Source organism: Shewanella vesiculosa (assembly GCF_009994065.1).
Lineage (GTDB): Bacteria > Pseudomonadota > Gammaproteobacteria > Enterobacterales > Shewanellaceae > Shewanella > Shewanella vesiculosa.
This window is the reverse complement of sequence record NZ_JAACSD010000015.1, coordinates 1-101,549: the sequence shown is the minus strand read 5'-3', so window position 1 is coordinate 101,549 and position 101,549 is coordinate 1. Positions and strand designations below refer to the sequence as shown.

The following is a 101,549-nucleotide window of genomic DNA, read 5'->3' as shown; positions in this document are numbered from 1 at the left end:
ACACTAAATAATTGAATCAAAATATAAACTCAGATATTGTTTATTCATTAATCAAAATAAATTTAAAAACGAGTAATTCTACAGGCTCGTTATATGTCCAAGGAGGAACCGAGGTGAGTGATAACCTGTATTTCAAATCAGCGATGTTTAAATCTAATAAATCTCTTGCTGAGTATGTGTTTTCTGAACTTAAAAAGTTGAATTTTAATCCAGAATCTCCTATCGACAGTGATTATATGTTTAGTATTGCTATGAACATCGACGGAGTGATGGTTGATGTGTACCTCGGTAAAAATGACGAGGAATCGGAAACTCCTTTATGGCAGATTTGGCCAGAACAACGCATCTCCTTTTTTAAGAAGTTTTTTGGTAAAGTCAATAAGTCACCTGAATTGAAAGCAAGACAAGTTATCGAAAACATCGCAAAAAACATTGAGGGCGTTACTGATGTCGCATGGGACATATAACAAGTTAAACCATCGGAAAATCCCTCGCAGGCCAAACAACGGCCTATACGCTCGGACTTTCCGCTGTTTAAAGCGTTAATCCATATAAATTTTAATCCTAAACTTACGAATTAGATTTGGAAACCTAGCTCGTTTCTGTCCAAAAACGAGTTAGTTTTTTATGAAAATGCCTAAATTCAACTCTGAACTTGAGGCCGTTGAAGACTCCTTACAAAAGAATACGTGAGCTAGCTTTCGAGGGGAAGGGACGCCCCATCGGAAGCGTTAGCATTTTCTCTCTTTACTACAAGATGGGCCGAGAGGGCTAAATACGCGGTCAAAAACTCGATTAATTTCCGTCGCGACTTTTTCGCTGCTGTTGTTTTTTGTAAATAGCGAAAATGTTGCCGGAACGGCAGGGGTGCTCCAAGAGGGGATTGCTGTTGATCCCCTTTTGGCCCGTGCAGGGTGGAACCTTGCGATCTAAATTCAAACGAAGTTTGCAAAGCCAGTTGTGCCCGCTGGCCATAAAAAACTTAACCATCTTAAGCCAAAGATGACTTCACCACTAAACAAGAAACCTGTTTCTGCTTCCCATACTGCATCACTTGCGCCAGCTCAGACTGACTAATCGGTACATACGCCGCGTTAATCGCATCCTTTTGTGCTTCAACAAATGGGTCGTGAATAAACATAAACTGTTCGTTGTAACCACTTAATACCACCCAATGAGGGCCTTTTTCGCCATTAAATCGATAGGTGCTGATCATTAATAACACAGCATAACCGCTGTCAATCCAATGTCGAAGTTGAGTCAGGCTGGGTGATGCATTGTGGATCTGAATTCCTTGTGAGGCTAATTGCTGACAAAAGTCGTCATGCACTATGGTAATGACGGCTTTTTTATTGCTGTCACGAACGCTATCAATAAAGGGGACTGACGTTGACTGGCTGTACATCTCAATCTGTAATCCGCGCTTTATGGCTGCTAAAGCCAAACCATGCACACTGCAACCACCATGACCGCTGGTCATAAAAATAGTGGTGGCTTCGCGCCAAATACTCAACTCATCAACTCGGCTCGGATTATAGTGCGTTTTTACCGCACTCATGGCCATCATTAAGCAAGCGGCGCCACACGTAAAGGGTGTGGTTTGCACATACAAAGGCATCTTGATGACTTTGCTTGGCCCTGGCGGGTCTAAGCGTTTGTGCATGCGCACGCCATCAGCTAAGTCATCGTAATAATGCACTAATGTTTTGAGTACTTTATAACCCATTTTTAAATAAAGATTTTTGGCCGCGATGTTGTCGTTTCGCACTTCTAGGCGTAATGTAATGAAGCCGCGCTCGACCACGGTATGTTCACATTGTGTGACCAGTTCAAAGGCAATGTTGCGACCTCTAAATTCGCTCGCAACAGCAATAGAGTATAGCCTTGCTAGACGTGTGCCACGATGAAATAGCACCAATGCATAACCTGCAAGGGTGCCATCTATGTCGGCGACTAATAAGCTGTCCAGTGGCGAGTTTATAAAGCGTTTCATCTGCCGAGAGCTGATTTTATCACCACTAAAGGCATTGGATTCGATTTGGTTAAGCTGGGATAAATCGCTGGGAATAGCTTGACGAAGCAGCATGAGTTGGCTCGAGTTGGCAAACATGATAGTGACTTAATTTACGCGCTAAACCGCACAAGAGGCAATCGATATTTATGGCTCATTTTTTAATTGTCACCGACGATGTTAATGATTGGCGTCCCTATTTACCCAGTGACCATATGGTCACAGTGCATGATTATTTAGAAATGGGGGCGTTTTCCGAGCAAAGTGCCATGCAAGTGATTAACTTGTGTCGCAGTTATGATTATTTAAGCACAGGTTATTACTGTTCATTAATGGCTGAAGCACGCGGTCACCGGGTGATCCCGCGTGTGATGACCATTAATGATTTATCTCAGGACCGTTTTTTTAGTTTACCTCAAGCTGGTTTAGATAAGCTGCCTGATACTGTGACTGAAATATCCATGAAGCTCTATTTTGGCTATTGTGATAATCCGTCGCTTGACAAGCTTGCTCGCAAAATTTTTGAACGTTTTACCGTGCCGGTATTGCAAGTGAGTTTGTTAAAAATGTCAGGAAAGTGGCAAGTTGGCTCCATTGAGCCTGCGGCTTTTCAAGACTTAACCGAATCAGAACAAGATTTATTCGCTAAGTATTTAGAGGTGTTTTCACAAAAAGTATGGCGTTTACCTAAACCGTCGAAACGCTATCGTTATGAAATTGCCATGCTGGTGAATGAGCATGAGAAAATGCCACCATCAGATAAAGCGGCGCTGAAGTTATTTACTAAGTCGGCTAATCGTATCGGCATGGATTTAGTCCAAATTGGTTCTCACGATTTGGCGCGGTTAAGTGAGTTTGATGGCTTGTTTATTCGCTCTACCACTAATATCAGCAACTTTACTTATCGATTTGCGAAAGCGGCAGAGCAACTTGGCTTAGTGGTAATGGATGACCCTGAATCCATTATGAAGTGCACTAATAAGGTGTTTTTGACCGAGCTATTAAACAAACATAAAGTGCCAGTGCCTAAAAGTGTCATCTTTAAAGCCTCGGATAAAAACTGGGCCGATAATGTGATTAATACCATAGGATTACCGATTGTACTTAAAGTACCCGATGGGGCATTTTCCCTTGGGGTTGTTAAGGTGAACGACCGTGAAACCTTACTTGAACAAGCTGCGATTATCTTTGAGCACAGTGCGTTAATTTTAGCGCAAGCGTTTATGCCTACCGATTATGATTGGCGCATTGGCGTGCTAAATCGCCAACCTATTTACGCCTGTCGTTACTTTATGAGTCGTGGTCACTGGCAGATTTATCAACATCATCAAAGCGGCCGTGTCAGTAGTGGTGATTTTGACTGTATCGATTTAAAAATGGTGCCGCAAAATATTGTGGATGCGGCGGTTAAAGCCTCAAACTTAATTGGTGCTGGTTTGTATGGTGTCGATTTAAAAGAAATTGACGGTAAGGCTTATGTCATTGAAGTGAATGACAATCCGAGTATTGATCATGGCGTAGAAGACTTGTTTTTAGGGGATTTAGTTTACGACAGGGTGATGACTGAATTTTTAAGGCGTATTCAGCTTCGCGGAATGTAATCACGATAGCATAGGCCATGGCAAAAAAGACCTGTTAAGGTCTTTTTTGGTTAATTAGTTGTGTACTGTATTACGCATTTGCGGCGTTATATTATGCTGTTTTCACAGACCCGAAAACAATTACGTCCGGCTGCTTTTGCTGCATACATGGCTTTATCCGCTCGCTCATATAAGTTTTCTGCTTGTTGCTGTGGTAATGATTGCGCAATGCCTAAACTGCATTGAATATTATATTCGGTCAGTTCAGAATGTTTTGGCATCATATCAATAATACGTTGGCAAATAATTGCCGCTGCATCTGCATTTCCTTGCGTAATAATCACAAACTCATCACCACCAATTCTGAAAGCTTGGTCCGTATTACGGATCGCTTCACTAATTAATGCTGCAAACCCTACTAAAACGTAATCACCGGCTTTATGGCCGTGTACGTCATTGAGTTGTTTAAACTTATCCAAATCTAATATCACTAATGATACCTGACCTTGTTTGCGATTCGCTCGGGCTAATGCAATATCAAGAGCTTGACGATAATAATATCGATTGCCTAAATTAGTTAGCGCATCAAACATGGCTTGATTAGACATTGCTTGATATTTTAATGCATTATTAAACGGTTGAATGAGCATGTTTTCAAGCCGTTGTAATAATTTCTTCTGCGCCGAGTTGAGTGGCACAGATAACTGATAAGTGATAGCAAAGCTGTCATTGTTATCGTTAATAGTATGTTTTAATTCAATACCGTAATGACGTCCCCAAACAAATTTTTGTTTATCTAGGGTCAACTGCAGTCCTTTAATCGGCAAATGTTGTCCTAGGACTTTGCCAAAACAGGCAAAAACTGTCCGAGGATCTAAACTTCCATGTAGTTGTTGAATTACTTGAACAAGGTCTAGATCAGACTCTCGATTCAAGTAAGCGTCTGAACGGTACCAGTAATCATCAGGATAGAACTCTGTTGCTAGCGCGAAATCCATAGTATTTACTCCAGTACGTTACAACTAATTGTCATTTTATTAGCAAAAACCGTGCCTATGAAAATTTTTCTATAGTTATTAGTTGCTTGTTGTTTTACTGTAGTATTTAGAAAACGTTTTATTTCCCTTTCGACACTTTTTTGACGAGGAGCCAAAGCCATAATGGAACACAGCATTTTTATCCATATTTTGTCGATGCTTGTGATTGCGATTGTGGCGATTGCATTATTACGCCGTCTCGGCTTACCTGCCATTTTAGCTTATCTACTCACTGGGGTGGTCAGCGGTCCCAGTGGTTTCCATTGGTTTACCCAGTTACAAATGCAGTCTGTGGCTGAGTTAGGTGTCGTGCTATTGATGTTCACTTTAGGGCTGGAGTTTTCTGTGCCTAGATTGTGGGCCATGCGCCGCACAGTGTTTGGCTTGGGCAGCGCCCAAATGTTGATAACGGCTTTTGTGGCTGGCGGCATTGCCATGTTGGTTGGCCAGGATTTAGTGGCCGCAATAGTGATTGGTTCAGCCATTGCCTTGTCGTCAACGGCCATTGTATTAAAGTTGCTAAACGAACAAAACTGGTTAAGGCGCAGGCACGGCGAATTATCCGTCAGTGTGTTGTTATTTCAAGACTTAGCCGTAGTGCCGTTATTGATTTTAATGCCGCTGTTAGCCAAAGGCGATGTGGAAATGAGCTTCAACAGTATTATGTGGGAATTGCTCACTGGTATTTTGGCTTTTGTCGGCTTAATGTCATTTGGTAAGTGGATACTGCCACGTATTTTCGATGAAGTGGCTCGCTCACGCTCAAATGAGTTATTTGTATTATCGACCTTGGTTGTGGCCTTAGTGACGGGCGCGTTTACTCAATGGCTTGGACTGTCAATGGCATTAGGGGCGTTTATTGCGGGTATGCTACTGGGCGAAAGTCAGTATCGACGTCAGTTAGAGGCTGATATTAGGCCGTTTCGTGATTTATTAATGGGCCTGTTTTTTATCTCAATCGGCATGCTACTGGATTTCAATCTGGTGATGCAATATTGGTGGCAAGTGCTGTTAATTTTAGTCGCAGTGGTACTGACTAAAATTTTGATCGTGCATGGTTTACTCAAGCTTGTAGGCGAAAATACTAAGGTATCACTCAGTACGGCAATCAGTTTAGGTCAAGTTGGTGAATTTAGTTTTGTGTTATTGGCATTGGCGGTGAATTATCAATTGCTCAATAACGAAGTCAGCACAGTATTAGTTGCTGTGGCAGTGATCTCTATGTCTATGGCACCTTGGTTGATCCGCCATAGCCTTGATATTGCTAAAAAGGTTAGCGGTAACAAGTTAGCAGCTAAATCTGAGCCTATTGAGGTTGTTTTACCTCATTCTGATGAAAGTGACGTGGTGCTTATTTTAGGTTATGGCCGAGTAGGGCAAACAATAGCGCGCTTTTTGAAAAAAGAAGCCGTGCCATACATGGTACTCGATTTAGACCCCACCCGCGTGTCAGAGGCCAGAGCGGCGGGCGAGAACATTCATTTTGGTGATGCTTGCAGAATGGCACTGTTAAAGAAGATGGGCATCCGTGATGCCAGTTTAGTGGTGGTGACATTTTGTGAGCCACGCCAGTCTGAAGAGTGTTTAGCCGTAGCACGCAAGCTTGCTCCTGATGTAAAAATACTCGTGCGTACTCGCGATGATGCTAACTTGCATGAGCTTAAAGAAGCCGGCGCAACCCAAGTGATTCCTGAATCCCTTGAAGGCAGTTTGATGCTGGTTTCGCAAGTCTTGTTTAAATGTGGAGTACCATTAGCGCGTATTATTAAGCGTTTAGAATCAGAGCGACGTAACCATTACCAATATTTACACGGTTTTTTTTCGGGCACCGAAACTGATTTCACTCTGGATTTACTCCATGCAGTATCACTGGCGTCAAGAGCCAGTGCTGTGGGGAAAACCGTTGCTGATATTCCATGGCAAGCATTAGACGTTGAACTTAGAGCTGTGCGTCGTAAAGGGGAGGAGATTAATCCTCCGCCACCAGAGTGGGTGTTAAGGCGTAATGATATTTTAATGCTGGTGGGTAAACCGCGCAGTATCGAAAAAGCTGAAGAGTACTTGCTGCAGGGATAGTGGTTCCCTGTTTGCATCACTTTTCTGGAGTATAACTCTTCTATTTCATCAATTTTCCCAATCATAGGATCAGTATATTAAAGGGCGCTGCTCGTTTTTTATTAAACTTGCATCCAATTAGCAGGCTGTAACGTATACACTCTGAAGGGCTTTTTTTATTCTATATATGCAGTAACAGCCCGTATTAACGAAATCGAATCATTACCGGGAAGCGTGGCATATTATGGATCAAGACACATTACTTAACTTATTGAGTGCCAGTGCGGATGGAGATAAACAAGCTTTTGCTGATTTATACCAGTCGACTAGCAGTCAATTATTTGCGGTTAGTTTGAAAATGCTCGGTCGACGGGAGCTGGCTGAAGAGGTGCTGCAAGAAGCCTACGTAAAAATTTGGCATAACGCGACCGAGTATCAACATGGCAAGGGGTCGGTACTCACTTGGATGATCAGCATAGTGCGTTACCGAGCATTAGACATGCTGCGTTATCAAAAAGTCAGAAAAGAAGATCCGCTTGAAGAGGGCCAAGAAGCGATTTTTGATGAGCCCAGCAATGACGACGGTCCGCAAGTGCATAAAAATCAACTCGATCAATGTATGAGCGAGCTTGAACCGCAGCAAAAACAAGCGATTCATTTAGCGTACTACAATGGTTTATCGCATCATGAAGTGGTTGGGCACCTAGACTTACCTTTGGGCACGATTAAGAGTTGGATCCGCCGTGGTTTACAGCAATTACAGAGGTGTTTATCGTTATGAATTATCATGATCCTCAATTGAAAGATGCCTTGGCTGCAGAATATGTGCTGGGCACATTGCGTGGCCAAGCTAGACGTCGGTTTCAAAAATTAATGATGCAAATACCTAGCCTGCGCGAAAGCACTTGGTTATGGGAGCAACATTTACATGGTATGAACCAGTTATTACCTCCGGTAAAGCCTGATGATCATGTGTGGCAAAATATTCGTCATACGCTGGGTTTTGTTGACAATTTGAGCCACACTCCAGCGCCGGAGGCATCCAATGTCGTGCCTTTAACAACTCGCCATCGCGTCTGGAAAGGCCTGGCCTCCATGGCAACAGCCGCAGCCATTATTATGGCGGTCATCCTGGTGAGTAACCAACCTGTGCCCGTCGCGGCGCCGCAACAAGTTGCCGTTGTGCAAAGTGCGCAAGCTAAAGCATTATGGCTTATTGAAGTCACGGCTAATACTATTGAAGTTCGCTCTACCAGTAACCTAAAACCTTTACCGAACAAAGATTATGAGTTGTGGATGGTGGCGAAAGGTGTTGAAAACCCCATCTCATTGGGCTTGTTACCTAAATCGGGCAAGCTGAGTTTAGCGAAAAATAGTCAGTTTGATGATGTCGATATTGTTGCTTTGGCGGTCAGTTTAGAGCCTTTAAACGGTTCACCGAATGGCATGCCTACTGAAGTGTTGTATACCGCAGAGCTGGCAATTTTATAATCCATTAATGGGTCTGTGAATACGGGATAACAATGATGTGTAAATGCTTATTCACGCAACAATAAGCTGAAGCATAAATCGAGACGGCCAAAGGAGATATCCTTGGCCGTTTTTTTATGGGGAAAGATTTTATTATCGCGAAATTATCACTAAATTATCACTCTAGCAGGAATTGATCATTACGAACCGTGACGGGGTGAATGTACTCAGGTTTACTGAGTATCAAGCTTTAGTATTGATGCAAAATCGATAAGGTTTCAGATGATTATCAACAAATATTCAAAAATCATCAAAAATAATTCAAATTAAGCAAAGGTTTATAATCTTTACAATTCAGTATCTTAGTGTTGATTTATTTTTTGTTTTAAAATTAATGCAACAATAATGGCTAAATTCTGCATCCAAAATGGAACCTGAGCCGTTTACTTACATGACTCTACTACACAATAAGGAAATGGTCATGAAAGTACTAAAAATATCCCTAATCGCCAGTATGGTATGCAGCACTTTGTTAGGCGCTAATGCATTTGCCTCAAGTCATCGAGAAGCACCGAATATCACGCGTTTTCCGACATTAGATTCTACCGATTTTTATGCATTTAACAGTTATGAAGCAGGACGTGAAGACTACGTCACTCTTATCGCTAACTATATTCCATTGCAAGACGCCTACGGCGGACCTAACTATTATGCGATGGATCCTGCTGCGGTATACAGCATTCATATCGATAACGACGGTGATGCAGTAGAAGATTTAACCTTTCAATTTAACTTTACCAATGAGCTTGCCAATAATAATCAAGGTATTGCGTTAACGGTTGGTCCAGCTGGAAATCAACGCAGTGTGTCAGTCCCGCTTAAAAATATTGGTGGCATTACAGCAGCAGATCAAAGTGCGGCAAACTTTAGCGAGTCGTATCAGTTAACACTTGTTAAAGGACCACAAAATAGCGGTAGTGCAACAGTGTTGAGCAATACTGCTGGCGGGATGTTCCATAAACCTCTGGATTATATTGGTAATAAAAGTTTCGGAGATAGCAGCGCTTATGCAAGCTATGCTGGACAATTTATTTACGAATTTAACCTCGACGGTTGTGCCAGTCCTGGTAAGGTGTTTGTCGGTCAACGTAAAGACCCTTTCGTGGTTAACTTAGGCAAAACTTTTGACTTAGTAAACTATGTACCAGTGGAAGGTGATAGTGCTCCGGGTGCTGGTGATCAAGGCGGTTTTCCGGGTGGTATTACCCAATCAGCCGATAATGATGACTTAATGGATAAAAATGTTACAGCCATTTCAATTGAAGTACCAAAGACATGTTTAACCACTCAAGGGAACGGCACTATCGGTGCATGGACTACCGCCAGTTTACCGCAAGCGCGTATTTTAAATCCAAATGCAAAAGTAGGTAAAACTGAAGTTAACGGTGGGGCATTAACTCAAGTCTCTCGTCTAGGTAATCCGCTGGTGAACGAGTTAGTGATTGGCCTAAAAGACAAAGACACCTTTTCGACTTCACAGCCTAAAGATGATACTCAGTTTGCTGATTATGTTACCCACCCAAGCTTACCTGAATTGCTCAATATTTTGTTTAAAGACGCAGTTAATCAAACTTTAGGCACAAATATTGAGACATTAGCACCAACCAATTTCCCTCGTAATGATCTCGTTACTGCATTTCTAACAGGCTTTGCCGGTGTTAACCAACTTGAAACGGTGACGCCATCAGAAATGTTGCGTCTTAATACCGGTATTCCAGCAAAACCTCGCGATATGCAGTCCGCTTTTGGTGTTGCAGGCGATGATTTAGCTGGTTTCCCTAATGGTCGTCGTCCTGGTGATGATGTCGTTGATATTGCCCTGCGCGTGGTCATGGGACGTTTATGTTACCCGATCCCAGTTAATGGAACAGATACTGATTTAGGCCTTTGTACTAGTGATGATGCCAGTGTTGGTACTGTGCCATTTACAGATGGCGCACCGGTTGATGCGACTATGATGATGGATCACTTCCCCTATTTAGCGACGCCACTTTCTGGCTCAAAATAAGGAACACAAGATGAATACTTCTATTCAATATGCGACTCGCCAGCTTATTAACGCTATGGCTAAGCCAGTGGTATTAGTCAGTGTGATCAGCGCAGGATTATTAGCTGGGTGTAACTCAGATGATGATCCAATGGCAATGGTTAAAAACAGTGCGCCTATGGTAAGTGGTTTGATGCTGTCTACTGTGACTGAAACTGCGGTAACCGATCAAGTAGCTGCCACCGACAAGGACGGCGATACCCTGACGTTTACGCTAGTGAATGAGCCCACGTTGGGATCGCTGAGCTTAATGGCAAATGGTGAGTTTACCTATACTCCGGCAAATGAAGTCACTGGCATGGACAGTTTTACCTTGGCTGTGAGCGATGGCGTAAATGATCCTGTTACTGCGCTGGTAAGCATTACTATTGATGCTGAGCAAGTGATGTTTTCAAGTTTAAGTCGTCAGGCATTTTCACAACCAAGCCAAGCAGCACCTTTGCGTGTTAATGGCCGTGTGGTTGACAACGATGTATCAACGACTGATTTTTACGATGACTTATTACTCGACTAAGAGTGCGTTTGCTATTAGCTCAGGTAACAATATAAATAGGACAATATACCCTGCTATTGCAGCGATTAATCATCTTATTAATAGGGTGTTAGTGGTGCATTACAGGGTATAAATGACCAAGGATGGCATTTTGGAGGCGTTATGCAAGTGACAACAGGGCGGTTAACACAAATGATAAAGTACCGGCACTCTATGGTTAATATGAGCATGTTTGTCAGCCTATGCTTATTGTTAATCGGTAATAGCCTTGCGGCGCCCTATACACCTAAGGATAACAACGAAGTTATTGCAACTTGGAAGGTGTTTAATGATACCGATCAACAGATGAGTTTAGATGACATCAGTGATTTTATTGAACAAGGACAATATCCTGGTGAGGCGGATTACCGTTATGGCCGCGCAAAAGCTTGGTTACAAACCAAGATGGCTCATGCCAGTCCCAATGCGCAAACCTATTACTTATATGCTCGGGTATTACAACATCAGCATCAATTCGATCGGGCATTAAAAGCGTTAGATCGCGCCATTGAATTAAAGCCAACCGCGGTTAACAGTTGGTTATTAAAAGCCAATATTCATCTGGTACAGGGGGATATTGTCGCAGCAAGACAAGCGTGTTTAACGTTAATCGGTAAAGCCGATATTTTATTGATTTCTACCTGTGCTCTAGAGGTCGCTAGCCAAAATGGCAAACTGGCCGAAAGCTATCAAGAATTGGCTCGTTTGTATCGCTTGTATCAGCCGGCGAATGAACCAGAAAAGACTTGGCTTGTGCAAATTCTTGCAGATATGGCATTAAAGCAAGATTTAGCAGAAGCAGCATTAGGCTATTTAGATCAGGCGAACATGGATAATGCGCCAGTCAGTTTATTAGCCTTATGGTCAGATGTGCAGTTGTCACTTAATCAGCATCAAGTTGTGTACGACAAACTGTCTAACGTCATTGAGCAACATCCCGTGCAGGATGATGCATTACTGTTGCGCCTTGCCATAGCGGAAAAACACCTTGGCAATACTGTAAAATGGCAATGGGCTTTTGCCCAACGCGTGACACTGCGCGAGCAAAGACATGACAGCTTGCATGCATCCGATTTAGCACAATATTACTTAAAGGTTGATGTACAGCCCAAAAAAGCACTTTACTGGGCTAAAATAAACTGGCAGGTAGCACGTCAAACTAATGACAGAATGCTATTAGAGCAAGCTAAGGCATTGTTCAGTCAGGCTAAAAATGATAAAAAGTCAGTACAAGCTAGTGGCAATCTTACTGTCGAAAATTTAGCAGGCTAAGGATAAATCAGTGAAAGCATTAACAGGATTTTCTTCGATGATAAAAGGCGGTTTATTATTGCTACTGTTGCTGTTCAGTCATGTCAGTTTTGGTCATCAAATGAGCACCAGTTATTTGGCTGTTAACTTGGATAAGCAAGGGCAAGTTGACGGGACTTGGCAAGTGCGCCTTTTCGATATCAACCAAATCGTTTCTATTGATGACAATCAAGATGGCCAACTTACTTGGGCAGAGTTACAAGCTCATCAAGTGGCGGTGATGGATTATTTACGCGCATCATTAATGATCAGTAGGCAACAAGATTGTCCGCTCAGTTTTAATCCAATCCAGCAAATTGATCAGCATTTTAGTGAAGGGTATTTGGTTAGTTCATTTAACGCTGCCTGCGATAGTTCTGGCCCGTTATCGATAAATTATAATGCTTTTTTTAATATCGACTCCGATCATAAAGCTATCACGACAATTATCACGTCCGATCATCAATATGCTCGTGTGATCAGCAATGATAACCGCATAATATTGATTAACTTAGGTGAAAGTCAGGTGAGTGACACATTTACTGAATATGTGTATCAAGGGATTATTCATATTTGGAAGGGCACTGACCATGTTCTATTTTTGCTGGCGTTATTATTAACCTGCGTATTAGTGCGTGAGCAGAGAAAATGGAATCCGATAGACAATCCTAAGCAAATATTTAAAGACACAGCATGGATTATTACCGCGTTTACACTTGCGCATTCTGTGACATTAACGGCCACAGCATTAGGGATACTCAATTTTAGTAGCCATTGGGTTGAGCTGGGTATTGCATTATCGGTATTGTTTGCCGCACTAAATAATGTTTGGCCGATTGTGTTGCGATTAGGCTGGATTACCTTTGCATTTGGTTTATTGCACGGTATGGGGTTCGCGGGAGTATTAGGTGAACTTGGACTGCCAGAAAATCAAAAACTATTAGCGATTTTAGCTTTTAATGTCGGCGTTGAAATTGGCCAACTGGCGATTCTAGCTCTAGTGCTGCCGTTGTTAATCTTTTTACGCCACACAAACTGGTATCGAAACTGGGGCATGCAGCTTGGATCTATCGCGATTGGCTTGATGGCGATTCAGTGGTCGGTAGAGCGTTTCTAATATTGATTTAATAAACAAGTCGCCAGCGCTTATCTGTGGCGACTTGTTATTAAGATTACACTCTCGGCAATGGATTAAACTGCGTGGCGTTAGCGCTTACTGGTATTGGTTATACAGAAATGCGCCAACATGACTGTCTGGTCACTAGCCTTTGACCTACCCCTTTAAGCACAGTGTTAACCCAGTAGCATTGGACTAAGCCCAATGTCTTTCAGCCATATCTCTAAGTACTATCTCTCAGTAATATCTCTCAGTACTATCTTTCAGGATATCTCTAAGTACTATTTCTCAGTACTATCCCTTAGCAACAATAGGCACACTCTATGGCCATCTTCTCATCGCCACAACCTGATAACCAATACTGATGGTTCATATTGATTGGCGATACGTTACCCGTTAAAAACCTCTAGGTTATTGCCCGTCTCAATTGCCGTTTAATGGCACAGTATTATAACAATGGTTGCATAAAACCAGTTTGCCACTGGTTTTGCTAATTTGTCGCAAACATAAGTAAAACTTTTTTACGGGTTAATTCGTATGATGGTTCGGTTTGCTGCTGTATCTGTGTATTGATAGCAACGCTGAGTGCGTAATCTCAATAATATAGTGTGTTTGAACGAGTTTTTTGTCCGAAACACCAGCTAAGCCTAGATATTGCCCGCTTTCTTCCATAGAATGGCAAGTTAACTTTTTTATCAGCAGCCAGTGTTTATTTTGCTGCGGTTTTATTAGGTATATTGATGTCGGCGAAACTGTTTAATCTTCCCATTAAGCTTTCATTAGAGATGATTGCGAAACTGTTTTCGGCCACGCAAATTCAAAAAGCGCAAAACTATTTGATCCAAGGCCGGGTACTCGAAGTTACTGCCAGCAGTAACAACCATGATATTGAGGCCTATGTAGAGGGATCTGCTGCTGAGCCTTATCGTCAAGAAATCACCCTAGTCAACGTTAATCACAAAATTGTGATGCGATCTCATTGTACTTGTCCGGTCAGAACCAATTGTAAACACGTTGCTGCAGCTATGCTGGCACTGGTGGATAAAAAACCGGTTGAAGAACAGCGTATTCATCAATGGTTACGCCAACTTGATGAACAAAAAACGGTAGCAGAATTTGAAGATGAAGAGGAAGAGAAAGACCGCATTATCTATGTGTTATCTAATGATCCTCACGGCATTTTTGTCGAATTCAAACGCAGTAAATTAAATAAAAAAGATCAATATAATAAAGGCAGTAAGCTGGCATTAGCCGATATTCGTTATAGCATGCCTTGGTGGATAGATCCTGAAGATAAACAAATTATTAGCTTGCTATTATCATCTAACAATCAAGGCTCAAAAATTTATATCGATGGTGAAATTTCATTTTTAGCCCTGACAAAAATGCTTGCCGCCGAAGTGTGTTTTTGGGAAGAAAATCGCACTCCATTGACCTGGGCCAAAGCCATTACCCCAGAGTTTATCTGGTGTGAGATAGATAAAAAACATACTCAAATGCAAATGCGCATGCCTGGGCTTGAAAATTGGGAGTTTATTGCCACCGAGCCCCCTTTGTATGTGGAACTAGACTATTTGCATTTAGGCCGAATAGACACAGATTTACCCGTGAAAAAACTCAGTTTGTTACAGCATATGCCGCCGGTGCCATTGGCTCAAGTTGATGCGATTAGCCATAAAATGCTGCAACATTTTTCACCTAAAACCGTACCTGTTCCAAGCGAGATTGATTTTTGCGAGATAACCGCGGAACTGGTTACACGTTTAACCTTTACGCGTGAGTTTTTCAGCAGCAGTCAGATCATGCAACCGGTTATTCGAGTCGATCATTGTTATGGTGAAATTACTTTTAATGCTTCGACTAAGCCAGAACGGATTAGCTTAGTTAAAAAGGATCAGGTGCAATATCAAGTGCATCGACAGGTAGATCATGAATTAGCCGCGCTGCAATCATTAACCGATATTGGCTTAGTGACACTTGAGCCCGATCCTGTCTTAGTCAGTTCACATAAACCCTATTATGTCAGTGTCGGTCTATTACCTGAGTCTATTTTTGAATGGTCTGAGTTGACCAGTGATGGTCTTGATGCGTTAAGTGCATTGGGCATGGACATTCACTTTGATGATGATTTTGACCTACAAATTACTGATGCACAACTTGATGTCGACTTGGTTGACGATGATGAGTCGGGTTGGTTTTCGTTATCACTCAGTGCCGACATTGATGGACAGAGTGTACCGTTATTGGCTTTAGTGGCTCGTTGGTTACAACAAAATGGTGAACCAGCAGATGACGATGAATTGCTGTTACCTGGTCCTAATGGCGGCTTTATTAAAATTAAAGCCAAAACCATTAAGCCACTGATCAGCATTATCCAAGAGTTATTTAACCGCCATTCTGGTGATGTAATTGCAATACCTCGTAACCGTGCGCATATTTTAAATGATTTGTCTGCTAGCGATGTGCGTTTGCTTAATGGCGAGCGAGTGCGCAACTTAGCCACGAAACTGGCTGAGTTTAAAGGAGTTGTTCCGGTTGAATTACCCAATGGTTTACATGCGACATTACGTGATTACCAAAAACAGGGTTTTGATTGGTTGTGTTTCCTTAAGGAATATCAACTGGGCGGCATTTTAGCCGATGACATGGGCCTTGGTAAAACAGTTCAAGCTTTGGCATTTCTACTCAAAGCTAAACAAGAAGCGACTGAACATCGCACCAGTTTAATTGTCTGCCCGACCAGTTTAGTTGGTAACTGGTTAAAAGAAGCCAACAAGTTTGCACCATCGCTCAATGTAGTGGTGATCCACGGTAATAAACGCCAACCATTATTAGACCAAATTAACCAGTTTGATGTGGTAGTGACCACTTATCCTTTAATGTTGCGTGATGAAGCTATTTACTGTGAATATGTGTTTGAACACATTATTTTGGATGAAGCACAACAGATTAAAAATGCCCAAGCCAAAGTTACTCAAGTCATTAAAACCCTCAAAGGTAAGTTCCGCTTGTGCTTATCTGGTACGCCACTTGAAAATCATTTAGGTGAATTAAAATCGTTGATGGATTTTTGCTTACCAGGTCTATTAGGTCAGCATACTTACTTTAATAAACAGTTTCGTGGTCCGATTGAAAAGCAGGCTGATGTCGAAAAATCCTTGTTACTGAGCCAGCGTATTGCGCCCTTTATGCTGCGACGCACTAAACAGGAAGTGGTATCAGAGTTACCTGAAAAAACGGTGATTATCCAAACCTTGGAGCTTGAAAAAGACCAACGTAATTTATATGAATCTATCCGCTTAGTGATGGAGAAAAAATTGCGTGAGTTGTTTGCTAAAAAAGGCGTATCGAGCAGCCATATTGAGTTTTTAGATGCGTTACTCAAGCTTCGCCAAGCCTGTTGTGACCCTCGTTTAGTTAAGCTTGAACAAGCTCAGCAAGTAAAAGATAACGCTAAAATGACTTGGCTTATCCAAAACCTGCCTGACATGATTGAAGATGGCCGTAAAATTCTTATCTTTAGCCAATTTACTGGCATGTTAGCGCTGATTGAAGATGAGTTAAAACGCTTGGCGATTACTTACAGTAAGCTGACAGGGCAAACACGCGACCGTCAAACCCAGATTGATGCGTTTCAAGAAGGCGGCAACTCAGTGTTTTTGATCAGTTTAAAAGCTGGCGGCACCGGGCTTAATTTAACCACTGCGGATACCGTTATTCACTTTGATCCTTGGTGGAACCCAGCCGCAGAAAGGCAAGCAACTGATCGTGCCCATCGTATTGGTCAGTTAAATCCGGTCTTTGTATATAAGCTGATTGCCCAAGGGACTGTTGAAGAGAAAATTCAAGAAATGCAGCAGCATAAGCAAGGTTTAGCGGACAGTATTTTATCGGATGGTACTCAAGGTCCATGGCAGGGCAGTGCCAATGATTTATTGGCTCTATTAAGTTAACTCACGGTGAAGTTAATTGAATAACATATGGTTAATGAGGTAACGTGATTGCCAGCAGTGTACTTTAAACGAGGTTCGTCGCAGCCAAGACAACGGCGCTCAAATCGGCCCACACCTGTTCAACATATGGCGTATTTTGAGCAAGTGTTTGCCGAGCTTCGGCTTCATCCTGAAAAAATAGCGATTGTGAGACACAATATTGCTGAGTTTCAGGCTCAGCCATACTTGAAGAAAGGTCTGCATACGGCAATCGACAGATTGTTGTTAGTGTTTGAAGATGATGACGACATTGAACGTTTGTATCGACAAGTGATGAGTGATGATATTGGTCAGAGGGTAAGGCGTTATCCGCTTATTTTTAAAGGTATTATCTCAATATCGTCAGACCTGATTTAAGTGCATTTTGCCTATGCCCATATCATGTTTGCTCCAATCGATATGGGCGTTAACTCATGCTTAAAAGTAGCCTTAGATTAACGCCCTGATCAGCACGCTGTGATCCAATGACCGCTTATTTTATTACTCCTTTTGGCTTCATTGAGCCATGATCCCAAAACCATCACTTCAACTCTGTTCCTCTCAGCTTACTCATTTTATTAGGTCAATTTATTTACCTGGAACACTTGCAGCATAGTCGATTGCATTTACCTGATGGCATATTACAGATAATCGCGATTGCTGGTGGAAAGACGGGCTTTATCGTTAAGCCAAATACCGTTGGAGTATTAAAGATGATTCATATTGTAGGGGAAATACATAAAACGATTAAGTTTTTCTGCTATTAATAACTAGAAGCTCTACTATTAATAAATAGAAGTTTATGTTCAAACGACTTGGTTTCACTCTCTTGCAAAGCTGAGCCCATGTTGTCGTGATAAACCCAGTACAAACAAGGAACCTTAAATCGGGATAATATCGGATATCAAGCCGTCCTTTGTCCTGACATTGTGATGAGTAAAACCCATATTCAAATTTGGCTCGTTTATCCCATTGCTTAACCCAATCTGAGGTTAAGCCGATATCAATGATCTTCGATTAACGCCTACCTCGATCAACATTATTTCCGATTAATAGCAGAGGGTCAGTTCAGTTACTAGTGCGATATTGTGATGTTATTTTGTGAATGCTCAATTAAGGAGTTTTATATGTTAAGGACTTTGAATCTGTTTTGCGATTCACCGGTTAAACAAAGGATTTATGACCAATTGTCTGTTAAAGGTTTTCTTAACCTTGTCGTATTTGTGTTACTCGTCTCATGGACAAACCTTGTTAACGCTCAGACAACAATACCCAAATCGGATGGTAAGGCCTTCTCCCATGACACAGTCGTCGAGATTGCACGTAAATTGTCGCAGAAACCTTTTATTGAACCTAAACAAGCCCCTGAAGCGCTGACTAAAATAGATTATTCCACCTATCGCCAAATTAATTTCCAGCAAGATGCCGCTATTTGGGGCAATGCACCCACACCTTTTTCTATACAACTATTTGCGCCTGGCTATATCTATAAACAGTTAGTCGACATTGATGTGGTCGAAAACGGTAAATCATTTCCGGTTGCCGTGTCTGAATCATCATTTAGAGTGCCAGACGAGTCAATTGGTCAGTTACTGCAACAAGTCGGTAAATATGCCGGCTTTCGTCTGCATTACCCCATTAATCGCGATGATTATAAAGATGAGTTCTTAGTGTTTCAGGGGGCCAGTTATTTTCGGGGAGTATCTAAAGGGCAAGCTTATGGTTTGTCGACCCGTGGACTAGCCATTAATGTTGCCGATCCTAAAGGCGAAGAATATCCGCTGTTTAAAAAATTCTGGATCGAACGTCCATCAAGCCACCAAAAGGCGATAGTGGTTCATGCGTTGCTTGACAGTGTTAGCGTAACCGGCGCCTATCGTTTTGCTATTTACCCTGGCGATCCAACTCGAATGGGGGTCGATGTAATGCTTTTCCCAAGGCGAGATGTGCAAAATGTGGGTCTGGCGCCGTTAACATCAATGTTTATGCATGGCGGTATAGACCGTGCTGATACAGCAGATTACCGTCCAGCGGTGCATGACTCTGAAGGCTTGCTGATGGAGAAAGGTAATCGTGAGAAAATTTGGCGACCACTGAATAATCCACGGGGATTGCAGGTGAGTTCTTTTATGGACGAAAATCCTAAGGGCTTTGGTCTGATGCAGCCACATCGACAAGTTGATTACTATCAAGATCTTGAAGCCAAATATCATCAACGTCCATCCGCCTGGGTTGAACCAACAGGTGATTGGGGCAAAGGCAGAGTAGAACTGGTTGAGATCCCATCGGATTCGGAGGCCAATGACAATATTGTTGCTTATTGGAAACCAGAAAATGGATTGAAAAAAGATCAGCCATTTGCATATTCATACCAACTCACTTGGGTAGATAATATTCCCAAAACTGAGGGCAAAGTTAAAGTCGTTCGAACGGCTGGTGGTCGTAAGTTATTTACCGATAAAAACGAGATCGTTATCGATTATAGCCATCTTAGTGCAAATGATGTTAGCAACATTAGCGTTGATGCGAGTATCAGTAGTGGCGCGATTTTAGAGGCCCGTATTGAGCCCAATCCCAATGTTGATGGTGCAAGAGTGTTTGTTACTTTTGATCCTGAAGATGCCGATGTAGCTGAATTGCGTGTACAGCTGAGGAATAACGATAAACCGCTTGGCATGACGTGGTTGTATCGATTTACGTCGGAGGACTGGCCTTTATGATACAACAAGATAATGCTTTGTCGGCGGCAATGACCGAAAAAAATCATCGTAAACGAGCCTTGCCTGACGAATCGCCATTGGTTATGAATCGTCATGAAGTTTCTGAGGCTGGTCATCGATTGAATTCCAGTCAACAGACTATGTTGTTTAGACTTCGCACGTTTGTTGCCCAATTATTTGTGTTTATGGTCACTGCGGGCTTATCTACTTACGGTATAAGGGAAATGTATTTGGTGTTAAACACCAATAACATTACCAATTTACAGATAGTCTTTTTAGTGTTGTTTAGTATTAACTTTCTTTGGGTTGCTTTTGCTTTCTCGCAGGCCTTATTGGGTTTTCTATTGCATCTCAAGCCGCGGTTAGTAAAAGAGAGCGAAATAGACCCCAGCTTTAAAACGGCTATTTTACTGCCGATTTATAATGAAGATCCGCTGCGCATTAGGGCCACAATTGAAGCCATGAGTGCAGATCTCATTGCTACAGCGCCAGGCAAGTATGCTTTCTTTATTCTCAGTGATACTAATCGAGCTAATGCTTGGATTGCTGAAGAGGCTACCTTTTTAGCTCTTATCAATAAATATCAACCAGAGTGTCCAGTGTATTATCGTCGTCGTCACCAAAACAGTGAACGTAAAGCCGGTAACATCGGTGACTGGGTGCAACGTTGGGGCGGTGATTATGAAGCCATGATAGTGCTTGATGCTGACAGCATTATGAGCGCAAAGTCGATGGTGACACTGTCACGTCGTTTGGCCGCTGCGCCAGGTGTCGGCCTTATTCAAACCTTGCCGACACTTGTTTTCGCCAATACCCTGTACAGCAGGCTACAACAGTTTGCTAATCAATGTTTTGGTCCCATCTATGCTGCGGGCTTGTCGGCTTGGCATGGTTTGTCTTCAAATTTTTGGGGACACAATGCCATCATTCGCACTAGAGCCTTTGCTGAATCCTGTCATTTGCCTATTCTGCCCGGTAAAGCACCTTTTGGCGGCCATGTATTAAGTCATGATTTTATTGAAGCGGCGCTGCTGCGCCGTGCGGGGTGGGGGGTACGTTTTGATACCGATATTGAGGCTTCATTTGAAGAAGCCCCACCTTCGTTACTTGATGTGATGATCCGCGATCGACGCTGGTGTCAGGGCAATTTACAGCATTCGGCTTTTATGTTCGCCCGAGGTTTTTCCTTGCCAACCCGTTTGCATCTTTTGTCTGGGGTCATGTCCTACCTAAGTGCCATTTTTTGGTTAGCGTTAATTATGGTGGGGCTGGCGATTGCCGTTCAGGCGGCTTTTATTCGCCCTGAGTATTTTGCTAATCCATCGCTGTTTCCAACCTGGCCAGTATTTGACTCTGAGCGCGCGTTAAGTCTGTTTGTGGTTTCAATGGCAATTGTATTGGCCCCCAAAGCCTTCGGCTGGTTTGCTGCGATGATTAATATTCCTCGGTGCTTAAGATTTGGTGGTCCCATCTTGTTAACCTTGAGTACCTTATTCGAAATGGTAATGTCTGCTCTGTATGCGCCAATTTTGATGGTGTCGCAGTTTGGCGTGGTGTTATCTATATTTCGAGGTAAAGACAGTGGCTGGATGCCCCAATCAAGAGATGACGGCGCATTGAGCTGGATACCAGTGATGCGTGCACATCTTGGTCATACTGTGTTTGGTGTTGTACTTGCTTTGACTGCAATGTTGCTAAGTAAGGAATTGTTTTACTGGTTATTACCGATCACCATAGGGTTAATGTTATCGATCCCACTTTCATGGTTGAGCGGCGGCGCGCGGCGCACGAAATGGATTAAAACCATTGGGTTACTGCGAGCGCCAGAAGAAAAGAAACCAGTTCACATTCTGGTTGAATTGAAAGCCAACCTGGCTAAAATGCCACATCTACAACACATGCATCCGTTCAGTCGACTGGTGAATAATCCACAGTTATTTACATGGCACCTTGCTCAGTTACCTGACTTAGATGAGCAAAAACCGTTGTTTTATGCTCCGAGGATCATTGCCGAGTGGAAATTGGAGCATGCTGAAAGCTTATCGCAACTGGAATCATGGTTAGAACCGGCAGAAGTCATAGCCTTACTCAGCAAAGCGGATTATCTACAAAAGCTGCAAACAATCGGCAAGTAATGTCTGTCATAGAATTAAAAAGGCCCGAATAACGCGTTATTCGGGCCTTTTAAATTCTCAAGCTTAGACTCTAGATGATGATTTCATATCGGCTATTATGACGTTGAGCCATGATGGACTTTACATCATGATTAATTGTTAACCATCACACGTGTTGCAAAATCAGTTGGCCCTGCCAAAATGGCGCGGCCAACTGCCACCAGATCTACTTGCTTGTTCGTTAAAATGGTCTCAATGTAATCAAGGGTTTCAATGCCGCCAACACCAATAACCGCAGCAGCAGTTTTACCTGTTAATGGCGCAGCATCGGCAACTAAAAAGCCTTCGCCGCGGATATCTTTAGGTCTGTTCCAACCGCCAATGCCTGACGACACATTAAGTATTTCAACGCCCACATCAACTAACCACTGGCTAACTTGGCCCATATCGCTGTGGGATAGGCCTCCTGGGTAACCATCTTGACCGGGAATACGGGTCATTATGGCTAACCTTGGCGCGGCTTGTTTTATCTGACTGACCATTTCTAGCAAGATTCTGGCGCGATTTTTAACACTGCCACCGTATTGGTCTGTACGTTGATTGGTTAGCGGCGATAACCACTGATTGATACCATAACCATGAGCACAATGGATTTCGACTAAATCAAATCCAGCTTTGTCGGCACGAATAGCGCTATTGACGAAGTCTTGCTGCCATCTTGCGATATCATCCTGTGTCATGGCGCGCGGTGTGGGTAATACGCGATCGTATGCTGGCACTACAATGCCAGAAGGACCCATAATATCGGTGCTAATAGCAGCACTGTCTTTGCCGCCGCAATGGGTAATCTGTAAGCCTGTTTTAACATCCATTTGGTGTAATAGCTTGGCAATTTGACTCAGTCCAGGTAAACAGGCGTCATCATGGGCGCCAAGCTGATTTGCTTCGCTGCGACCAGCTAGATTGACATGGCTATACTCTACCATCACTAAGCCCGCACCAGATTGGGCTAAGCCTTGATAATGGCTAAAGGTTTTCTCGGTGGCTAAACCATTATTGTCTGCCGTTTGGGATGCCATAGGCGGCACTACAACACGGTTTTTTAAGGTTAATCCATTGACTAATGTTAGGGGGGTAAAGCGTACTGCGCTCATTGCAACATCCTAAATATTTAACACAATCAATATGCCAGCAATCAACATAATACTGCCTGCGGTTCGATTGATTATGGTGACCGCATTGGGTGAGGTAAATACATGCTTTGCACTAGAGGCTAAATAAGCATAAGTCAGATTAACAGAACCAAAAGCCAGGGTTGCAGTAGCCAGTATGATAATAACATCGGTCACATCTACTTGGTTCATCGGCACAAAGGCAGGGAAGAAACTGACGTAAAATATTAAGGCTTTAGGATTGCCTAGCGCAATTGCTGTGCCGGTGATGATATTCTTAAGCTGACTGACCTTGGGCGTGGTGGCTAACTGAACACCCTTTGCTGTGTTTCGCAGCATACTGATGCCAAGCCAGCATAAATACAGCGCACTAGCGTATTTTATTAGCTCAAATGTTGGCCCCATGGCGTTAGCTATTGCCGATAACCCAAACAGTGCTAATAGGATATAAATAAAATCCCCCAGCAATACACCAAAGGTAATGGCAGTACCATGATTAAATCCATTCGAAAATGATTGCGATACCACCGCAAATACAGCCGGACCTGGCACTATGGCTAAAATGAGCATAGTGAAAAACAGCGCGATAACTTGTTGTAATAGCATTATCTCAGTTCAACTCATATTAAGGGACAGGATAACTTAGCAAAATATTTTTGCGATTATAGCGTAAAGTGATGCTGGTAATGAACAGGTTAACGCTAAAGTATCCATCTAAATTTATTGAATTTTTTATATCACTTGGGTTTATTCTATCGTTTTTGCATCTGTGTTACATTGCGAAATTAAATTAATCATTTGTTCAGTTGAGTATTGTTGTGAATATTATTTTGTTAACTCATCCTCGCGAAATGTTACGAGCCAATAATACGGGCAAGTTAGTGTCTCAGGTGTTAGGCGAGCGCGCTCGTGTGGTGGAGTGGCACCGTAAACAGCCTGATGCTGAATTATTACGTTTGATTGCAGCTGGTAAGGTGGGGTTGGTTTTCCCCAGTGATGATAAAAATATTTCACAAAAAGTATGCGAGATATCTCAAAGACTATTATATTTAGTGCTTATCGATGCAACTTGGCAAGAAGCTCGCAAGATGTTTAATCAAAGTCCATATCTCAAAGCACTACCTAAAGTGTTATTAATCAATTCGCCCAAATCGATATACCCACTGAGGCGAAACCAAATAGAAGGAGGATTATGTACGGCAGAATGTGTTATACATTTATTGACCGAGTCAGAAAACATAATCGAAGCACAGCAGTTAAGTGAGTTATTGATGACATTTATTGACACTAAGGCCGGTGTTTGAATGGGGAATAAGCGTTAGCCATTATAGATTGATAAATTTGTTGTTTAATCACAAATAATAAAAATACCTAAATTACAACATTCATCGGAGGTTGCTATGTTTAGCACTATTCGCGCTAAATTCTCATTGATATTCATTATATTTGCAGTAGCTGTAGCCATTATGGCCATTACTAATGCCACTCAGAGTCAAAATCAACTAGAGAAGATCCATGAGCTCAGTCGTCAATTTAATCCTGCTATTTCAAGCATTATCAATGGTGATCGCGATTTATATCAAGCTCATTTAAGTGAAGTTCTTTTGCTTAGTAGTGAACTAAGTGCGCAGCAAAGAGATGATCAAATCAGTAATTGGCAAGAGAATGCCGATCAAGCTAAGCAGCGAGTTGCCGAATTTAGCCGTCTGTTAACACTTTACCCAGATGTGGTAAGTGGGCTCAACGGCTTTGATACTCAATATGACAAATGGTTTACGGCCTCGTCGTCGGTAATCAGTGCAGTTAAAGCGGGAGACTATTCCACTGCAAAACAACGTTATAAGGACGTGTCTTTATCTGAGTTTTCAAGATTGCGTGATATTTATAATACGGCCGGCGAGCGTGCAGATGAGCAAGTTAAATTAATCGACCAAAATAATACTCAAACAGCAAAAAATCAGCTAACAATATTATTTACAGTGTCTGGCATTCTGATTATTTTGACCATCTTCTTGGCTTATTACGGCCCTAAAGTGGTGGTGGATAGAATTAATGATGTGAACGATCGTATCACTGATATTAGTCGAGGTGATGGTGATTTAACCCGTCGATTAATCATTAGGCAACATGATGAAATTGGCGAGCTGGCCACAACATTTAATCATTTTATTGATCATTTACAGCAAATGATTATTGCTATCGATAAACAGTCTAATGAGGTTAATACCAGTATTGGACAGCTAGCGGGCAATGCTGCGACTGCCAGCCAAATTAGCCAAGAACAGCATTATTCAGTGGATAGTATTGTCACCGCCGTCAATCAAATGAGCTCAGCGGTTCGTGAAGTGGCTAAAAATGCATTGGATACCGCATCTGAAATTAATAATGTGAATGATCAGACGGTTGAAGGTAAACGCATTCTGTCGTTGTCTATCGATAATATTCAACAACTGTCGACGTCTGTTCAAAATGCTGTTGTGGTTATTCAAGCCTTGTCGACTAATTCGTCACAAATTGCGTCGGTTCTTGATGTGATCCGCGGTATTGCAGAGCAAACTAACTTGCTGGCGTTAAATGCGGCAATTGAAGCGGCTCGCGCTGGTGAGCAAGGCCGTGGATTTGCGGTGGTTGCTGATGAGGTACGAACCTTGGCCAGCCGAACAGAACGGTCAATTCAAGATATTCAGAATATGATTGAGCAGCTGCAACGTGGTGTTAACGATGCCGTTCATACCATTGAAGCGGGGGCGAGTTTAACCGCGACTACGGTCGAGTTATCTTCACAAACACGAATTTCCCTTGATTTAATTTTGCAAGCCACAGCCAAAGTGACCGATATGTCGACACATACCGCTGCGGCCACTGAACAACAAACCCATGTAACCGAGGAGATTAATCGTAATCTAACTGAGTTATCTGATAAAACCCGTCATTGCAATGATGTGATTGCTGAAAACCAACAAATTGCGCTAAAAACAGCTTCAGTGTGTCAATCATTACGCTCAGAAGTGGCTCGATTTAAGGTTGTTTAACACGAGATTGAATTGAGAGTGTAACGTTATAAAAATGGCTTAATGTTGATTACATTAAGCCATTTTTCGTTAGATCTTTTGAATATAATGATTTATTTTACTTGCTGATACTCAAAGGTTTTATGTAAGCGTATGTCTGCAACCGATGCGCCAATCATCACTTCAAATGTGCCAGATTCTGCTAGCCAATCATTGGTGTTAACGTCCCAAAATGATAAATCACGTTGAGTTAAGGTAAAGCTAGCTGTTTTAGTTTCGCCGGCTTTTAACCACAGTTTATCAAAACCTTTTAGCTCTTTAATGGGGCGTGGGACGCTGGCTTTGACATCGTGTAAATACAGTTGAGCCACTTCTGCACCATCGACTTTACTGGTGTTAGTAATATCGACTTTGACTGTGATGGTGTCGTCGCCTGCAATACTCGCACTTGATAGGCTAATGTTTTGGTAACTAAATTTGCTATAAGACAAACCATGACCAAAAGCAAACAAAGGCTTAATTTTTTGTTGCTCAAACCAGCGATAACCAATAAACACACCTTCGGAATATAACGACTCAGATGCATTGTAATCATTTAACGCAATAGGTGCGGTATCGATGAGTTTTTTAGGCAAGGTTATCGGCATTTTACCGCTAGGATTAGTATCACCAAATAACATGTCGGCATAGGCGTTGCCAGCTTCCATGCCACCATACCAGCCCCAAACAAGCGTACTTGCGCTATCGGCCCATGGCATTTCAACCGCCGATCCGCCAATCATAAACACGATTGTGTTGGGATTTGCTTTCAGCAGTTTGGCAATAACCTCATCTTGCTGACCGGGTAAGATCATGTCTGGACGATCAATTGATTCTCGATCATCGGCATGGCTTAAGCCTGCAAAATAAAATACTGCATCAGCCTTCTTCGCCGCGGCTAAATATTCTTTTTCGCTATTGTACAAGCTGTTGGGTGTTTCCCAGCCCAAGGTGGCTTGTTGGTCGCCCTGATAGCGTAAGCTAACAGCATAGGTTTCGCCTGCTGTTAGCTTTATTGCTTTAGTGATGATGCTATCTGACTGTGCCATGGTTGAGGTTAATAAAGGTTTATCATTGATAAATAGAGCAATGTTTCCGTCTGCTTTGATATTAAAGCTATGGCTGCCGCTTTCGATTGGTTTAAGGTTGGCTTTTATCTCCACAAATTGACGTTGGCCTTTTGCATCAAACTGCGGATCGGCAATCCAAGATTCACTGGCAAGCTTGGTCATTGCTTTATCAGTATAATAGTTAATTTGCCAAGACGGGGTGCCAGTCCAATGACGAGTAGTGAGATAGTCATTAGGAATAGGCATAAACTTGCTGCTGGCAGCTCGCATTAGGGTAATATCAACCTTGTCACCTAACTTGGCTTTTAACCCCTCTAGCGGGCTAATTTCATATAAGGTTTTAACCTCGGATGAACCTCCACCAAAGCCATGACGCTTGTCGGCATTGGGGCCTAAGACTAATACTCGTTTAAGTTTGTTGGCGTTCAATGGCAGGATATTGCTGTCATTTTTGAGTAGCACTATGCCATTGGCTGCAATAGTGCGAGCATCATCACGATGTGCCTGAGTATTACGCTCGCCTGATAGGCGCTGCTTATCCATCATGCCGATACTGAGTTCTAATCGTAAAATACGACGAACTTTGTCATCTAACACCGCTACTGGGATTTTGCCTGCATTAATCATTTCCAGTAATGGCTTGGCAAAAAAGTAGTCGTCAAAATTAGCGACATCGGTGCCCATCTCAATATCAAGACCGTTCATTGCAGCATCATAAGTGTTTATGTCGACATTCCAGTCAGTTAATAACACCCCTTGAAAACCCCATTCGCCTTTTAATATCGTATTAACTAAATGTGCGCTTTGGTTGGCATTCGTGCCGCGAAACTCGTTATATGAGCCCATAATAGAATGGACATTGGCTTGTTTTACTGCCGCTTCAAATGCAGGTAAATACACTTCACGAAGTGTGCGTTCATCAGGTTTGGCATTCACGCCAGTGCGGTTGAGCTCTTGAGTATTTAACGCATAATGTTTTACGGTTGCACCGACATCATTAGCTTGAATCGCAAGCACTTCAGGTACCACTAGACTCGCAACTAAAAATGGGTCTTCTCCCATGTATTCAAAGTTACGCCCATACAATGGCAATCTTGCTAGGTTAACACCAGGACCGAGAATAAGGTCTTTATTACGATGACGCGCCTCTGCACCTAAAATATTGCCGTGCAGGCTGGCCATGTTTGGGTCCCAGCTGGCGGCTACTGCGGTTAATGGGGGTAAATAAGTGGAATAATCGTTAGTCCAGCCAGCAGGTGCCCATGAATTTCGGTCAATTTCATAACGCACGCCGTGTGGGCCGTCAGACATCCACATTTCATGTATTCCTAAGCGTTCAATGGCTGGGATGTGAAACTTGCCCGCAGCATGCACTAATGACACTTTTTCAGCCAATGTCAGCTGTGGTAATAAGCGGTTAACCTCGTCTTCGACTTGGCTGATACGATCGCCAATACGCAACTTCTCGCTATCGGATAATACTGTTAATGCATGCAGGGTTTCAGGCGTAATATTAGGGTGTTCGGCAAGCGCTGCTGGACTGATGGTGACAAAACTGCACATCAACAGGGCGCTATAAAGAGGGCTTAAGGTGGTGCTAGACGCACTGTTTTGTGGCTTATTTTTATGGCGAATAGGCATTATTATCCCAAGAGGATTAACCATAACGTGTTCCTTATGTTATTGAAAATTTATAAAAATATTAGTGGTGAGCCGACCTGAACTAGGATTTGCATCAATGTCAGTTTGTGGGTTTACTATGGTTGAATGTAATAAGTTACCGGGGTAAATCACTAGGCGATTTGGACGATATTCGATTTGATGATACAAGCTGTAATGCTCGTCGCTGGCAACAAAGTAACTGGCTGGTGTTTGGGTTTTGCTGTCGAGAAACGGCTGCGCTTTGGTAAAATAGTCTTCGATATTTTCCGCCGTTATCCGCTCCAGATCGGTGAGGTTATGCCTAAAAAAGCCTGTGTTGCCATGTGGACCATCGTTAAGATAATGCAAAATGGCAAAGTAATGCGGGTTTGTCGCATCGAAGTGAGGCAAACATTGCAGTGGAGCCAAGGTTTCTGGCTGTTTGTCGATTAATGAATAGACATATTGCTGCGGCTTTAATCGTAATGATGCTGGAATGCGATAAACGTCGTAGATCAGTTTGTACAGCGCATTGAGAACCTCGATAACATATTGCTTGGGCAATGATGTACGACATCCTGGGTAGTATGAGCCTTTATCTTGACGGAATGTGCTGTCATTGACCGCAATAGCGATCAACTGAGCGATATCTTCAGCAAAATTATCAATCACAATCACAGGTGTTTGTTGTTGGCCAATCAATTGCACCTGCGGTGCAATATGATTGACCTTGATAATGGGCTTGGTTGTTGCTGATACAGACATCAGGATTAGCCCTGCATCGCCGTTGATTTACAATAATGCTGCACAAAATCATGGTGTACAGGCAAGGTATCAACTTTGCGTTTTACGGTGGCTTTAATGCTGTTTAAAAAGCTCTGTAATTCAGCATCGTCCATCATGTCGACAATTGGATGGTACTCTTTAGGTTGTAGACCTTGGCCCATCATAACTTGGATCCATGAGCTTTCACCAAACAGTTCACTGCCGTATTTGTAGACTTTGCCTGATTGGCTAAACATGTCGATACGATGTTGTAATGACGTTGGGATCGGCATGTTTTTGCAATAACGCCAAAAGCGGCTGTCTTCACGGTCAGTGACTTTGTAATGCAAAATAATAAAGTCGCGAATGTTGTCTAATTCAATCTTGGTTTGTTGATTAAATTCATCAATGTCGGCTTGAATTATCCCTTGAGATGGAAACAGTTGCAGTAAGCGGACAATGCTTCGTTGGATCATATGAATGCTGGTTGACTCTAACGGCTCTAAAAATCCCGCTGATAAGCCAATGGCGATACAGTTTTTATTCCAATGTTGACGACGCGTACCGGTTTTGAACTTAATGACTCTAGGCTTATTGATTGGTTGGCCTTCAATATTGTTGAGTAACAGTTCGGTGGCATCGGCATCAGAGAGGTACTTGCTGCAAAATACTAAGCCATTACCAGTACGAGTTTGCAACGGAATGCGCCATTGCCAGCCAGATTCACGGGCAATTGAACGTGTGTAAGGTATGGGGTTTTGCACTGCTTCGGTTTGTACGGCAATAGCACTGTCGCACGGTAACCAATGACTCCAGTCTTCAAAACCAGAGTTTAAGGTTTGCTCAATGAGTAAGGCTTTAAAACCAGTACAGTCGATAAATAAATCACCTTCGATGAACTCACCATTTTCAAGTTGTAATGCGCGAATATTGCCCGTGTCTTCATGTTGCAAAACATCGGCTATCTTGCCTTCAATGCGCCTCATTCCATGTTGCTCAGCAAATTTTCGCAGAAACTTGGCGTAAAGACTGGAGTCCATGTGGTAAGCATGGTTGTAATCTTGATTTGGCAGCACAGCAAAACGGCCTTGGCGAGCGGCTAAATGTTCGGTGCAGTAATCACCAATTTCGCTGACCATGTTTTTTTGTTGGCCTTTAAGCCAAAAGTGCTGAAAACCACAGGCCCAGCAGTCTTTGCCTAAAAAGCCAAATGAATGCAAGTAGTCTTTATTAACATCATGCCAGTTTTCAAATTGGATGCCGAGTTTAAAGGTGGCATTGGTAGCAGCCATCACATCTTGCTCTTTTAATCCCAGTAAACGATGAAAGATATGCAGGGTAGGGATGGTAGCTTCACCGACACCAATAGTGCCGATTTCATCTGATTCGACTAAGACAATATCAAGATTTTTGCCCAATAGTTTGCTGAAGGCGGCAGCGGCCATCCAGCCAGCGGTACCACCACCGGCAATCACTACTTTTTTGATTGTTTTATTCATCTTGAGCGTCCTGTTTGATGTCTTGCTGTTCGCAGCATTATCGTTTTAATTTGTTGATTAAATCTGCGCGTAACTTACGGGCGTTGAGTTCATCTAATGGCTTGGTTAACATGCCTTTAGCTTGGTCTGGTATATGGCTGTCATCAATATCGTCGTGGTTAAAAATGTAATGTTCAAAAAGTGCTTTCCACGCTTGGCGTTGTGCTTTAGGTAATGATCGAAGGCTTAGCATGCTGTGAAGCAGGGCATTGTTGGGTCTGCCTAAATAGCCTGGTGTGTCACGCCACCAATGGGTAATGAGTACGTTAAAGTCGTCAACTCCGCGCACGTGATGCCACCACATGCTGGGAATAAACAACACATCACCCGGATTCAGTTGTGCGGTCAATGATGCCGCAAGTGCCTGCTTAAACTTAGGAAAACGCTCGAAGTCCGGTTCTGCAAAATCTACCATGCTGATGTCTTGTCCACCTGGAGCGAATTCCATTGGGCCGACATATAAATTGCTGATTTGCTCAGGCGGAAATAAGGTGAAAGTGCGTTTCCCCACAGCGTTACACGCGAGGTTGAGCGGAAAGTCAAAATGCGCTGCTACCTTGGTTTGGTTACCAAGCCAAATACTCGTCAATGGTTGCGTTGGCGATAAATCTAAACTGTTTTGTTCACCCAGCCCCGGCAGACATTGGTGTATGTCTGTTGAGCCCATGTAGATCCCCGCAGGTGCTTGGCTGGCATTTTCTTGTTTTAAGCGGCTTAATAATTGGTTGAAATCCAGGCGACCTGCTTGGTAATTAAAACCATTAACCTCTTGATTGTAAAATACCCGTCCATGTTGCTCGTGGGGGAGATAATATGCGGTCACCGCCGAGCCTTGATAAAATTGACACAGATAATCCATTGCCTTATCTGCTGACTCAAGACCCGCTTGGACTAAAGGCCAGTGATGGCATAGGCCTTTAAATACCATGGGCTTATCTGCATGCTCAATATGAGCGAGCACTTGCTCTAAGGTCCAACCGCTTACGCTGTCGACAGCTTGTGTCGAGTGAGCTTGTATCGGCTCAGATAGGTTTGGATTTGTATTGTGGCTCACCATTATCGATTAACCTTGAGCATTTTTAAGGTTAAGTAGCTCGCGAACTTTGCTTTGCGATGCCAGAGCCATATAAATGGCTTGTAAATAACCTTGCTGATGCAAAGTGCCTAACACTTCTGCAGATAACGCGGCTAGGGTGTTTTCATTAATGGTATAAAAACCAATCATTTGATGTTTTTGGCCATTGTCTAGTTCGAGGTCTAAGGTAAACGATTCCAGTAACTCATGCTCAATTAATACATCGATAAAACGATTACTGTCACTGAGCCCATGATGAATCGCTTCAAGCATTTCACCGACTTCATCTAATAAAGGCGTGTTACCACCATAAGGAAAAAACAGCGCTTCACCGTCATTATGGCTTACTCTTGGGTGGTCTAAATCGATGTGAATAACCCGTTGCTGACGCTCAATGCCATCTTCTTGAACGGTTTGTTGTCCTATCAAAAACGGCTGGCGACGCACACTTAGAGGAATATAAGATGCATTCCAACCAGCGTCAGATAAAAACAGATTCTCATTTTGCTTAAAACCAAATAATGCCACCGCATAAAACTGGCCAGTGGTAGCATCTTTATGAAAGAAAATAGGGTAATGAGCTTGAATGCTACGAAATTCTTGCGGAAAGGTTAAGCCGAACCAAAGGTTATCGCCTAACGCACTAGAACGGGTAGTGATAACCTTAAGGTCTTTATGATCGATGCTATTTAGTAATACATGTTGGCTCATTTTGATGTCCTATCTTGTTCGTTCAAATACGTTATGTAGTTATGATTATTGTAGGTGATCTTAGTTAGTCGTTTGATATTAGCTGTCTGCCATCCGAGCAACCCATCTGAGTTAATCTAGATTACAGCTTAGCAAATCCATACTGCACGACTTTGGCTAGCAAATCGCGATTGCTCAGTAAGCTTTTACTTAATACTTGAGTGCGCTGCTGATTATCATTAAACAGTTGCTGTGCCTGTTGTTGCATTGATGGTTTTACATGGCTGGGTAATTGAGTATTAAAACCCATGCCATAGAGCACATATTGAAAACTGGCAGCCGGAAATAAGGCTTCTTTATAGCTAATATCGTGTTGGTTTGGCACTTGATAGCGCCATAATTCAAGTTGCGCTTGCAGACTATCGGGTATTGATTGCTTATCGCGATGATCGCGCCAATAGCGGTCAACTTCACGTTGACTTATTACATAGTGCAGCTTTAAAAAGTCGATAATTTGTTGCCAGTGCAGTTGATAGCGCTGATTAACCCTTGCCGCAATCGTATCCATCACTTGGCGATTGGAGGGGAGTTGTTGGGCTAGGGTAGCTGCTGTCCATTCAATTAACGCTAATGCTGAGGCTTCTAGCGGTTCGATAAATCCTGCAGCCATGCCAATGGCAATACAGTTATTTTGCCAGCATTTGGCTCTATAGCCTGGATTGAACGATAATTTTCGTGGCGTTAGTTTGTCGGCCGTGGCGCTATCAAGCCCTAAATAAGTTAATAGGCTTTGCTCGGCGTCAGCGTCATTAGTATGGCTTGATGAATACACATACCCCACGCCCTTGCGTGTCGGCAAGCCTATGTCCCAAATCCAGCCATTTTGCTTAGCCGTTGAATGAGTACAAGATGCGATAGGGCTGTCTGCTTGCTCATAGGGTACCTGTACAGCAAGGGCGCTATCATTAAATAACACTGACTTTTGAGATAAAAATGGTACTTGTAAATGCTCACCTAATAACAGTGATTTAGTGCCAGTACAGTCGATAAATAATTGTCCGTGGATTTCACCATGTGCTGCAGTGATCACTTTGGCTATATCACCATTATCATGATTAATAATATGACTGACATGATCACGAATATGAGTAACGCCAAGCTTTTGGGTGCAATGTTCGCTTAACATCTGGCTAAATTTGCCAGCATTAAGGTGGTAGCCGTAATTATTTTGAAAATGATATTGCGCTGATGCAATGGTTTTGGGCGCTAATCCAAGTTGAGTCAACACTGCTTGACTACTGACCGCCTCAGCAAAGCTGACTTGATCTGCATGGGGCAACCAAAATGGGCATAAGTCGAGTTCTTGGTTACCGTGAGGTAGGCTAAAAGGGTGTAAATAGCTGTTTGACTGAGTCGGCGTTTTGCTGTCGGCATCTTTGCTTGGGTCATTGCGCCAATCAATAAATCTTGAACCTTGCTTAAAGCTTGCGTCACAGCAGCGAATAAACTGGTTTTCATCAATGCCGATTTTGCTCAAAGTTGAACGCATCGAAGGCCAAGTGCCTTCTCCTACGCCAATGGTGGCAACATCTGGTGATTCAATAAGGGTAATGTTGAGCTTAGGAGAGTGGGCCAGGACACCTTTGTCGACATTATGCTCTGCAGCCAGTAATCCAGCGGTTATCCAACCGGCTGTACCGCCACCAACAATGACTATTTGGGTGATTGGTTTATGCATTATCTCTACCTACGCCTTTGGCACTATTGTTATTATTAAGTTGTTATCAATATTTTTATTGCAGATTTTATTATGTTGAAGTCTCATCATAAGTAGAATTTAGAAAAATGTAACCACTTAATACGTATTGGTTATTCATCTTCTCTTAGCAATGTTTTTAGCTCTTATAAGCAGCATAAAAATAGTAACGTCCTTGTTACTCAATATGTTGCAATAAAAAGAGGTGACAAATTACGTGCACCTCAACGACCTAAAAGGGAAACTTATATGGATAACACCTAACACTGAGCGTGTTAGGCACCATAATATAAGGTTAAATCATTGAGCTAAGTGGTGCTTAGCTCAATATTGCTAACGTTATTCACTTAGAAGGTGTAACGAGCACCTAAGCTATAACGTGCGCCGGTTTCAGTCAGGTTTAACACTTGCTCTTCAGCACGGCCGTGAACACGGACGTACTCTTCTGTAATGTTAAGTCCTTCGAAAAACACGGTTAAGCCTTCAACTGATTCGATATCATAACTAACAGACAAATCGATTTGTGAGTAGGCTTCAGTATACTTAGGGTTTGCCCCAGTATCTTGACCACGTGAGTTTAAGAACTCATCACGCCAGTTATAAGCAACACGAGCTTGGAAACCATAGTTTTCATAAACTAAGACTGCGTTAGCGGTATCACTAATGCCGATAAGTGCTGATTGGTCTGCTAATGAGTAGTTGTTGTAGGCTTCATCACTATTAACCAAGGTATAGTTGGCTATGACACCAAAACCCGTTTCACCGAAGAAATGTTGCGCAGCAAATTCCCAACCATCGATCACCGACTTACGTGGGCTGTTTGATGGGGTATCGATATTGAAGGTCAATAGATCATCATTATTTGCAGCACTACCGGCGATAGTTTGATTAGCAACATCTACCGCAGCATTGTCAGCATAGTTTGCGAAAATATAATCACGAACAGCCCCAGCTTCGGTTGTACCCGTTGCTGCCACAGCAGCTTTATATAAATCACCTGATGCTGGGTTATAAATACCGTTAGTCGTTTTAACAATACCATTGCTAATGAAGTTTGCAGTATCCTTGCGGAAATAACCTACAGACACATAGCTTGACGGTGCGTAGTACCACTCTGCCGAGAAGTCGATATTTTCCGATTCTAATGGCAATAGTGTCGGGTTACCTGCAGATCCACCACCATTAGTTCGGTTTGCGAGAGTTGCTAATACCGTACCGCCTTGGATATCTGTGTAGTTAGGGCGCCCAATGGTTTCGCTATAAGCTGCACGTAAGATCACATCTTCAACCACTTCAATGTTGAAGTTGAAACTAGGAAGTAAGTAGTCGTAATCACCCGTTTTAGTTTCAAATACTTGTTCACCGGTGGCAGCAAGTGCTATTTCAGTTTCTGCAATCCAAACTGCGCCATCATAGCCCGCTACAGCAGCTGTTGATGTCACGTCAGTTTTTTCATAACGCAAACCAAAGTGAACATCATATGGCATGCCGGCAATTTCGTTGTCGTAGTTGTACTGGACGTAAACAGCTTGTGACTCTTCTTCTGTATAACGGTCTGTTTGAGCCGCATAATTAGTAGAAGGACAGAAACCATTACCACAATCACCACTAACAGAAGAGGTGTAATTAGCTGCTGAGAAGTCACGAACAGCAGCAAAGTCCCACATGAAGATGGTATTTAAAATGTCAAAGTTGCCATCAGCGAGTGAGAAGTCACCACCATTGGCATCAAATTTGTCAGTAATCGTATCGGCTGGGAACCATGATTCGTCGAAATCACCAGCAGAACCTACACCACCCCAATCGTTACGTTGTACGTCAACTTGCTGAGAGTGATTGTTGACATTAGTAAGCTCAACACCAAAGTCGATACTACCTGCGTCTTCAAACAAGTACTCGCCATCAAACTGATATTGATCAATTTCAGATTTGTTGCGTGCATTAGAGAAGTTGGAACCAGTAAGTAACATGTCTGCAGGAGTTACAGCATTACCACCACCAACCGCAAGCACTGGTAAATCACCGCTAAAGTCAGTAGCCGCGCTGGTACGTATAAATGCAGCGGTACTTAAATTGTTGCTAGAACCATAAATGTTATTGGGTTTAAATTCGGCCGTTGAGTTATGTGCATCGAAAGTCAGTTTTAAATTATCTGTCGCTTGCCATTCAATGTTAAAGCCTAATGAGCCACTCTCGTTACGAACGCCAAAATCGCCAGCTGCCATCGATAAGTCTACAGGTGAGCCGTAAGTTTCAGAATAAATGAGCGGTGATGCGACTGGGCCGTCACTCCACACGTTTTCAGATGGTACAAAGTTAAACCAAGCTGATACATCATGAGATTGAGTGTCGATATCGTTACGCATGTAGGTATAGTCTAGGCTGGTGACTATGCTATCTACTGGGCTGTACTGTAAAACTAACTGGCCATTGGTACGAGTACGTTGTTGCTCTTCAAAACGATAAACGGTTGTCTGCGGCACTGAGTAAATATCATCATCACCAGGACGGTTTACTTGAGTGTCGTCTTTAGCGACACCGCCCCATTGACTATTGTTGTCATCTGTACCAGCAAAACTACGCCAGCCTGTACCAACTTGCGCTTGTTGGTTACCGCTTTCGCGTTCTTGATAACTGGCCGATAGCGAAATACCAAATTTGTCGTCAGCAAAAGTATTTGAATATAAACCGGACAATTCTGGTGTCATTGAGCCTTTATCTGTTGATTTATCATCAACAGCTTTTACCCCAAATGTGGCTTTCAATCCAGGAGAGCTAAATGGTTTGTGAGTCAAAATATTGATAGTAGAACCGATACCACCAGTGGAGTTTGACGCTGAGCTCGTTTTATATACTTCAACACCGCTAATACTTTCAGATGCGATATTGGCAAAATCAAATGAGCGCGAGCCAGTCGTTACTGGCATTTGACGACCATTGAGGGTGATCAAGTTGTAGTCTGGGCCAAAACCACGCACGGACACTTTACTGCCTTCACCGTTAGAACGGTCAATTGATACACCAGTAATACGTTGTAATGATTCTGCTAGGTTGGTATCTGGAAACTTACCAATGTCTTCAGCAGAAATAGAGTCTACGACACCACTTGATGAACGTTTAACGTCCATTGATTTAATTAAACTGCCACGAATACCTGTAACTTGTAGTACTTCAATATTCTCATCACCAGCTTCATCAGCTGCGTAGGCAGGTAACATACTGCTTACACCAAGCACTAGCGATAAACTGGTCGCTAGCTTGGTTTTTGTAAATTTTGTTGTTTTCATCTAGGAAATCCCCATTGACTAGATTTTGCTTCTCTCAATATTGCGGGTTAGGCGCAAATCGTTTTTTTAATTCTCCATCAACGCTGTAGTCATTATTTATAATGGTTATGTTATAAAACAGCTAATGTAAGCGCTTACATAAAACTAGTGTAAATTGTGACCGCCGTCAACAAAAACAAGTTTTAAATATTACATTTCATTAACCACAATAAGAAGCTATTCAAGGTTTGTTTTATTAGTTATTGTTTAGTAAGATTTTTATTTTTTATGAACATTTCAAATAAAAATGTAAGCGCTTTCTTTTGTTGGTTGAATTGTTACCGCTTAGGTTGGGTTTTATCCGTTATTGAGAACAAGTAAGGTTATTCTAGACTAACTTTCTAGCGCGTTAATATTTTGTTGCATGTTGCGACAGTGAATTGATGTGGTTGTTGCTTATGGTGTTAGGGCTTATTTCAGTGTTATCGATAATCAAAGTATGAGTCATTAAGATGCATGTGAATGACCCACAGGACTTGAGACAACATATTATCTAAAGGTTAACTGATTATCATTGCGCGGTTGATAGCTTGCATAGGTTGATTGAAATCTCACTGTTGCGGTATTTTATGGCCATGCTTGTTCTCTCATTACTCATAAGGTGCGTTTATGCGTAGTTAAGTTGTTAGTCTATAGCGCATATTGCATTATTTGTTTGCGAGCAGATTGTTGATGGCAAGTCACAGTGAGATGGTCAGTATCAGTACTTTTTAATCGCTACGAGATACTATCACCTCTGCATAAGGTAGCGTTGACTCACTCGTGACCGATTACTGACTTGGGGAGCCACTTATGGGAAGAGGGACTTACCATCTGGCTTTTTTGGATGTCTTTTATCGACATTGCAGCAGGATAGGTTAACCGCTAAATGGTTCGGTTGACTCTTACTGATTGATTGCTCTAGCTGATTCACGCACAAATAGCTCTGGTGTAAACGAGCTTTCAACTAAGACGGCTTTGTCGTTATACACTTGCTGTAATACCCAGAGGGCTGCCATTTTACCCATTTCGTGAATAGGGTTGTTAACGGTCGATAATTTCGGTGAGATGTACTGTGGAAATGGAATATTATCGTAACCAATAAATGAAATATCATCGGGTACGCGGATTCCGTGTTCTAAACACACCGCAATTGCCCCAGAGGCCATTTGATCATTCGCACATACGACTGCTGTAATGGTTTTATTCATCGACAGTAAATGCTCCATCGCTTCACAGCCGCCAGCTTCTTTAAAGTCACTTTCAATGCAAAGGGTGTCATCAAAATCGATATTGTATTGTTGCAATGCTCGCTTATGTCCTTTTAGACGATCTCGTACGTCGAGCTTAAACAGTGGCCCTGAAATGTAAGCGATGTCTTTATGACCAAGTGATAATATGTGCTCGGTAGCCATGAAACCACCTTGTTCATTTTCAAGATAAACACAGCGTTCTTTGATGGCGTCGATATAGCGGTTAATAAATACCACTGGTGTTGGGCCTTTACTCAATTCAATCAAGTAATCGTCTGATACCGCCTCAATGTCCAAAATAAGAGCATCACAACCGCGACTCATCAAAAACTCAACCCCTTCTTTTTCTTGCTTCTCGTCGCTATGACCAGCAGCAATAATCACGTGCTTGTTAGCTGTTCGAAGGGCAGTTTCGATTTCTGTCATCATGGGACCATAAAAAGGACCGTCAAGCTGAGACACTAAAACCCCAACACTGTTGGAGCAATTTGAGGCTAATGATTGGGCAATAGTATTAGGGCGATAGCCTAAAGAGGCCATCGCATCGAGAACCTTTTGTTTGGTTTTATCGCTGACTTTGGTGTTGTTATTCATCACTCTAGACACGGTTGCTAGAGACACACCAGCCATTACGGATACATCGTAAATTGTTGCCATATAATTAGTTTTTAAAAGCCGTCTTGGAGCACATGGCTCCAAGACTATCATGCTTTTATTTTACTTCTCTATTTAATTCTAAGTGTATTTGGTCCACTTTTTCATTGTCCAAGGTGTACCAACGCATAACAAAGGCCACTACCAATGAACCGATAGCAGGGTATACAGTGAATGAAAGTAATATTCCTTGTTGAGTCTGTTCAGTTTGGATGATATCTGGCTGATAACCATAACCAGCTAGTAACCAACCAGCTGCCGCACCACCAATAGCAACCCCAAGTTTGATAAAGAATATGACCGATGAGTAAATCATTCCGGTAATGCGTACACCGTTTTTATGTTGACCATAGTCGACCACATCAGCCATTTTTGCCCAAAGCAGTGGTGTAGCCATATTGAAAGTAAAACCCCATATGATAAACATCCCAAAGGCCAGTATCACTTGATCGCTTGGCACAAAGTAGCTTACGACACACATGGCCGCCGCCAGCAGTTGCAAGGTAATATAGGCTTTTACTTTACAAAAACGTTTTGCTAAAGGTTGAGCTAAAATACAACCGAATATATTACCAACCATGCCAAGAGTGATGAAAAGGGTAATAGAATCAGGCATGTTTAAGAAATATTTTACATAGTAAATCGCTAAGCTGGTACGCAATACCATGCCTGATAATAGACACACTGCTGCAATGGCCAATACTCGCCACTGATCATTTTTTAACATGTCGGTGAAGTCTTTTTTAAAGCTTGTTTGTTGGTCTATAGGTGGATGTAGACGCTCTTTGGTGCCCCAAAAGCAGGCTAAAAACATCGCAACACCCAAAATGCTCATCGCAGCAATCGTCAGTTGATAGCCTTTAGCCTGATCGCCTTTACCTAAAAACTCCACCAAAGGTAAGGTTAGGCCTGACACCAATAATCCGCCCAGCATCGCAAACACAAAACGGTATGATTGCACTGACACGCGTTCTTTAGGATCCGCCGTTAATACCCCGCCTAATGCACAATAAGGAATATTAATCGCGGTATACACCATCATCAATGCGGTATAGGTGACGAAGGCATAAATCATTTTACCGTCTTCAGACAAATCTGGCGTAGTAAAGGCTAATACGCTGATAAAGCCAAAGGGAAGGGCAAACCATAATAGATAAGGTCTAAACTTACCCCAACGAGTGTTGGTTCTGTCTGCTAGCGCGCCCATTAGTGGGTCGGTTATCGCATCAATTAAGCGAACAGCTAAAAACATTGTGCCCACAAATGCAGGCGAAATACCGAAAATGTCGGTATAGAAAAAAGTTAGAAATAGCATCACGGTTTGAAACACAATATTACTGGCGGTGTCCCCAAGTCCGTAAGCTATTTTTTCTCTAGTGCTAATCATACATGCCTCAATTATTGTTGTTATTGCTTAAAATGATGCAACTATTTGAATAGAATAAAGCCGTTTATATAACGGCTTTATTCTGGTTAACATATTATGTTCTTGCGTTAATAAAGTCTCTATACGCGTATGCACTGGCTTTTAAGGTACGTTCTTGGCTTGCATAATCAACATAGACAATACCGAAGCGTTTTAAATAACCTTCTGCCCACTCAAAGTTATCCATCAAACTCCAAGCAAAATAACCCACAACATTAACACCTTGTTCAATGGCACTATTTACCGCATTTAAGTGAGCGTTATAGTATTCGAGTCTGTCTTGGTCATCCACTTTACCGTTTAACAATTTATCATCCATTGCCGCACCGTTTTCGGTAATGTAGATCGGTGGTAAAGGATAAAGTGCATCTAAAGAGGTTAATAAATCACTAAAGGCTTGTGGGTAAATTTCCCATCCCATATCTGTTTTAGGTTTGCCGACCATGTCTACTTGGCTAAAGCCATTAACTGGGTCGGCTTTATAGACTGCACGGGTATAAAAGTTGATGCCTAGAAAGTCGATAGGTTGAGCAATAATATCAAAGTCGCCAGCTTCAATAACCGGCACATCTTCTGCGGCAAAGTCATTGATAATGTCTGGGTAGCAGCGGTCAAACAAGGGTTTTATGTACCACTGATTGAAATATTGGTCGGCATTACTTGCGGCGTCAATATCTGCGGCAGAATCAGTGGCGCTATAGCAAGGCGTAAAGTTAAGCACGATACCATTTTGGCTGTTAGGGCTGTTTTTTTGCAGCACTTTCATGGCTAAACCATGAGCCAATAATAAGTGGTGTGCAGATTGACGGCCATAAGCTTTTTTCGCTAATCCAGGAGCATGAATGCCAATTTCATAACCTAAGTATGAACTGCAAAAAGGTTCGTTGAATGTGGCGTATGAGTAAACTCTGTCACCGAATGCTTGGGTTATTTTGTCGGCATAGTCAGCAAATAAATAGGCTGTTTCGCGATTTAACCAACCACCATTATCTTCAATATGTTGTGGTAAATCCCAATGGTACAAGGTCACAAAGGTTTTAATGCCACGACGGTTTAGTTCATCGAGTAAGTCGGTATAAAACTGCACACCTTGTGGATTCAGGCTGCCATCTTTGTGCATAACGCGAGGCCATGAGATCGATAAACGGTAGGCGTCGACACCTAGCGATTCTATTAGATCGACATCTTCACGCCATAACTTAACGTGTTCGCATGCTTGCGAGCCATCAGACCCATCACGAATTTTGCCAGGCGTCGCACAAAATGTGTCCCAAATACAGGGCAGGCGAGTTGCCACAGCACCTTCAATTTGAAATGAAGCTGTCGCCACACCAAAGGTGAACGCTTTTGAATGCATTTTTGAATCGGCTGGTAACATAATTTTCATATTTTAATTCACTTAGTATTGATTAATTTTGTCTTTTTTTATTACTAACTTATTAGCTTAAAACACACTGATAAAAGGCCTAGTGTCGCATTGTCCTAACCGTAAATATTATGCTCTCGCGTTTAAAAACCGTTGACATCAGTTATCGATATGTTAAAAATGAAAGCGCTTACATTGAGATTAGTGATTAATTATCCAAAGGTCAATAATTGATTTGGTTAAATATTGAATCCTCATCTGCTTGCACAAGTGTGGGAATAGCGATATGGAAAATGCCTAGCGTTTACGGGGAGTTAACTCTTAGGTAATGACAAAGAGCATCCAGTTCACTGGCGTTATGTACTGCAACCCAAGATAACTATTAACAACAATAAGGGAATGTCATGACGACTTCGCAGCTTCAACTCGAATCGACTCCGGTTAATTCAATTCATCAGCAAGGAAACTTTCGCTTTGCGTTAGTGGCGTTAACATCATTATTTTTTATGTGGGGTTTTTTAACCTGTTTAAATGATATTTTAATCCCTTATCTAAAAAACATGTTCGACCTTAATTACACTCAAGCGATGCTGGTGCAATTTTGCTTTTTTGGTGCGTATTTTGTTGTGTCGATCCCTGCCGGTGCGCTAGTCGGTAAAATTGGTTATCAAAAAGGCATTATTACCGGACTGGTTATTGCCTGTATTGGATGTTTATTATTTTATCCGTCAGCAAGTTATGCTTCTTATAATATGTTTTTGTTTGCCTTTTTTGTATTGGCATCAGGCATTACTATTTTACAAGTATCTGCCAACCCTTATGTCAGTGTTTTAGGCCCTGCTGAAACCGCATCGTCTCGTTTAACCTTAACCCAAGCATTTAATTCATTAGGTACAACAGTTGCGCCATTTTTTGGCAGTTGGTTAATTTTATCAACGGTTGAGCATGATGAGAGCATCACTGAGGTAGGTGAAGTTATTGGCCGATTATCAGTAGAGCAACAAGCCAGTGCCGTTCAAACCCCTTACTTAATTTTAGCCTTGTCATTGTTTGCATTGGCATTGATTTTTATGATGTTAAAACTACCGCTATTGGGCAAAAAAGATGCTGCATCGACCACCTCTGCAACGGGAAGTGCTTGGCAGTATCCGCATTTGGTGATGGGCGCGGTAGGGATTTTTGTATACGTCGGTGCAGAGGTTGGTATTGGCAGTTTTCTGATTAGCTTTTTAACTCAAGATCATATTGGTGGTGTGTCTGAATCGCAGGCAGCCCATTATATTGCTTATTACTTTGGTGGCGCTATGGTCGGCCGTTTTATTGGCGCCGCTGTGATGCAGAAAATTAATGCAGGTAAGGTGTTAGCGTTTAACGCACTGTGCGCGTGTATTTTAGTGGCTGCAGCCATGATGAGTGTTGGCACGGTAGCCATGTGGGCCTTGTTGTTGGTCGGTCTGTGTAACTCAATTATGTTCCCAACGATTTTCAGTTTGGCACTACAAGATTTAAAACAACACACTAGCCAAGGCTCAGGCATTTTGTGTTTAGCCATTGTTGGCGGTGCGATTTTGCCCTTATTTCAGGGCATGCTGGCTGACATCATGGGGATTCAATTAGCCTTTATTGTCCCCTTGCTATGTTACTGTTTTATCGGGTACTACGGTTTAATTGGCTGCAATGCAAAACGTCCTGTATCAACAGAAAATGCGTAAGGGAAATACAATGAAACTGACTCAAATACAGCGTACAACGAGATTAAAAATGCCGATGAAAACCACTGTAATCACTTTGGGGCTTTTTCTTGGCGTTAGCGGCTGTGGTGATAATCAAAGTGCTCAGCAACAAACGACAGAAGCCGCTGTAACTTCGGAGCAAACGGCATCAACAATATGGCCTGCATTACCCCCAGCTATCGCTAAAGATGAAGCATTAGAGGCCAAGATAGATGCCTTAGTTGCCAAGATGACGCTAGAGCAAAAAATTGCCCAAATGATCCAGCCAGAAATTCGCGATATTACGGTTGAAGATATGCGTAAATACGGTTTTGGTTCTTATCTCAATGGCGGTGGTGCTTATCCTAACAACGACAAGCATGCCACGCCTGCAGATTGGGTTGCCTTAGCGGAATCATTTTATCAAGCATCTGTCGATGACAGTATCGATGGGATTAATATTCCTACCATGTGGGGCACAGATGCGGTACACGGTCATAACAATGTTATTGGCGCAACCTTATTTCCGCATAACATTGGTTTAGGCGCTGCCAACAACCCAAAATTGATTGAAAAAATAGCCGCCATTACGGCTCAAGAAGTTATGGTGACTGGGATTGATTGGGTATTTGCTCCTACCGTTGCCGTGGTGCGAGATGACCGTTGGGGCAGAACCTATGAAGGGTATTCTGAAGATCCACGCATAGTAAAAGAGTATGCTTATGCCATTGTTGAAGGCTTGCAAGGTTCTGTCAGTGGTGACTTTTTATCAGACCAACATGTTATTTCAACGGTAAAACACTTTATCGGTGATGGTGGAACTGAAAACGGAATCGATCAGGGCGAAAACCTTGCTAGCGAACAAGATTTATATGACATTCATGCTCAAGGTTATGTCGGCGGACTTAATGCTGGGGCACAAAGTGTTATGGCCTCATTTAATAGTTGGCATGGGGAAAAAAATCATGGCAATCAATACCTATTAACCGATGTACTTAAAGATAGATTAGGCTTTGATGGCTTTGTGGTTGGCGATTGGAATGGTCACGGACAAGTCGCTGGTTGTACTAATGAGTCTTGTGCTAAGTCAGTTAATGCTGGATTAGATATTTTTATGGTACCGACTGATGCATGGAAACCATTGTATGAAAATACTATTGCCCAAGTTAAAAGTGGTGAGATCAGCCAAGCGCGTATAGACGATGCGGTTAGCCGTATTTTACGAGTGAAATTTCGTGCCGGCTTGTTTGATAAACCTAGCCCAGCCAATCGTCCGTTATCGGGTAAAACTGAGTTAATCGGCCAAGCGAGTCATCGCGAGGTTGCTCGCGAAGCGGTGCGTGAGTCATTAGTGTTGCTTAAAAATAATCAATCGATATTGCCGCTTAAGCCTAATATGAAGGTGCTTGTTGCCGGCGATGCAGCAGATAATATTGGTAAACAATCAGGTGGTTGGTCAATTACTTGGCAAGGTACTGACAATAAAAATAGCGATTTTCCTGGTGCAACCTCCATTTACTCAGGTATCGAGCAGGTCGTCACCCAAGGTGGCGGCAAGACAACCTTAAGCGTAAACGGTGACTTTAACCCTGAACAACAACCTGATGTTGCTATTGTTGTGTTTGGCGAAGAACCTTATGCCGAGGGCAATGGTGATATTGATAATCTTGAATATCAGCGTGGCGATAAGCGTGATTTAGCATTATTGAAAAAACTTAAAGCGCAAGGTATCCCAGTTGTATCAGTATTTATCAGCGGCCGCCCTATGTGGGTTAATGCTGAATTTAACCAGTCAGATGCGTTTGTTGCAGCTTGGCTTCCAGGCACAGAAGGCCAGGGCATTGCAGATGTATTATTTACTAAGCCAGATGGAACGGTTGCATATGATTTTGTGGGTAAATTGTCATTCTCATGGCCAGCTACACCCCAACAAACTCAGGTCAATGTGCCATTAGCGCAAGATAAACGTGCGCAAGCACAAGCTGACTATCAACCACTGATCCCTTACGGATATGGATTAACCTATCAGTCTGTTGCAACCGATGCGATAAGCTTAGATGCGTTATCAGAAGATAATTTAGCCGCCAGTCAAACACTCGAAGACTTAGCCCTATTTGAACGTGCAGTGAAATCTCCTTGGTCAATGTACATAGCAACAGATAATGAACAGCAAGCCTTATCCAGCAGCGTGGCGAGCAACCGTGCGCTTAATATCCGCACCATGGATCGCGCCGTGCAAGAAGATGCCCGCTTGGTGTCGTTTAATGGCACCGAGCAAGGTTCCGTCGGCTTAATAAGTAGTTTTCCACGTGACTTAAGAGCTTACAGTAATAGTGATTCAGCATTGTCTCTTAGTATCAAAGTTGAGCAATCGGTGTCAAAACCTCTGTGGCTAGGTCTCGCATGTCAAGGTGATTGTCGCCAACAAGTGGATATCGCCAAGCTGGTGAATACTAGATTAGCTGAATGGCAAAACGTAAGCATTTCCCTGGCTTGTTTTGCTGGAGAGCCGATGGACTTTGGTAAAATTGCCATGCCGTTTTATCTTAGTACTGACGCTAAAGTCGATATTAGTTTTAGTGATGTCGTCATTAAAGCGACTGCAAACGACAATACTATCCAATGTCACTAGAACCCTAATCCAGCTCGACCTCATTTCGGTCGAGCTGGATTTAGTTTGATTTTGTGCAGGGCGTCAGTCGATAATCGTCGGCCGTTTGACTGTAATCACGTCAGATTTGAACGGTCTCATAGACTGCTGAATACGAATGCAAAAACGCACTGTTTGCTTTGAGCAAAGCGGCGCTTAGCTTAGTATCGAGCAGCCTTTGAGGTATTGCAGCTATCTTGTGTCCTCGCGGTGGTTTTTTTCGGTCAGTTTTTTGAGTCGATTTTGAATCAAGTGCAATCAAAAAGTTATCAATCTATGATGTTAACAATGGCATAATAACGTATCGATAGTGTATTGATCGCTAAAGCGATATGAATTTGATAAGGAATTGATTTGTCTAATATTGTATTTTCTAAAGCAGACTTACAACAGATAGTGCTCCTCGCCAAGCAAGCCGGCGAAGCAATTATGCAAGTTTATGCGCAAACTGATTTACAGATTGAAGTGAAACAAGATGATAGTCCAGTTACTGCAGCCGATATTGCCAGTCACAATGTGATTATCGCTGGGCTTAAGCAGCATTTTGCTGATATTGCTGTCATGAGCGAAGAAGACGCTGATATTAGTTGGGCTGAACGCCAGACTTGGCAAACCTATTGGTTGATCGATCCACTCGATGGTACTAAAGAATTTATTAAACGTAATGGTGAATTTACGGTTAATATTGCGCTGATCCATCAGGGACAAGCTATCGCAGGCGTGGTGTATGCGCCCGTATTAGACAAATGTTATAGCGGTATTGTTGGCCAAGGTGCATGGCTAGAGCACAACGGAGCGACATCAATATTAGATATTCGTCAGCGGCCATTACAGACACCTCCTGTTGTCGTTGGCAGTCGTTCTCATATTAGCCCTGATGTCGCCGCCTATTTACAGACCATTGGCGAACATCAAATGCTTAGCGTTGGTAGCTCATTAAAGTTTTGTATGGTGGCCGAAGGTCAAGCCGATGTGTACCCAAGATTAGGCCTCACCAGTGAATGGGATACTGCAGCAGCGCAAGCTGTATTGGAAAGTGCTGGTGGTAAAGTGGTTGAGTATCCAGCACTCACAGCGCTGCAATATAACCAGAAAGAAAATATTTTAAATCCGTATTTTATTGCCGCGTCCTTGGCGTGGTTTGAACGTAAATAATTGTGCTTTAAAGCAATTTGCGTTAATCGAACATTGAATCTAATTAATAATAAGTAAATGGAGTAATAAGTTATGATGCGTATGGGCGTCGATCTCGGTGGTACCAAAATAGAATTAGTGGCGTTGGCCGATGATGGCGCTGAGATATTTAGAAAGCGCATTCCTACTCCAAGAGACTATCCAGCGACATTAGCGGCGATTGTGGGCTTAGTCGCCGATGCTGAAACCGCAACAGGCCAAACGGGTTCTGTGGGTGTTGGTATTCCTGGTGTTGTGTCACCGTTTACTGGTTTGGTTAAAAACTCTAATTCAACCTGGATTAACGGCCATCCGCTTGATAAAGATTTAAGCGAAGTGTTGCACCGTGAAGTGCGTGTAGCCAATGATGCCAATTGTTTTGCCGTATCTGAAGCCGTCGATGGTGCCGCTGCCGGAAAAGGTGTTGTTTTTGGCGGTATCATTGGTACAGGTTGTGGTGCTGGTATCGCTATTAATGGTCGTGTGCATGGCGGTGGTAATGGGATTGGCGGTGAATGGGGCCATAATCCTCTTCCGTGGATGACGGCTGATGAGTTTAATTCCACTAGCTGTTTTTGTGGTAATCGTGACTGTATCGAGACCTTTATATCGGGTACTGGCTTTGTACGTGATTTTCGTGAAGCAGGCGGCGATGCAATCAGTGGTATCCAAATTTCTGAGATGATGCAACAAGGCGATCCGTTGGCTACCGCAGCATTTGAGCGTTATATCGATCGATTAGCGCGCTCACTTGCGCATGTGATCAATATGATGGATCCAGACATGATTGTATTAGGTGGCGGTGTATCAAATATTGATGCTATCTACACTGAATTACCAAAAGTGTTACCCAAATACGTTGTCGGTCGCGAATGCGGCACTCAAGTGGTTAAAAACAAGTTTGGTGCATCTTCTGGCGTTCGCGGTGCGGCCTGGCTTTGGGGCAAAGACGAAAAGTAGGCTTAACTTGTATAGTAGAGCCTTGTTCAGGATAGATATTTGTGAAAATAAAGCCAAAGGTCATTTCGATTCACTTGGCTGAGCGTTCATCTGGCAATATGGTTAATTCATCAAACGGCACTTTAATAGTGCCGTTTTTGTTTGCTTGATAGGGTTTGTATTCAGACTTTATAACGATAAACTAGCGACAGTTTTCATTGTTCAAGTGATATACCGATGTTTTGGCTTAAAAAAATCTTATCGCAATTAGTCATGCCCATTCCGCTTAGCATTATGCTATTAGTTATAGCAGCCGTGTTATGGCGCACAAAAAGAACACGGTTGCTGCAATTTGGGCGTATTGCCTTGGTGGCTGCGATAGCGCTACTGGTATTAACCAGCCAAGCGCAAGTAAGCTATTATTTAGCGGATTCGTTAGAGTCGCAGTATCACGTTAACCATCAGCCAATAACAGGGGCTTGTGTTGTGATGGTATTGGGATCGGGTAACCGTGAGCAGCAAGGTCATACCGCAGTGCAGCAATTATCATCTACAGCACTGGCTCGATTAACTGAAGGTGTGCGTCAGTTTAGCCTTGGCCAACATTGCACCTTAGTGGTCAGTGGTTGGAGCGGCGGTAATCAGCCAACTGCTCATGCCACTATTATGGCTCAAGCGGCCCAAGAATTAGGCATCCCCAAAAAGAGTATTACGGTCTTCAATCAACCTAAAGACACCATTGAAGAAGCCAATACACTTAAGCAATTTTTGGGCACTCAGCCTTTTAGATTGGTGACGTCGGCAACACATATGCCAAGGTCTATGCGCATATTTAACGCTTTAGGGATGCAACCCCAAGCGGCGCCAACTGACTTTATTGCTAATAGTAGCGATTGGTGGCGTTTAAATGCGGATAATTTGTTAGATTCACAGCGAGCCATTCATGAGTATGTCGGTATATTATGGTTGTGGGTTAAAGATCTATTAGTGAATAATCACTAGCGTTGTTTACTAAATAGTTGGGTAGCAGTATTTTGAATAATTTATCAATCAATTCCAAGGACACTATTGTGAGTGATGAGCACATGTTAATTAGTCCTTATGCTAAGCGAAATGGCATCACGCTTACAGTTGTTGGCGCGTTAAGTTTAGTGACTAGCTTGATTATTTTTATTGGGCTTAAAGGCTTTTTTGTGCCTGGTATGTTGTGTTTTGCCTTAGGCTCAGTCGCACTGGTGTTAGGTGTCGCTAAAGTGTATCAGCCAGCGGTCAGCTTCAAACTAATGCCTACAGGAGTGGTATTTTTTCATCGTCGTGGTCAGGTATTTATTGAATGGCATAATATTCAGCGGCTTGATAGCGTGCGGGTAAATCAAAATATGGAGATGATTGAACTGCCTTATATTGGCGTCAAACTTAAAAAGATTAATCCCATATTAGATTGTATTTCACCGCGTTTGGCTACCGGATTACTAACCGAACAGCGGCCACTTTTGATGACCGCAGCCACACAAGATGAGGACTTACAAAGTTTAGAAGGTTACTTAGGTGCAGAATTTACCCCGCTAGTGGTTAACGGTGAACGTTATCGTGGTGTTCTGGCGATGTTCGGTCATCGTTGCCAAACCTTGAATGAGCAGCTTGGTTATCATGTGTACCTATCCATTGACAGTTTAGATCGAGAGCCCAAAGAGTTTGTCGCTTTGTTGCGTCAATGGCAGCGACAAGCACTAATCAATAGTGATGAATAAGCCATTATTAAAGGATGTGGTGATCTTCTAGGAGCTAACATGGCACAGCTTGAGCTATTACAAGGAGGGTGTTTATGTGGCGCCATCCGTTATCAAGTTAATGGTTTGCCATTTGATGCCGATCACTGCCACTGCAGTCAATGTCGAAAAAGTGCCGGTGCGGTGATGATGAGCTGGATGGATTTTTGTTATGAACAAGTTGAATGGCTACAAGGGCAAGTCACAGAGTTTGCTTCATCAAAGGATATTCGTCGGGTTTTTTGTCAACACTGTGGTTGCTCACTGACTTACCGACATCTGGATTATCCGTAGTACATAACATTATCGATTGCATCGCTTGATCTACCACAAAAAGTGCAGCCAACTTACCATATACACACTGATGAGCAGGTTAGCTGGTTAAATATCGATGACAATTGTCCGCGTTATAAGGCAGGAAAAACGCTGACAAAAAGCTCAAATTAGCTTTTTGATGAAATCAGAGTCAATGGTTCTACGTGGCGATAACCTAAAAACTGGCCACCGTCTAAAATTTCGATGTTTTCACAATACGCATCCCCTTCAAAAATACCTTGCTCATGCAGGGTCATTTTTTTACAGTGTGCCTTACCTGTTAGTTGGCCTGCAATCATTAAGTTTCGGCACAAAATATCACCATCAACTGTGCCATTGGGTTCAATCGTCACATTGCCTTGTGCTTTAATATCGCCGTTGATATGCCCTGCAATGAGTACATCACCGCTGAAAATAAGTTTGCCGGTTAAGTGACATTCTGGGGCGATAAAACTCAGCGGATTTGCAGCTTGTTTTTGACCAAACATCTCAGTGCTCTTATGGCTATATTTTGGCTGATAATATAGCGTTAAAGGCAAATAAATAACACCAAAATCGCTCGCTATATTGCTAACTGATTAACATACCGTATTTGATAAATTAGCTCGGTTTGCCAATCTGTATGGCATTAGAAGGGCAGGGAGATACACAAGCACCACAACCCGTACAGGCATCAGTATCTATCAAGGGTTTAGGCACTTGTCCTACTGCCATGATAAAGCTAATTGCGCGTGGATCGCAGGCATCTTTACAACTCTGGCACCAAACACCTTCATAGGTTAAGCAGCTGTCTTTTATGCTGGCGCGAATTGACCAGGGTAAGGACTGGGCGAGATCGAACACCGGCTCTGGGCACACATCAACGCAAAGATGGCAAAAAGTACATTCACCAAGATTAAAATCTATTTCAGGAAACCCACCTTCACCGCGTTTAATTATTTGGGTTTCGCAGGCGGTAATACACTTGTCACAGCGGGTGCAATTGTCAGTAAATTCTTGATCTGTTTTGCTCCATGGCGGGCGGGTGACATTGGATTTTCTGCGACTAAATAGATTACGCCGACTTTGATTAATACTTTGGCTCATGGCTATCCTAATTGGACGTAAACGCATTAGCTGGCGCTAGGGGTTGTCGCTCTATCAGGCTGAAAATTGCTTCGAGCTAAAACCTGTGCTAACAAGGGCGTTTAATCGCAAGTTTTGGGCGGATTGTGGCTTGTTTCTACTGGGTTATCGCTAATTCATGTTAAGTCGCTACATGAATTAGCTCCGCCTAGTATAACATCACCACACAGCCGCAAAATTTACTTTGAAAGATTAACACACCCTGATATTAGCATTCGCTGCAGCTAAAAATTGTTAAGCGCTAGGCATTTTATAACCATCAGGGTTATGTGATTGCCATTTCCAACTGCTATTGGCCATATCTTCAACGGTATGAGTCGCACGCCAGTTAAGTTCTGTTGCTGCAAAACTCGGATCGGCATAACAAGCGGCAATGTCACCAGGACGGCGTGGACTGATTTGATAAGCAATGGTTTTACCACAAGCTGTTTCAAATGCTTTGACCATGTCTAACACACTGTAACCGATACCCGTGCCGAGATTATAAGTCACCAATCCAGGTTTTGTTTGCAGCTTTTTAAGCGCTTGTAAGTGACCCACAGCTAAATCAACAACGTGAATATAATCGCGAACACCTGTGCCATCTGGTGTGTCGTAATCATCGCCAAACACGCTTAATTTTTCGCGTTTACCGACAGCAACTTGGGCAATAAACGGCATCAAGTTATTCGGAATGTCGTTAGGATCTTCACCAATTAAGCCACTTTCGTGAGCTCCAACAGGATTGAAGTAACGTAGTCGAGCAATATTCCAGCTGTTATCTGAGTTGTACAAGTCGGCTAAAATATATTCAACCATCAATTTTGACTGACCATATGGATTGGTCGCGCCCGTTGGGAAATCTTCTTTAATGGGCAGACTCGCTGGATCGCCATAAACCGTGGCGGATGAACTAAAGACTAAGTTTTTAACGTTATTTTCGGCCATAACTTGGCATAAAATAATCGTGCCAGTCACGTTGTTTTCATAATACTTTAATGGTTCGGCGACTGACTCACCGACGGCTTTTAAGCCTGCAAAATGAATAACAGACTCAATGCTATGGTCTACAAATACTTTTTGTAGCAAAGCCTTATTTAAAATATCGCCTTGATAAAAAGTGACATCCTTACCAGTAATAGTATGAACACGGGCTAGGGCTTCAACACTTGAATTTGATAAATTATCAACAATGATCACTTCCTGTCCGGCATTTAATAGCTCAACGACTGTGTGGGTACCAATATAGCCGGCGCCACCGGTTACTAAAATTGCCATAAATAAATCATCCTATGAATTAATGAATCATGTGTGAATGATATTGTAAATTATCCCAGCTCTATCGTCAGTTAAATTATCGATGGCGCGCTAAATTAACTTGGGTTAAGTCTTGCTGTAATGTGTTCATTTATGGTGATAAAACCTGAGCCTACTCATGGGGCTTACAGCTCGTTTGTATTTATTTGTTTACGATTAAAGCAACATAACCGCATGAAATAAACTGTGAGGGAGTTAACAAAACGTCAACGTTAGCACACTATGTAGGGAGTGAAGTTGACGTAAAGTGGAACTTATGAGTACAGCAACAAAGTATATTGCCCATCAACCTGATGCCCAGGGTTACATTGATTATTCTGAGCATGAGAATCAATTATGGCAACAATTGTATCAGCGCCAAGTGACGAATATGCCGGGGAAAGCTTGTAATGCTTATCTGCAAGGACTCGATGCCTTAGGCATGTCGAGTGACCGTATTCCGCAGTTACCCGAAATCGATAAAGTGTTATTAGATGCTACGGGTTGGAAAACCGCAGCGGTACCAGCATTAATTTCATTTGGGCGTTTTTTTGAGTTACTGGCCAATAAAGAGTTTCCAGTAGCGACGTTTATACGTAGCAAAGAAGAGTTTGATTACCTGCAAGAGCCTGATATATTTCATGAAATATTTGGTCATTGTCCATTGTTGACTAATCCATCATTTGCACATTTTTCGCATATGTATGGCCAGTTAGGACTTGCGGCATCCAAAGAAGAGCGAGTGTTTCTTGCGCGGCTATATTGGTTCACTATTGAATTTGGTTTGGTACAAGCGAAAAATGAGCCATTAGCCATTTACGGTGGTGGTATTTTGAGCTCTCCTGGTGAAACGCTTTATTCGTTAAGTGATGAGCCAGAACGCAAACCTTTTGACTTACTTGATGTACTGCGTACTCCTTATCGTATCGATATTATGCAGCCTATCTATTACGTGATTAACCATATTGATTATTTAGATGAAATTGCCCGTATGGACATTATGAGTATGGTAACCAAGGCCCGCCAATTAGGCATGTTTGAGCCTAAGTTCGCCCCTAAAACCAAAGCAATTTAATCGATTTACTGCTACTGAATAGAGGGTTGTTTTCTCATCAGTATGCAAGTTAGACATTATTATAATTAAGCCTAGGAGTAAAAATGAACGCATTAACCGAGATGAAGTGTGAAGCATGCCAAGCCGATGCCCCGAAAGTGAGTGATGCTGAGTTGGCTGAACTTGTCGGTATGATCCCCGATTGGGGCGTTGAAGTTCGTGACGGTATTATGCAGCTTGAGCGGGTTTATAAATTTAAAAACTTTAAGCTGGCCATGGTGTTTACCAATAAGTTAGCTGATTTAGCCGAATCTGAAGGTCATCATCCTGGAATATTAACCGAATGGGGCAAGGTCACGGTCACTTGGTGGTCACACTCAATTAAAGGTTTACACAAAAACGATTTTATCATGGCTGCCAAGACAGACCAGTTGTTAGACGCGTAATTATCGTCATCGATTTCAGCACATTACGTTAACGTAATGTGCTGAAATAATCGCTCTGTTACAATTCTACTGTAAACTTCACTTGCCACCGAAGCAATATCCCTCTAACGTTATGCCAAATTTCCGCAATAAAACTTCAATAAATAGGGAATCGTTACATTATGCGTTTGGAAGTCAGCTGTATTGATCGCGTGGGTTTAGCGAAAGACATCCTCGTCGTGCTCGAAAAACATGGAATTAACTTAATCGCAATTGATGCCAGTAATAAGGGGTTCTTATTCCTGCAATTTGCTGAGATCAGTTTTGAAACATTACGAGAGTTAATGCCGCAAATTCGTAAGGTTGAAAGTGTTCATGACGTCCGTACTGTGTCTTTTATGCCGTCAGAACAAGAGCATTATGCCCTTAAAACCTTACTTAAAACCTTACCCGACTCAGTGTTTTCAACTGACGCTAAAGGGCGAGTGCGCATCGCTAATGAATCGGCCTTGTTGACGCTCGGTATGGCTGAACATGAAGTGGTAGGGGAGTCACTTAACCATTGGGTTCAGGGGTTTAACTTTGCCCGTTGGATGAGTGAAATACCTGTATTGGCTCAAGCTACTCGAGTGCAAATTAACTCGAACGAGTATTTGGCCGAAATGCTACCCATTTATTTACCTGACGATGATGACAAAACCATTTTAGCGGGTGCCGTTATTTCGCTCAAATCACCTGCTAGAGTCGGTAAACAATTTAACGCGCTGCAAAATCAAACCACAGGTTTTGATAACGTATTAGCGGTTAGCGATAAAATGAAAGACATACTCAAGCAAGCTAAGCGCATGGCACAGCTCGATGCGCCTTTGCTGATAACCGGTGAAACGGGGACGGGTAAAGAGCTCATGGCGCGTGCTAGTCATGATGCCAGTATGCGCCGCGAGCATCCGTTTATTGCGATTAATTGTGCTGCACTGCCAGACAGCGTCGCAGAAGAAGAATTATTTGGTTTTGTCAGCAATGGCACAGTTGTAAAACGCGGGTTATTTGAAGAAGCCAAAGGCGGGACAGTTTTTCTGGATGAAATTGCCGAAATGTCCAAAGCGGCGCAAGTTAAATTACTGCGTTTACTACAAGATGGTACCTTTAGGCGCATTGGTGGTGATGAAGAAGTTCGCGCAGATGTGCGTATTATTTGCTCAACCCAAAAACATTTAGCTGAGCTCTGCCAAGCGGGTGAGTTTAGAGAAGATTTATATTACCGTATTCATGTATTAAGTTACCACATGCCATCCCTGCGTGAGCGCCGAGTCGATGTGCTGCCATTAACCGAAATGTTCTTAGAACATTATAGTCAGCAGTTATCGAGTCCATTAAGACGGATCTCGGCAACTTGCCGCGACTATCTGTTTACCTATGCGTGGCCAGGTAATGTGCGTCAATTGAAAAATGCTATTTTTAGGGCGGTATCCATGTGGGATGGTTCGACAGAGCTGACCGTTGAACAACTCAAATTACCATCCTATGCCGAAGGTTTTGGTTACTTCGATGAAGAGTTTGAAGGCACCTTGGATGAAGCCATGAAAGAATACGAAGCGGGTTTATTGCGTCGATTGTATCCTGCGTACCCAAGTACACGACAGTTGGCGAAGAAACTTGGGGTGTCACATACCGCAATTGCTAATAAATTACGCGATTATAATATTAGTAAGAAAAAGTGATGTAACGATTTAATGCCAGTATTTTGCTGGCATTTTAGTCACATAAACGCTGTAAATCAGTATTTGCGGTGCGTTTTTATTAATGTAACGAATAATTTACAAATAGCCGTGAGCACCAACAAAATGTGATTGAGCTCACGCTATAGGTTTTTCTGCCGTGATCGGTTATTTGTATCGTCAAATTGAGCGTGTAGTGTGGATAATCCGCTGCGCTCACCCAGTATTTAGGAGCAATAATGAAACTTGCAAGTTATCACAACGGACGTCGCGACGGCCAATTGATGTTAGTCAGTAAAGATTTGAGCAAAACCGTCGCCGTACCTGCTATTGCACATACTATGCAGCAATTATTAGATGCTTGGGATCTGCTTTACCCACAATTGAATGAGTTATATGAAGCGTTAAACGCTGGGCATATGGATAATGCGGCAGATTTTGACGAAAGCCGTTGCTTATCACCTTTACCACGAGCTTATCAATGGGCCGATGGCAGTGCTTATGTCAATCACGTTGAATTGGTTCGCAAAGCGCGTGGCGCTGAAATGCCGGCATCTTTTTGGACCGACCCTCTGGTGTATCAAGGTGGCTCAGACAGTTTTATTGCGCCTAAAGCTGATATCGAAATGGCCAGTGAAGAATTTGGTATTGATTTTGAATCTGAAATTGCCATTATCACTGATGATGTCGCCATGGGTGTTAGCAGCGAAGATGCCGCTAAGCACATCAAACTATTGATGTTGGTTAACGATGTATCACTGCGTAATTTAATCCCTGGCGAGTTAGGCAAAGGCTTTGGCTTTTTCCAATCAAAGCCATCAAGTGCGTTTTCACCCATTGCTATTACCCCTGATGAATTAGGTGATAAGTGGCAAGACAGCAAGGTGCATTTACCCCTAGTAACACATTTAAATGGTGAGTTGTTTGGGCGTCCTAATGCGGGTGTGGACATGACTTTTAACTTTAGTCAGTTAGTATCACATGTGGCTAAAACACGCCCATTAGGCAGCGGTGCGATTATTGGTTCTGGCACCATTTCAAACTATGACCGCAGTGCTGGCTCAAGCTGTTTGGCTGAAAAGCGCATGCTTGAAATTATCGCTGATGGTAAAGCCTCAACACCTTTTATGCACTTTGGCGATACGGTACGTATCGAAATGTTTGATGAAAATGGTGTGAGTATTTTTGGTTCTATCGATCAAAAAGTGGTTGAGTACAAAGCCTAAGATTATTAGGGTAATGTAAACCGACATAATTAAGGCAATAGCGTTCAGTCGTTATTGCCTTTTTGTTAGGCAAAATAAAATAAAAATAAGGAAATTGACATGAAGCTCTATGGTTATTGGCGCTCAAGTGCGGCTTATCGGGTTCGTATAGCATTAAACTTAAAGCAGTTATCCGCAGAACATATTTCGGTGCATTTAGTTAATAATGGCGGTGAGCAACACAGTGCTAGTTTTCATCAATTAAATCCACAGCATTTAGTGCCAGCCTTTGTTGATAGCGGCGAGCAGGGTGAGCTGACATTGTCGCAATCACTGGCCATTATTGAGTATCTTGAAGATAAGTATCCAGATCATCGTCTACTGCCAAGCAATATTGAAGATCGTGCCATTGTACGTAGTATGGCTCAGGCCATTGCGTGTGAAATTCACCCTTTAGACAATTTGCGAGTATTACAATATTTAGTCAACGAAATGGGCGTGTCTGAAGCCGATAAAATGCGTTGGTATCATCATTGGATCCATGTTGGTTTTGCTGCGCTGGAAGTGCAACTAGGCCAATATTCTGGACGCTTCTGTTTTGGGGATACGCCTTCGCTGGCTGATATTTGTTTGATCCCCCAAGTGTATAATGCCAAACGCTTTAACTTAGAGCTGGCCGCGTACCCCAATATTGTCAGGATTTGGCATGAGTGCCAGCAATTAAGTGCATTTGCTGACGCTGCACCAGAGCAGCAGCATGACGCCAGCTAAAGAACCCTGTGTGAGTAATGAGTTGCAACGACTAGGGGCTGATGCGTTACAGGCGCAGTTATCGACATGGTTGCAACAAGATGCTCAGCGTCTAAATGCCTTGCAAGTATGCTGTGAAGTGTTAAATCACTTCAATATTGGCGATTGGTATATTGCTGCCGGCTTTGTACGTAATTTGGTATGGGATAAATTACATCATATTAGGTCACAAGCATTAAATGATATCGACGTGATTTACTGGTGTGATAGTGATGTATCTGTAGAGCGTGATCGCTCGATTGAAGCCAAACTAAGGCTGCAAGCCGATTTGCCATGGTCAGTGAAAAATCAAGCCAGAATGCATCTCAGAAATAACGATCCTGCTTATTTATCATGTCTTGACGCCATGTCTTATTGGCCTGAAAAACAGACAGCAGTCGGGGTTAAGTTAGTTAATACCAGTCCTGCTGTCGCTGCCCATATTAATCAAAAAATGCCTTTTACAGGCTCTAATTCTGCAACAGTATTGGCCCATGACTACGAGATTAAAGTGGACGCTGTTTTTGGATTAGCCTGTCTTTTTTCTCTGAGTTTACATGCTAATCCTAAACGCGACATCAGTGTGTTTAAATCTAGAGTCATTCAAAAGAAATGGCTACTCCAGTACCCTAAATTAACCATGATTACTGAGCCATTTCTAAGCTCTAAATAATGCTCTTTGTGACCTCTCATATTTTCTCAATATGCGCTTAACAGTCTGATTTACTCAGTTTGATATGTGATCTAAATCAAGCTAACTCAATTAAGTTGTTATCTCTAAAGGGGTATTATGCTTTTGTTGATCTATGTCAATGTTACTCATAGATTACTTATGTAGGTTGTTGGCAAATGTTGAGGATGCACTCAACTGCATCTAGTTGTCATTGCCAAGGAGTGTTAAAAATGAATAAGAAAATTACCCTAAGTTTAGTTGCCGTGTCTTTATTATCTGCCGGCCTGTCATTTAGTGCTGCGGCCCATCAAGCTGGAGATATTATTGTCCGTGCCGGTGTGGCGATGGTTGCTCCAAATGAGTCAAGCCCAGTAGTGGCAAATGTTGCTGAATTTAGTGTTGATAATGATGTTCAGCTAGGGCTAAACTTTGGTTATATGTTAACTGATAATGTCGGTATTGAATTACTTGCGGCATCGCCTTTTAGCCACGATGTTTCACTGGGCGCATTAGGTAAAATTGCAGACTCAAAGCAGTTACCGCCAACACTAGTAGCACAATACTACTTTGGTGATTCACAGTCAGCTTTACGTCCATATGTGGGTTTAGGCGTTAACTTTACTAATTTCTATGACAATGAATTTACTCAAGATGCGAAAGATCTTGGCTTAGAAAATTTAAGCTTATCGAATTCTTGGGGACTTGCGGCTCAAGTTGGTCTTGATTATCAAATTGACAAAAAATGGTTAGTTAACGCGTCAGTTTGGTATGCACAAATTTCTACTGATGTGAGCTTTGATATGGGTGCCGATCATGTTGTGGTTGATACCGATATTGACCCTTGGGTTTACATGGTCAGCGTGGGTTATACGTTTTAAGTCGTTCAAGTTACTTAGAATACCTCTGCGATAATGGCAGTGATAACGAAACAGGAACCTAAGGGTTCCTGTTTTTGTTGGTGTTGTTTATTAAGATTTTTTACGCGGTTTCCAATGGCGGGTGTTGTAAATATATTCAGGTAATAAGCGATTAATCCACGCCACAAAGCGCCAGCGTTTAGTGACATACACTCGGCGTTTACCTTTTTTAAGGGCGGTTAATATTTGTTTGGCGACCTTGTCTATCGGCGACAATAAAAAGCGCGTATTGAGAAACATCGCTTTATCATATAAGCCAAGCTGGATATCACTAATCGTAATAGGTAATTTTAATCGTTGTGCATGCATGCACAAACCTTGCAGATAATTAGCGGCAAACGCTTTAGAGGCATGATAAGCCACATTTGGACCACCACGTTGGCCCGCTATTGAGTTAATTGCCGCCAGTTGTCCATAACCTTGTTGACACATCAACTTAAACACACAGTTACTGATGGCGGCAAATCCTCTGACATTGATATCAACAATATCTTGTTCAATCGGCCAAGGTAGTGCCGCGTCGTAATGATTCACACCCGTATTGACGATCACTAGATGAGCACCATTGTGCAGCTCCCATGCAGAAGTGAGTTGCTTAATTAAGGTTTCAGGCTCAAAAATACTTAACGGGTAAACGCTCACTTCCCCTGGTAAGGTTCGACAAAAATCGGTTAATACATCAGGATCTGGCACAAAAAGCACTAGGGATACATTTTGTTCCGATAACTGTCGTGCAAGCGCTTGGCTTAATTGCGAAGTCGCCCCAATAATCATTGCCGTTGCGGTAGGCGTGGTTGTTAACATAGTCAGCATCATCGTAATGTGGTGTCTTATAATAGGAATATCGGCTATTGATAACAAGCGAGAAAATATTTCAACTAAAGACGTGTAGACTTCTAGACATCCTTGTGTATGATGAAAGCGACTAACAATGAGTGGTCAGTTAGATGACAATAATGGGCTGTCAAAGCGTATCCATCGCCTTAGCGCTAAGTAAGACATTATTTTCAATGATAATGTGCTGACAGTCCTGAGAATATCTAGGTGTTATTTTAGGCGAATATTTATGGTGATTTTGTGATCTTAAGCGGTGACTCACCCACGGCTAAATACGCTTATCACCTCGGCATGCTCTATCTGTGGCAGTGATAGTGCGATATGGTCGATATGACAAATTCATCATTATGGCTAAATACACAAGATAATTTATTTTCTTCACACAAAAGGTAATCAGTATGCCGGTTAGAATTCCAGATAACCTGCCAGCAGCAGGTATTTTAGAGTCAGAAAATATCTTTGTGATGTCTGAAACCCGTGCGGCTAATCAGGACATTCGTCCAATGCGGGTATTAATCTTGAATTTAATGCCCAATAAAATTGAAACTGAAACCCAGCTATTGCGCTTATTGGGTAATACGCCATTACAAGTCGGGGTTGATTTATTACGCATCCATGATAAAGAGTCAAAGCACACTTCTGTGGATCACATGAATACTTTTTATCGTGATTTTGAAGAGATCAAGCACAACAATTACGATGGCTTGATTATTACTGGCGCGCCTTTAGGCCAAATTGACTTTAAAGATGTGGTCTATTGGGACCATATTCGCGAGATCATTGATTGGTCTCAGCAACATGTGACATCAGTATTATTTCTGTGCTGGGCTGCTCATGCGGGTTTCTATCATCTTTACAATTTAGAACGTAAGTTATTGGCCACTAAACGTTCGGGGGTGTTTAATCATCGTCGCACCAGCGATCCACATCCATTATTGAGGGGTTTTGATGATGAATTTTTTGCGCCACATTCTCGCTTCGCCGAAATGGATATTGAACAAGTTCGCCAACATCCTGATTTAGACGTGTTGGCAGAGTCTGATGACGCTGGAGCCTATATTGTTCTCAGTCGCGATAATCGAAATGTGTTTGTTATGGGTCATCCTGAGTATCAAAAAGATACCTTGAATGACGAGTATGTGCGCGATAAAGGCCTAGATCTTAATCCTGATATTCCACAAAATTATTATCGTCAAGACGATCCAAACCAAGATCCTATCGTGCGTTGGCATAGTCATGGCAGTTTATTGATCAGCAATTGGCTTAATTATTATGTCTATCAGTTAACGCCTTATGATCTGTCCGACATGAACGCCAAAACGCCATGGGAAAGTAAAAAATAATCACTTATTATTCAATTTTATAGGCGTTTATTTTGTTGCGTTGAGGTGACTTTTATTAAGGCTATTACGCGATAACGTGAAATAGCCTTTTTTGTTTATCTACTCTCCTGAATGTCACTATTCTGATGTATTGCTATCAGCCGCTAAAACGCGATTAATCACTAAAATTTGTCGTCAATTATTAGCATTCATAGCACAATTGTTCATGCTGGGGCCACTTCATAGACTAAAGTGTAATCCAATTTTCCACAGTAAGACCTCCTGATAATAACTAATTTATAAACAGTTAGTTAGCTACCATTTTTAGTGTTTTTTTATCCAGTGTAAATCTTCGATGACAACGCCATGAGATTAACATCACCTTTTAGACCATTTTTTACTTGCTTTACGTTAGCGTCAACGTCAAAGTGGTGTGATATTATTTTCAATAATTTTTAAAGCGCAGTGAATTGGAGTGGTTATGAGTACAGAGCAAACAGGTCAAGATATCGTTATTGTTGCCGCGAAGCGTACACCAATGGGTGGGTTTCAAGGTGCATTGTCTGAGGTCGCGTCGCCAGTGTTAGCGGCCACGGCGATTAAAGGCCTTTTAGCCCAAACGGGGATCAGTGCCGATAGCGTAGATGAAGTGCTAATGGGCTGTGTGTTGCCTGCAGGTCTTGGCCAAGCACCAGCTCGTCAAGCCACATTAGGTGCCGGTTTACCTCTAAGTGTTGGTGCCACAACAGTGAATAAAGTCTGTGGTTCAGGTATGAAAACCGTCATGTTAGCTCACGATTTAATTAAAGCCGGCAGCAGCCAAGTGGTCGTAGCTGGCGGCATGGAAAACATGAGCAGAGCGCCATATTTACTCGACAAAGCTCGAAGCGGAATGCGTATGGGGCACGGTAAAGTAATGGACCATATGTTTTTAGATGGCCTTGAAGATGCCTACACTGGTGGCGCTATGGGCACGTTTGCACAAAAAACGGCCGACGATTTTGGTTTAACCCGTGAACAAATGGATGCTTTCGCATTGTCATCACTGGAAAAAGCCAATGCAGCGATTCAGTCGGGAGCGTTTAAAGATGAAGTGGTATCTGTCACCGTAAGTGCTCGCGGTGGTGATATCAGTGTTGATATCGATGAACAGCCTGGAAACGCTCGTCCTGAAAAAATCCCCAGCTTACGTCCTGCTTTTACTAAAGACGGCACCATTACTGCGGCTAATTCAAGTTCAATATCAGATGGCGCTGCGGCACTGATGTTAATGACCCGTGAGAAAGCCACTCAGTTAGGTCTAACCGTTATGGCGACCATTAAAGGCCATACGACTCACTCGCAAGAACCATCAATGTTTACCACAGCTCCCGTTGGCGCGATGCAAAAACTGTTCGAAAAAGTGCAGTGGAGTAAAGATGACGTTGATTTATATGAAATTAACGAAGCATTTGCCATGGTAACCATGCTTGCTGTGTCTGAACTTGGTTTAGATAACAGCAAAGTCAATGTTAACGGCGGTGCTTGTGCATTAGGTCATCCAATTGGTTGTTCTGGCGCTCGTTTATTAGTGACATTGATTTATGCCTTAAAAGCCCGTGGTCTTAAGCGCGGCGTGGCATCACTATGTATTGGTGGTGGTGAAGCCACCGCGATGGCGATAGAAGTGGAATAAAGCCACACTCGCTAAGTTCAATAAGACCACTGCGCAGGTAAATGTACATCCAGCCACTCAATGAGTGAGACTGACAAACATAATAAACGGCATTACCTGTGCAATAACTCAATACGAGTGATGTTACTCACTCATAGATGTTCAAGGATCGAGGAAAACCACATGACTACACAAGTTAAGCATTATATTGATGGCGAATTCACCTTTGGTAGCGGCGATCGCAATATTGATGTGACTAACCCTGCTAACAACAGCGTTATCGCAAAAATAAACTGCGCGACTACCGCCGAAGTCGAGCTGGCTATTCACAGTGCTAAAGAAGCGTTTAAAACTTGGAAAGAAGTTCCCGTGTCTGAACGTGCTCGGGTTATGTTGCGTTACCAACATTTGCTCAAAGAGCATCATGACGAATTAGCGACAATTTTAGCGCAAGAAACCGGTAAAACCTTTGAAGATGCTAAAGGTGATGTATGGCGCGGGATTGAAGTTGCTGAACATGCTTGTGGTGTTGCGTCGTTAATGATGGGTGAAACGGTAGAAAACGTTGCTCGTAATATCGATACGTATAGCTACACGCAACCATTAGGTGTGTGTGCCGGTATTACTCCGTTTAACTTCCCTGCGATGATCCCATTATGGATGTTCCCGTTATCAATTGCTTGCGGTAATACCTTTATTTTAAAACCGTCTGAACAAGATCCCATGACGCCACAACGTTTAGTGGAGTTATTTGTTGAAGCGGGCGCACCAAAAGGCGTGTTACAACTTATCCATGGTGACAAAACTGCGGTTGATATTTTACTACGAGACCCAGCCATTAAAGCGATTTCGTTTGTGGGGTCTGTGGGTGTGGGCCAATACATTTATAAAACCGGCACTGATAACCTCAAACGGGTACAAGCGTTTGCAGGGGCAAAAAACCATTGTGTGATCATGCCTGATGCGAACAAGCAACAAGTGATCAATAACATGGTCGGAGCCTCGGTTGGCGCTGCGGGTCAGCGTTGTATGGCCATTTCAGTAGCCATTTTTGTCGGTAAAGCCAAAGAGTGGATCCCTGAATTAAAAGAAGCGTTAGCTAAGGTTCGTCCTGGTTTATGGGATGACAAAGATGCTGCTTACGGCCCTGTTATCAGCCCTGCGGCAAAAGAGCGTGTCCTAAAACTGATTGCTCAAGGCAAAGCAGAAGGTGCTGATTGCTTACTCGATGGAACCGATTTCACTGTTGCAGGTTATGAGTCTGGTAACTGGGTTGGCCCAACCATGTTCACCAATGTCACCACCGACATGAGCATTTACAAAGAAGAGATTTTTGGTCCAGTACTGTGTTGTATGGAAGCGGATAACTTAGACGATGCTATCGAACTGGTTAACAACAGCCCTTATGGTAACGGTACCTCAATCTTTACCGCATCAGGCGGCGCAGCGCGTAAATATCAACATGAAATAGAAGTTGGCCAAGTAGGGATTAACGTTCCTATTCCTGTGCCACTACCTTTCTTCTCGTTTACAGGTTGGAAAGGCAGTTTCTATGGCGATCAACACGCATATGGTAAGCAAGCTGTACGTTTTTGCACTGAAACCAAAACCATTACCACACGCTGGTTTGATGCAGAAGCGGTTAGCGGTCCTAACATGAGTATTGACCTCAAATAAGCTCATTGGCCGCGGTATGATAAAACCTATCGCGGTTATTTTTATCTGCTAATACAACAAGACCATTTTGACTCGCACCATCGGATGGTGATGTCGCAAGCCCAAACATCACCATTTAATGACTAAGTAGCTCAAGCTGCAGGTGGGCAAAATATCAAATGACCCGAGAGTCATCCAAGATAATATAAGGACTCCAGTATGGATTTTAATTTAAATGAAGATCAGCGTCAGTTTGCTGATTTAGCCCGTCAATTCGCAGCAGAAGAGCTGGCGCCATTTGCCGCCAAATGGGACGAAGAACATCATTTTCCTAAAGACGTGATTCAAAAAGCCGGTGAGCTGGGTTTTTGTTCACTTTACTCGCCAGAATCAGAAGGAGGTATGGGCCTGTCTCGGTTAGATTCTTCAATTATTTTTGAAGAATTAGCCCATGGCTGCACAACAACCACAGCAATGCTAACCATCCATAATATGGCCACTTGGATGGTCACTACCTGGGGCACTGAAACCTTACGCCAACAGTGGTCAGAAGGCTTAACCACAGGGCAGTTATTGGCATCATATTGCTTAACTGAGCCAGGAGCAGGCAGCGACGCTGCTTCATTGCAAACTAAAGCCGTGCGTGATGGTGACGATTACGTGATCACAGGTTCGAAAGTCTTTATTTCTGGAGCGGGTGAAACTGAGCTTTTAGTGGTGATGTGCCGTACCGGTGAAGCTGGCCCTAAAGGGGTTTCTGCCATTGCAGTACCGGCCGATGCCGCAGGCGTTACTTACGGAAAAGCGGAAGATAAAATGGGCTGGAACGCCCAACCGACGAGAATGATCAGCTTCGAAAATGTGCGCGTCCCAGCGGTTAACTTACTTGGCGAAGAAGGCCAAGGTTTTACCTTTGCCATGAAAGGTTTAGATGGCGGACGAATTAATATCGCCACCTGTTCAATTGGCACTGCACAAGCGGCCTTAACGCGCGCGACCGAATATATGAATGAGCGTAAACAGTTTGGTAAGCCATTAGCGGCTTTTCAAGCACTACAGTTCAAATTAGCGGATATGGCAACAGAGTTAGTCGCTGCACGTCAAATGGTGCGTTTAGCGGCATTTAAACTCGACACTCAAGACCCTGAAGCCAGCGCATATTGTGCCATGGCAAAACGCTTTGCCACCGATGTGGGCTTTCAAGTGTGCGACAGTGCGCTGCAAATTCATGGTGGTTACGGATACATTCGTGAATATCCATTAGAGCGTCATTTCCGCGATGTACGTGTGCACCAAATTTTAGAGGGCACTAACGAGATCATGCGGTTAATCATTGCTCGTCGTTTGTTAGCCAGCGATGCACATCCTATCCTGTAACGGGTGGCTCACTGCTGACTGATCCACAACTGAATGATCCATAAATGATTACTAACATAAGGACATAAGGTTATGACTGCTCAAACCAATATACTGGAACACATCATTGGTCACACGGCTATTTTGACGTTGAACAACCCGCCAGCCAATACCTGGACAGCTGACAGTTTACAAACGTTGAAACAGATCGTGCTTTCATTAAATCAACGCAAGGATGTTTACGCGCTTGTTATCACTGGCCAAGGTGATAGGTTTTTTTCTGCTGGTGCCGATTTAAATTTATTTGCCGACGGTGATAAAGAAAATGCCGCTAACATGGCCAAACACTTTGGCGAAGCCTTTGAAACTTTAAGTGCGTTTCGCGGTGTATCAATCGCGGCCATTAATGGCTATGCCATGGGTGGCGGCTTAGAAGTCGCATTAGCGTGTGACTTACGTATTGCTGAAACCCAAGTGAAAATGGCGCTACCAGAAGCCACTGTGGGTTTATTACCTTGTGCCGGTGGCACCCAAAACTTAACCGCACTAGTGGGCGAGGGCTGGGCGAAACGGATGATTTTATGCGGTGAACGGATTGATGCAGCCACAGCTGAAAAAATTGGTTTAATTGAAGAAGTGGTTGAACAAGGCCAAGCCCTCGATGCTGCAGTCGCATTAGCCGCTAAAGTGGCTAAACAGTCTCCTGGCAGTGTCAGTGCATGTAAAACGCTGATAAATGCTGGGCGTACAATGCCAAGAGTTGAGGCATTACCGCTTGAACGTGAATTGTTTGTTGACCTGTTTGGCAGTGAAGATCAAGCTGAAGGTGTGAACGCCTTTTTACAAAAACGCGCCGCAAATTGGAAGAACAGCTAATGACTCAAGAGGTAATATTTCAAACGTTAGGCACACTATCTGGCCAATCTATTGGCGTAGTGACCCTGAATATCGAAAAAGCGCTTAATGCATTAACGCTTAAAATGGTTGCAGCGATGCAAAACCAGCTCACGCGCTGGAAAAACGATGACAGTATTGCTTGCGTGGTTATCAAAGGCGCTGGCGACAAGGCTTTTTGCGCTGGCGGTGATGTTCGTGCGATTTATCATGCATCTATCGCTAATCCCAATAACATCACCGATGAAGCCTGTGAATTTTTTACCCAAGAATACCAATTGGATTACTTACTGCATCAATTTGGTAAGCCTGTGCTGGTATGGGGCGACGGCATTGTCATGGGCGGCGGATTAGGACTCATGGCTGGTGGTAGTCATCGCATTGTGACTGAGCGCAGTCGTATTGCGATGCCAGAAGTCACCATTGGTTTATATCCCGATGTCGGTGGCAGTTACTTTTTAAATCGTATGCCAGGAAAAACAGGCTTATTTCTAGGCTTAACGGCTTACAACATGAACGCCTCAGACGCCTTGTACGTTAACTTGGGTAACTATTACTTAACCAGCGATGAAAGACAGCCGCTGTTTGATGCTATGGCCGAAGTAACGTGGAGCCAAGATAACGATACAAATCATCAGCTATTGAGCAACTTGCTTTCTGGTATGACACAGCCGCATCTAGCGTCGCTTACAACCAGTCATTTACAACAATTTCAAAGTCAAATCGATTTATTAATGGCAGGTGACATTCTGGATGTTCATCACCAATTATCGACGCTAGATACTGAGCTTGATTGGCTAAAACGCGCGCAGAAAACAGCATTGGCGGGGAGTCCGATCAGCTGGCATCTGATCTTTTCTCAAGCGGCATTAGGTTCAGCGCTGAGCTTAGCCGAATGCTTCAAGTGGGAACTGGGTGTTAGCGTTAATTGTTGCTCTATGGGAGATTTTTGTGAAGGTGTAAGGGCGTTACTGATTGATAAAGATCGCAACCCTCAATGGCTGTTTACCGATGTTGAAGCGGTTGAACCGAGTAAAATAGCCCAACTTGTCACATCTCCCTGGGCCGCAGATAAGCACCCATTAGCAGACTTTTTATAAAAGGATAATCAACATGGCAACAGTAGCATTTATTGGTTTAGGCAATATGGGTGGCCCAATGGCGGCCAACTTAGTTAAGGCGGGTATGACAGTCACAGTGTTTGACTTAAACCCGGCCGCAGTCACAGCGTTAACTGATCAAGGTGCATTAAGCGCTAAAACCGCCTGTGGCGCAGCAGCCGCTGCCGATTTTGTGATAACCATGCTTCCCGCGGGCAAACATGTGCGCAGCTTATATTTAGGTGACGATGACAATAAAGGCCTGCTTGATGTTGTGTCAAAGCATGCACTATTAATTGATTGTTCTACCATAGATGCTGATAGTGCCCGTCTAGTGGGAGCTAAAGCTTGCGAAAAAGGCATAGAGTTTATTGATGCGCCCGTTTCTGGCGGCACAGCAGGCGCAGCCGCCGGCAGTTTGACCTTTATTTGTGGTGGTAGTGACTCAGCTTATCAACAAGCGCAAACCGTACTGACCGTTATGGGCGGCAATATTTTTCACGCTGGTGCTGTGGGTGCTGGGCAAATTGCCAAGATTTGTAACAACATGCTGTTATCTGTGTTGATGGTCGGTACTAGCGAGTCATTACAATTAGGTTTGGATAATGGTTTAGATCCTAAAGTGCTATCTGATATCATGAAAGTCAGCAGTGGCGGTAACTGGACTCTCGAAAAGTATAATCCATGCCCAGATGTGATGGAAAATGTACCGTCGTCGAAAGATTATCAAGGCGGCTTTATGGTCGATTTGATGGTAAAAGATTTAGGCTTGTCGCAAGAAGCGGCAGTCGCGTCTAACTCAAGCACACCGATGGGATCTTTGGCTCGCAGTTTATATGTTAATCATGCTCGTCAAGGCAATGGCCGTCGCGATTTTTCAAGTATTTTTGAACAGTTTTCAAAGAAAAAATAAAGGATTCAGTTGATGGAATTAAAAGATAAGGTTGTCGTCATTACTGGCGGAGCAGGTGGATTAGGTCTGGCAATGGCGCAAAATTTGGCTGCACAAGGGGCTAAATTGGCACTTATCGATGTCGACCAAAGCAAACTTGAACAGGCTTGTGCTGATTTAGGTTCAATCACTGAAGTGCAAGGTTACGCCTTAGACATTACTGATGAAGAAGACGTCGTTTCTGGGTTTAAATTTATTGTTGAAGATTTTGGCCAAGTGAATGTGTTAATCAACAATGCAGGTATTTTACGTGACGGCTTAATGGTTAAAGCGAAAGACGGCAAAGTCGTTGATCGCATGTCATATCAACAATTTCAGTCCGTCATTAACGTCAATTTAACAGGTACTTTTTTGTGTGGTCGTGAAGCCGCTGCAGCCATGATTGAGACTGGTCAAGCTGGGGTTATCATTAATATTTCTAGCTTAGCTAAATCCGGTAACATGGGGCAGTCTAATTACTCGGCCTCTAAAGCTGGCGTTGCAGCTATGTCTGTCGGCTGGGCCAAAGAGTTAGCGCGCTACAATATTCGCAGCGCCGCGGTTGCGCCTGGTGTTATCGCCACTGAAATGACCGCAGCAATGAAGCCTGAAGCATTAGAACGCCTTGAGCAAATGGTACCCGTCGGTCGTTTAGGCCAACCGGAAGAAATTGCTTCTACAGTGCGTTTTATCATTGAAAATGATTACGTCAACGGCCGAGTATTTGAAATTGATGGCGGTATTCGTTTATAAGCCGGTAGTATTTCGCTTAATCAGTTTGTTATGATGCCGTCACGCCGAGTGAATACCATGTGTATTATCTCGGCGTGACTTTTTTACTTTTTAAGGATTAATTACGTGGCCAAATTAGAATACCTGCTTAAAAAAATCATGTTAATAGTGGGGATCTTCGGCGTCATTATTATTTACGGCGGCTTTTTATATTTACAATTCTCAGGTCGCTCGACAGCTGCGTTACCTTGGTTTTTACTTATCTCTCCGTGGATCTGTGTTTATTTTGGCTTAACTCACGTTCAACAAGTCGGGGTAATACAATGGTTTGTGCAAAAGTTTACCTTTAAGAAAAAAGCATAGTCGCCTGTCTATGTCTGTTCTATTAGCATATTTATCGACGCTTTCTGTGGCCTTGTATACCCTAGTGGCTCTGGTCGCATTTGCAGCTAATTCGGTATTGTGCCGTATGGCATTATCAGTTCAGCAAACCACGCCATTAATTGATCCAAGCAGTTTTACCGCTATTCGTTTAACTGCAGGGGCGTTGGTGTTGTGGCTATTAATGTCATTGCGAACCCGTCGCCTCCACACCAATACAAGTGACGTTAATACAAGTGACGTTAATAAAAGTGACGTTAATAAAAGTGCTGCCAATAAAACCAAGGCAGCAATATCAGCGAGTCACGGCAGCTTTCTCGCTGCGGGATTACTGTTCATTTATGCGGTCACTTTTTCATACGCTTACGTGCTTCTTGATACCGCAACTGGCGCATTAATTTTATTTGCTGCAGTACAAATGAGTATGATGCTGATGAGTTATATTCAAGGCCAGCGGTTAACCTTACTCGAGGTTATTGGCGCCTCATTGGCATTTGCAGGTTTTGGATATTTAGTTTTACCGGGCGTCAGCGCTCCTTCAATCATAGGCCTAATATTAATGGCCCTCAGTGGCTGTGCTTGGGGTGGCTACACGTTATTGGGTAAACAGTCGCGCAAACCACTGTTTGATACCGGCTATAATTTTATTCGCACCTTGCCGTTAGTTGCGGCAATGATAGGTGTAGTCTGTTTAGTGCCATTGTTTAGCGTTGTTGAACCCATGAATCACCTTATCTTGTCGCCCGCAGGCATTTTATTGGCCGTATTGTCAGGTGGGCTGGCATCTGGCGTCGGCTACGCATTATGGTATCAAGCTTTACGTGGGTTAACAGCAACACATGCCGCAGTATTACAACTGACCGTTCCTGTCATCGCCGCCTTTGGCGGGGTACTATTTTTAGATGAAGTGATCAGTATTCATCTTAGTATTTCCGCCAGTATCATTTTTTTAGGCATAGGCTTAGTTATTTTAGCTAAACCTAAATCCGTCACAATAAATAAACTAACGTAATAGATTAACTCAATAAAACAAACGATTAACGAGGTTATATGAGCAATTCAACAGCGTATCCAATTGGCATTCCTGGACAAAAATGGACCGATGATCACAAAGCCCAATGGTTAGCACAAGTGACTATCAAGCGGTCATATCAAGATGAAGTGGTCAGTAAGTTAACCCCGCTTGCGGCTCAATTTGAGCAAATACAGTATGGCGCGTTATCTTATGACGTCGACAAGTATCCTTTATTTGGTTTTAAACCACTCAAGTGGGACAGTACTAAAAAAACCATTTTGATCACCGGCGGCGTACATGGATATGAAACCAGTGGTGTACAAGGTGCCATTCAATTTTTAGCCACTAAAGCGCAAGATTACGCTCAGTATTTTAATGTGGTGGTTGCGCCATGTATCAGCCCGTGGGGTTATGAAACTATTAATCGTTGGAACCCAAAAGCCATCGATCCTAATCGCTCTTTTTACCCTAACAGTCCAGCGGAAGAATCAGCGGCATTAATGGCATTTGTGGCCACACTCGGTGAGGTATATGCACATATTGATTTACATGAAACGACCGATACTGATGAGATAGAGTTTAGACCAGTATTGTCTGCTCGCGATGGCGTTGATTATGCTAAAGGCATTATTCCTGACGGTTTTTATTTGGTGGGTGACAGTGATAATCCAACTCCCGCATTTCAAAAAGCGATAATCGATTCCGTTGCCAAAGTGACCCATATTGCACCAGACGATAATGGGCAACTAATTGAAGTGCCGATTGAGCAATTTGGGGTGATTAACTATCCGGTAAAAAAACTCAGTTTATGCGCCGGTATCACTGACAATCACTTTAACACCACGACTGAAGTGTATCCTGATAGTCCTCTGGTCACAGCGCAAGAATGTAACGATGCCCAAGTCGCCGCTATCACTGGTGGATTAGACTATATTATTGAGTATTTAAAACGATAAAAATGCTCCTAGGCTAGTCGCGCAACTATAAGCGCTATGGCGTTGTTGTCTGAGCATTTTTTAGTATAATAGCGATGAGTCTTTGTATGAAGGGAATCTAAAAGACTCATTGCGATAACAATTTGTGGTTCCGCTGTTCACTGCTTAGTCTGATCACTAATCAGCTATTTTTTATTCATAAAGGATTAAAATGAAAAATATTTTCTTACTATTGCTATTCTGCTTGCTTATAACCGCTAATATTTCGCATGCCAAAGCGGGATTAATTTCTTTTGGTGGGGAAAACATTATTACCCTAGTGGAACTTCCCGATGACGAGCGATTTCAAACACCAGAGGGTGATAACGTCGATATTGGCTATATCTATAAATCGGTTGAAGTATTATTTATTCCACTGTGGAATTATGATGGCCGTTTTGCTGGCATGCTGCCAGAAGATGATTTATACATCGATCTGATGCCGCTAGAGGTTGAAGCGCTAACCTTGGAAGCCGGGATTACTTTACCGGATGCGCCATACCTAGATTTTTGGCATCGTATTGGTGGCAAAATCGTCTTTTTAGTGCTTTGTGGTGCCCTAGCGGGTTACATGAGACACAATATTCGCAAGAAAGAGGCGTATTTTAGTGCATTGCCGACAGCCCGTGAGCGTTTAAAAGACATTTTAATCAATAGCAACGGCTTTGTAGAGTTAGCGCCATCAACACTCGAGACAGACGGTTCAGCTAAGTTTGAAGGGCTTGAGTTTATTGCGGCGCAAAAGTATATCAATAGTGTTATTTCAATATCCGTATTTGATATGAGTAAAGTCTCAATTGCGCAGGTTCAAGCACAGAATGAGCAATTAGTGACTCGCTTAGTAGAGTTAAAGAAAGTGCTCGGAATGAAGTCTCAAAATACGATTCATTATTTGTATTTTACTTTTGACCATTCGCCTTCAAATGCCGATATCAGCGCATTGAAAAAATTAAGACAGCGTAAAATCACCAAAGCGAGCCATTTTATTCCTATTGTTGTCGATTTTGATGCGCAAATAATTGATAGCACAGCAAGTATGTACCCATCGAAAAAAGTGCTACAAAACTGCTTTATCCAAGCAGAAATTCACCCAGACCATGTAACAGATCCAGCAAGCGCCTAAGCTGAGGCAATATTTTTACTAAATACTTCACACGGTTATCATTGATACCGAAAACATATTGATGTTTTCGGTGTTAAGCCACCTTGGTGTATTTATCGTCCCTGATATATGCATTATGGTGAGCATATACTTGCTTGTATCTCAAAAGTGGCCAGTATTTGTCTGCGCTATTGTTGATTGCTAGGTTGATAAATAGGCCAAAAATCCTTACACTATCGCGCTTCGTATTTACCTCGGCTTTGCCGTATTCTAGTTTCAATATCATTTTTGCTTGCTTGAGTCATATAGATGTCAACTTGAGCGAATACACTATAATTTGATATCGGCTTCAACACACAACACGATTTGGAATTTCATTTTGATTACAACAGCTAACATCACAATGCAGTTTGGCGCTAAGCCACTGTTTGAAAACCTCTCAGTCAAATTTGGTGGCGGAAATCGCTACGGTTTAATTGGCGCGAATGGTTGTGGTAAATCCACCTTTATGAAAATCCTTGCCGGTGATTTAGAACCATCAAGTGGTAACGTCTCAATAGATGTTAACGAACGTATGGGTAAATTAAACCAGGACCAGTTTGCATACGAAGCCTTTTCTGTCGTAGACACTGTGATCATGGGCCACCGTGAGTTGTGGAAAGTAAAGCAAGAGCGCGACCGTATTTATTCTTTACCTGAAATGAGCGAAGAAGACGGTATTAAAGTATCTGAACTTGAGATGGAATTTGCCGAGATGGATGGTTATACCTCTGAATCTCGTGCCGGTGACTTACTTTTAGGTGTCGGTATTGGTACCGAACAACACTTTGGCTTAATGAGCGAAATCGCTCCAGGTTTTAAATTGCGTGTGCTTTTGGCGCAAGCATTATTCTCTGACCCAGATTTACTGTTACTTGACGAACCAACCAACAACTTGGACATCGATACTATTCGCTGGTTACAAGATATGTTGAACCAACGTAACAGCACCATGATCATTATTTCGCATGACCGTTATTTCTTAAACTCAGTCTGTACTCACATGGCTGACTTAGATTACGGCGAATTACGTGTGTTCCCTGGTAACTACGACGAATACATGATGGCTGCACAGCAATCTCGTGAACGTTTAATGAGTGACAACGCGAAGAAGAAAGCACAAATTGCAGAGTTACAAACCTTCGTTGCGCGCTTCTCGGCTAACGCATCTAAAGCTAAGCAAGCGACATCACGCGCCAAGCAAATTGATAAAATTAAGCTAGATGATATTAAAGCATCAAGCCGTGTGAACCCGTTTATTCGTTTTGAACAAGAAAAGAAATTGTTCCGTAATGCCTTAGTTGTTGAAAATTTAGCCAAAGGTTACGATACCCCGTTATTTAGTCAATTCGACCTTATGGTTGAAGTGGGCGAGCGGATTGCTATTTTGGGCCAAAACGGTGTCGGTAAAACGACTTTGTTACGTACTTTGGTACACGACATCCCACAAGATGAAGGCACCATTAATTGGTCTGAAAATGCCAATATTGGTTACTACGCCCAGGATCATGAAGCTGATTTTGCCAATGACATGACCTTGTTCGAATGGATGAGTCAATGGCGCAAAGAAAATGACGATGACCAATCGGTACGCGGTATTCTAGGCCGTATGTTGTTTGGTGCCGATGACATTAAAAAGTCAGTCAAAGTACTATCTGGTGGTGAGAAAGGCCGTATGTATTTCGGTAAACTTATCATGCAAAAGCCGAACATCTTATTACTCGACGAGCCAACCAACCACATGGATATGGAATCGATTGAGTCATTAAACAACGCGCTTGAAAAGTACGAAGGTACATTAATGTTCGTATCTCATGACCGTGCATTCGTATCATCGTTAGCCACTCGTATTCTTGAAGTGACTCCGACAGGGATTAACGATTTCAAAGGCACATACGACGAGTTTTTGGCGAGTAAAGGTATTGACGCTTAATTCTGCTTTATCGTTACTAATATCGCACTAACACTATTAGCCCTGAACATTTGTTCGGGGCTTTTTGTTTTTATTTATTCAGCTAAGCCATATACTCTAGTGATATAAATCAATGACATTACCCAGCACAGGCATCCACTTTATGAGCATCACCCTTGAACAAGTTGCATCAACCTTGAATGAACTCAAATGTCGTACTAATTTTAATATTAAGAATGTCACCGAATACATGCTTCCTGAGTTAAAAGAGCCGGTTTATTTACATGTTGAAGGTAAAACCCCATTACTGATCATTCGTCCGGCATTTGAGGTTTTTTCTACTGAACTGGCCACTATTGATGGCGTCCATGCCAAATACGATTATTACCACAATGCTCAAATGACTCGTTTTCCAACACGCCGTAACAAAGGCTTAAGTGAAATTCATTACGGTTTAGCATTTAGGTTTGATACGACAGATGCAATCATATTATTTATTAATAGATTGATTGAAATTGTAAAAGGATAGACAGATAGGAGAACCACAGGCCATGACAGAGCAATTTAATATCAATCAGTTTAATTGTTCCATTAGCGGTAAGGGGCAAGCCTTGGTTTGGGCCCACGGTCTGTGTGGCTGCATGCAAAGCGAAGATGCTATTGGCGTGTATGCTTGGCATCGGTTTCCTAAAAAGTTACAACTTATTCGTTATGATGCAATCGGTCATGGATTATCTACTGCGGGTGAGTCTGTTGACGATTACCTTTGGCCGTCTCTTGCTAAAGACATGTTGAGGGTCGCGGCGCATTATCAAGCTCCGACACCAATGATTTTAGGTGGTCAATCCATGGGCAGTGCAACCAGTTTGTATGCAGCATTGGCCAATCCAGAAAGCATTCAAGGACTCATTTTAATGACCCCGCCTATCGCGTGGCAGGCTAGAGCCAATCAAGTTAATTATTATTATAAAATAGCCAAAGCCGCACGCATACTTGGCGGTAAAGGCTTAGCCCAAATGAATGCCAAGCATTTAGACAAGATGTTACCTCGCTGGTTAATCGATGCCCACAAGCACAGTGTTTTGGGGATGTTAGATGGACTAAAGTCGATGAAACGCCAGACATTAAGTCAGTTATTTACCGCGGCCGCTCAAAATGACCTCCCAAGTAAGCAGCAACTTGCCAGCATTAGGGTGCCAACGCTAATTCTTGCTTGGCAAGATGATGATGCTCATCCCATTGAAACAGCTATTGAACTTGAAAAGGCGTTACCGAATGCCAAACTGCATATCGCTAACTCTATGGATGATGTTGATGATTGGCCTGAACTGATTAGTGATTTTTGCTTAGCATTGCAGCAATAGTGTACAACTACTCCATAGTGAGTAGATTATTAATAATTAGAACGGCATAAACTAATTTAGCTGTGAGCTAAGTCTGAGTTTTACTTACAGAGTAATACAATATGCTGAATGTCGTCTAAAGTATCACTGAATCGTATGTTTTATTAATCGCAAAGGAATGTTTATGAATTGGCAGTGGATAAGTAACCTTAAAATATCACGTAAGCTTGCGTTACTCGTATTGCCACCGCTGCTCACCAGTATCTTATTTGGTGGAATGTATGTGAGTAATCATTACCGCACCCAGCAACAACTAAAGCTAGTGATAGAACTTTCGAATGTTGCCATTATTAATAGTGCGCTGGTGCATGAACTGCAAAAAGAGCGCGGCATGAGCGCAGGCTACATTGGGTCTCAAGGGCAATCATTTAAAGACGATTTACCCGGGCAGCGTGGTCAAACCGACAGCCAAATTAGCCGCTTTAAACAATTTGCTCAGCAAGATGACTTCCCCATTCAATTGCAAGCGACTTACGATCAAGTCGCCTCATCATTAATTCAACTAACAACGATGCGTGATAAGGTTAGCAGCCTCACGGTTTCTGTGCCTGAGCAAGTCGGTTATTACACCAAAATGAACACGCTATTGCTGTCGATGGTCGATGAAGCGGCGAGCCAAAGCCTAGACAGTGAATTATCAATGCGCCTCAAAGCGTTTGCGGCTTATTTACAGTTAAAAGAGCGTGCAGGGATAGAACGGGCCGTATTAAGTACCACTTTTGGTAACAGCGAGTTTGCGCCAGGCTTATTTCAAAAGTTTGTCACCTTAGTGGCTGAGCAGCAAACCTATGCAGAACGGTTTATTGCGGCTGCGAATGTCAGTAATATCAACGCATATAAGCAAGCCCAGCAAAGCAGCGCCATGGCAGATGTACAAGTCTTACGTGAACTCGCTTTTGCTCAAGATGCTTCAGCCATGTTGGCTCAAGACCCTGAAGAATGGTTTAAAATATCAACAGCGCGTATTGCGATACTGACTCAACTAGAAAAACAATTTGGTGATGATTTAACGCAGCTTAGCCAAGATAAACTGGCCCATGCAACGCAGCAGATGTACTACATCGCATTACTATTACTGCTCGCATTAGTGTTTGTCATTGTAATGAGCCTGAGTGTGTCGGGTTATTTGCATCGCAGCTTAAGCGTATTGCACAAGCAAATGCACCATGCCGGAACCCAATTTGATTTAACCACTCGTTTACCTCAACAATCGCAAGACGAATTTGGCCAAATATCGCTAGCATTTAATCAAATGATGGCCGAGTTTGAAGACATCATTACCCAGGTGCGCGTCAATGCCGTGAATCTGGTGAATGCTGTTGAACAAATGAACGGTTATACACGCTCATTGCAAACCGATGTGCTTCAAGGTTCATCAGAAGCAGAGCAAGTGGCTTCAGCCATGACACAAATGAGTGCAACAGTGCATGAAATTGCCGCTAATGCTGTCCAAGCTTCAGATGCGTCAGCCAAAGCCAACATAGAGGCCAAAAGCGGTGAAAATGATGTCAGTAAAACCGGTGATGCAATTCAAATATTAGCCAATGAAATAGCCGATGCAGCAGAGGCTATTGGACGTTTAGATACCGATGTACAAAGTATTGTGATCATTCTTGATGTGATTAGCTCTATTGCAGAGCAAACCAACTTATTGGCACTCAATGCTGCAATTGAAGCCGCTAGGGCGGGCGACCAAGGTCGAGGCTTTGCTGTTGTGGCTGATGAGGTACGCACGCTAGCGCAGCGTTCACAAAGCTCAACCGAAGACATTAAAAACATGACCGAACGCTTAAAGTCCGGCGCAACACTGGCGGTAAATGCCATGAAACGTGGCCAAGCACAGGCGCAGTTAAGCGTTGCAGAATCAAAGCATGCTGGTCGAGAGCTTAAGCTCATTGCTGAGCACGTTGAGGTGATAGACAGCATGAACCAACAAATTGCCGCCTCGACGCATGAGCAGTCTGCGGTGGCCGAAGAAGTGAATCGCAATGCGATGAAAATCACTGAAATCTATCACCATACTCAAGACATATCGCAACAACTCGCTGAGCTTAACGACAGTTTACTTAATGATGCGAGCAATATGTCACAGCAAGTGAGTAAGTTTACCTTATCAAAAGAGTAGAGCGTGAAGCCAAAAGCTAGCAATGCAAAGCTACTCATAATGCCGAGTAAACATATTCAATAAGCATTCAAATAACGTTCACTACACCGTCACTTGCTAATGCGTACCCTGCTAAAGCCCACTACCAGGTCGTTCCAGTAATGCTTTTGAGCCGGAATCCTGGTGTTTGTTTTTGCGTTTTTAAACAAGGTCAACAGAAACACCTGGATCCCTGATACAAGCACTCAGGGATGACGGGCGGGTAGGGCGAAACCTAAAACTTAAAACTTAAAATCAACAGAAACACCTGCATCTGTCATGATTACGATTTAGTACAGTGCTGCAGTAGCTTAATAAAAAACTCACTGCCTTTACGCTCGGCAAAAGCAATATTACGCTCAGGAATCGATTCCGGATCGCTGTAGTTGGCTAACGCAATTTCCATACTGGCTTCACGGATAATATGCAGGCAAGGATAAGGTGCACGATTAGTAAAATTCGCGGCACTGTCTTGAGGTTCGCCTTCAAAGCAATAGTCTGGATGAAATGTCGCTAATTGATAAACCCCTTCATAGCCTTGCGCCATTAATTCATCAGTAGCAAAATCGACTAAATCTAAGTAAGGGTAAAAACCTTCAAAGCCCCGCGGTAAAATAAATAGTGTCGTTTCAGTATCAGGATGAGCATCTAAGTGTTGGCACTCGTCAATTAATGCTTTTAGTACGGCCTTTATCTTTGTTGCTTCAATGGCTACATAACGAATGCTAGCGCGTTCAACTTCTCGACGCGCAAATGGGCAAATGTTGTATTTCATAATGACATCTTTTACCCAGTTTTCGGTATGAGCAAGACATTCATGTTGTTCCATTATGTAACCTTTAAGCTTATTTAATAAATTAATGTGTTGCGGGTGGTAACATCATTGGGATGATCGATGCCACTAATAATAGAGCCATAGAGATATTAAAAATTCGCTGTTGGCGTTCATTTTTTAGCAGACGTTTTAGTGCCACGCCAAATCCCAGCCACACAATCGCGCACGGGAATGCCACACATAAAAATACACTCGCAATCGTGATCACTTGGCTATTCAGCTCTTGTTGCACTGAAGTAAACGTCGCAATAGCTCCCACTGCCATGATCCAGCCTTTTGGATTGACCCATTGAAATGCTGCGGCTTGTAAAAAGCTAAATGGCTTGCTTACCTGCTTACCTTCCATTTTACTGCTGCTATTAGCGATAAGCCATGACAGATAAAGTAGGTAGCTGATACCAATCACTTTAATCACAATATGGATGAAAGGATACGCTTGAAATATCGCACTTAAGCCAAGTCCAACCGCCAGTATCATGGTCGGAAAGCCCAAGCTAATGCCCATTAAGTGAGGAATGCTGCGTTTAATGCCAAAATTAACCCCAGAGGTCATCAACATAATGTTGTTAGGGCCTGGAGTAATACCGGCAGAAAAAGCAAATAAAGCAATGGCGAATACTAACTCCATGAACAGGTTTCTCGGCTTAAGTGTTATAGAAGCAGAATTCTAGGTGAATTTAGTCATTCACCATAATGATTTTTTTAGCAGTGAGTTAAATTTATCGTTTTAATCTTAATAAATTATCATTATAGCGATTAACGCTTTGATATCATTTAAATAAATTAATGGTTAGCAAGTGTAATTACCATAGGCTATTTTTACGTCACGAGACCTGAGTGAATCTCAGATCTCACGACTTAAAAATACAGGCATTGCTAGCAAGTTTTGAAAAAGAAATCGTTAGGTGAATTAATAACTGACGTCTACTTCGTAAGATGAAAACTTACGAATATTGATCACCCCAGTATCAAAAATAAGATATTGGCCTTTAATGCCTTGCAAAATACCGCTGACTTCAGCAATTTTATCAAAATTGTGTGATTTAACTTTCACCGGAAATTGCGTTATAGGATAGCTAATGGCTTGAATGTTGGCATCAAGGCGTTCAATCACAATGTCTTGATATTCGGCCGCTAAAGCGTGCAGTCTATCTTCAATCAGAGGAATCAGTTGCGCGGCTTGTTCGACAAGATCAATATCATCATTATGACCTTTCAACATCGCTTGCCAATGAGTTTTGTCGTTAATGAATTTGGCTAATTCTATTTCGATTAAACCCGACATTTTACGCGTCGACACTTTAAAAATCGGTAAGCCCTGAGTCGCCCCTTGGTCTATCCAACGGGTTGGGATTTGAGTATGGCGAGTAATGCCGACCTTAATACCTGAAGTATTCGATAAATACACGTAGTGGGGCACAAAGCAATTTGATATGCCCCATTCTGGTTCGCGACAAGTGCCTTGATCAAAATGACATGTTTCAGGTTTCATAATACACAGGTCACAACTGGCTAGCTTTGACATGCAAACATAACAATGACCCTGAGAATAACTTTTCTTGGTCTTTTTACCGCAGTTGCTGCAAAAAATATTACCTGTGTGAGTCATGGTCAATGACTTACCAATAAGCGGGTTAAGCGCTAAACGCTCGTCACCTACCGGTAAATGATACTCCACCTCATGGTTATCATTAAGGTGGGTTTTCAATTTTGATAGCGTTCCAAACATGGTTAATCCATTTTTATCATCATTATTTCGTGGCAGTTTAACAGATGATGAAAACGGATTTTAGGCTTAATTGAGCTTGTATGCCGATCTGCTGTTCATTTAAGCTGATTTACTCAGCTTATCAAGCACCACGTCATCACCCATTTCATAAAGCGATGCAGTAATTTGTTCTTCTTGGTTTGGATCGGTTAAGCCTAATGTCATGGTCGCCTTAAATAACGCGATACCAGTGTGACTCGCCGTTTCATACTGGCTGCTAAATTGTTCAATATTAATGCCTAGCGCATTCATTTTATTTGAGATATGCAGCACAATTCCGGGGCGATCGTAGGCAACTAAGTTGTAATATAAATGCTTAATCGGTTTAGCGGCTAAGGTGGTTTTAGCAAACGTTAGCGTTAAGCCGTCAATACATTCTAATGCATCAATTAACTCATCCCATTTTAGTGCAGGGACTTCTAATTGTAATATGGCTGCAAAAATACCGTCGATATGACGCATTTCTGAGTCTAACCAGTTGCCATTATGTCGACTAACGACATTGGCGATTTGTTCTACCAAGCCTTTTCGGTCTGGTGCTTGAAGAGTAATAAGATAACGCATCATTGGATATTTCTCCTATAAACAAAGTCTGTAACACAACTGTCATCTTTACGTCATATAATCGCAGCCACTTAAGATTGTGTTATGGTTTTTTTGCTGTCTTACATCAGTTTTACTATTGTCTTACTAACACTTAATTAGAAACTAATATGAGTTATGTAGAGGCTAATGTAAGTGATTTAGAGACTTAAATAAGTGACGAAAGTTAATGTATTTGGTCATAAATATTTATTGTTAGCATAGTAAACTACACATTCAAAGCGCTAATTATGGCATCGATTAATTATTAGAGGTTCTTAATGGAAAGTCAGGTCAATAAACCTGGTTCTGCTGAAAAAAGTCTACTTGTTGATAGACATGCAACCCGCAGAGCATTTAAGGATAAGGCAGCAGAGATTGGGGTAACCGTTGGTGGCACGTTGGTATTTGTCACCCTGTTATTAATATTTTTCTATTTGCTGTATGTCATCAAGCCCATTTTTGATGGGGCACATATAGAACCTGTTACGAGTGTGAGTTACCAAAATACTGACGCTAAAACCTTAATGGTTGGTAGCGATGAACAAAACGAAGTCCTTTATCGGGTAACCGAAATGGGTAATGTCGATTTTTATTCAGCCCTTAGCGGTGAATTAATCTCGTCTTTTAAGGCTAAAATTCCTGAAGGTACCACGGTCACTAGTAGTGCTAAATCGAGCCCAAGCGAGCAACGTTTCGCGTTAGGTTTGAGTAACGGCCAAGTGATCGTTATCGGGATCGAGTTTGGCTTAACCTACCCAGACAACAAACGCGTTATTACGCCATCATTACGTTATCCGATTGGTGAAGAGCCATTAACGATTAATAATGAGGGCGCTGTTTATAATCTGGTGTTTGATTTCAGCGACAGCCGCATGAGTTTTGCTTACCAAGATGCTAATGGTGCTTGGAAGTTAAATCGCCAAGAAGGCGAAGAAAACATGATGACTGAAGAGGTTGAATGGTCATCTGTTGAAGTGTTTATTGAAGATGCACCTAATCATGTTATTTCGGCAATAATGACACCCGATCATCGTCAGCTTATTTTAGGTGCGACCAATAAACTGTTTGTCTACAACACTCGTGACGCAGACTCGATTGAATTACTTCAAGTTATCGATGTTCAAAAAGTCGGTGCTCAAGTGAGACAAGTCAATTTGCTTGCCGGTGCTAGCTCGATTTTGGTCAGTTATGACAGTGGTATTGTCAGTCAGTATTTCCAAGTAAACAGTGATAAAGGTCGTCTATACCAGCAAATTCGTGAGTTTGACGATATAGCACCTGTAAGTGTTATGGCGACTGAGTTTTACCGTAAAAGCTTTGCAGTATTGAGTAAAGAAGGTGAATTAACTCTGCTTTATACCACGAGTCAACGTGAACTATTTGATGAGAAATTTCAGTTAACCAACCCTGGTCAAATGGCGTTTAGTCCGCGTTCAAATGGATTAGTGATTGAAGCTGATAACAAACTTAACCTTTTCTCTGTAGAGAATAGCCATCCAGAAATATCCTGGAGCGCGTTGTGGGATAAAGTATGGTACGAAGGCTACCCAGAGCCTAAATACGTATGGCAATCAACGTCTGGTACTGACGACTTTGAAGCTAAATTGAGTTTAATGCCCTTGGCATTTGGCACCATGAAAGCGGCATTTTATGCCATGTTATTTGCATCGCCACTGGCGATTGCTGGGGCAATTTATACCGCTTACTTTATGACGCCTAAAGTGCGCAACGTGGTTAAGCCAACGATTGAAATTATGGAAGCATTACCGACGGTTATTTTAGGGTTTTTAGCCGGTCTGTGGTTAGCGCCACTGATTGAGGAACACTTGCCCGGTATTGTGGTGTTGTTAATATTATTACCCACATCCATTCTTACTACCGCATTTGCGTGGAGTAAATTACCAGAAAAATGGAAGCAACGTTTACCTGAAACCTACCAAGAACTGATGCTATTACCAGTGATTATATTTGTTGGTTGGTTTGCATTTGAGATAAGCCCAATAATTGAAGTGGCATTTTTTGACGGCAACACGCGTCAGTTTATTACCAACGATTTAGGCATCACCTTTGACCAACGAAATGCGCTGGTTGTGGGTATCGCCATGGGATTTGCGGTTATTCCAACCATATTCTCAATTGCTGAAGATGCGATTTTCTCTGTGCCACGTCATCTATCAAATGGCAGCTTGGCATTAGGTGCTACAAACTGGCAAACCTTAACTCGAGTGGTGTTACTCACAGCAAGTCCGGGGATTTTCTCGGCCATCATGATGGGCTTAGGCCGCGCGGTAGGGGAGACCATGATTGTATTAATGGCAACCGGTAACACTGCCATCATGGAGTGGAGCGTTTTCGAAGGTATGCGTACCTTAGCGGCAAACATTGCGGTGGAAATGCCAGAATCGGCCATTGGTAGCTCGCATTATCGTGTGTTGTTCTTAGCCGCCTTTGTATTGTTTGTGTTCACCTTCTTCTTTAACACTATTGCTGAAGTGGTTCGCCAACGTTTACGCGAACGTTATAGCTCACTGTAAGGAAAGATGATGACTCAATTAATGATTATTTCGCCAATCGCCTTGAGAGGTTTGTGCAATGGGTAAGTGGTTTAAATCAGGTTCACCGTGGATTTGGATGACCGGTGGTGCCGTTAGTATCAGTTTAATTGCCGTATTAGGCTTATTACTGTTAATCGCTTGGCGTGGTCTAAGTTACTTTTGGCCCGCTGATGTTTATCAATGGCAGCTTGAAGACAATAATGGGGTTAAAAGTACCCTTATTGGTGAAATTTATGACCGTGAAGAAGTGCCAACAGAGCGCTTAATTTCAGCAGGGCATAAGTTTACTAAGCATCCTGGTGAGTTTGTGATGCGTTATTTGGTTAAAACCGGTAACCGTGAGTTTGTTGGCTTAGATTTTCGTTGGATCCTTGCAACAGATATCGTCAGCCGTTCAATTCCCGCTGATGTCGCTAAGCTTGAGCGTACGCAAAATGGTAACTTTTACGGTTATCCTGTTGCGGTTATCGAAGACGGTAAACGCTTAGCGTTAAACAGTGAATCAGATATAGAAGCTTCTTTGTTTGACCACATAGATCGCGCTGTAGCGATATCTGATCAAGCCTTGGAGTTGCAAAAAAGCGATATTGGTTCGATTAATTATCAAATGGAGCGTTTACGTTTAAAAGAACGTGGATATGAGCTGGATGGTGAATTAACTGAGGCACGCAAGGCTGATATTAAGGCGCAACTTGATCAACTGCAGCAAGACTACTTAGTGCTTGAAAAAGACTTATTTGCTCTGCGTGACAAAGCTGCCCGTGACTCTGTGATTATTAAAGACATGCGCGGCGTTGAGGTTACCTTGCCTCTAGACTCTATTTTAGACGTAAGCTATGTCAATCATATGAGTTTGCTACAAAAGATAACTCACTGGTTTGTTGGCATAGGTCGCTTTGTCAGTGATGACCCACGTGAAGCAAATACTGAAGGCGGGGTGTTCCCAGCAATATTCGGTACGGTATTTATGGTGATGTTGATGGCGGTGATTGTGACCCCATTTGGTGTTATTGCAGCCATTTACTTACATGAATACGCTAAGAAAGGTCCGATTACTAAGCTGATCCGTATTGCGGTGATTAACTTAGCCGGTGTGCCTTCAATTGTGTATGGTGTGTTTGGTTTAGGCTTCTTTGTTTACATGATGGGCGGCTCAATTGACCAATTGTTCTTCCCCGAAGCCTTGCCATCTCCTACATTTGGCTCACCTGGGGTGCTGTGGTCTGCACTAACCTTAGCAATTTTAACGTTACCAGTGGTGATTGTATCGACGGAAGAAGGTTTAAGCCGTATTCCGAGTGCAGTACGTCAAGGTAGTTTGGCCTTAGGTGCAACCAAAGCCGAGACTTTATGGCGCATTGTAATACCAATGGCAAGCCCGGCAATTATGACCGGTTTGATTTTGGCTGTAGCCCGTGCAGCAGGTGAAGTGGCACCGTTAATGTTGGTTGGTGTGGTCAAGCTAGCGCCAACATTACCGATTGATATGAATTTCCCGTTTGTGCATTTAGAACGTAAGTTTATGCACTTAGGTTTCCATATTTACGATGTCGGCTTCCAAAGCCCTAACGTAGAAGCTGCTCGTCCATTGGTGTATGCAACTTCGTTCTTATTAGTATCTGTAATTGTTGCCCTTAATTTAACCGCTATCAGCGTGCGCAACCATTTACGTGAAAAATTCCGTTCGCTAGAACACTAATTAGCGATATCCTGAAGGAAAGATAAAATGATTTCTATTGATAGTTCAACAATGAAAAAAGAAGCCGTTGATTTAGTTAACTTACCGGCACAGGATACCGCGCTTGAGATACGTAACTTAGATTTACGTTACGGGAATAAACAAGCGTTATTTGATGTGTCGATGAAGATCCCTAAAAAACAAGTTACTGCTTTTATCGGCCCAAGTGGTTGCGGTAAATCAACGCTGTTACGTTGTATTAATCGCATGAATGACTTAGTTGATATTTGTAAAATTGATGGTGAAATCTTGCTTCATGGACAAAATATTTATGACAAGAAAGTTGATGTAGCAGCATTACGTCGTAACGTAGGTATGGTGTTTCAGCGTCCTAACCCGTTTCCTAAGTCAATTTATGAAAACGTGGTTTATGGTTTACGTTTGCAAGGGCTAAGCAACCGTCGTGATTTAGATGAAGCGGCTGAACGTTCACTGCGTGGCGCAGCCATTTGGGATGAAGTGAAAGACCGCCTACACGACAATGCATTTGGATTATCAGGTGGTCAGCAACAACGTTTGGTGATTGCTCGTGCCATTGCCATTGAGCCAGAAGTATTATTACTCGATGAGCCAACGTCGGCACTGGATCCCATCTCAACCTTAACCATTGAAGAATTGATCACTGAATTAAAGCAAAAATATACCGTGGTGATTGTGACGCATAATATGCAACAAGCGGCGCGAGTGTCAGATCAAACGGCATTTATGTACATGGGTGAACTGGTTGAATACGCTAATACCAACACCCTTTTCACTACCCCTAAAAAGCGTAAAACAGAAGATTATATTACCGGTCGCTACGGTTAATCTGGCTAAAACGCTTTTAATTAATATACAGAATTTAGGTGGGTATCATGGATAAAATGAATTTAAGTAAACATATATCAGGCCAGTTTAATGCTGAGCTTGATGATATTCGCAATCGCGTATTGGCCATGGGCGGTTTAGTTGAACGTCAGCTTGAGCAAGCATTAGATGCTCTTGCAAGCCTTGACTCAGAGCTGGCTCAACAAGTGATTGAAGGCGATCATAAAGTGAATGGCATGGAAGTGGCTATTGACGAAGAATGCACTCGTATTATTGCCAAGCGTCAGCCTGCAGCAAGTGACTTACGCTTAATTTTGGCTATTTCAAAAACCATTACCGATCTTGAGCGTATTGGTGATGCGTGTGTTCGTATTGCTAAAGCCGCGGTTGAAAAACGTGCTAACAGCCAACAACCTTTATTGGTGAGTATTGAAAACATGGGGCGTCATGCCACACGTATGCTGCACTCAACTTTAGATGCATTAGCTCGTATGGATGCTGACCAAGCATTTGAATTACATAAAGAAGATGCCAAAATAGACAAAGAGTATGAAGGTATCATCCGTCAATTAATGACTCATATGATGGAAGATCCACGCTCAATTCCTGGTGTATTAGACGTATTATGGGCTGCGCGCGCTGTTGAGCGTGTTGGCGATCGTTGTAAGAACATCTGTGAATACGTGATCTATTATGTAAAAGGTAAAGACGTTCGTCATATTTCTTACGAAGAAATGGAAAAAGAGGTTTAAGTCTCTAAATTGTAATATTCAAATCTAGAGTGCCTAAGTAAGCCATTTTTCGACCTTGTAAAAAAGCCTCAACTTATGTTGGGGCTTTTTTACGTCTGTTGAGAGAAATGTATTATTAATATCATCAATATATTGATGACCAAATCTACTTTTTCATTGATTCAGCTGATCTTTTTTTAAGTGATTTTTTCTAAATACTAATGATTTAACAAACGATTATGTGGACATAATGACCATTGTTGGCGACATACTATGGTTCATATTGTCGCAATGACGTTGTTAAATTTATATTTAGGCATGTTAATTTAGAGGTGTGTCGCATTTTTAATATGGCACTGTAATTGCTTTATCTCAGTATCCATTCCTTACGGCAAGATATATGAGATGTGAGATCAATCGTTTCGATAACGTAAATAAGATTTCAGGTGAGTTCAGTGGCGCATTTGCTGATTTAGGTACCTTTCTTCCTCTCGTTTTAGGCTTAATTTCCCTTAATCAATTCTCCCCTCAAGGGATATTTTTAGGCTTCGGTTTTTTTGCCTTATTTACGGCATTTTATTATCGACGCCCCATTCCGATACAACCTATGAAGGTGATCAGTGCGTTAGTCATTGCAGAAGGAATGTCTCCTGGAATGTTACAAGCATCCGCCATGTTAATGGGCCTTATTCTACTTGTTTTAGCCTATAGTGGCATTATTCAATGGATGGCTAAGTTGTTATCGCCGGCGATCAGTATTGGGATCCAGTTAGCAATAGGACTCCAATTGATATGGTTAGGTGGCGTCATGATGAGCGAAACATGGTGGGTAGGCATACTTGCTTTTAGTTTTTTGTTTGCCAGTCGTTTTATGCCAATGCAATATTTGGTGATGCCGGTAGTGATTATTCTTGGCATTGTTTGGCAGTTAACAAGTGGGACTCTGCCCAGTGTTAACTTGAGCCATACCAGTGTTTGGCCGTTGAGTTGGCCGAGTATCGATGAGTGGGGCTCTGCTGCTGTTTTATTGGTGCTACCTCAGTTAGCGCTCACATTGACCAATGCAGTGATTGCGATTTCTGCGATGGCAAAAGATAAATTTCCTCAAGAAAGTGAAAGATTTGAACCACAACAATTTGCTAAAAGCTCTGGTTGGGCTAACTTGCTGTTATCGCCTTTTGGTGCAACGGCAATGTGTCACGGCGCTGGTGGGTTGGCGGTGCAATATCACTTTGGCGCACGAACCTGGCTAGCACCGACTATTTTTGGTAGTGCGTGCATTGTTATTGCCATCTTTTGGGGTAAAGGTATTGCCAGTGCATTGTCATTGATCCCTTTAGCCGTTTTAGGCAGTTTACTTGCCATAGCAGGGACACAATTAGCATGGTCTAAACGTTTATTTGATGGCAAGCCGTTTTGTATGTTGGTTATTTTATCAACCGCGGTGACGTGTTTATTGATTAACACCGCAGCCGGTTTGGCTGTTGGTGTCGTACTAGAGTTAGGTCGTCACCAATGGTTGAATCTTGTTAACTCGAAACAGTAATCGTGCACTTGTAGGGTAATATTTGTGAGCTTATGGTGTCTTTTTTTATCAGGGCAGTCTGACAGCGCAGCAATAGTCCAATGAGTCAGTTGCTATTTTTGAAGTGACTAATCAACAAACTGTGGTAACATTTTTGTCCTGTTCTATCTTCTTTTGTGTGATCAATGAAAAATACCCTTACTCGTGGTTTAACGAATTTATTACCTATGGTGCTATCGATCTGGCTTTTCTGGTCATTGTTCATCTCCCTTGATGGTTTAGGTAAGCTATTACTTGATATTGTTGGAATAGAACCTGTTTTTGTCGGCGCAGGTTTTTGTTTGGTCGCAGCCTTAGTCTTTATTGCGGGATTATTATTTTCAGTTAGCCCAATTGTATGGGTCTATGGCTGGATTGAAAATCAACTGATGAAGTTTCCATTGTTTAAATCGGTTTATGGCAGCATTCGGGATATTGCCAGTTTAATGAACCGTGACGGCCAACCTAAAACCCAAAAAACCGTGTTAGTAAAGCAAGCCAATGGTAGCTTTGTAGTCGGTTTTATCATGAGTGAGTTTGCGCCACAGCCCTTAGTTGATGCTTTGCCTGAAGGCGATTGGGTGCCAGTATTATTTCAATTGAGTTATCAAATTGCTGGGGTAACAAGCTTAGTAAAGCGTGAAGACTTAATCAGTGTTGATTGGTCTTTTGAAGATGCAATGCGCTTTAATTTAACCGCTGGAATATCGAATAGCAAAGACGCTTCATAGCCGCTAAAATCTGTTTGGAGCGATAACAGTTGATAAAAGCGATAGCTGCCAACGCTGTACTAAAAATAAAGCGTTTTAGGGCTAAAGACTAGGACGGATTTGCCGTTCTGCTCGTTCGTTTGTCATCTCTAGTTATCGCTTTGACTTTGCATATATGACCATTGCAGCGTAATGGTCTACAAGATGCTATAAACAATTACCCCAAGTGATAACAGTGATTTATCCTTGAGGCCATTTTATTTATGAGTGATAAATTAATGTCAGCCAACGAAAGTAAATTAGATAAAGTATTAGCTGAAGCCAGAGACTATAAAGCCTCTCGTGAGAAAGGCTATCGTGAGCAAGCCCTTAAGCTCTACCCTTGGGTATGTGGTCGCTGTACTCGCGAATTCACCCATAAAAACTTATCTGAACTCACGGTACATCATCGCGATCATAACCACGATAACAACCCATCAGATGGCACCAATTGGGAATTATTGTGCTTGTACTGCCACGACAACGAACACTCACGTTTTGAAGAATTAATTCGCTATGGCAGTACCAAAGAAGCCAAACAACAAGCTGCCACCTTCAACCCATTTGCTGACTTAAAAGCCATGATGAAGAAGTAGTTCAGCGACGGGTAAAGTGCTAAGAGCGATGACAAATTGATAACCGGCGATGACAAGCGCGAAACCGCCTAGGATCTATGACGTTTCACGGCGAGATACTATAACATCAAATTCAAAAGGGTGAAGCTTAGGGGGCTAGATTCCATCATGGCAATACTTCTGAGCTATGCCTGATGCTTTACCCTTGTTATAGAAGGCCAAGTGCACTAGCAGGACGCAGTCCGCCCTAGTATCTAGGCTCGTAATCGCTCGTTATAATCTATCAGCGTTTAATCCGTTTTTCAGCTTCTAACCATTTGGCTCGTGACAAGGTCTGATTATTACTCTCACCTAAAAACTGTTGTTTTCTGGCCGTTAAACTGTCCCAAATGAGCTGTTGTTGCTCATCATTCATTTGTGACCAAGTGACAATCTCATCGATGTGACGAAAACAACCCATACAATAATCATCAGCATTTAAGCCACAACGGGCGACACAAGGTGAGTGCATAGTTTACAATTCCGGTTTAGGTATTCAATGGACTGCATCCTATCATTTCAATCAGCTAAGGTTAACTATAAGCAGCCATATGTCAGTAATCGATTATCATTCTACCTTTAACGCGGTCGATACACTTCTTGATGCTTTAAAACCCTTATGGCAGCTGGTTGCTTTTGAGTGTGACCACTTACCTTGGCAACAGACCTTTCCGCAGTTAGCTCAAAAAGTGTGGCAGCTTGACGATGGTGAAATAGATAGCCTCGATATGGATCAGCAGTTGCTGGTTGAGACGTTATTGCCCAGTTTGATGAGCGATATTAAACAAAGTCTATTACCACAGGCTGACGAACTCATTAGTCAACTAAGCTGGTTAGTCATCACTTCGGCTACACAATCTGTTAATTCAGAGAATACGGTCGATTTTCCCAGTCAAGAGCAACAAAATAATCAGCCTGAAAATGACGATTTAGTGCATTTTAGCGCTCATATTAAAGGGCGAAAATGGCAGCAAATTACGGCGTTTTCACATCAAGTTGATCCAAAGTATCAACCTTTGTTACCTCGATTACCCATTTTAGAATGGTGTGCTGGTAAAGGCCATTTAGGCCGTTTAGTCGCCAAACAGCAACAGGTTGAGGTGACCAGTCTTGAGTGGCAAGCGAGTTTATGCGCCCAAGGGCAAATGTTTGCCAAACAATGGCAAATCCCGCAGCGTTTTATTTGTGCCGATGCGTTTGCGCCAATAGACTCAAGTAAACCGCTATTGTTAATCGATCAACATGCCATCGCATTGCACGCCTGCGGTGACTTACACATACGTTTACTCAAGTTAGCAACCTTAGCGGGTACTCGGGCGATTTCTATTTCACCTTGTTGTTATCATTTGATTGAGCATGAAGATTATCAGCCGTTATCGGCTTTAGCCAAAGGCAGCGCTCTGAAGCTGTCAAAGCATGATTTACAACTACCATTGCAACAAAGCGTTATTGCCAACAGTAAAAAACAACAATTACGCAATCAAGAGGTATCATGGCGCTTAGGGTTTGATAGCTTGCAGCGAGATATTCGAGGTGTAGAGGCTTATTTGCCGGTGCCGACGATTAAAAAAAGCCAGCTTAGCGGTAGTTTTAGCGATTTTTGCCAATGGGCAGCAAATCAAAAGCATTTATCACTATCCAGTGAGATTAATTTAAGCCATTATTTGCACCGCGGTATTGCGCGTCAACGCCTGACAAAGCGAATCGATTTAGTGGCTCATTTATTTCGTCGTGTATTGGAGCGCTGGCTGTTGCTCGACCAAGTCTGTTTTTTACAGGAGCAGGGATACCAAGTTACCTTGGCTGAATTTTGTGCAAACAGTGTGACACCACGAAATGCCTTGATCCAAGCAATTAAAACAGACGAATAACAGCATTTGTCACAAATCGGTAAATTAAACCATTGTTTATACTAGTCTATTTACCTTAAAACTGTGAAAATCAACATACTAGTTAATCAAGCAATGAAATCTAACCATAAATAATTATCCAAATCACGGTATTGGCTTACTGTTTTTGATTGAATAATTAGGCCATTCTTGTTCAAATGGCGGGTTAATAACGAATAACAACTATTCTAGTGGCTTTTGGGCTTGCTAGAGCGAAGCGAATTATACGGTTTAATGAAATATTCACGCGTCTTTATCAATAGTCTGGCCTATGAGCTAGCACCACAAGTAGTGTCGAGTAGCGATTTAGAATCTCGCTTGGCGCCACTGTATCAAAAGTTTCGTATTCCAATGGGGCAACTTGCCGCGTTAACCGGAATTACCGAGCGTCGCTGGTGGCCTAAAGGTCATCGTTTATCAGATGGTGCCATTGCTGCAGCACGAAAGGCCTTGAATGAAACCGGAATCAATGTCAGTGATTTAGGCGCTGTGGTTTACACCGGTGTCTGTCGTGACCAACATGAACCCGCTACCGCTTGTCGTATTGCTGCTGAACTCGGGGTGTCTAAAGACACTGCAATCTACGATATCAGTAATGCGTGTTTAGGTGTGTTGTCGGGCATTTTAGATATTGCTAACCGCATAGAGTTAGGCCAAATCAAAGCCGGTATGGTGGTGTCGTGTGAATCTGCACGAGACATAGTTGATGCGACCATCGACCACATGTTAGCTGAACCTACCATGCAAAATTTTGCTCAATCACTGGCGACATTAACCGGTGGCTCAGGCGCTGTTGCGGTAATTTTAACCGATGGCACTTTGGACCTTAAAACCACTCGCCAACACCAGTTGTTAGGGGCGAGTCATTTGTCTGCACCAGAACATCACCAATTGTGTCAATGGGGCCTGCAAGAAGCTGGGCACTTGTTGTACCGTGAGTTTATGCGTACAGACGCGGTCACCTTATTGAAAGAAGGTGTCGAGCTTGCCAAGCACACTTGGGAGCATTTTTTAGAGCAGCGTGATTGGGTTGTCGAACAAGTTGATAAAGTGATTTGTCATCAAGTGGGGGCTTCCAACCGCCGACAAGTGCTCAATGCATTAAATATACCCCATGAAAAAGAATATCCCACCTATCAAACATTAGGCAATATGGGCACGGTCTCACTCCCTGTGACGGCGGCAATTGCTCATGATGAAGGTTTTTTACGTGTTGGCGATCAAGTCAGCTTTTTAGGAATAGGCAGTGGCTTAAACTGCATGATGTTAGGAATTAAGTGGTAAGCCTATGGCTGCACTGACGTTTTTGCATTTCATTATAAAAATAGTTAACAGGATGCATCATGCTAGACAACTTGCTGCCATTTAAACGTCATTTTTTAGATCGTAATGGCAATAAACTGCACTATATCAACGAAGGCCAAGGCGAGCCTGTTGTGATGGTGCACGGTAATCCTAGTTGGAGTTACTACTACAGAAATTTAGTCAGTGCCTTGAGTGATTCCCATCAATGTATTGTGCCAGATCATATTGGCTGTGGTTTATCAGACAAGCCTGATGATCCTCAATATGATTACACTTTAAAAAGCCGCATTGACGATTTAGAAGCTTTGCTGGACAGTCTTGATGTTACACAAAACATTACTCTAGTGGTGCATGACTGGGGCGGTATGATTGGTATGGGCTTTGCGGCGCGCCATCCTGATCGCATTAAGCGTATCGTGTGTTTAAACACTGCAGCCTTTCATTTGCCTAAAACCAAGCCGTTTCCATGGGCGCTATGGATTTGTAGAGAAACTTTGCTAGGCACCTTGCTGGTTCGTGGTTTGAATGCGTTTTCGTCAGCGGCTTCTTATGTTGGCGTTAAGCGAAAGCCAATGGCAAAAGAGGTTCGAGAAGCCTACGTTGCGCCTTTTAATTCGTGGAAAAATCGTATTTCGACCTTACGCTTTGTGCAAGACATTCCCCTAAAGCCAGGCGATCGTAATTATGATTTAGTCACCAGTATTGGCGACAGCTTAAGTCAGTTTGCTGATGTCCCGACACTGATTTGCTTTGGTTTACAAGATTTTGTATTTGATAAGCATTTTTTACAAGAATGGCGACAGCGAATGCCTCATGCCACTGTGCACGAGTTTGCTGACTGCGGTCATTACATTCTTGAAGATGCCAGCGACGAAGTCATTGGCTTAATCAAAGATTTTATCGCAAAAAACTAATCCGACTAAAAGGCTCATTTGAGCCTTTTAGTGATTTTAAGCGTCTAAAAAGTTTGGCTTGGTTACCTGTGTTATCACAGCAAGCCTGCTCAGATGAATCATCCACATTAGTCAGAATGAATAAACATGACTCAAACCACCGTTGTCGCTAATGCCAATATCTGCCAGCATCTAAACACCGCTGCGCAAACCATGCCAACAGAGCTTGCCGTTGCTGTGCAACATGCCAAGCAAGGGCGATTTGATTATCAAGAAATTGATTTTATCAGCCTGCATCAGCAATCCGATATGATTGCCAAAGGCTTATTGCAATTTGGTATTACACGCGGCATGAAAGCCGTGTTAATGGTGACACCCAGCCTTGAGTTTTTTTCGCTTACCTTCGCCTTATTCAAGGCGGGGATTATTCCTATTCTGGTCGATCCTGGCATGGGTATTAACAACCTTAAACAGTGTTTTGAAGAGTCACGCCCGGATGTGTTTATTGGCATACCTAAAGCCCATATTGCAAGGCGTATGCTCGGTTGGGGTAAGGGTAGTGTTAAACACCTTATTAATGTCGGAGGCTCGGGTTTACAGCGTTGGTTAGCTAATGCGATTAGCCTAGAAACCATAATTGAAATTGGCCGTAATCAAGCGCAACCACTTAAGATAGCATTGCTTGAACGCGATGAAATGGCGGCGATTTTATTTACCAGTGGTAGCACAGGAACCCCAAAAGGCGTGGTTTATAGCCATGGGATGTTTGAAGCACAAATTAGCGCCCTTAAACACGATTACGGTATTACTCCTGGCGAGCGAGACTTAGCCACATTCCCGCTATTTTCATTATTTGGCCCAGCACTGGGCATGGCGTCTATTGTGCCCGACATGGATGCCAGCAAACCCATTAGCGCCAATCCTGCCAATTTGTTTGCTGCAATCGATCAATATCAATGCAGTAACATGTTCGTTAATCCCGCCTTATTAGAACGCTTAGGCCAAGCGGGCGAGCAAACTCAGCATAAGTTAACCAGTGTTAAACGGGTTATTTCAGCTGGTGCGCCAGCTACAATTAGCTCGATTAAACGTTTTAGCCAGATGCTCAACCCACAGGTTGAAGTGCTGAATTCTTACGGCGCGACAGAATCTTTGCCTATCAGCATGATTGGCAGTCATGCATTGTTTGCTACTAGCGAATTAACCGATCAAGGTAAAGGAATTTGTGTCGGTAAGCCAATACAGTCTGTCAGTGTGGATATTATTGCGGTTACTGATGCAGCGCAGCCTGAATGGGTAAAGGTTAATAAGCTTAGCGCCAATCAAATAGGCGAAATCGTGGTGAGTGGTCCCATGGTCAGTCAAGCCTATTACCAACGTCAACATGCGACAGACTTAGCTAAAATTAACGATGGCGATCGCGTTATACATCGTATGGGAGACGTAGGGTATATCGACGATAATGGCTTATTGTGGATGTGTGGACGTAAAGGTCACATAGTTGATGCTACGCGAGGTAAGCAGCGGCTTAAACGCTTTTATACGCTGCCCTGTGAGCGAGTGTTTAATACTCATCCTCAAGTTAAGCGTTCCGCCATTGTAGGCGTTAATGTTAATGGTGATATGGTTCCGGTTTTGTGCGTCGAATTAAGCAAAGGCGTTGTTTGCTCAACCTCTAAAGTTCTTTATCAAGAGCTAATGGCATTGGCTCAGCAGTATCCACATACTGAAGGCATTGGGCGCTTTTTAATTCATCCAGATTTCCCTGTCGACGTACGTCATAATGCGAAAATATTCAGAGAAAAACTCGCCATATGGGCCCAAAAGCAATGGAAAGAATAACGATGGATTTGGCAGACTTACATCCTCTGGAGCAAGCTGCATTGAAGCAGTTAGCGCAATCGGTCAGCAAAGTTTTTGTGACCGGTGCGGGTGGCTTTCTTGGGTTCGCCATTTGTCAGCGTTTATTAGCCGCTGGAATTGAGGTTGTCGGTTTTGCCAGAGGTCATTACCCTAAGCTTATAAAACTTGGGGTTGATATGCGTCAAGGTGATATTAGCGACTTTGCTAGTGTCAAACAGGCAATGCAAGGTTGCGATTTAGTTTTTCATGTGGCATCAAAAGCTGGCGTGTGGGGCAGTAAACAAAGTTATTTCTCGCCCAATGTCGATGGCGCAGCCAATATCATCAACGCATGCAAAGCGGTTAATATTCAAAGGTTAATTTATACCAGCACCCCAAGTGTAACGTTTGCTGGTGTGGATGAAAATGGCATTAATGAATCTGCACCTTATGCCAGTGAATACCTTAATTACTATGGTGAATCGAAAGCCATCGCTGAGGCCATGATATTAAAAGCCAATCATTCCATGTTAAAAACGACCGCCTTAAGGCCGCATTTAATTTGGGGGCCAAATGATCCTCATCTGGTTCCGCGAGTGATCGAACGGGCTAAAGCAGGGCGCTTAAAACTGGTAGGACAGCAAGATAAACTGGTCGATACGATTTATGTCGACAATGCCGCTTATGCACATATTCTGGCGGCAGTTGACCTTGTTGGCGCCGCCAATAGTGCCGGTAAAGCCTATTTTTTAAGTAACGACCAACCGATTACAATGGCTGCAATGCTTAACCAGATCCTAGCTTGCGTTGATTTACCGCCAGTGACCAAGCGAGTTCCTGCATCTGTTGCTTATGCTGCTGGTGTGCTTCTTGAAACAGTCTACGGCTTACTTAACAAACAGCAAGAGCCCATCATGACTCGCTTTGTCGCAAGACAATTATCAACCAGTCATTACTTTGATATCAGCGCGGCAAAACAAGATTTAGGCTATCAGCCGCTGGTGAGTATTGAGAAGGGCATGCAAAAGCTTAAGTTATCACTGTCGCACTAATTGCCTGTTAATCATCTGCGTTGGCGGTTTAGGCTGTTAGCACAAAATGTCTTTAATTATTGCCCATGATAATCTGCACTATAGAAAATCCCCTTACTAAAAACACCACACCAAATGGTTTGTAAAATTGTTTTTACATTAATGGTTTTGGTTATTTTTTAGCAATCGCTTGGTTATATTTTATTCCACTGTATCTTGAATCTTGACCACCATACAAAAGTTATCCTAAAGAGGGTAACAACTCATAACAAGGTGGCGCAGGGAGAATCAATGCAAGACAACAAGAACAACACATGGAATTTAGCAACTTTAGCTATTCATGGCGGCCATCAACGCGAAGCCTTTGGCTCACTTACTACACCGCTATACCAAACCGCCACATTTGTATTTGATAACGTAGAGCAGGGTGGTGCTCGCTTTGCTGGCGAAGAAACAGGCTATATTTATACGCGTTTAGGTAATCCAACCACTGCAGAACTCGAGCGCAAAATGGCGTTGCTTGAAGGCGCAGAAGATGCGGCCGCAACCGCATCAGGTATGGCTGCTGTATCAAGTGCACTACTAACCCATTTACATGCAGGCGATCACTTGATTGCTTCCAAAGCCGTTTATGGTTGTACCTTTGCGTTAATGACCACTCAGCTAACCCGTTTAGGCATTACCAGCACCTTGGTTGATTTTACTGATATTGCAGCAATTGAAGCGGCTATTATGCCCAATACCAAAGTGATATTTTGTGAAACCCCAGTGAACCCACATTTACAAGTATTTGATCTTGCTGCAATCGCCAAAGTTGCTAAAGCCCATAAATTGGTATCAATAGTCGATAACACCTTTATGACGCCCTTATTGCAACAACCTTTAGCTATGGGTATCGACATGGTGATCCACAGTGCTACCAAGTACTTAAATGGCCATGGTGATGTTATTGCCGGTATTGTGTGTGGTAACGCCGAGCACATGCACCGACTCAAATATGAAATACTCAAAGACTTTGGTGGCGTGATATCCCCACACGATGCTTGGCTTATTTTACGCGGCTTAAAAACCTTAGATGTACGATTAACTCGCCACTGTGACAACGCTGAAGTATTAGCTGAATATTTAGATAAACATCCTAAATTTAGCCAAGTTTTTTATCCAGGGCTAAGTCATCATCAAGGTCATGGTTTTATCGGTATGCAAATGAAACGCGCCGGAGGGGTGATTGCATTCGAACTCAAAGGCAATAAGCAAGACGCGATCAACTTTGTTAATCGTCTAGAGCTCTTTACCATAGCAGTCAGTTTAGGTGATGCAGAGTCCCTAATTCAACACCCAGCATCTATGACCCACTCACCATACACTCCAGAGGCCAGACTCAGTGCCGGTATTACCGATAATTTACTGCGTATCTCGGTTGGTTTAGAGAATGTAGAAGACCTGATAGCAGACATAGAACAAGCACTACTGTAATAAAATTATACAAGCGGTAAGTGAATGAGACACCTAGATCCCTGATACAAGCACTCAGGGATGACGTGCGGGTGTGGCTTACAGTTACATGCCAATACAAAGCTAGTAGGTGATGCTTACCACTACTTAATACGAATAATGCCCACTTCCTCGTCGTTCCGGCAATGCTTTTTAGCCGGAATCCAGGTGTTAGCTACAAGGTAAACAGAAACACCTGGATCCCTGATACAAGCACTCAGGGATGACGTGAGGGTGTGGCTTACAGTTACATGCCAATACAACGCTAGTAGGTGATGCTTACCACTACTTCATACAAACAACGCCCACTACTACGTCATTCCGGTAATGCTTTTGAGCCGGAATCTTGGCATTTGAGGATGACTGAGTTGAAGTAAAGCCAAGACAACAGCTGGATCTCCCGATAAAAGCATTCGAGGATGACGGCGGTGAGGCGAAATTTCCTCTATTCGTGATTCTGATAATGTTTGTTTATCCGTCATTCCGGTAATGCTTTTAAGCCGGAATCCAGTTTGTAGCTTTTACAGGCACCCATCTAACTAGATGCTATATTTTATTTATCATTTAGTCAGGTACACGCTTATGGACAAGCAATCATATATTTACATCATGGCTAATCGGCCTAATGGCACACTCTATATTGGAGTGACGTCTGATTTAATCAGACGAAATTGGGAGCATAAAAATGGCTTGTCTGATGGCTTTACTAAAAAATATTCAATTAATTTATTAGTCTACTACGAAGTTTTTGATGACATTTATAATGCTATAACAAGAGAGAAACAGCTTAAAAACTGGAAGCGTGAATGGAAAATAGCATTGATTGAAAAGCAAAATCCACAATGGGATGATCTCGAAATATAAATCAATCAGCTTTTACCATCAACAAGGCAAAGAATGGATCCCCGATAACAGATCTCGAGGATGACGACTGAAGTAAAGCCAAGACAACAGCTGGATCCCCGATAAAAGCATTCGAGGATGACGGCGGCGAGGCTAAATTCCCTCTATTCCGTCATTCCGGCAACGCTTTTGAGCCGGAATCTAGGTGTTAGCTTTTACGCTTTTAAGTAAGATCAACAGCAACACCTGGATCCCTGATAACAGATCTCAGGGATGACGTGCGGGTAGGGCTTACAGTTACATGCCCAATACAACGCTAGTAGGTAATGCTTACCACTACTTCATACAAAC

81 protein-coding genes and 1 pseudogene are annotated in these 101,549 nt (G+C 42.6%); 59 read left to right on the top strand and 23 right to left on the bottom strand.

Annotated elements, in window-relative coordinates:
* Positions 1 to 113 precede the first annotated feature (113 nt).
* Positions 114 to 467, top strand: a complete 354-nt coding sequence (locus GW828_RS15905; RefSeq protein ID WP_182757007.1) for a hypothetical protein — start codon at positions 114 to 116, stop codon at positions 465 to 467.
* A gap of 524 nt (positions 468 to 991) precedes the next feature.
* On the opposite strand, the gene GW828_RS15900 is transcribed toward GW828_RS15905, so the two are convergent.
* The gene (locus GW828_RS15900) at positions 992 to 2,110 is read right to left on the bottom strand and encodes a GNAT family N-acetyltransferase/peptidase C39 family protein (RefSeq protein WP_235781904.1); all 1,119 of its coding nucleotides are present in this window, start codon (positions 2,108 to 2,110) and stop codon (positions 992 to 994) included.
* A 50-nt stretch (positions 2,111 to 2,160) separates the two neighbouring features.
* Between GW828_RS15900 and GW828_RS15895 the strand changes: the two genes are divergently transcribed.
* Entirely contained in the window at positions 2,161 to 3,612 is a 1,452-nt protein-coding gene (locus GW828_RS15895) for a RimK family protein (protein ID WP_124016257.1), read from the top strand.
* Positions 3,613 to 3,698: 86 nt separating this feature from the next.
* Here GW828_RS15895 and dgcS read toward each other — a convergent pair whose 3' ends face one another.
* Positions 3,699 to 4,589, bottom strand: a complete 891-nt coding sequence (gene dgcS, locus GW828_RS15890) for a diguanylate cyclase DgcS (protein WP_182698883.1) — start codon at positions 4,587 to 4,589, stop codon at positions 3,699 to 3,701.
* A gap of 162 nt (positions 4,590 to 4,751) precedes the next feature.
* Between dgcS and GW828_RS15885 the strand changes: the two genes are divergently transcribed.
* From GW828_RS15885 to mdoH, 11 genes are all read left to right on the top strand, one after another.
* Positions 4,752 to 6,704, top strand: a complete 1,953-nt coding sequence (locus GW828_RS15885) for a monovalent cation:proton antiporter family protein (protein ID WP_124016255.1) — start codon at positions 4,752 to 4,754, stop codon at positions 6,702 to 6,704.
* A 223-nt stretch (positions 6,705 to 6,927) separates the two neighbouring features.
* Positions 6,928 to 7,464: a sigma-70 family RNA polymerase sigma factor gene (locus GW828_RS15880; protein WP_124016254.1), complete on the top strand. Its 537-nt coding sequence runs from the start codon at positions 6,928 to 6,930 to the stop codon at positions 7,462 to 7,464.
* Positions 7,461 to 8,174, top strand: coding sequence for an anti-sigma factor (locus GW828_RS15875; protein WP_273058804.1), 714 nt, complete (start codon positions 7,461 to 7,463; stop codon positions 8,172 to 8,174). The genes GW828_RS15880 and GW828_RS15875 overlap by 4 nt, the downstream gene beginning before the upstream one ends.
* 460 nt (positions 8,175 to 8,634) lie before the next feature.
* The gene (locus GW828_RS15870) at positions 8,635 to 10,221 is read left to right on the top strand and encodes a DUF4331 domain-containing protein (protein WP_182721912.1); all 1,587 of its coding nucleotides are present in this window, start codon (positions 8,635 to 8,637) and stop codon (positions 10,219 to 10,221) included.
* 10 nt (positions 10,222 to 10,231) lie between these two features.
* Positions 10,232 to 10,774, top strand: coding sequence for an Ig-like domain-containing protein (locus GW828_RS15865; protein WP_259396128.1), 543 nt, complete (start codon positions 10,232 to 10,234; stop codon positions 10,772 to 10,774).
* Between the two features lie 141 nt (positions 10,775 to 10,915).
* Positions 10,916 to 12,064 (top strand): tetratricopeptide repeat protein, encoded by a 1,149-nt coding sequence (locus GW828_RS15860; protein WP_182757013.1) that lies wholly within the window; start codon positions 10,916 to 10,918, stop codon positions 12,062 to 12,064.
* Positions 12,065 to 12,074: 10 nt separating this feature from the next.
* Entirely contained in the window at positions 12,075 to 13,199 is a 1,125-nt protein-coding gene (locus GW828_RS15855) for a HupE/UreJ family protein (RefSeq protein WP_273058799.1), read from the top strand.
* 740 nt (positions 13,200 to 13,939) lie between these two features.
* Positions 13,940 to 17,152: a DEAD/DEAH box helicase gene (locus GW828_RS15850; protein WP_124016250.1), complete on the top strand. Its 3,213-nt coding sequence runs from the start codon at positions 13,940 to 13,942 to the stop codon at positions 17,150 to 17,152.
* Positions 17,153 to 17,200: 48 nt separating this feature from the next.
* A complete protein-coding gene (locus tag GW828_RS15845) occupies positions 17,201 to 17,548 on the top strand; it encodes a hypothetical protein (RefSeq protein ID WP_124016249.1) in 348 nt (115 codons plus the stop codon).
* A gap of 749 nt (positions 17,549 to 18,297) precedes the next feature.
* A complete protein-coding gene (locus GW828_RS15840) occupies positions 18,298 to 19,890 on the top strand; it encodes a glucan biosynthesis protein G (RefSeq protein ID WP_273058797.1) in 1,593 nt (530 codons plus the stop codon).
* A complete protein-coding gene (gene mdoH, locus GW828_RS15835; RefSeq protein WP_273058795.1) occupies positions 19,887 to 22,025 on the top strand; it encodes a glucans biosynthesis glucosyltransferase MdoH in 2,139 nt (712 codons plus the stop codon). Before GW828_RS15840 ends, mdoH begins: the two co-directional genes overlap by 4 nt.
* Before the next feature lie 131 nt (positions 22,026 to 22,156).
* Here the strand turns inward: mdoH and GW828_RS15830 are convergent, their stop codons facing one another.
* Positions 22,157 to 23,158, bottom strand: coding sequence for an NADH:flavin oxidoreductase (locus GW828_RS15830; protein ID WP_273058793.1), 1,002 nt, complete (start codon positions 23,156 to 23,158; stop codon positions 22,157 to 22,159).
* Between the two features lie 9 nt (positions 23,159 to 23,167).
* The gene (locus GW828_RS15825) at positions 23,168 to 23,782 is read right to left on the bottom strand and encodes a LysE family translocator (RefSeq protein WP_273058791.1); all 615 of its coding nucleotides are present in this window, start codon (positions 23,780 to 23,782) and stop codon (positions 23,168 to 23,170) included.
* Positions 23,783 to 23,994: 212 nt separating this feature from the next.
* On the opposite strand from GW828_RS15825, the gene GW828_RS15820 reads away from it, so the two are divergent.
* Both GW828_RS15820 and GW828_RS15815 read left to right on the top strand, forming a co-directional pair.
* Positions 23,995 to 24,480 carry a DTW domain-containing protein gene (locus GW828_RS15820; RefSeq protein ID WP_124016245.1) on the top strand — a complete coding sequence of 162 codons (486 nt, stop codon included), beginning with the start codon at positions 23,995 to 23,997 and terminating at the stop codon, positions 24,478 to 24,480.
* Between the two features lie 96 nt (positions 24,481 to 24,576).
* The gene (locus GW828_RS15815) at positions 24,577 to 26,208 is read left to right on the top strand and encodes a methyl-accepting chemotaxis protein (RefSeq protein ID WP_273058789.1); all 1,632 of its coding nucleotides are present in this window, start codon (positions 24,577 to 24,579) and stop codon (positions 26,206 to 26,208) included.
* A gap of 92 nt (positions 26,209 to 26,300) precedes the next feature.
* Here GW828_RS15815 and GW828_RS15810 read toward each other — a convergent pair whose 3' ends face one another.
* The 10 genes from GW828_RS15810 to GW828_RS15765 all read right to left on the bottom strand — a co-directional run bounded on the left by GW828_RS15810 (position 26,301) and on the right by GW828_RS15765 (position 42,786).
* Entirely contained in the window at positions 26,301 to 28,961 is a 2,661-nt protein-coding gene (locus GW828_RS15810; protein WP_273058787.1) for a beta-glucosidase, read from the bottom strand.
* A gap of 15 nt (positions 28,962 to 28,976) precedes the next feature.
* Positions 28,977 to 29,702, bottom strand: coding sequence for a DUF6445 family protein (locus GW828_RS15805; protein ID WP_124016243.1), 726 nt, complete (start codon positions 29,700 to 29,702; stop codon positions 28,977 to 28,979).
* Positions 29,703 to 29,707: 5 nt separating this feature from the next.
* Entirely contained in the window at positions 29,708 to 31,201 is a 1,494-nt protein-coding gene (locus GW828_RS15800) for a tryptophan halogenase family protein (RefSeq protein ID WP_273058784.1), read from the bottom strand.
* Between the two features lie 37 nt (positions 31,202 to 31,238).
* Positions 31,239 to 32,297 (bottom strand): cupin-like domain-containing protein, encoded by a 1,059-nt coding sequence (locus GW828_RS15795; protein ID WP_182698873.1) that lies wholly within the window; start codon positions 32,295 to 32,297, stop codon positions 31,239 to 31,241.
* Positions 32,298 to 32,303: 6 nt separating this feature from the next.
* Positions 32,304 to 33,026: a SapC family protein gene (locus GW828_RS15790; protein WP_124016240.1), complete on the bottom strand. Its 723-nt coding sequence runs from the start codon at positions 33,024 to 33,026 to the stop codon at positions 32,304 to 32,306.
* Between the two features lie 121 nt (positions 33,027 to 33,147).
* Complete coding sequence (locus tag GW828_RS15785; protein ID WP_273058779.1) at positions 33,148 to 34,743, bottom strand: tryptophan halogenase family protein; 1,596 nt, start codon at positions 34,741 to 34,743, stop codon at positions 33,148 to 33,150.
* Between the two features lie 365 nt (positions 34,744 to 35,108).
* Positions 35,109 to 38,048, bottom strand: a complete 2,940-nt coding sequence (locus tag GW828_RS15780) for a TonB-dependent receptor (protein WP_124016238.1) — start codon at positions 38,046 to 38,048, stop codon at positions 35,109 to 35,111.
* A gap of 923 nt (positions 38,049 to 38,971) precedes the next feature.
* Positions 38,972 to 39,976: a LacI family DNA-binding transcriptional regulator gene (locus tag GW828_RS15775; protein ID WP_124016237.1), complete on the bottom strand. Its 1,005-nt coding sequence runs from the start codon at positions 39,974 to 39,976 to the stop codon at positions 38,972 to 38,974.
* Between the two features lie 55 nt (positions 39,977 to 40,031).
* A complete protein-coding gene (locus tag GW828_RS15770) occupies positions 40,032 to 41,360 on the bottom strand; it encodes a glycoside-pentoside-hexuronide (GPH):cation symporter (protein WP_182698871.1) in 1,329 nt (442 codons plus the stop codon).
* Between the two features lie 94 nt (positions 41,361 to 41,454).
* Positions 41,455 to 42,786, bottom strand: a complete 1,332-nt coding sequence (locus GW828_RS15765; RefSeq protein WP_182698870.1) for a GH1 family beta-glucosidase — start codon at positions 42,784 to 42,786, stop codon at positions 41,455 to 41,457.
* A 383-nt stretch (positions 42,787 to 43,169) separates the two neighbouring features.
* Between GW828_RS15765 and fucP the strand changes: the two genes are divergently transcribed.
* The 7 genes and pseudogenes from fucP (at position 43,170) to GW828_RS15730 (ending at position 51,455) form a co-directional block, all read left to right on the top strand.
* Positions 43,170 to 44,477 carry an L-fucose:H+ symporter permease gene (gene fucP, locus GW828_RS15760; RefSeq protein WP_273058776.1) on the top strand — a complete coding sequence of 436 codons (1,308 nt, stop codon included), beginning with the start codon at positions 43,170 to 43,172 and terminating at the stop codon, positions 44,475 to 44,477.
* Positions 44,478 to 44,487: 10 nt separating this feature from the next.
* On the top strand, positions 44,488 to 47,109 hold the full coding sequence (locus GW828_RS15755; protein WP_273058774.1) for a glycoside hydrolase family 3 protein: 2,622 nt from the start codon (positions 44,488 to 44,490) through the stop codon (positions 47,107 to 47,109).
* A 372-nt stretch (positions 47,110 to 47,481) separates the two neighbouring features.
* The gene (cysQ, locus tag GW828_RS15750) at positions 47,482 to 48,282 is read left to right on the top strand and encodes a 3'(2'),5'-bisphosphate nucleotidase CysQ (RefSeq protein WP_124016232.1); all 801 of its coding nucleotides are present in this window, start codon (positions 47,482 to 47,484) and stop codon (positions 48,280 to 48,282) included.
* Between the two features lie 72 nt (positions 48,283 to 48,354).
* On the top strand, positions 48,355 to 49,260 hold the full coding sequence (gene mak, locus GW828_RS15745; protein WP_124016231.1) for a fructokinase: 906 nt from the start codon (positions 48,355 to 48,357) through the stop codon (positions 49,258 to 49,260).
* A gap of 216 nt (positions 49,261 to 49,476) precedes the next feature.
* Complete coding sequence (locus GW828_RS15740) at positions 49,477 to 50,241, top strand: YdcF family protein (protein WP_273058771.1); 765 nt, start codon at positions 49,477 to 49,479, stop codon at positions 50,239 to 50,241.
* Positions 50,242 to 50,306: 65 nt separating this feature from the next.
* On the top strand, positions 50,307 to 50,990 hold the full coding sequence (locus GW828_RS15735; RefSeq protein ID WP_124016277.1) for a DUF2982 domain-containing protein: 684 nt from the start codon (positions 50,307 to 50,309) through the stop codon (positions 50,988 to 50,990).
* Between the two features lie 39 nt (positions 50,991 to 51,029).
* A pseudogene (locus GW828_RS15730) lies at positions 51,030 to 51,455 on the top strand (GFA family protein).
* Here the strand turns inward: GW828_RS15730 and GW828_RS15725 are convergent.
* The 3 genes from GW828_RS15725 to galE all read right to left on the bottom strand — a co-directional run bounded on the left by GW828_RS15725 (position 51,452) and on the right by galE (position 53,705).
* Entirely contained in the window at positions 51,452 to 51,811 is a 360-nt protein-coding gene (locus tag GW828_RS15725; protein ID WP_124016228.1) for a bactofilin family protein, read from the bottom strand. The pseudogene GW828_RS15730 and the gene GW828_RS15725 overlap by 4 nt on opposite strands.
* A 112-nt stretch (positions 51,812 to 51,923) precedes the next feature.
* Positions 51,924 to 52,409, bottom strand: coding sequence for a ferredoxin-type protein NapF (gene napF, locus GW828_RS15720; RefSeq protein WP_273058769.1), 486 nt, complete (start codon positions 52,407 to 52,409; stop codon positions 51,924 to 51,926).
* Positions 52,410 to 52,682: 273 nt separating this feature from the next.
* The gene (gene galE / locus GW828_RS15715; RefSeq protein WP_182698863.1) at positions 52,683 to 53,705 is read right to left on the bottom strand and encodes a UDP-glucose 4-epimerase GalE; all 1,023 of its coding nucleotides are present in this window, start codon (positions 53,703 to 53,705) and stop codon (positions 52,683 to 52,685) included.
* Between the two features lie 295 nt (positions 53,706 to 54,000).
* Here galE and phhA point away from each other — a divergent pair, with 295 nt between their 5' ends.
* From phhA to ompW, 7 genes are all read left to right on the top strand, one after another.
* Positions 54,001 to 54,798, top strand: a complete 798-nt coding sequence (gene phhA, locus GW828_RS15710; RefSeq protein ID WP_124016225.1) for a phenylalanine 4-monooxygenase — start codon at positions 54,001 to 54,003, stop codon at positions 54,796 to 54,798.
* Between the two features lie 83 nt (positions 54,799 to 54,881).
* Positions 54,882 to 55,223: a 4a-hydroxytetrahydrobiopterin dehydratase gene (locus tag GW828_RS15705; protein ID WP_124016224.1), complete on the top strand. Its 342-nt coding sequence runs from the start codon at positions 54,882 to 54,884 to the stop codon at positions 55,221 to 55,223.
* Positions 55,224 to 55,384: 161 nt separating this feature from the next.
* Positions 55,385 to 56,923 carry a transcriptional regulator TyrR gene (gene tyrR / locus GW828_RS15700; RefSeq protein ID WP_182698861.1) on the top strand — a complete coding sequence of 513 codons (1,539 nt, stop codon included), beginning with the start codon at positions 55,385 to 55,387 and terminating at the stop codon, positions 56,921 to 56,923.
* A 236-nt stretch (positions 56,924 to 57,159) separates the two neighbouring features.
* Positions 57,160 to 58,146 carry a fumarylacetoacetate hydrolase family protein gene (locus GW828_RS15695; RefSeq protein ID WP_124016222.1) on the top strand — a complete coding sequence of 329 codons (987 nt, stop codon included), beginning with the start codon at positions 57,160 to 57,162 and terminating at the stop codon, positions 58,144 to 58,146.
* Positions 58,147 to 58,245: 99 nt separating this feature from the next.
* Complete coding sequence (gene maiA / locus GW828_RS15690) at positions 58,246 to 58,896, top strand: maleylacetoacetate isomerase (protein WP_182721893.1); 651 nt, start codon at positions 58,246 to 58,248, stop codon at positions 58,894 to 58,896.
* 10 nt (positions 58,897 to 58,906) lie between these two features.
* Positions 58,907 to 59,587: a nucleotidyltransferase family protein gene (locus GW828_RS15685; RefSeq protein WP_273058766.1), complete on the top strand. Its 681-nt coding sequence runs from the start codon at positions 58,907 to 58,909 to the stop codon at positions 59,585 to 59,587.
* Positions 59,588 to 59,817: 230 nt separating this feature from the next.
* Positions 59,818 to 60,465, top strand: coding sequence for an outer membrane protein OmpW (gene ompW, locus GW828_RS15680; RefSeq protein WP_124016219.1), 648 nt, complete (start codon positions 59,818 to 59,820; stop codon positions 60,463 to 60,465).
* A 90-nt stretch (positions 60,466 to 60,555) separates the two neighbouring features.
* Here ompW and GW828_RS15675 read toward each other — a convergent pair whose 3' ends face one another.
* The gene (locus GW828_RS15675) at positions 60,556 to 61,308 is read right to left on the bottom strand and encodes an SDR family NAD(P)-dependent oxidoreductase (RefSeq protein ID WP_273058763.1); all 753 of its coding nucleotides are present in this window, start codon (positions 61,306 to 61,308) and stop codon (positions 60,556 to 60,558) included.
* A gap of 431 nt (positions 61,309 to 61,739) precedes the next feature.
* Between GW828_RS15675 and metA the strand changes: the two genes are divergently transcribed.
* The 16 genes from metA to GW828_RS15595 all read left to right on the top strand — a co-directional run bounded on the left by metA (position 61,740) and on the right by GW828_RS15595 (position 79,937).
* Positions 61,740 to 62,684: a homoserine O-acetyltransferase MetA gene (metA, locus tag GW828_RS15670; RefSeq protein ID WP_182698857.1), complete on the top strand. Its 945-nt coding sequence runs from the start codon at positions 61,740 to 61,742 to the stop codon at positions 62,682 to 62,684.
* 460 nt (positions 62,685 to 63,144) lie between these two features.
* Positions 63,145 to 64,338: a thiolase family protein gene (locus GW828_RS15665; RefSeq protein ID WP_124016216.1), complete on the top strand. Its 1,194-nt coding sequence runs from the start codon at positions 63,145 to 63,147 to the stop codon at positions 64,336 to 64,338.
* A 162-nt stretch (positions 64,339 to 64,500) separates the two neighbouring features.
* Positions 64,501 to 65,994, top strand: coding sequence for a CoA-acylating methylmalonate-semialdehyde dehydrogenase (locus GW828_RS15660; RefSeq protein WP_182741029.1), 1,494 nt, complete (start codon positions 64,501 to 64,503; stop codon positions 65,992 to 65,994).
* Positions 65,995 to 66,192: 198 nt separating this feature from the next.
* Positions 66,193 to 67,350, top strand: coding sequence for an acyl-CoA dehydrogenase family protein (locus GW828_RS15655; RefSeq protein WP_182698854.1), 1,158 nt, complete (start codon positions 66,193 to 66,195; stop codon positions 67,348 to 67,350).
* Between the two features lie 72 nt (positions 67,351 to 67,422).
* Positions 67,423 to 68,205, top strand: a complete 783-nt coding sequence (locus GW828_RS15650; protein WP_182721890.1) for an enoyl-CoA hydratase — start codon at positions 67,423 to 67,425, stop codon at positions 68,203 to 68,205.
* Positions 68,205 to 69,323 carry an enoyl-CoA hydratase/isomerase family protein gene (locus tag GW828_RS15645; protein ID WP_273058758.1) on the top strand — a complete coding sequence of 373 codons (1,119 nt, stop codon included), beginning with the start codon at positions 68,205 to 68,207 and terminating at the stop codon, positions 69,321 to 69,323. The genes GW828_RS15650 and GW828_RS15645 overlap by 1 nt, the downstream gene beginning before the upstream one ends.
* 13 nt (positions 69,324 to 69,336) lie before the next feature.
* Positions 69,337 to 70,236: a 3-hydroxyisobutyrate dehydrogenase gene (gene mmsB, locus GW828_RS15640; RefSeq protein ID WP_182757036.1), complete on the top strand. Its 900-nt coding sequence runs from the start codon at positions 69,337 to 69,339 to the stop codon at positions 70,234 to 70,236.
* 12 nt (positions 70,237 to 70,248) lie between these two features.
* Positions 70,249 to 71,007, top strand: coding sequence for an SDR family oxidoreductase (locus GW828_RS15635; RefSeq protein ID WP_124016210.1), 759 nt, complete (start codon positions 70,249 to 70,251; stop codon positions 71,005 to 71,007).
* Positions 71,008 to 71,145: 138 nt separating this feature from the next.
* Entirely contained in the window at positions 71,146 to 71,349 is a 204-nt protein-coding gene (locus GW828_RS15630; RefSeq protein WP_124016276.1) for a hypothetical protein, read from the top strand.
* 10 nt (positions 71,350 to 71,359) lie between these two features.
* On the top strand, positions 71,360 to 72,379 hold the full coding sequence (locus GW828_RS15625) for a DMT family transporter (RefSeq protein WP_273058755.1): 1,020 nt from the start codon (positions 71,360 to 71,362) through the stop codon (positions 72,377 to 72,379).
* 38 nt (positions 72,380 to 72,417) lie between these two features.
* Complete coding sequence (locus GW828_RS15620) at positions 72,418 to 73,338, top strand: M14 family metallopeptidase (protein WP_124016209.1); 921 nt, start codon at positions 72,418 to 72,420, stop codon at positions 73,336 to 73,338.
* 190 nt (positions 73,339 to 73,528) lie between these two features.
* Positions 73,529 to 74,479, top strand: coding sequence for a hypothetical protein (locus GW828_RS15615; protein ID WP_182698849.1), 951 nt, complete (start codon positions 73,529 to 73,531; stop codon positions 74,477 to 74,479).
* A gap of 358 nt (positions 74,480 to 74,837) precedes the next feature.
* The gene (locus tag GW828_RS15610) at positions 74,838 to 76,430 is read left to right on the top strand and encodes an ABC-F family ATPase (protein WP_273058752.1); all 1,593 of its coding nucleotides are present in this window, start codon (positions 74,838 to 74,840) and stop codon (positions 76,428 to 76,430) included.
* 142 nt (positions 76,431 to 76,572) lie between these two features.
* A complete protein-coding gene (locus GW828_RS15605; RefSeq protein ID WP_165870084.1) occupies positions 76,573 to 76,938 on the top strand; it encodes a hypothetical protein in 366 nt (121 codons plus the stop codon).
* 22 nt (positions 76,939 to 76,960) lie between these two features.
* Positions 76,961 to 77,773 (top strand): alpha/beta fold hydrolase, encoded by an 813-nt coding sequence (locus GW828_RS15600; protein WP_124016205.1) that lies wholly within the window; start codon positions 76,961 to 76,963, stop codon positions 77,771 to 77,773.
* Between the two features lie 163 nt (positions 77,774 to 77,936).
* Entirely contained in the window at positions 77,937 to 79,937 is a 2,001-nt protein-coding gene (locus GW828_RS15595) for a methyl-accepting chemotaxis protein (protein WP_273058750.1), read from the top strand.
* Positions 79,938 to 80,238: 301 nt separating this feature from the next.
* On the opposite strand, the gene GW828_RS15590 is transcribed toward GW828_RS15595, so the two are convergent.
* From GW828_RS15590 to GW828_RS15575, 4 genes are all read right to left on the bottom strand, one after another.
* Positions 80,239 to 80,784: a DUF1415 domain-containing protein gene (locus GW828_RS15590; protein WP_273058748.1), complete on the bottom strand. Its 546-nt coding sequence runs from the start codon at positions 80,782 to 80,784 to the stop codon at positions 80,239 to 80,241.
* A 28-nt stretch (positions 80,785 to 80,812) separates the two neighbouring features.
* Positions 80,813 to 81,418 carry a LysE family translocator gene (locus GW828_RS15585; RefSeq protein WP_182698514.1) on the bottom strand — a complete coding sequence of 202 codons (606 nt, stop codon included), beginning with the start codon at positions 81,416 to 81,418 and terminating at the stop codon, positions 80,813 to 80,815.
* Between the two features lie 282 nt (positions 81,419 to 81,700).
* Complete coding sequence (locus tag GW828_RS15580; RefSeq protein ID WP_182698513.1) at positions 81,701 to 82,519, bottom strand: DUF2797 domain-containing protein; 819 nt, start codon at positions 82,517 to 82,519, stop codon at positions 81,701 to 81,703.
* A gap of 99 nt (positions 82,520 to 82,618) precedes the next feature.
* Entirely contained in the window at positions 82,619 to 83,125 is a 507-nt protein-coding gene (locus GW828_RS15575; RefSeq protein WP_124016200.1) for a glycine cleavage system transcriptional repressor, read from the bottom strand.
* Between the two features lie 296 nt (positions 83,126 to 83,421).
* On the opposite strand from GW828_RS15575, the gene GW828_RS15570 reads away from it, so the two are divergent.
* The 7 genes from GW828_RS15570 (at position 83,422) to GW828_RS15540 (ending at position 91,883) form a co-directional block, all read left to right on the top strand.
* Positions 83,422 to 85,677, top strand: coding sequence for an ABC transporter permease subunit (locus GW828_RS15570; protein ID WP_273058744.1), 2,256 nt, complete (start codon positions 83,422 to 83,424; stop codon positions 85,675 to 85,677).
* Positions 85,678 to 85,735: 58 nt separating this feature from the next.
* Positions 85,736 to 87,397 (top strand): phosphate ABC transporter permease PstA, encoded by a 1,662-nt coding sequence (gene pstA / locus GW828_RS15565; RefSeq protein WP_182698511.1) that lies wholly within the window; start codon positions 85,736 to 85,738, stop codon positions 87,395 to 87,397.
* A gap of 27 nt (positions 87,398 to 87,424) precedes the next feature.
* Positions 87,425 to 88,243: a phosphate ABC transporter ATP-binding protein PstB gene (pstB, locus tag GW828_RS15560; protein WP_124016197.1), complete on the top strand. Its 819-nt coding sequence runs from the start codon at positions 87,425 to 87,427 to the stop codon at positions 88,241 to 88,243.
* A 47-nt stretch (positions 88,244 to 88,290) separates the two neighbouring features.
* Positions 88,291 to 88,995: a phosphate signaling complex protein PhoU gene (phoU, locus tag GW828_RS15555; RefSeq protein ID WP_273058741.1), complete on the top strand. Its 705-nt coding sequence runs from the start codon at positions 88,291 to 88,293 to the stop codon at positions 88,993 to 88,995.
* Positions 88,996 to 89,374: 379 nt separating this feature from the next.
* Positions 89,375 to 90,520, top strand: a complete 1,146-nt coding sequence (locus tag GW828_RS15550) for a putative sulfate/molybdate transporter (protein ID WP_273058739.1) — start codon at positions 89,375 to 89,377, stop codon at positions 90,518 to 90,520.
* 164 nt (positions 90,521 to 90,684) lie between these two features.
* Positions 90,685 to 91,269, top strand: coding sequence for a DUF502 domain-containing protein (locus GW828_RS15545; protein WP_124016194.1), 585 nt, complete (start codon positions 90,685 to 90,687; stop codon positions 91,267 to 91,269).
* A 257-nt stretch (positions 91,270 to 91,526) separates the two neighbouring features.
* On the top strand, positions 91,527 to 91,883 hold the full coding sequence (locus tag GW828_RS15540; RefSeq protein ID WP_182723507.1) for a YajD family HNH nuclease: 357 nt from the start codon (positions 91,527 to 91,529) through the stop codon (positions 91,881 to 91,883).
* Positions 91,884 to 92,145: 262 nt separating this feature from the next.
* Here the strand turns inward: GW828_RS15540 and GW828_RS15535 are convergent, their stop codons facing one another.
* On the bottom strand, positions 92,146 to 92,373 hold the full coding sequence (locus GW828_RS15535; protein ID WP_124016193.1) for a DUF1289 domain-containing protein: 228 nt from the start codon (positions 92,371 to 92,373) through the stop codon (positions 92,146 to 92,148).
* Positions 92,374 to 92,452: 79 nt separating this feature from the next.
* Between GW828_RS15535 and GW828_RS15530 the strand changes: the two genes are divergently transcribed.
* From GW828_RS15530 to GW828_RS15500, 7 genes are all read left to right on the top strand, one after another.
* Positions 92,453 to 93,772 carry a methyltransferase gene (locus GW828_RS15530; protein ID WP_273058736.1) on the top strand — a complete coding sequence of 440 codons (1,320 nt, stop codon included), beginning with the start codon at positions 92,453 to 92,455 and terminating at the stop codon, positions 93,770 to 93,772.
* 252 nt (positions 93,773 to 94,024) lie between these two features.
* On the top strand, positions 94,025 to 95,074 hold the full coding sequence (locus GW828_RS15525; RefSeq protein ID WP_124016191.1) for a 3-oxoacyl-ACP synthase III: 1,050 nt from the start codon (positions 94,025 to 94,027) through the stop codon (positions 95,072 to 95,074).
* A 59-nt stretch (positions 95,075 to 95,133) separates the two neighbouring features.
* Positions 95,134 to 96,009: an alpha/beta fold hydrolase gene (locus GW828_RS15520; protein ID WP_124016190.1), complete on the top strand. Its 876-nt coding sequence runs from the start codon at positions 95,134 to 95,136 to the stop codon at positions 96,007 to 96,009.
* A 126-nt stretch (positions 96,010 to 96,135) separates the two neighbouring features.
* Positions 96,136 to 97,830, top strand: coding sequence for an olefin beta-lactone synthetase (oleC, locus tag GW828_RS15515; RefSeq protein WP_273058733.1), 1,695 nt, complete (start codon positions 96,136 to 96,138; stop codon positions 97,828 to 97,830).
* On the top strand, positions 97,818 to 98,882 hold the full coding sequence (gene oleD, locus GW828_RS15510; protein ID WP_273058731.1) for a 2-alkyl-3-oxoalkanoate reductase: 1,065 nt from the start codon (positions 97,818 to 97,820) through the stop codon (positions 98,880 to 98,882). Before oleC ends, oleD begins: the two co-directional genes overlap by 13 nt.
* A 270-nt stretch (positions 98,883 to 99,152) precedes the next feature.
* Positions 99,153 to 100,337: a methionine gamma-lyase gene (megL, locus tag GW828_RS15505; RefSeq protein ID WP_273058729.1), complete on the top strand. Its 1,185-nt coding sequence runs from the start codon at positions 99,153 to 99,155 to the stop codon at positions 100,335 to 100,337.
* Between the two features lie 600 nt (positions 100,338 to 100,937).
* The gene (locus tag GW828_RS15500) at positions 100,938 to 101,219 is read left to right on the top strand and encodes a GIY-YIG nuclease family protein (RefSeq protein ID WP_273058727.1); all 282 of its coding nucleotides are present in this window, start codon (positions 100,938 to 100,940) and stop codon (positions 101,217 to 101,219) included.
* The last annotated feature ends 330 nt before the right edge of the window (positions 101,220 to 101,549 follow it).

Coding starts and splice junctions, on each gene's coding strand:
- GW828_RS15775 (WP_124016237.1), bottom strand. CDS start 39,976: ATGGCAACAATTTACGATGTATCCGTAATGGCTGGTGTGTCTCTAGCA.
- GW828_RS15695 (WP_124016222.1), top strand. CDS start 57,160: ATGAAACTTGCAAGTTATCACAACGGACGTCGCGACGGCCAATTGATG.
- GW828_RS15635 (WP_124016210.1), top strand. CDS start 70,249: ATGGAATTAAAAGATAAGGTTGTCGTCATTACTGGCGGAGCAGGTGGA.
- GW828_RS15765 (WP_182698870.1), bottom strand. CDS start 42,786: ATGAAAATTATGTTACCAGCCGATTCAAAAATGCATTCAAAAGCGTTC.
- GW828_RS15885 (WP_124016255.1), top strand. CDS start 4,752: ATGGAACACAGCATTTTTATCCATATTTTGTCGATGCTTGTGATTGCG.
- pstA (WP_182698511.1), top strand. CDS start 85,736: ATGGGTAAGTGGTTTAAATCAGGTTCACCGTGGATTTGGATGACCGGT.
- GW828_RS15770 (WP_182698871.1), bottom strand. CDS start 41,360: ATGATTAGCACTAGAGAAAAAATAGCTTACGGACTTGGGGACACCGCC.
- GW828_RS15865 (WP_259396128.1), top strand. CDS start 10,232: ATGAATACTTCTATTCAATATGCGACTCGCCAGCTTATTAACGCTATG.
- oleD (WP_273058731.1), top strand. CDS start 97,818: ATGGAAAGAATAACGATGGATTTGGCAGACTTACATCCTCTGGAGCAA.
- GW828_RS15525 (WP_124016191.1), top strand. CDS start 94,025: ATGAAATATTCACGCGTCTTTATCAATAGTCTGGCCTATGAGCTAGCA.
- GW828_RS15825 (WP_273058791.1), bottom strand. CDS start 23,782: ATGCTATTACAACAAGTTATCGCGCTGTTTTTCACTATGCTCATTTTA.
- GW828_RS15840 (WP_273058797.1), top strand. CDS start 18,298: ATGTTAAGGACTTTGAATCTGTTTTGCGATTCACCGGTTAAACAAAGG.
- GW828_RS15600 (WP_124016205.1), top strand. CDS start 76,961: ATGACAGAGCAATTTAATATCAATCAGTTTAATTGTTCCATTAGCGGT.
- GW828_RS15850 (WP_124016250.1), top strand. CDS start 13,940: ATGTCGGCGAAACTGTTTAATCTTCCCATTAAGCTTTCATTAGAGATG.
- mmsB (WP_182757036.1), top strand. CDS start 69,337: ATGGCAACAGTAGCATTTATTGGTTTAGGCAATATGGGTGGCCCAATG.
- tyrR (WP_182698861.1), top strand. CDS start 55,385: ATGCGTTTGGAAGTCAGCTGTATTGATCGCGTGGGTTTAGCGAAAGAC.
- GW828_RS15650 (WP_182721890.1), top strand. CDS start 67,423: ATGACTGCTCAAACCAATATACTGGAACACATCATTGGTCACACGGCT.
- GW828_RS15570 (WP_273058744.1), top strand. CDS start 83,422: ATGGAAAGTCAGGTCAATAAACCTGGTTCTGCTGAAAAAAGTCTACTT.
- megL (WP_273058729.1), top strand. CDS start 99,153: ATGCAAGACAACAAGAACAACACATGGAATTTAGCAACTTTAGCTATT.
- napF (WP_273058769.1), bottom strand. CDS start 52,409: ATGAGCCAAAGTATTAATCAAAGTCGGCGTAATCTATTTAGTCGCAGA.
- GW828_RS15895 (WP_124016257.1), top strand. CDS start 2,161: ATGGCTCATTTTTTAATTGTCACCGACGATGTTAATGATTGGCGTCCC.
- mdoH (WP_273058795.1), top strand. CDS start 19,887: ATGATACAACAAGATAATGCTTTGTCGGCGGCAATGACCGAAAAAAAT.
- pstB (WP_124016197.1), top strand. CDS start 87,425: ATGATTTCTATTGATAGTTCAACAATGAAAAAAGAAGCCGTTGATTTA.
- GW828_RS15795 (WP_182698873.1), bottom strand. CDS start 32,297: ATGGTGAGCCACAATACAAATCCAAACCTATCTGAGCCGATACAAGCT.
- GW828_RS15655 (WP_182698854.1), top strand. CDS start 66,193: ATGGATTTTAATTTAAATGAAGATCAGCGTCAGTTTGCTGATTTAGCC.
- GW828_RS15900 (WP_235781904.1), bottom strand. CDS start 2,110: ATGTTTGCCAACTCGAGCCAACTCATGCTGCTTCGTCAAGCTATTCCC.
- GW828_RS15595 (WP_273058750.1), top strand. CDS start 77,937: ATGAATTGGCAGTGGATAAGTAACCTTAAAATATCACGTAAGCTTGCG.
- GW828_RS15545 (WP_124016194.1), top strand. CDS start 90,685: ATGAAAAATACCCTTACTCGTGGTTTAACGAATTTATTACCTATGGTG.
- ompW (WP_124016219.1), top strand. CDS start 59,818: ATGAATAAGAAAATTACCCTAAGTTTAGTTGCCGTGTCTTTATTATCT.
- GW828_RS15875 (WP_273058804.1), top strand. CDS start 7,461: ATGAATTATCATGATCCTCAATTGAAAGATGCCTTGGCTGCAGAATAT.
- dgcS (WP_182698883.1), bottom strand. CDS start 4,589: ATGGATTTCGCGCTAGCAACAGAGTTCTATCCTGATGATTACTGGTAC.
- GW828_RS15880 (WP_124016254.1), top strand. CDS start 6,928: ATGGATCAAGACACATTACTTAACTTATTGAGTGCCAGTGCGGATGGA.
- GW828_RS15725 (WP_124016228.1), bottom strand. CDS start 51,811: ATGTTTGGTCAAAAACAAGCTGCAAATCCGCTGAGTTTTATCGCCCCA.
- GW828_RS15535 (WP_124016193.1), bottom strand. CDS start 92,373: ATGCACTCACCTTGTGTCGCCCGTTGTGGCTTAAATGCTGATGATTAT.
- GW828_RS15675 (WP_273058763.1), bottom strand. CDS start 61,308: ATGTTAACAACCACGCCTACCGCAACGGCAATGATTATTGGGGCGACT.
- GW828_RS15805 (WP_124016243.1), bottom strand. CDS start 29,702: ATGTCTGTATCAGCAACAACCAAGCCCATTATCAAGGTCAATCATATT.
- GW828_RS15615 (WP_182698849.1), top strand. CDS start 73,529: ATGAAAAATATTTTCTTACTATTGCTATTCTGCTTGCTTATAACCGCT.
- GW828_RS15790 (WP_124016240.1), bottom strand. CDS start 33,026: ATGAGCCAACATGTATTACTAAATAGCATCGATCATAAAGACCTTAAG.
- GW828_RS15870 (WP_182721912.1), top strand. CDS start 8,635: ATGAAAGTACTAAAAATATCCCTAATCGCCAGTATGGTATGCAGCACT.
- GW828_RS15660 (WP_182741029.1), top strand. CDS start 64,501: ATGACTACACAAGTTAAGCATTATATTGATGGCGAATTCACCTTTGGT.
- GW828_RS15585 (WP_182698514.1), bottom strand. CDS start 81,418: ATGGAGTTAGTATTCGCCATTGCTTTATTTGCTTTTTCTGCCGGTATT.
- GW828_RS15800 (WP_273058784.1), bottom strand. CDS start 31,201: ATGAATAAAACAATCAAAAAAGTAGTGATTGCCGGTGGTGGTACCGCT.
- GW828_RS15785 (WP_273058779.1), bottom strand. CDS start 34,743: ATGCATAAACCAATCACCCAAATAGTCATTGTTGGTGGCGGTACAGCC.
- GW828_RS15810 (WP_273058787.1), bottom strand. CDS start 28,961: ATGGTTAATCCTCTTGGGATAATAATGCCTATTCGCCATAAAAATAAG.
- GW828_RS15620 (WP_124016209.1), top strand. CDS start 72,418: ATGAGCAATTCAACAGCGTATCCAATTGGCATTCCTGGACAAAAATGG.
- GW828_RS15590 (WP_273058748.1), bottom strand. CDS start 80,784: ATGGAACAACATGAATGTCTTGCTCATACCGAAAACTGGGTAAAAGAT.
- GW828_RS15780 (WP_124016238.1), bottom strand. CDS start 38,048: ATGAAAACAACAAAATTTACAAAAACCAAGCTAGCGACCAGTTTATCG.
- GW828_RS15580 (WP_182698513.1), bottom strand. CDS start 82,519: ATGTTTGGAACGCTATCAAAATTGAAAACCCACCTTAATGATAACCAT.
- GW828_RS15520 (WP_124016190.1), top strand. CDS start 95,134: ATGCTAGACAACTTGCTGCCATTTAAACGTCATTTTTTAGATCGTAAT.
- GW828_RS15625 (WP_273058755.1), top strand. CDS start 71,360: ATGTCTGTTCTATTAGCATATTTATCGACGCTTTCTGTGGCCTTGTAT.
- mak (WP_124016231.1), top strand. CDS start 48,355: ATGATGCGTATGGGCGTCGATCTCGGTGGTACCAAAATAGAATTAGTG.
- metA (WP_182698857.1), top strand. CDS start 61,740: ATGCCGGTTAGAATTCCAGATAACCTGCCAGCAGCAGGTATTTTAGAG.
- phoU (WP_273058741.1), top strand. CDS start 88,291: ATGGATAAAATGAATTTAAGTAAACATATATCAGGCCAGTTTAATGCT.
- GW828_RS15665 (WP_124016216.1), top strand. CDS start 63,145: ATGAGTACAGAGCAAACAGGTCAAGATATCGTTATTGTTGCCGCGAAG.
- galE (WP_182698863.1), bottom strand. CDS start 53,705: ATGGCAATTTTAGTAACCGGTGGCGCCGGCTATATTGGTACCCACACA.
- GW828_RS15705 (WP_124016224.1), top strand. CDS start 54,882: ATGAACGCATTAACCGAGATGAAGTGTGAAGCATGCCAAGCCGATGCC.
- GW828_RS15550 (WP_273058739.1), top strand. CDS start 89,375: ATGAGATGTGAGATCAATCGTTTCGATAACGTAAATAAGATTTCAGGT.
- phhA (WP_124016225.1), top strand. CDS start 54,001: ATGAGTACAGCAACAAAGTATATTGCCCATCAACCTGATGCCCAGGGT.
- maiA (WP_182721893.1), top strand. CDS start 58,246: ATGAAGCTCTATGGTTATTGGCGCTCAAGTGCGGCTTATCGGGTTCGT.
- GW828_RS15815 (WP_273058789.1), top strand. CDS start 24,577: ATGTTTAGCACTATTCGCGCTAAATTCTCATTGATATTCATTATATTT.
- GW828_RS15630 (WP_124016276.1), top strand. CDS start 71,146: ATGTTAATAGTGGGGATCTTCGGCGTCATTATTATTTACGGCGGCTTT.
- oleC (WP_273058733.1), top strand. CDS start 96,136: ATGACTCAAACCACCGTTGTCGCTAATGCCAATATCTGCCAGCATCTA.
- GW828_RS15755 (WP_273058774.1), top strand. CDS start 44,488: ATGAAACTGACTCAAATACAGCGTACAACGAGATTAAAAATGCCGATG.
- fucP (WP_273058776.1), top strand. CDS start 43,170: ATGACGACTTCGCAGCTTCAACTCGAATCGACTCCGGTTAATTCAATT.
- GW828_RS15605 (WP_165870084.1), top strand. CDS start 76,573: ATGAGCATCACCCTTGAACAAGTTGCATCAACCTTGAATGAACTCAAA.
- GW828_RS15530 (WP_273058736.1), top strand. CDS start 92,453: ATGTCAGTAATCGATTATCATTCTACCTTTAACGCGGTCGATACACTT.
- GW828_RS15740 (WP_273058771.1), top strand. CDS start 49,477: ATGTTTTGGCTTAAAAAAATCTTATCGCAATTAGTCATGCCCATTCCG.
- GW828_RS15500 (WP_273058727.1), top strand. CDS start 100,938: ATGGACAAGCAATCATATATTTACATCATGGCTAATCGGCCTAATGGC.
- GW828_RS15575 (WP_124016200.1), bottom strand. CDS start 83,125: ATGATGCGTTATCTTATTACTCTTCAAGCACCAGACCGAAAAGGCTTG.
- GW828_RS15645 (WP_273058758.1), top strand. CDS start 68,205: ATGACTCAAGAGGTAATATTTCAAACGTTAGGCACACTATCTGGCCAA.
- GW828_RS15830 (WP_273058793.1), bottom strand. CDS start 23,158: ATGAGCGCAGTACGCTTTACCCCCCTAACATTAGTCAATGGATTAACC.
- GW828_RS15860 (WP_182757013.1), top strand. CDS start 10,916: ATGCAAGTGACAACAGGGCGGTTAACACAAATGATAAAGTACCGGCAC.
- GW828_RS15540 (WP_182723507.1), top strand. CDS start 91,527: ATGTCAGCCAACGAAAGTAAATTAGATAAAGTATTAGCTGAAGCCAGA.